The following is a 111,577-nucleotide window of genomic DNA, read 5'->3' on the forward strand; positions in this document are numbered from 1 at the left end:
ACCCCGATCCTCACCGAGCGCCCGATCAGCGACGGGCTGGGCCGGGCCCAGCGCGACGACGACGGCGCGTTGATCACCGAACCGGTGGGCTTCATCGGGATGGGAGCGGACCAGGAGATCGTCCAGCAGCCGTTCTGGGAGGCCGGACCGGTGGTGTGGGAGCAGTCCAAGGCGGTCGGCGCCGTCGTCGCGAACTTGCCGGTGCGTCTCTATGACGTGGCCGTGTCCACCTTCACCTCCGCCGAGCGGGACCCGGACGGCCCGCTCTCCGTGGTGGGGGTGGGACGGATCGCCGGCGAGCTCTCCGCGCAGGAGGAGATCCCGCTGGAATCCCGCTTCGTCTCGCTGCTCTCCCTGGTGGCAGGAGTCAACGTGGCGCTGATGGTCTTCAACCTGATCCCGCTGCTGCCGCTGGACGGCGGCCACGTGGCCGGGGCGCTCTATGAGAGCCTGCGGCGGCGCCTGGCCAAGCTGCTGGGCCGCCCGGACCCAGGGCCCTTCGACATCTCCAAGCTGCTGCCGCTGACCTACGTGGTCGCCGGAATGATGCTGCTGATGGGGGTGTTGTTGATCTACGCCGACATCGTGAACCCGATCCGGCTCTTCGATTAGCCGCCCCCGTGCCGGGCGGTACCATGGAGGAGGCGGGTGACCCTCGCCGGTGACCATGAAGAATCGGCGGCGACGTCCACTGCGGACGCCGGGCGCCGAGCCCCCAAGAACCCCGACGTCTCCGTGACGTCCACGCCCAAAATGCATCAGGAGAGTCTGTGCCCGCGATCAATCTCGGAATGCCCTCCGCGCCGCCGCCAGTGCTGGCGCCGCGCCGGAAGACGCGGAACTTCCAGGTCGGGTCGGTAGGTGTGGGCAGCGATCACCGGGTCTCGGTGCAGTCCATGACCACCACCAAGACCCACGACATCAACGGCACCTTGCAGCAGATCGCGGAGCTCACCGCCTCCGGCTGCGACATCGTCCGGGTGGCCTGCCCGACGGACAAGGACGCCGAGGCGCTGAAGATCATCGCGATGAAGTCGCAGATCCCGGTGATCGCCGATATCCACTTCCAGCCCAAATACGTCTTCGCCGCCATCGACGCCGGCTGCGGCGCGGTGCGCGTGAACCCTGGCAACATCCGGCAGTTCGATGACAAGGTCGGAGAGATCGCCAAGGCCGCCAGCGACGCCGGGGTCTCCCTGCGCATCGGGGTCAACGCCGGATCCCTGGACAAGCGGGTCATGGACAAGTACGGCAAGGCCACTCCGGAGGCGCTGGTGGAATCCGCGGTCTGGGAGGCCTCGCTGTTCGAGGAGCACGGCTTCCACGACTTCAAGATCTCGGTCAAGCACAACGACCCGGTGGTCATGGTCCAGGCCTACCAGATGCTCGCCGAGCGCGGGGACTGGCCGCTGCACCTCGGAGTCACCGAGGCAGGCCCGGCCTTCCAGGGCACCATCAAGTCCTCCGTGGCGTTCGGCGCGCTGCTCTCCCAGGGCATCGGAGACACCATCCGGGTCTCGCTCTCGGCCCCGCCGGCCGAAGAGGTCAAGGTGGGCAACCAGCTGCTGGAGTCGCTGAATCTGCGCCCGCGCAAGCTGGAGATCGTCTCCTGCCCCTCCTGTGGACGCGCGCAGGTCGACGTCTACACTCTCGCCGACGATGTCACCGCTGGGCTCGAAGGCATGACCGTGCCGCTGCGCGTGGCCGTCATGGGCTGCGTGGTCAACGGACCTGGTGAGGCCCGCGACGCGGACCTCGGCGTGGCCTCGGGCAACGGCAAGGGCCAGATCTTCGTCAAGGGCGAGGTCATCAAGACTGTTCCCGAGGACCAGATCGTAGAGACGCTGATCGCAGAAGCCAACCGGCTGGCCGAAGAGATGGAACGCGAATCCGATGGAGATGCTCAGGCAGCAAGTGCCCCTGTGGTCTCCGTCAGCTGACGCCACAGCCGCCCGGGTGCATCGCGCCACCCGCGGCGGCGTCCGCGTGCTCGGACACGGGGACACTCCGGCTCTGGAGCGGCTGCTGGCCACCGACCCGGTGGCCAACGTCTCGGTCAGCGCCACCATTCGTGCCCGACGATCGGCGGGACCCGGCAAGGGCCGCAACGGCGCCGTGGTGCTGGGCATCGACGGTGAGAACGGGCTGCTCGCCGCCTGCTGGACCGGCAGCAACATCATCCCGGTCGGGGCCACCCCGGCTCAGGGTGAGCTCTTCGGGGTGGCGGTCGGTGCGATGCGCCGCCGGGTGGCTTCGATCTACGGCGACGCCGAGGCGGTGCTGGAGATCTTCGACGCCACCGGGTGGACCGGTGCGCGCGATGTCCGGGCCGAGCAGCCGCTGATGGCGATCACCCAGGCCTCCGGCGTGCAGCCTTTGGCCGGTGCGCGGCTCTCCCGGTCCGGAGACTTCCCCCGGGTGGAGCAGGCCAGTGCCGCGATGTTCACCGAGGAGCTGGGCTTCTCGCCCTACGCCCAGGGCGCCGGCCAGTACCGGGAGCGGGTGCGCGGCCTCATCAATGCCGGACATTCGATCATCGCGGTGGACCCGGAGAGCTCGGAGATCATGTTCAAGGCCGAGTTCGGCGCGGTCAGCCCCGAAGTGGTCCAGGTCCAGGGTGTGTGGGTGCGGCCGAGCCACCGCGGACGCGGCCTGGCCGGGCCGGGGATGGCCGCCGTCGTCGAGCGCGGACTCCAGCTCGCGCCCACCGTGAGCCTCTATGTGAACAGCTATAACACCGCGGCGATTCGGACCTACGAGCGTGTTGGATTCACCCAGGTGGGGACCTTCGCGACCATACTGTTCTAGATGACTTTCTTCCCCTTCCCCCGGACGGCGCCGCGTCGCCGCGGTTACGCCAGGCCCGCAGCCACCTCAGGCGCCGCGCTCGGCCTCCTCGGGGTGCTCCTGCTCACCAGCTGTGGTGCCTCCACCGCGGAGCAGGCCGGAACCCCGGCCGCCGAGCCGGGCACCGGGGGTGCCGGCGTGCAGCAGCAGGTCCCGGAACCCGCGGGAAACCAGCTCTCCCACGATGAGATGCGCGAGCAGCTGCAGTCCCGGTACCCCGACGCTGCGCTGAGCGACACCGAGGATTATTGGGCCGGGCTGCGCGATATCGAGACCGAGCTGCAGCGCCTGGTGGTCGACCCGCCCGAGTGTAAGCAGTTCGTGATGCGCTCGGCGGTGCCGGTCCCGTCCGGCGCGCTGGTGGCCTATGCCGATGGCACCGTCGAGGCCGGTGATGCGGCTGAGGATCCTGGTGAGGGTTCTGGTGGCGGTTCTGAGGAGGGTTCTGAGGGGGATTCCAGCGGGGGTTCCGGCACGGAGACCGAGGGTGAACCGGAGGCCGGAGTGCTGGAAGCGGCGCCCGAATTCCAGCTCGCCAGCAACCAGGAGCAGCAAGCGCAGGGTGAGGACTCCGAGGGGGAGGGCTCCGAGGGTGCGGACTCTGAGGGTGCGGACTCTGAGGGTGCGGACTCTGAGGGGGAGAGCTCCGGTGATGGCGCCGAGGGTGACAGCGACTCCGGCAGCGAAGGTTCCGAAGAGAATGACTCCGGCGGGGAGAGCTCCGGCGACAGCGACTCCGGCGACAGTGACTCCGGTGACGGTGACTCCGGAGGGGATGATTCCGAGGAGGAATCAGAGCCGGTCACGGTGGATCTCCCGGCGCAGCGTCAGGCCGTGATCTATACCTTCCGCGATTGGCGTGCCGCCGACGCCCACCTCGCCGCAGAGAAGGACGGGCTTGAGTCCTGCGACTCCTACACCGCCAGCCGCGGCAGCGAGGACTCCCCAGAGGTCTCGACCTCCGTGGACACGGTGGATGTCTCATCCACCGCAGACGACGCCCTGGGCACCACGCGGCGGATCAGCTCCGAGGGGGAGCGCGAGCACGACGCCGCGGTCACCCTGCGCAGCGGCTCACACATCGTCACCGTGGCAGTGCCGCTGTCCGAGGCGCTGTCCGAGGAGGAAGCCGAAGTCGCCGCGGAAGAGCTCCAGGCGGAGGCCGCCGACCTCATCGAGAGCTTCGACTGACCCCCCCCCTCCTGCGTTTTACCGGGCTTTAAGTGGCTGACCGGGCCGTCCGTCCGCCCGGTAGTCCTCGTAAGGCCCGGTAAAACGCTGGGAGGGGGTGAGCCCTGCCAGCCCGGCGCCCAACCGCGGGACGGGCGCTCAGCCGAAGAGGTCGACGGCGACGTCGTAGCCCAGCTTGATCACCAGGGCGAAGACGACCACCAGGAACACCACCCGGATGAACTTCGATCCCTTGGCGATGGCCATCCGGGCGCCGAGGTAGCCCCCGGCCATGTTCGCCGCGCCAAGGACCAGACCGAGGCCGATGAATACGTGGCCGGCGGGGAAGAAGTAGAGCAGCGCCCCGAGGTTGGTGGCCACGTTGACCACCTTGGCCTGTGCCGAGGAGTTCAAGAAGTTGTAGCCCAGCACGGTGACCAGCGCGATCACCAGAAAGGTTCCGGTCCCGGGGCCGAGCACGCCGTCGTAGAAGCCGATGATCAGCCCAATGGTCACCGCTCGGGCCAGGTGTCCCATCCCGGCGTGGCGCAGCTTCTCCAGCTGGCCCACGTCGGGCTTGACCGCGGTGAACACGCCCACCCCGATCAGCGCGAGCAGGATCAGCGGCAGGATGATCCGCTCTGGCAGTGAGGCGGCGACCACTGCGCCGCCGTAGCTGGCCAGCAGGGCGGCGGCCGCCATGGGCAGGGCCGTGGTCATCGAGGGCTTGACTCGTCGCGCGTAGGTGATCGCCGACGTCGTCGTCCCGAAGATCGACCCGAGCTTATTGGTGGCCAGCGCCTGGACTGGGGTGATCCCCGGGACCATCAGCAGCGCCGGCAGCTGGAGCAGCCCGCCGCCGCCGACGACGGCGTCCACCCACCCGGCCGCGAAGCCCGCCGCGATCAGCAGCAGCAGGGTCACCCAGGTGATCTCGAGGCCGCCACCGATGAGAAGATCAGTGGCGGCCTCGAGGGTTTCGCTCAGCGCGCGCCCTTGGAGTCTTGCAGGTCCCTGACGTGTGCGAGCACCTCTGCCGCGGCCTCGGCCACCGGGACCTCGCGGGATTCACCGGAGCGGCGATCCTTGAGCTCGATGGTGCCGTTCTTCAGGCCACGGCCCACGGTGACCAGCATCGGCACGCCGATCAGCTCGGCGTCGCCGAACTTCACGCCGGGGGAGACCTTGGGGCGATCGTCGTAGATGGCGCTCAGACCGGCGTCCTCAAGCTCAGCGATCAGCGCCTCGGCCGCGGCGTAGACCTCTTCGCCCTTGCCGGTGGCGACCAGGTGCACGTCGGCCGGGGCGATGGCGGCGGGCCAGATCAGGCCCTTCTCATCGTGGGTGGCCTCGGCGATGGCGGCCAGGGCGCGGGTGACGCCGAAGCCGTAGGAGCCCATGGTCACGGTGGCGAGCTTGCCGTTGACGTCGAGGACCTGCAGGCCCAGCGCCTCGGCGTAGCGGGTGCCCAGGTGGAAGATGTGGCCCATCTCTATGCCGCGGCGGGTGCGCAGCGGCCCGGAGCCGTCCGGGGCCGGGTCACCGGATTCCACGACGACGGACTCGATGATCCCGTCCCAGCCGAAGTCGCGCCCGGCGACCAGGCCGAACACGTGCTGGTCGGCCTGGTTCGCGCCGGTGATCCAGCTGGTGCCCGAGACCACGCGGGGATCCACCAGGTAGCTGATCCCGGTGCTGGACTCCGTGCCGAGCACCGGAGCATCCAGGGAGAGGCCGGGGCCGATGTAGCCGCGCACCAGTCCGGGGTGCTTCTTCAGGTCCGTCTCGTTCGCGGCCTCCAGGGCGACCTCACCGCCGACGCCGAGCAGTCCGCCGATGGTGGCCTCGGCGCGCTTGAGGTCCACCTCGCGGTTGCCGGGCACGCCGAGCACCACGATCCGGCGGGTCCCGTCCGGGAGCACCGCGGCGACGACGACGTTCTTCAGGGTGTCCGCTGCGGTCCAATCCCGGTCCGCGCGGGGCTGGTGGGTGTTTGCGGCGTCGACCAGGGTGGCGATGGTGTCGGTGCCGGGGGTGTGGTGCACCTGGGCGGCGGGCAGCTCGGAGAAGTCCAGCGGTTCTGGGGCCGGCGTGGTGACGGCCTCGACGTTGGCGCGAAAGCCGCCGTCGGACTCGACGAAGGTGTCCTCGCCGATGTCACAGGGGAAGAGGAACTCCTCCGACGCCGAGCCGCCCATCGCGCCGGACTGGGCGTTGACCGGGACCACGGGCAGGCCGAGCCGATCGAAGATGCGCAGATAGGCCTCGCGGTGCGCGTCATAGGCCGCGCTCTGGTCCTCCTCGGTGAGCGCGAAGGAGTAGGAGTCCTTCATGATGAACTCGCGGCCGCGCAGCAGCCCCGCCCGGGGGCGCGCCTCATCGCGGTACTTGGTCTGGATCTGATAGATCGAGAGCGGCAGGTCCTTATACGAGCTGTAGAGGTCCTTCACCAGCAAGGTGAAGACTTCCTCATGGGTGGGCGCCAAGAGGTAGTCGGCCTCTTTGCGGTCCTTGAGCCGGAAGATCCCGTCCCCATAGTCGTCCCAGCGCCCGGTGGCCTCATAGGGCTCCTTGGGCAGCAGCGCCGGGAAGTGCACCTCCTGAGCGCCGATCCGGTTCATCTCCTCGCGGACGATCGCCTCGATCTTCCGCAGCACGGTCAGGCCCAGCGGCAGCCAGGTGTAGACGCCCGGGGCGGCGCGGCGGATATAGCCGGCGCGGACCAGCAGCTGGTGGCTGGCGACCTCGGCGTCGGCCGGGTTGTCCCGCAGCGTACGGAGGAACAGATGAGACAGGCGGAGCGGCACAGGTGAACTCGTTTCCGGTAAGGGATCTTCTACCGCCCCAAGTCTAAGGGTCGCTCCTCACCTAGGCGTTTTACCTGCCCTTGCGTAGATCACCGGGCCGACGGTTAGCCCGGTACTTCACGTCAGACCCGGTAAAACGCCGGGTGGGGCGGGTGGGGTGGGTGGGGCGCGCAGGGCGGGTGGGAGGGTTATCCACAGTCGGCCCCAGTGATCCCCGGCTCCCGACGGCGCGGGGCAGGCTTCTGCCATGACCGCACAGACCACGCCGCCGCAGACCCCGCAGACCCCGCAGACCCCGCAGCGAAACCTGCCCCGCAATCGACTCCTGCGCGCCAAGGACCTCTGGGACGCCTCCGGCTCCTCCGAGCTGACCGGAGGGTTCCTCGAGGTCGACGACATCGGGCGCAGGCTCAGTGCGATGGTCGACGCCGGGCAACTGCTGCGCGTCCAGCGGGGCGTCTACCTCGAACCCTCCATCTGGCTGCAGACGGCTCCCTGGGAGCGTCATCTGATCGTCGCCGCGGCGGTCAACCTGCAGTCACCGAGCACCCGGTTCTGCCGCGCCACCGCCCTGGTGATGCACGGCTTCGGCCTGCTGCGGCCCCCGGAGGCGGTCACCGTGCGCACGGCGCGCAACGACGCCGTCGGACTGCATCCCGGCACGGCGCTGACCGGCCGCGCCTCCGCCTCCACGATCCAGCGGCTGCTGCACGCCCACCCCGAGGCGCTCGACGGCGGCGCCCACGGTCCGGCGGCGCTGCGCACCCTGGGCACTCGGCGCCACCAGTACCCGCGCGCCTTCCGGGATAAGCTGCGCGAAGGACTGGGACAGGAATGGGATAAGCCCTACCAGTCCGCCCTGGTGCGTCAGCGTTTCCCGATTCCAGAGAGTCTTCCGGCGGCCCTCGTCGCGGGCATGTGGACCTGGCTGGAGCCGATCGGGCTTGTGCTGGCCGACACCGTGCCCCGAATGAGCTTCGCGGAGGCGGTGGCGGTGCTCGATGCGTATCGGGCCGGACGCTTCGGCGCACAGGCTGAGCCGGGTGGGGCGCTCTCCGCCGTCGAACCCTGGCTGTCTCTGGTGGCCTCCGCGCGAGGCAGGGAGCGCTGGAAGGTGGCGTGGGAGTTCTCCGAGGCCGGCGCGGAATCTGTGGGGGAGTCATGGGCTCGGGTGCGCATCGCTGAACTGGGATTCACGGCACCAGAGCTGCAGCGGCGGTTCCTGCTCCCTCACGGGGTCACCTGCCGGACCGACTTCTACTGGGAGGATCCAGGAGTCGTGGGTGAGTTCGATGGGCTGCAGAAGTATCGGGCCTCCATGACGCTCTCCGGGCTCGACCCTGCGCAGGCAGTGATCGCCGAGAAGGAGCGCGAGGACGGGCTGCGCTCGCTGGGGGTCAGAGTGGTGCGTTTCACCTGGGCTGACCTGCAGGACTCCACTCGACTCCAACGTCTGCTGAGCAATGCAGGAGTTCCCCGTTCCGCGCGTTCTACCGGGGCGGACGTGTTCTACCGAGACAACCGCAGGGCCGGTAGACCACGCAGAGCCAGGTAAAACGTCAAGGGGGGGGTGGGCACGGGCAGGTGCAACGAGCGGGGGAGGGTCAGGCACAATGGAGACGCACCGCAGACCACCACCGTTAGGACCGTCATGGCCACCGCCCACCGCCCCACCGGCGAGCAGCGCTTCAAGGATCCCCGCGCCGCGAAGATCGCCGAGCTGATCACCCCCACGATCACCGCGCACGGGCTCTACCTCGAAGACGTCGAGCTCACCGCCACCGGGCCGAGCACCACGCTGAAGGTCTCGGTGGATCTGCTCAGCGGCACCGGGCAGGTGGACCTGGACACCGTCGCCGAGATCTCCCAGGCGATCTCGGCCCGGTTCGACGAAGAAGATGTGCTGCCCGAGCTCGAGAGCTACGACCTCGAGGTCTCCACCCCCGGGGCGACCCGTCCGCTGACCGAACCGCGGCACTTCGAGCGAAATGTGGGCCGGTTGTTGGAGATCACACAGGCCGGGCACTCTCCGATCCTGGCCAGGCTGCAGGCCGTGCAGGAGGGCTCGATCACGGTGATCGAGCAGAAGCCGGCGCCGAAGAAGGGGATGCCGGTCAAGCATGGTGACCCGATGGAGATCGGCTTCGCGGCGATCACGCACGCACGAGTGCAGGTAGAGTTTTCCCACACGCAGTAGATACTGGCTTAACCGGAGGCACAAGTGGATATCGATATGAGCGCACTGCGCATGCTTGTCAAAGAGCGCGAGATCCCGCTGCAGCGGCTGATCCCCGCCATCGAACAGGCGCTGGTGCTGGCTTACCACAAATCACCCGGTGCACTGCAGCACGCCCGGGCCGAGATCGATCAGTCCACGGGCCACGTCACGGTATGGGCCAAGGAGCAGGACGAGAACGGCACCTTCATCGGCGAGTTCGATGACACCCCCCGGGACTTCGGCCGGGTCGCCGCCTCCACCGCCCGCCAGGTGATCATGCAGCGGATCCGCGACGCCGAGGACGATCAGGTCCTGGGCCAGTTCAAGGGTCGCGAGGGGGAGCTGATCTCCGGCACCATCCAGCAGGGCCGGAACCCGCACATGATCCAGGTGGACCTGGGAAGCGTCGAGGCGCTGCTGCCCCCGCAGGAGCACGTCCCCGGCGAGGAGTACGTCCACGGGCACCGGATCCGCGCCTACGTCGTCGACGTCCACCGCGGGATGCGCGGGCCCTCCATCACGCTCTCCCGCTCCCACCCGGGACTGGTGAAGAAGCTCTTCGAACATGAGGTCCCAGAGATCGCCGACGGCTCGGTGGAGATCACCGCGATCGCCCGCGAGGCCGGGCACCGCACCAAGATCGCGGTGCGCGCCCACCAGTCCGGGATCAACGCCAAGGGCGCCTGCATCGGCTCGATGGGGTCCCGGGTGCGCGCGGTGATGAACGAGCTCAACGACGAGAAGATCGACATCATCGATCACTCCGATGACCCGGCCGAGTTCATCGCCCACGCGCTCTCACCGTCGAAGGTGAAGTCGGTGACCATCCTGGATCAGGCCACCCGCAGCGCCCGCGTGGTGGTTCCGGACTACCAGCTCTCCCTGGCGATCGGAAAAGAGGGCCAGAACGCGCGGCTCGCGGCCAAGCTCACCGGCTGGCGGATCGACATCGTCTCCGACGCGACGCTCGCCGCGTCCTGAGCAGCCGACCGACTCCCACGTTTCTGCTCGATCCCGCCGGAAGGGGTAGACTGTCATGGTTCCAGTGCGTACCTGCATCGGCTGTCGCCGTGCGGTCGCTCAGGACACGGCAATAAGGCTCGCACTCACCGCAGCTCAGACCGCCGAGACCGCACCGCCTCCGGTGGTATGGGACACCGACCGGGCACTGCCCGGACGAGGCGCCTGGCTGCACCCGCAGCGCGAATGCCTCGAGACCGCGCTCAAGCGCAAGGCCTTCAACCGGGCCTTCCGCCGGAAAGTGGACCCGAGCGCACTTGATCTGCACGACATTATTGGCACCGACGGCTGACGCCGCCTTCGCCGCAGCAATGCGGCGGATCAGCGGGGGAGACCAGAAAGCGGGTTCAGAGAGATGGATCCCCGATGAAGACCGACGCATGAGTTCGCAGCGATGACCCATCACGGCAACTCCGTCAAGGTTTCAGAACAGTTCAAAAGGCCTTCGCCGATGAACCGCTGACATCAGCCCCGCTGGTGCCGGCGGGGAAGCGTGGGCCAGACAAGGAGAAATGTGGCCAAGGCCCGCGTACACGAGCTCGCCAAAGAGCTCGGCATCACCTCGAAAGAAGCCCTCGCAACTCTGCAGGGCATGGGCGAATTTGTGAAGTCGCCCTCCTCCACCGTGGAGCCCCCGGTGGCGAAGAAGCTGCGCCAGGCATTCCCTGACGCCAAGCCCGCCGCCGACGCCTCCGCGTCCAACGGCGCTGCTCGTCCGGCTCCGAAGAAGTCCGACGGCGCCTCCGCGCCTGCCGCTGAGCGCTCGACCCAGTCAGGATCCAGCTCCTCCGCGCCGCGCCCCGGCGGCTTCAAGCCCGGCCCCCGGCCCGGCCCGAAGCCTGCTGCCAAGCCCGAACCGGAAGCCCCCGCCGCCAAGGCGCCGGCCCCGAAGGCCGAAGCCCCCAAGGCTGAAGCGCCCCAGGCGGAGAAGCCGGCTGCGGCCAGCGACGCCCCCGCGGCGAAGCCCGGCTCCAAGCCGGCAGCTCCCGGCGCGAAGCCCGGTGCTCCCCGCCCAGGCAACAACCCCTACGCCCCGAGCCAGGGGATGGGCGCCGAGCGTGCGGCCCCGCGTCCCGGTGGGACCGGCGGCCCACGCCCCGGACCCAAGCCGGCCGGACCACGTCCGGGGAACAACCCGTTCGCACCCCAGCAGGGCATGCGCACCGAGCGCGGCGGCGGACCTCGTCCCCGCGGCGGTCAGGGAGCACCCGGCGGCGCACCGCGTCCGGGCGCACCCCGCCCGGCAGGCGCTGCCGGCTCACGCCCAGGCGCTCCTGCAGCAGGCGGCGCAGCGCGTCCCGCTCCCCGTCCGGGTGGTCCCAAGCCCTCGATGATGCCCAGCCAGACCCCGGCACCTGCCGGAGGTCGTCCGGGCGCACCCGCCGGCGGTCCGCCGCGCGGTGGTCGTGGCGGTGGACCCCGCCGTGGCGGCGCAGCCGGTGCCTTCGGGCGCGGCGGCTCCAAGGCCAAGGCGCGCAAGTCCAAGCGGGCGAAGCGCCAGGAGATGGAGCAGCGTCAGTCCCGTGAGATCGGCGGCGTGCGCGTTCCCAAGGGTGACGGCAGCGTCACCGTGCGGCTGCGCCGCGGCTCCTCGCTGGGCGACTTCGCCGAGAAGATCAATGCCGAGCCGGCCGCCATGGTCACCGTGCTGATGAAGCTCGGTGAGATGGCGACCGCCAACCAGTCCCTGGACGAAGAGACTTTCCACCTGCTGGGCGAGGAGCTGGGCTACCCGGTCCAGATCGTCTCCCCGGAGGATGAGGATCGCGAGCTGCTCGAGACCTTCGACATCAACATCGAAGACGAGCTGGCGGCAGAGGGCTCCGACGAGCTCTCCGCCCGCGCCGCCGTCGTGACCGTCATGGGCCATGTCGACCACGGCAAGACCCGACTCCTGGACTCCATCCGAAGCGCGAAGGTGACCGAAGGCGAAGCCGGCGGCATCACCCAGCACATCGGTGCCTACCAGGTCCACGTCGAGCACGAGGGCGTGGAACGCGGCCTGACCTTCATCGATACTCCCGGTCACGAGGCGTTCACCGCCATGCGTGCCCGTGGTGCGAAGGTCACCGACATCGCGGTGCTGGTCGTGGCCGCCGATGACGGTGTCATGCCGCAGACCATCGAGGCGCTGAACCACGCCAAGGCGGCCGACGTCCCCGTCGTCGTCGCGGTGAACAAGATGGACAAGGAAGGCGCCTCCCCGGACAAGGTCCGCGGTCAGCTGGCCGAATACGGTCTGGTGCCCGAGGAGTACGGCGGCGACACCATGTTCGTCAACGTCTCCGCGCTGAAGCACCTGAACATCGACGAGCTCCTGGAGGCTGTGCTGCTCACCGCAGACGCCGCCCTGGAGCTCACCGCGAACCCGAACAAGGCGGCACGCGGTGTGGCCATCGAAGCGAACCTGGACAAGGGTCGCGGCGCCGTGGCCACTGTGCTGGTCCAGTCGGGCACCCTGCGGGTGGGCGACAACATGGTCGCCGGCACCGCCCACGGTCGCGTCCGAGCGATGTTCGACGAGCACGGCGAGACCGTCAAGGAGGCTCTGCCCTCCCGTCCGGTGCAGGTGCTGGGCCTGTCCTCGGTGCCCCGCGCCGGTGACACGTTCCTCTCCACCTCGGATGACCGCACGGCACGTCAGATCGCGGAGAAGCGTGAGGCGGTGGAGCGCAACGCTCAGCTGGCCAAGCGTCGCAAGCGGATCAGCCTGGAAGACTTCGACCAGGCCGTGGCCGAGGGCAAGATCGACACGCTGAACCTGATCCTCAAGGGCGACGTCTCCGGTGCCGTGGAGGCCCTGGAAGATGCGCTGTTGAAGATCGATGTGGGCGACGACGTGCAGCTGCGCGTCATCCACCGCGGCGTCGGCGCGATCACCCAGAACGACGTGAACCTGGCCACCGTGGACAACGCGGTGATCCTGGGCTTCAACGTCCGTCCTGCCGAGCGCGTGAACGACCTCGCCGAGCGCGAGGGCGTGGACATGCGCTTCTACTCGGTGATCTACGCCGCGATCGACGACATCGAGGCAGCCCTGAAGGGCATGCTGAAGCCGGAGTACGAAGAGGCTTCGCTGGGCACCGCGGAGGTCCGCGAGGTCTTCCGGTCCTCGAAGTTCGGCAGCATCGCCGGTTCGATCGTCCGCTCCGGGCTCATCCGCCGCAACGCCAAGGCGCGCCTGGTGCGCGACGGCAACGTGGTCGCGGAGAACCTCACCATCGAGTCGCTCAAGCGCTTCAAGGACGACGCCACCGAGGTCCGCGACGGCTTCGAGTGTGGCATCGGTCTGGGATCGTTCAACGACATCCGCGAAGGTGACAGCATCGAGACCTGGGAGATGCGCGAGATTCCGCGCTCCTGACCAGGCCTGCCGGTTCGCCCGGCACGCGCTCCGGGGACCCTGCCAGCGGCGGGGTCCCCGGAGTCGTCACCAGAGAAGACCCACCTGACCCGCCGCCGCGCGGGACCAGGACAGGGACAAGCACTTTTTGAGAGGAGCGCATCATGGCAGATCCAGCACGCGCCGCACGACTGGCCCAGCGCATCAAGGTGATCGTGGCCGAGGCGCTGCGTCGCCGGGTCAAGGATGAGCGCGCAGAACTGATCACGGTCACCGACGCGCGGGTCACCAACGACCTCCAGCACTCCACGGTGTACTACACCGTGATGGCTCCGGACGAAGAGTCCCGCGCCGGCGCCGAGGCTGTCCTGGCCGCGAACCAGGGCACCCTGCGCTACGAGCTCGGCCGGCAGCTGAACATCCGGCTGACCCCGACCCTGGAGTTCGTGGCCGATGAGATCCCGGAGTCCGCCGCGCATATGGAGGACCTGCTGCGCAAGGCCCGGGAACAGGACGAACAGGTCGCAGCCCTGCGCAAGGACGCCCAGCCCGCCTCGGAGGAGAAGCCCTACCGCTGGCAGGTCGAGGAGGAGCCCGCCGAGGACGCGCCCGCCCAGGACGCAGCTTCTCAGGACGCGCCCGCCCAGGACGGCGACGCCGACGCCTCCAGCGCCACGGATCGCTGAGCCCGGTCAAGGCACGGCGGGACGCCCATGGGGAAGAAGCAGAAGCCTGAAGAGCTGGAGGTCGGTTCCGGACTTGTCCTGGTGGACAAGCCGGCCGGCCTGACCAGCCATGACGTGGTGGGTCGGATCCGCAGGCTTGCCGGGACCCGCAAGGTGGGTCACGCCGGGACGCTGGATCCGATGGCCACCGGGGTCCTGGTGGTCGGGATCAACCGCGCCACCCGGCTGCTCACCCACATCGTCGGGGTGGACAAGACCTACACCGCCACCGTGCGGCTGGGCCAGTCCACCTCCACCGACGACGCCGAGGGGGAGGTGCTGCAGACCCGGTTCGCCAACGCGGTGACCCCGGAAGCGATCACCGCCGAGATCGCCACGCTCACCGGGGCGATCCAGCAGGTCCCCGCCACGGTCTCCGCGATCAAGGTCGACGGTCAGCGCGCCCACGCCCGGGCCCGCGCCGGAGAAGAGGTCGCGCTGCAGGCCCGCGGCGTCACCGTGCATCACTTCGAGGTCTTTGACATCCGACGGATCGACGGCGGCAAGCTCGTCGACGTCGACATCGAGGTCCGGGTCTCCTCCGGCACCTATGTGCGGGCCCTGGCCCGCGACCTCGGCGAGGCGCTCGAGGTCGGCGGCCACCTCACCGCGCTGCGCCGCACCGCGGTGGGCTCCTACAGCATCGACCAGACCCTCACCCTGGACCAGCTCGGGGAGGACTTCGGCTACATCGGCCTCGCCGAGGCCGCGCAGCAGCTCTTCCCGGCACGCCAGCTCACCGCCGAGGAGACCATGAACCTGGGCTACGGGCGGCGGATCACCGCATCCGGCACGGGAGACTCCACGCAGCTCACCGCCGCCTTCGCCCCCGACGGGGAGCTGGTCGCGCTGCTGACCGACGTGCCCGCCAAGAAGGGCGCCTCCGCCTCTCCCGACGCGGCCCAGGCCGCAGACTCGAACGCCGTCGACTACCAGGCCAAGCCCGAGCTGGTCTTTGCGACCACGCCGGGATCCGGCGCCGCACAGGCGGGCGGGGACGCCGGATGACGGTGATGTTCCTCATAGGCGCCGTCGTCTGTGGGCTCTCCGTGCTGGTGTGCTGGACGATGACCGCGGTCCGGGACCACCCGGCTGATTCCTCGATCATCTCGCTGGCCGCGATCGAGCTCTACCTGCTGGCCTACGCCGTCTACGCCGGGATCAGGCAGCTCGGCGGCGCCTCGGTGACCGGGGAGGCCTGGGAGTTCTGGGGTTATATTCTCACTGCACTCCTGCTGCCGGTGGGGGTGTTCATCTGGGCCATGATCGACAAGACCCGCTGGTCCAACCTGGTGATGAGCTTCGTCGGGCTCGTCGTGTTCGTGATGGTCTACCGTTTGGAGGAGATCTGGTGGGGAAGCGCACTATGACCCGATCACCGCAGGACACACCACGCAACGCCTCACCGACCCCGCGCAACCGCGGGGTGGGGATGCTGATCATCACCGCCTACGGCATCTTCGCGGTCTCCTCCTTCGCCCGGGCGCTGTACCAGATCCTCACCGACTTCGACGCCTCCCCGGTGTCCTACACACTGAGCGCCTTCGCCGCCGGGGTGTACATCGTGGCCACGATCGCGCTGGCCCGCATCGGTCCGCGCGCCTGGCTGCTCGCGCTGGTCGCGGTGCTGGTTGAGCTGACCGGGGTGCTCGGCGTCGGCCTGTGGACCTACCTGGACCCAGAGCTGTTCAACGAGGCCACCGTGTGGTCCCACTTCGGCGAGGGCTACGGATTCGTGCCGCTGGTGCTGCCGTTCATCGGTCTGTTCTGGCTGCTGCGGCACCGTCCCGGCACCGAGGCCGCGCGGGAAGCCCAGGGATGAGCGATAGGCTGAGCGACGTGCAGTTCTGGAACGGTCTTGAAGAAGTCCCGCGCGGGCTCGGACCCACCGCAGTGACCATCGGCAACTTCGATGGCGTCCACCTGGGACACCAGCAGGTCCTGGCCCGCCTGGTCGCGGCCGCCCACGGGCAGGCCGCGGCTGACACTGGCGCCGAGACTGGTGCCGGCGCAGAGACAGGCGAGCAGGCCGACGACGCCGCCGCGGCCGCCCCGGGCGCAGCGCCTTCGCGCACCCAGCCGCCCACCCACGCTCAGGCGCACACCCAGCCGCGCGCACAGGCTGTGGCGATCACCTTCGATCCGCACCCGCTGCAGGTCCACCGGCCGGAGGAGTCCCCGGTGATGCTCACCGGCACCGCCGAGAAGCTCCAGCGCCTGGCCGAGACCGGCATCGACGCGCTGCTGGTGCTGCACTACAACCTCGACCTCGCCGGGCTCACCGCCGAGGAGTTCGTCAAGACCTACTTCGTGGACACCCTGCATGCCTCCGTGGTGGTCATCGGACACGATGTGCGCTTCGGCCGCGGGAACTCCGGGAACTTCGAGACCATGGTCGAGCTCGGCCGGCGCTACGGCTTCACGGTGCTCGGGGTGGATGATTTCGCCCTCTCCGGGCGCTCCGTGGCCGAGACCGAACGCCGCTGCTCCTCCACCTGGGTCCGCGAGGCCCTGGAAGCAGGGGATGTGGCCGCCGCCGCCGAGGTGCTGGGCCGGCCCCACGCGGTGCGCGGCGAGGTGGTCCACGGTGCTGCCCGCGGGCGCGGCCTGGGCTTTCCCACCGCGAACCTGGGCGGGGACTCCGAGGGCATGATCCCCGCCGACGGCGTCTACGCCGGCTGGCTGGTCGACGCCGCCGGTGCCCGCTGGCCCGCCGCGATCTCCGTGGGCTCGAATCCCACATTCCACGGCGTGGAACGGGTGGTGGAATCCCATGTGATCGACCGGCCCACCGAAGAGGTGGAGGACTTCGACCTCTACGGCCAGCATGTCCGGGTGGAGTTCGTGCAGCGGCTGCGCGGGATGGTCGCCTACGAGGGCGTGCCCAAGCTGGTGGAGCAGATGTACCAGGACGTGGAGCAGACGCGTGAGGTCCTCTCCCGGCTGCCCGCCGAGTAGATCCGGAGTCGGCGCGTGCCCTCCCGCCCCAAACCTCGGCCGGCCCAGCAGGCGCTGATCACCGACCCTGAACGACGCCGCCGTCTGGCCGCCGCCTTCGATGACGACACCACCCTGGAAGCGGCCTGGCGCTACGACGCACTCCGGCCGCGCTATCCCGAGGCCGCCGTGAAGCAGCTGCTGGCCGCCGCGGCGGGAGACCTGCCCGTGGGGCAGGACGACGTGCTGCAAGATACCTCCGGGCAGGCCACCCCCGGGCCGACCGCCGGCACGCAGGCGGCCGCGGACGCCGAGGCGCCGGTGATCGCCGATCTCGGCGCCGGGACCGGGATCCTCACCCGGGCGCTGCTGGCCCGCGGCGCATCCGTGCACGCGGTGGAACCCTCGGCGGCGATGCTGCAGGTGCTGCGCGCCCGCAGCCCGGAGGACCAGCTCGGGCCAGCCCGGCTCCAGCTCCACCAGGCCACGGCGGAGGCCACCGGCCTCGGCCAGGCGAGCTGCGACGTCGTCGTCGCCGCCCAGGCCTGGCACTGGTTCGACGATGCCCTGGTCCAGGAGGAGGTGCGCCGGATCCTGCGCCCACAGGGAGTGCTCGCCGTGGTGGCGAACTACCTGGACACCTCGGTCCCCTGGGTGCACCGGCTGACCCGGATCATGCGCGCCGGCGACGTCTACCGCCCGGGTTGGACCCCGCCGGTGGACCCGGCCCGCTTTGACGCCTGGCACACCACGCAGACCCGGTGGGAGCGGGCGATCACCCCGGAGGGCATCCGCGAGCTCTCCACCACATTGAGCTCCTGGCTCTCCGCCGATGAGCCCGCACGGGCGCGCCGCCGGGCGAACCTGGACTGGTACCTCGACGAGCACCTCGGGCTGCCCCCGGGGGAGCCGGTCGCGCTGCCCTACCTCACCGTCCTGCACACCAGCGTTTTACCTGGGCCTGCGTGAGATACCGCGCCAACGGTCGGGCCGGTAGAGCACGTAAGGCCCGGTAAAACGCTCGGGGGAGGGGCCGGTGGCCGTGGGCGAGCGGCTGCTGTATCGTAGACAGGTCGCTTCGGCGACGCCGTCATGCTGCAGTCCGCGGTGGCTGACACTGGTCCCTGGCCCTCACCGGCAAAGCCCGGTCCTGTTCGCGGTACAACAATAAAGGAGCTCTTCCATGGCTTTAGATCCCGCTGTCAAGCAGGAGATCATCAAGGAGTACGCGACCGCCGAGGGTGACACCGGTTCACCCGAGGTCCAGGTTGCGGTTCTGACGCGTCGGATCTCCGACCTCACCGAGCACCTGAAGGTGCACAAGCATGACCACCACACCCGTCGTGGTCTGATGATCCTGGTGGGTCGCCGTCGTCGTCTGCTGAAGTACCTTGCTGCTACGGACATCGAGCGCTACCGTTCGCTGATCAAGCGTCTCGGTATTCGCCGATGAGCTTCAGCGTCAAACGCTGATCACCAAGCAACGAATCAGGCGGCTCCTCACACGGTCTTCATGGCCGTAGGAGCCGCCTGCTTTGTATGCGAGACTAGTGGGTGGCGCACCCGCCAGTGAGAGGGATCGAACTCATATGTTCCGGTCCTCGGTAGTAGCCTCCGGGAGGCACAGCACGTGCCAGGCCCGTGGGCTTCGATCGATGACCGACCATATGCAAGAAGATTCCTTCCTCTCACTGGCTCGCCAGTAATGCACGCAACTGAGAGGAGACACCTGTCATGCAGGGTCCCGAGATTCACTACACCGAAGCCGTGATCGACAACGGATCATTCGGTACACGCACCATTTCCTTCGAGACCGGCCGCCTCGCCAAGCAGGCCGCCGGTTCCGTCCTGGTCACCATGGACGACGACACCAGCCTGCTCTCGGCCACCTCGGTGGGCAAGTCCCCCCGCGAAGGCTTTGACTTCTTCCCGCTGACCGTCGACGTCGAAGAGCGGATGTACGCCGCGGGACGGATCCCCGGCAGCTTCTTCCGCCGCGAGGGACGCCCCTCCACCGACGCGATCCTGGCCTGCCGCCTGATCGACCGTCCGCTGCGCCCCGCCTTCAAGAAGGGCATCCGCAACGAGGTCCAGGTCGTGGAGACCGTTCTCTCGATCAACCCGGATGACCTCTACGACGTGGTCGCCATCAACGGCGCCTCGATGTCCACCCAGCTCTCCGGCCTGCCGTTCGCCGGCCCGATCGGCGCCGTGCGCGTCGCACTGGTCGACAACGGCTCCGGCGCCCAGTGGGTCGCCTTCCCGAAGCACTCCCAGCTCAAGGACGCCGTGTTCAACATGGTCGTCGCCGGGCGGGTCGTCGAGGACGACATCGCCGTGCTGATGGTCGAGGCTGAGGCCACCGACGACTCCTGGAAGCTGATCAAGGAGCAGGGCCGCACCGCGCCCACCGAGGACATCGTCGCCGAAGGCCTGGAAGCGGCAAAGCCGTTCATCAAGGTCCTCTGCGATGCCCAGGCCGACCTGGCAGCTCGCGCCGCGAAGCCCGCCATCGACCTGCCGACCTTCGTGGACTACGAGGACGACGTCCTCGCCGCCGTGGAGTCCTCCGCCACCGAGCGCCTGAGCAGCATCTACCAGATCGCTGACAAGCAGGAGCGCGACAACGCGGACGCCGAGCTGAAGGCCGAGGTCCGTGAGGAGCTCGCCGGCGAGGGCAAGCCGTTCGAGGGTCGCGGCGGCGAAGTCGCCAAGGCCATCGGCGCAGTGACCAAGCAGGTCATCCGCCAGCGCATCCTGCGCGACCAGGTCCGCATCGACGGCCGCGGCCTGACGGACATCCGTCAGCTCACCGCCGAGGTCGAGGTGCTTCCCCGTGTGCACGGCTCGGCGATCTTCGAGCGCGGCGAGACCCAGATCATGGGTGTCACCACGCTGAACATGCTCAAGCTCGAGCAGAACATCGACAGCCTGTCGCCGGTGAAGACCAAGCGCTACATGCACAACTACAACTTCCCGCCGTACTCGGTCGGTGAGACCGGCCGCGTGGGTTCGCCCAAGCGCCGCGAGATCGGACATGGTGCCCTCGCCGAGCGCGCCATCACCCCGGTGCTGCCGACCCGCGAGGAGTTCCCCTACGCGATCCGCCAGGTCTCCGAGGCGCTGGGCTCCAACGGCTCCACCTCGATGGGCTCGGTCTGCGCCTCGACGCTGTCGATGCTCAACGCCGGTGTCCCGCTGAAGGCCGCTGTGGCCGGCATCGCCATGGGCCTGGTCTCCGACCAGGTCGACGGTGAGACCCGCTACGCCGCGCTGACCGACATCCTCGGCGCCGAAGATGCCTTCGGCGACATGGACTTCAAGGTCGCAGGCACCTCCGAGTTCGTCACCGCCATCCAGCTGGACACCAAGCTCGACGGCATCCCGGCCTCGGTGCTCTCCGCAGCACTGAAGCAGGCCCGCGAGGCTCGGCTGCACATCCTCAGCGTCATGGCCGCCGCCATCGACACCCCGGATGAGATGTCCGAGTTCGCGCCGCGCATCATCTCGGTGATGGTCCCCGTGGACAAGATCGGCGAGGTCATCGGCCCGAAGGGCAAGATGATCAACCAGATCCAGGAGGACACCGGCACCGACATCTCCATCGAGGATGACGGCACCGTGCTGATCGGCGCGACCAACGGTGAAGCTGCTGAGGCAGCCCGCGCCGCGGTCAACGCGATCGCCAACCCGCAGGTCCCTGAGATCGGCGAGCGGTACCTGGGCACCGTGGTCAAGCTGACCACCTTCGGCGCGTTCATCTCGCTGACCCCGGGCAAGGATGGCCTGCTGCACATCTCCGAGCTGCGCAAGCTCAACGATGGCAAGCGCGTGGACGACGTCGAGGACGTCGTCGGCGTGGGCCAGCGGATCCAGGTCGAGATCTCCAAGGTCGATGACCGCGGAAAGCTCAGCCTGGCGCCCGTCGTGGAGGAGGACTCCTCCGAGTCTTCCAACGACGACGCCTGATCAGCTCCTGCTGAGATAGCTTCAGCCCACGGGCTGAGCCACTAAGACGGCCGGCGAGGTTCCCTTCCCAGGGGCCTCGCCGGCCGTCTTTGTGCGTGCGGGCAGGGGCTCTGGGTCGGGTTTCTGTGCCCCTCGTCCGGTGCGCCTCATCTGGCACGCGGCGTCCTGTGCGCCCCGACGGGTGCGCCACTCGTGGAGTGCCCATCTCGCATCCATTGTGCAATTCTGGGGACGTTTCGCCCGTTTTGCGCCGTGAAACTCCCCAAAATTGCACATTCGATGGCAGGCTCGCAGTGTGCCCTCCGCGAAGCAGCTCACCGGCGCCAGCGCTTAGAGACCCACTTGGAGGCCCCAGCGCGCGTCCATTGTGCAATGTGAACGCTCCCCGGGCCGGAATCTCCGGAAAAACCTGCACAGATTGCACAATGGATGCGACGGATCAGGAGTCGGGCGGGGAGCCGGGGCGTCCCGAGGGGGTGCGGCCGGGTGCCAGGGCGTCCCGAGGGGGGTGGCCGGGTGGGGTCAGTCCTGGCGTGCGACCGGGGGTCAGTGCGGCAGGTCAGTCCTGGGAGTAGTCCCTGGCGTTGCTCACCCAGAGGGCGTTGCCGACCGCGGCGAAGAGGATCAGCAGCGCCGCCACCAGGGGGACGACGGCGGAGGCCTGGGTGCCGAGGTTCTCTGCGATGAACCCGGTGATCGCCGAGGAGGAGGACTGCCCGATCACGATCGCGGTGGTCAGCATGGACATCACGGTGGTGGAGCGCCCGCGCGGGCTGCGCTCGGCCACCAGGCTGAACTGGGTGACCAGGGTGGGGCCGATGCCCACGCCCATCACCAGCAGGACCAGGATCAGTACCGGCAGGGCCGAGGCGAACTGCAGCCCGATGGTTCCCAGCAGCAGCACGCCGCCGAAGCTGAGCCAGCGGGCCTGCAGGGTGAAGCTGGCGGGGAACAGGGCGGCGGCGAGGGCGAAGATCGCTGAGCCGATGCCCATCGCCCCGTAGACCAGCCCGGCGCGTTCGGCATAGCCCAGATCGGCCATGAACGAGGTCAGCGTGGTCAAGGTGGAGCCGAAGATCAGTCCGATGCCCAGCGCGCCGGCCAGCAGGACCAGCAGCCTCGGGGCGAACAGCGCGGCCACCGGGGCAGGTTCCCGGTGCGTGGCGGCGTTCTTGGGCACCGCCTCGGCAGTGGGGTGCAGCGCGAAGCTGATCAGGAAGCACAGCGTGAGGACCGCGGCACCGATCATCGGGGCCGCACCGCCCAGGCTGGCCGCGAGCAGGCCCACAATCACTGGGCCGAAGACGAATGTGATCTCATCGGCGGCAGACTCATACGCCATTGTCGAGTTCATCGTCATCTGCTGCCTGGCCGGGGGCAGCTGGCGGAAGATCACGCCCACCAGCCGGCTGCGGGACATCGGCGGGACCTGCGGGGCGGTGGCCCCGACCAGGAACGCCGAGGCCAGCACGGCCCAGGTGTCCAGCGGGCTGTAGACCACCCAGGCCATCCCCAGCAGCGAGAGGCTGCTGGCGGAGCCGGCGATCAGCAGCACTCGGCGCTGACCCCAGCGGTCCGCGGCGGCGCCGATGAGCGGGCCGAAGATCGCGGTGCCCAGTCCCACCATGGCCGAGGTCAGACCGCCCAGGCTGATCGAGTCCCGGGCCGCCACCACCAGGGTCAGCACCCCGACCACCATCATCGCGTAGGGGAAGCGCGCCAACAGGGCCACCGGGAAGTAGGCCGGGCCGACCGCGCCGCGCAGCGTCAGCCGCGGCTCGGCGTCGGGAAAGCGGGGGGCCGCGGAGCTGGGTTCGGCCGTCGGGTCCCGATCCGGCGCGGTCTGCGGATCCGTGGCGGGCGGCTGGGCGACGTCGTCGTTCCTCGCGGGCGTGTTCGCGGGCATGGTGGTGATCCTCCGGTGTCGGCTCTGTCGTGCTCAGTGCCGCCTTGACCCGCAGCGGCGCCTCGGGGCGCCGGTCGGGTCAGGTAGATACACAAGATTGCTGCTCGCGTCCACGCGCGGGCCGCCTGGGGCAGGACCGGGGGAGGGCAGGTCTCCAGCGTACCGGGTGATGTTTCGTCCTCGTGAACTTCGTCTCTCATCTCACACCCGATGCAGCCAGGACTCGCGTAGAGACTCTCGGATTTGTATACCCCAGGGGGTATGTGTCAGAGTAGCTGCATACCCCCTGGGGTATCCGCAGACTTTCAAGGAAGGGGAGCGATCTCATGCTTCTGGAACGGATCTATGACGAGGACCTGGCGCAGGCCAGCTACTTCATCGGCTGCCAGGCCAAGGGCGAGGCGATCGTGATCGACGCCCGCCGCGATGTCAGCGAGTACTTCGAGTTGGCCCAGCGTCACGGCATGCGGATCACCGCAGTGGCCGAGACCCACATCCACGCTGACTACCTCTCCGGCACCCGCGAGCTCGCGGCGGCCGCGAACGCGCAGGCCTGCGTTTCAGGTGAGGGTGGCGAGGACTGGCAGTACGGCTTCGACGCCACCCGGCTGAGCCACGGAGACACCATTACCCTGGGCAACATCACCATCGAGGCGCGCCACACGCCCGGCCACACCCCGGAGCACCTGGTGTTCCTGGTGACCGACGGTGCGTTCTCCGACGCGCCCGGCTACATGATCTCCGGGGACTTCGTCTTCGCAGGAGACCTCGGCCGCCCCGACCTGCTCGACGAGGCCGCCGGGGGAGTCGACACCCGCTTCGAAGGTGCCAAGCAGCTCTACCGCAGCCTCAAGGAGCAGTTCCTCACGCTGCCCGATCACGTGCTGGTCTACCCCGGACATGGCTCCGGCAGCGCCTGCGGCAAGGCACTGGGCGCGCTGCCCGCCACCACGGTGGGCTACGAGCGGGCCAACGCATGGTGGTCCAAGCACCTGGCCGCCGACGACGAGCAGGGCTTCATCGATGAGCTCCTCGACGGTCAGCCCGACGCCCACGCCTACTTCGGTCGGATGAAGCGCGAGAACAAGGAAGGCCCCGCAGTGCTGGGTCCGCTGGAGACCCTGCCGGTGTTCACCTCGGACCAGGTGCGCAGCGCCCTGGAGGAGGACCGGGCGATCTTCGTCGACACCCGGTCCCACACCGAGGTCAAGCAGGGCACCGTGGTGGGGGCGCTGAACATCCCCGCCGGTGGCAAGGCCGCCAGCTTCGGCGCCTGGGCCTATGACCCGGAGACCGAGTCCAAGCCGCTGATCCTGCTGGCGCCTGACCAGGAGACGGCCGAGACCATGCGCCGCCACCTGATGCGGGTGGGCATCGACGCGGTGAAGGGCTACACCATCAGCCTGGCTGATCTGCCGCAGACCCAGCCGGCCACCATCACCCCCGCGGAGCTTCAGGACTTCGAACCAGCGCTGCTGCTGGATGTGCGCAACAAGTCCGAGCACGCGGAAGGCCACGTCCCCGGATCCAAGCAGCTCAGCGCCGGCCGGGTGCTCTGGCACCAGGACCAGCTGCCGGCCTCGGGTCCGATCGTCACCTACTGCCAGTCCGGAGTCCGGAACTCGGTGGCCGCCAGCGCGCTGCGCCGGCAGGGTCACGACGTCCGTGAGCTCGTCGGCAGCTATGCCGGCTGGTCGGACTGGAACACATCACACTGACCCGCGTGTTCTGCTCGTAGCAGGACATCCATCTCTTGAGAGGAACCACCCGCCCTATGGCACCGAACACCACCAGCACCCCGAGCCCGACGACGACGGCGGCCGCATCCCCGATGAGCCCCACCGAGCTGGCCGAGAAGCTGCGCTCACCGAGCACCCCGCTGCTCGTCGACGTGCGCACCCCCGCGGAGCACGAATCGCTGCGGGTCCCCGGGTCCCACAACGTTCCCCTGGACCTGCTGCAGAAGAACAAGGAGACCCTGGCCGAGCAGTTCACCGGGGAGATCGTGCTGATCTGCCAGACCGGCAACCGCGCCAACCAGGCCCTGCAGCACTTGCGCGCTGCAGGAGTGGACACGGCGCGGGTGCTCGACGGCGGCGTCGTCGCGCTGGAGGCCTCGCACCGGGACCACACCGAGCGTGGCCGGCAGCGCTGGGCGATGGACCGACAGGTCCGGATGGTCGCCGGTTCGCTGGTGCTCACCGGTTTTCTCGGCGGCAAACTGATCTCTCCGAGGGTCGGCTACCTGGCCGGGGCCATCGGTGCCGGGCTGACCTTCTCCGCGCTGACCGATTCCTGCGCGATGGCGGCGGCGCTGAACAAGATGCCGTGGAACAAGGTGGAGGCTGATCCGACCGTGGAGAAGTTGCTCGCCGAGATTCCCCGCTCCACCGCGATTCAGGCCGGCCGCGCCCAGGGAGCCCAGACTCAGGCGTCGCGGGGGTGAGCGGGGGCCTGATCCTGGCGATGGTCCTGGCCGTCGGGATCGGCATCTCGCTGGGTCTGCTCGGCGGCGGCGGCACCATCCTCGCCGTCCCGCTGCTGACCTACGTGGCCGGGATGCCGCCGAAGGAGGCGATCGCCGCGTCGATGTTCATCATCGGGGTGACCTCCGCGGTGAGCGTGGTGGCTCACGCCAGGCGCGGGAACGTGCAGTGGCGGACCGGCTTCATCTTCGGAGCTGCCGCCATGGCCGGAGCCTTCGGCGGTGGCCTGTTGGGTAGCCGGCTGCCCAGCGCGGTGCTGATGGTGGCCTTCGGCGTGATGATGGTGGCCACCGCCCTGGCCATGATCCTGGACCGCCGGGCGCAGGCCGCCGCCGGACCACGGAAGAAGTTGCCGCTGACCAAGATCCTCCTCGAGGGCCTGGTGGTGGGTCTGGTGACCGGCATGGTCGGCGCCGGGGGAGGGTTCCTGGTGGTCCCGGCGCTGGTGCTGCTGGGCGGGCTGGCGATGCCCGCCGCTGTGGGCACCTCGCTGCTGATCATCTCGATGAAGTCCTTCACCGGACTCGCCGGGTACCTGACATCGGTGAGCATCGACTGGGGTCCGGTGCTGATGATCACCGGGATCACGGTGATCGGCGCGCTGATCGGCACCGCCTTCGGCAAGCACGTTCCCGAGAAGGCGCTGAAGAAGGCCTTCGGATACCTGGTGCTGGCCATGGGAATCGTGGTGTTACTCCAGGAGCTGCCGTTGATCGTGGGACTGGGAGCAGGCGCGGTGATCCTCGCGCTGCTCGGGACCCTGTTGTACCGCCAGCGCCGAGTGCAGCTGGCATCATAGAGATGGACCAGTGCGAGAAGCAGGGAGAGAGCGATGAGAGAAGCCGATCCGGAGACCCAGCGCAAGATCGTGAACCGACTCAAGCGGGCCCGCGGGCAGCTGGACTCGGTGATCAACGCCGTGGAGAACGGCGGCAGCTGCCGCGACGTGGTCACTCAGCTCGCAGCGGTGTCCACCGCCCTGGACCGTGCCGGGTTCAGCGTGGTCTCCTCCGCGATGCAGTTCTGCGTCACCGAACCTGAACGTGCGGCAGAGACCGAAGACGGACTGACGGTGGAGGAGCTCGAGAAGCTGTTCCTCTCGCTCTCCTGAGCTGAGAAGCGCGCCCGAGATGCGGGTGAGTGAGCGGTGAGAAGGGGGCCCTGGCTGATGCCAGGGCCCCCTTTGTCGTGCGTGGCCCCGGTTCGAGCCTGGTGTTGACCTGTGATGTTGGACACGTGGCACAGATCACGCTACAGTTCGGTTAACCGTTTACAGATAACCGCGTTGGAGGAGTGAGATGACCGGATACCCAGTTGAGCGAGCTGGGGCGCTGGGGGACCAGGTCTCAGATGACCTCCGCCGGCGCATCATCACCCGAGAACTGCCCAGTGACACGTTGCTTGTCGAGTCGAAGCTGGCGGAGCAGTACGACGTCAGCCGAGGGCCCGTGCGAGACGCCATCCGCACGCTGGTGCAGGAGGGTCTCGTGGAGAACCGAGGCCGGAGCGCACGAGTCATTGGCTTGCACGCCGACGACGTGGACGAGCTCTTCGCGCTGCGCTCGGCGCTGGAGCACATGGCGCTGGACTTCAGCACCCAGGGCAACCGCGACGAACTCGTCGCCGCCCTGGAAGAGGCCCTCGAAGAGATGCGGGACGCGGTCCGCCAGAACGATCCACAGGCATTCACCCGCGCAGACATGCGCTTCCACAGCAGCTTCCCCCGCTCGGCGCACATGCGCCGGATCCACGACATGTGGAGCCAGTTTCAAAGGACCATCGGGGACCTGCTCCTGGTCGCGAACCTGGAGCACAACGACTTAGAACCCTCGCTGCGCAAGCACGAGCAGCTGGCCGCCATGATCACCGCAGGCAACGACGCAGCCGCGCTGGCCGAACTCGCCGACCACCTCAATGCCTCCCGTCGAAGAATCCGTCGGGACTACGCCGGAGCCCCAGACGAGGACGACCTCCTCATCCGCTGAGCTTCTGAACGCATCACACCATCACGCACCTGCACCTCACGAAAGGCATCACCTCATGCGCATGACACTCCGCACTACAGCCGTGCCAGTTTCCGTCGCGGCAGCCTCCATTCTCGCGCTGACCAGCTGCGCGGACCGGGCCGGAGGCGACGAAGCCGCCGCTTTCCCGACCGAGGACATCACCATGATCGTTCCCTACGACGCCGGTGGGGCCTCGGACCTGTCCGCCCGCACACTCGCGGCGGAGCTGGAGACGGAACTCGACGTCTCGGTGATCGTGGAGAACCGGTCAGGAGGGGCCGGCTCCGTGGGACTGGACAACCTCGCCAGCCAGGACGCAGACGGTTATACCCTGGGCTATCTCCCGGTGGAGACGGTCATGCTCGGTCACCAGGGGTACGAGATCGACCCCGCGGATTTCGACGCGCTGGGACAGATCGTCTCCGTGCCCGCCACCATCGCGGTCGCTGCCGACAGCGAATACGACACATTGGAAGACCTCTTGGAGGCCGCCGCGTCCGAGGAGCTCTCGGTCTCCAACTCCGGAACCGGATCGATCTGGCACGCCGCCACTACGGCACTCAACGAGGAAGCCGGCACGCAGCTCTCTCCGGTGCCTTTCGACGGCGGGGCGCCCGCAGTCAATGCGGCGGTCGGGGGACAGGTCGATGCGGTGGTCGCCGGGGTTTCAGAGACTGCCGTGGCGGCAGAGGACGGACGGCTGCGCGTGCTCGCGATCCTTGACGACGAGCGGGCCGAGGCGATGCCCGACGTTCCCACCGCCGAAGAGCTGGGCTACGACGTCAACATCGGCGGGTGGGGAGCCATCGGTGCTCCTGCGGGACTGCCTGAAGAGACACATGAGATCCTTGTCGACGCGATCTCCGCGGCAGCGGAGAGCGACGCGTTCGTGGAACTCATCGAAGACTCCGGAAACATCCCGGTCAATGTGGGCCCGGAGGAGTTCCAGCCCTTCTATGAAGAGGAGAACTCGCGTTTCGAGTCACTCTTCGCAGAGCAGTGACGCGTCATGGCCTATGACGCAGTCTTGGACGGGACTCCCGCTGATCCCGCCCCGATCAGCGCCCAGCCCAGCGAACCCGCATCCGCTTCGTTGCTGTGGCGCCTCGCCGGACCGCTCTGCGGCATCGCGGTAGGCGCCGCGGTGGTCGGGTTGGCGCAGACCATAGCCCTTCCGGCGATCGAGGGTCAGTTCAGCCCGCGCTGGTGGCCTCAGGTCTCGGGAGCCGCCATCATCCTCTTCTCCCTGGCGGCTGCTGTGCGGGCTCTCCCCGCCGATGCGCCGATGGAGGAGCTCGAAGCCCGCCAGCCCGGCGGCGTGGGACGAATCCTAGCAAGCCTGGGGGCCGTGGCGGCCTACGGTGCGCTCTGGCACTGGCTCGATTTCCGTATCGTCACAGTGCTGCTGGTGGCAGGTCTGGTCGCGATCAGTGGCGGCCGAGGGTGGGCCGGTCTCGTGGTCTTTCCTGTCGTGGTCACCACAGTGTTGTGGGTCTTGTTCAGTCTCTTGCTGCGAGTGCCCGTATGAGCGCCGTGGTGGAAGGGCTGACCCAGCTCAGTGATCCGGTCGTGCTGCTGTGCATCCTCATCGGCGCCCTCGCGGGGATGCTCGTTGGAGCCTTCCCCGGCATCACCGCGACGATGGCGGTGGCCCTGGCCAGCGCCTTCACCCTCACCATGGAACCGGTGCAGGGCCTCGCGGTGCTGCTGACCATCTACGTGGCGGCGAACTTCGGTGACCGGGTGCCGGCAATCCTGGTGAACACCCCGGGAACTCCGGCCTCAATCGCGACGACCTTCGACGGCTACCCCCTGGCACGTCAGGGCAAGGCAGGATTGGCGCTGACCACCTCCGCCTTCGGCGCGGCGTTCGGCACCTTCGCAGGTCTGCTGGTGCTGATCTTCGCGGCCATCCCGCTGTCTCGGGTGGCGCTGAACTTCGGACCGGCCGAGATCTTCGCCCTGGTCGTCTTCGGGCTCACCATGATCGTCAGCGTCGCAGGCAGCAACCTGCTCAAGGGCCTGGCAGCGGCAGGATTCGGGCTTGCGCTCTCCACGGTGGGACGAGACCCCATCGTGGGCACCGAGCGGATGACCTTCGGCGTCCTGGAACTCTCCGATGGACTGCCGTTCATCGCAGTCATCATCGGTCTCTTCGGCATCGCGGATGTCCTTGACCAGATGCTCACCCACCACGCCGCGACGGCCAAGCCGATTCAGAGTTTCGGACGATGGATGCCGAACCGGACCGAGCGACGCAAGATGTGGAAGCCGATGGCGATCGGCTCCGGCGTCGGCGCCGTGGTGGGTGCGGTTCCTGCGGCTGGTGGCGACATCGCCGGGCTGACGGCATGGTCTGTCTCGCGGCGTTCATCGGAACACCCGGAGGAGTATGGCAAGGGTTCGCTCGAGGGTCTGACCGCCGGAGACACCGCGTCCAACGCGACGCTGGGTCCCTCTGTGAGCACTACGTTGGCGCTCGGAGTCCCGGGAGACTCGGTCATGGCTGTGTTGATGGGGTCCCTGGTCATCTGGGGATTCAATCCGGGTCCGGGGCTCTTCGCCGCCCAGCCGGATCTCGTCTACACGATCGCCGGCATCATGGTCATCGCCACGGTCCTCACGTTCGGGCTGAGCCTGCTCCGGATGCGTGGGGTGACCAAGCTGCTCGAACTGCCGCCACACTATCTCTGGACCGTCGTCATCGTCTTCTGCCTGGTGGGTACCTATGCGGTGAACAACTCCACAGTCGACGTGCTGGTGATGATCGTCTTCGGCGTCGTCGGACTGTTCATGCGGCGCCTTGGGTTCCCTCCGGGGCCGGTGGTCCTCGGACTCATCCTGGGCAGCATGGCTGAGGCGAATCTTCGGAGGGCGTTGGAGATCGGTGGGATCTCGAACGTGCTCACCAGTCCGATCGCCGTCGGTTTTCTGCTCGTCGCTCTCGCCTCGGTCGCGCTGCCGCCGCTGCTGCGCAGCTGGAAGACCCATCGTGCTGGCCGTCGGCACACGCACACCGTCAACCACTAATTCGTCTACGAACTACGATCCGTTGCGGATCACGTGAAAAGGAATCTCATGACTCACCCTGTTGTCATCACTGCCACCCCGACCTTGTTCCTCGACTCCGGGGACTTGAACATCGGCGGGATGCGGGAACACCTGACTTGGCTGGAGAACGCCGGAGTCGATGCGATCTTCGCGGCCGGCACGACCGGGGAGTTCCCTACGCTCACGGACGATGAAAAGCTCGCGGTGCTCGATGTCTCCCTGGAGATCTTCGGCCCGGAGCGGACCTACTTCCATGTGGGAGCTCCGTCTGCGCGGCAGGCGGGAGAGCTTGCGGCGGAATCCGTTCGCCGAGGGGCGCGGAGGCTGGCGGCTGTGACCCCCTACTACCAGTCCTCGCCCGAGGCTGAGACGCTGCGGTACTACGACGACGTCGCCCAGTCATCCACCGGAGCTGCACTCTTCGCGTACCTCTTCGAGGCACGCACCTCAACCCAATCAACTCCTTCGATCCTGGCTCCGCTGGCGGAGGCAGGTCTCGCCGGTGTCAAGATCAGCGGCGAGGCGGATGCGACGGTCGCCGATTATCTGGCGCACCGACCTGAAGGCTTCACCGTGTTCTCCGGGAACGACGTGTCCTTCGAATGGTTCAGCTCGGCGGGGGGTGACGGGATCATCTCTGGGGTGTCCTCGGTGTATCCGGAACCCTTCGTCGCGCTGCGTGACGCGTTGATCGCAGCCGACTCCGACGCGGTCCGAACCGCCCAGCAGGACGTGGAGCAGGCTGTGGCTGCCGTGAACGCCGGGAGCCTGACACATCTGAAGGCGGGTGTCAGCGCGCGCGGCTTCGCCGGGGGCCCGGTCCGTTCCGCAGTCGCGCCGGCGGCCGAGGCAGACCGGTCCTCGATCAAAGCCCTCGCCGCAGTATTCTCAGCAGCCTGAGTCCGGGAGGGCCACATGCGAAAGATCATCAACCAGCCCACGGACTTCGTCGATGAGGTGCTCGACGGCATCTACCATGCCCATGGCGAACGCCTCCGACCCGCCGATCCTGCAGGGCGCGCCATAGTGCGAGCAGACGCGCCGAAGGAAGGCCGGGTCTCGATCGTGACCGGTGGGGGATCGGGGCATCTGCCGCTCTTCCTCGGCTACGTCGGCCCGGGGTTATGCTCCGCTGCCGCCGTCGGGAATGTCTTCTCTTCGCCTTCATCGAGCCAGATCTACCAGGCAGCGCGCGAATCCGAAGGCGGCGCAGGAGTGCTCTTCCTCTATGGAAACTATGGCGGGGACATCTATAACTTTGATCTCGCCGGTGACCTCCTGGAGACCGAAGGCGTCGCCACCCGCACCGTGATCGGCACCGACGACATCCTTTCGGCCCCGCTCGATCAACAAGAGCGCCGTCGCGGGATCGCAGGGCTGGTCCTCGTGTACAAGGCCGCCGGGGCGGCTGCCGAGGACGGGCTCCCATTGGACGAGGTGGCCCGAGTGGCTCACAAGGCCGTGGCGAACTGCCGCACCATGGGTGTAGGCCTTGCCCCGACTATTCTTCCGGCTGCCGGTGAACCCACGTTCACCCTTGAGCCCGGCGAGATGGAGGTCGGCATCGGAATCCACGGGGAGCAAGGCACCCACCGTGGACCGCTGGAGTCTGCGGACCGGATCACGGAGCGGTTCCTGGACCAGCTGCGCCAGGAGCTCCCATTGGAAGAAGGCAGCCGCGTAGCACTCCTGGTCAACGGACTGGGCGCCACCCCTCTGGAGGAGCTCTACCTGATCTACCGGCGTGCGGCGCAGATCCTGGAGCAGACCGGCGTAGAGGTCGCACATCGCTTCGTCGGAAACTATGTGACCAGCCTCGAGATGGCCGGAGCCTCTGTCAGCATCCTTCTCCTTGACGAAGAGTTGGACGCCTTCATGGGCGCTCGCGCCGAGACGCCGTTCTTCAAGGCCGGGTCCAGCGGCCCCACGAACTGGCAGCTCGGCGGCGCTGAAGACGTCACACCGGTGCGGAAGGTGACTCAGACCGGGCAGCGCAGCGAACTTCGGTCGGTGCTCCTTGCTGTGATGCCGCAGATGGCCCAGTACGAGGAGCAGCTGCGCGACCTCGATGCCGTGATCGGCGACGGTGACCTGGGCATCACCGTCGCCTCCGGTGCCGCAGCCGTCTCACAGGCGTTGCAGCGGCTCCCGGAAGACGTCACCGACAGAGACGCCCTGATCGTGGCCGCGCAGGTGTTCGCCGAGACGAATCCGTCCACCTTCGCGGCGCTGACCGGGGCAGGGGCACTCGCGGCTGCCGAGAAGCTGCGTGATCGCTCGGTCACTGGTGCTGGTCCGGAGATTCTCCGGGCCTTCGTTGACCGTGTCGCGGAGCGCGGCGGAGCCACTCGTGGCGACAAGACTCTGCTGGACGTGCTGATACCGCTGCTGGATGGAGAAGCGGACCGTCCAATGTCGGCGTTGGCAGCACAGGCGCAGGAGCTCCTGGAAGAGTCCGACGGCTGGGAGAACCGCAAGGGTCGTGCATCCTGGCAGGGAGGCAGAACAGTGGGCCAACGAGATCCAGGCAGTGCGGCTGCCGTCCACTTTCTCCACGAACTCGCCAAAGCACTGGAGGGACCAGCATGACGCTGCTCATCATGGGATCGGTGAACCGGGACATCACCGTCCGGCTGCCTGAGTTCCCGGCCCCGGGTCAGACCCTTCTGGCCTCGACCTCGGAGACCGCGACCGGGGGCAAGAGCGCGAACCAGGCGGTGGCCGCCGCTCTGGTTGGGGCGCCGGCGCACCTGATCGCGCGCTGCGGTTCCGACGCCGCCGGAGCGGAGGCCGTCCGTTCGCTGCGCGAGGCGGGCGTGCATGTGGACGCCGTCACCCCAGGCCGCGGCGCGCAGGGGATGGCCTTCATCAGCGTGCGCGCCGATGGAGAGAACACCATCGTGGTGGTCCCGGGCGCGAACACGGAGCTCCAGGCCGAGGACTGCCCGGCGGAGCTGCTGGCTGACGCCGAATGGATGCTGCTGAGTCTGGAGGTCCCTCTGCAGACGGTGCATGAGGCCGCTGCCCGCGCGCATGCCTCGGGGACCAGGGTCGCGTTGAACGCCTCACCGCTGAGCGGGGAGCCGGTGGATCTGCGCCACGTGGACCTGGTGATCGTCAACGAGGGTGAAGCCGCAGAGCTGCTCGCCGGGGTCACCGGGAACACCAACGGCCCCGGGCATACCGGGCCAGCCGGGGGCACCAGGGTCACTGAGGCATTCGAGGTCACTGGGGCTGCCGACGACGCAGCGAGTACCAAGGACACCGGCGCTCCCGACGGCCCGCCACGCTCGGCCGCTGCAGATCCTGCCCAGGCGCTGGGCGTGCAGACCCTGATCGTGACCCGTGGAGCCGAGGGCGCGAGCATCCACACCGCGGGCCAGGACCCGGTCCATGTGCCCAGCGTCCCGGTGCAGGCGGTGGACACCAGCGGCGCCGGTGACGCCTTCGCGGGCGCCCTGTTGGGCCGGCTGACCTGCGGGGACAGCCTGGAGGACGCGGCGGGGATCGCCGCGCGGTTCGCCGCCTCCGCCACCACCGGAGTGGGCGCCCAGTCCTCCTACCCGCGGAACTTCAGCCTCGGCTGAGGTTCGTGACCGCGGGGCCCTCCAGGAGTTCGCCATCGGCGGCGAAGCGCGAGCCATGCAGCGGGCAGTCCCAGGACAGGGCGGCGTCGTTCCACTTCAGGATCCCGCCCAGGTGCGGACAGACGGCGGAGACCTTGCAGGTCTGGCCGTCCACGGTGGAGACCCCGACGGGCTTCCCGTGCTCACGTCCCACCGCACCCTCGCCCTCGGCGGGGGCGTCCTGGGGCACTGCCCGGACCTCGGCGCCGACCCAGCCGGCCACCATGGTCCCGCCGACTTCGATGTTGTCCTTGATCCCGGTGAACACGTCGGAAGGGGTGACCATCCGGGCGCTGAGGGTCTCGGCCCAGGCCATATGCCCACCCAGGATCTGCGCGGAGATCGCCAGGGACGCGGCCACCGCGTTGGACATGCCCCACTTGTTGTACCCGGTGGCCAGGTAGATCCGCCCGCCTCCGCGCGGCAGGGTGCCGAAGAAGGGGACGTACTGGGCGGCGCGGTAGTCCTGAGCGGACCAGACGTGGGTGCGCTCTGCGCCGGGGAAGTGCTGCTGCGCCCACGCCTCGAGGTCCTCCACGGCGGCGCGTTCCGAGGCAGACCGACCCACACCGTGATCGTTGCCGCCGATCAGCAGCAGCTCTTCGCCGTTGATCGGGACGGTGCGCAGAGTCCGGCCCGGAGTGTCGGCGCTGAGATACATCCCCTTGGGGATGCGCCCCGCGCCCCGCGGGACCCGGTAGGTCATCGCGTAGGACCGGTTGGGTTTGAGCTTGGCGAAATAACCCCCGCGGTCCAACACTGGAACCCCGGTGGCAAGCATCAGCCGGCCCGCGGTCACCTGGCCCTGGGAGGTCTCGATGCGCAGCGCCGGCTCATCGACCGCCGGGTCGTCGATCGCCGGGCTATCGACCGCCGGGCTATCGACCGCCGGGTTCAGGGGCGAGCCTTCGGTGTCGTCCTCGGTGGAGGCCCGCGGGGTGCCTTCGGAGGTGCTGGCGGCCGCACCTGTTCCGGGATGGTGGCCTGATCTGCTGGAAGCGGAGTCGCCACCGGCTCCGGCAGTATTCGAGGTTGCTCCAGTGACGCGGACCCCCTCGATGAGCTCACCTCCGCGTTCCCGCAGCTCAGCTGCGAGTGCGGCGAGGATATCCATGGGGTGGAACTGGATCTGGTCGGCCAGCGCCACGGCGCCGCTGACTGGGAAGGGAAGGTCCGTCTGGTCGGTCCAGGTGACCGGCAGCCCGGCCTGCTGGCAGGCCTCGAACTCCTGCTGCACGGCAGAGAGCCCGGACTCGGTGGTGGCGTAGGTGTAGGCGGTGCGCTGCTGAAAGGGCACCCCATGTTCCTGCATGTAGCGCACCAGCCAGGAGACGCCCTCCTGGTTGCCGTCCACATAGGCCTGGAGCACCTCGTCGGAGTGGTGCTTGCGGATGCTGGAGAGCGTGGTGCCCTGGAGCAGTGAGAGCTTTGCGGTGGTGTTCCCGGTGGCGACGGCGCCCACGCTCCTTGCCTCCAGCACGGCGACCTTATGCCCGGCCCGGGCCAGCAGCACCGCAGTGGTGAGCCCGGTCAGCCCCGCCCCGGCGACGACGGTGTCATAGTGGGCGCTCTCGGTGAAGGTGTCGGCAGGGATGGACACGGTCGCGTAGCTGTCCAGCCAGATGGATCGGTGCGTGGTCGAGGGCTCCGGGGTGGTGTGCGCGGCGTCGGAATTCATCGGGGCGGATCATCCTTCCTCAGGGTGTTGCCGGGGGTAGAAGCTGTGCTGGCGCTTCGGTCCTCATCCTGCGGGCTGGAGCTGGGAGTATCCAGCATTCACGCCCATACCCCGTCCTGACCGGCCCTGATCCGCTACGCTCGGTGCTGTTTCGCGCCTCCACGTCTTGTCCCCGGCTCAGCCGCGCATGCCCAACGCGAAGGGCAGCACCTCGGCGGCACCGGCGGCTCGCAGCTCTCGCGCCGCCACGGTCAAGGTCCAGCGGGAGATGACCTCGTCGTCGACCAACAGCACTGAGGCACCGCTGACGCGTTCGGCGAGGTCACCGGAGACCGTGAACTTCCCCAGCAGCCCCGCCAGCCGGAAGGCGCTGTTGGTGTCCGGGGTGCTGGTGGGTCCACCATCGGCCCAGTCCAGCGCGCCGGCGTAGGGGAGTCGCCCCACCTGAGCGAGGGCACCGGCCAGCGACTCCACCAGGAGCGGGTGTTGACGGGAGGGCATCGAGACGACGACGTCGGGGCGTCGCGCCCACCCCCATTCGGCGAGCACCCGGATGGTTCCGCGGACCAGCTGTTCGGAGACCTGGGCGTCCTCGCCCTGCAGCGCCTCACGGACCGGGGTGCCCCAGCCGAGGTCGCTCAGCCGGGCCAGGGCACGGCCGGGCTGGGCCTGGGCCTCGGCTGGCAGCTTGCCCTTGAGGTCGATGCCCAGGGCGCTCAGCCCGGTGGGCCACTGTTTGCGCGGAGCGATCTCCAGACCCACCCGGTCGAGGCTGTCCTTGGCCTCGGCCAGCGCTGATGAGGAGACGTCATGCGGGAACCACGGTGCCGCGCAGGTGTCGCAGCGGCCGCAGGGCTGGGCTTCGTCGTCGTCGAGCGCGTGGGCCAGGAAGACCATCCGGCAGACCCCGGCGGGGAGCTGTTCGTAGTCGAGCATCAGCTGCTGCTCCGCCCGGCGCATCGCCAGGATGGTGTCGTAGCGCTCGGCGTCGTAGGTCCACCGGCGCCCGGTGGAGAGCCAGCCTCCGGAGACCCGACGGACGCTGCCGTCGACCTCCAGGACCTTGAGCAGCAGCTCCAACGGGGAACGGCGGATCTCCACCATGGCTTCGAGCTTGGCCACCGAAAGCGTGGTCTCGGGGGAGAGCGCCTCGAGCACGGCGTCGGCGCGTTCCTGGGTGGGCATGGAGGCCTGGGCGAAGTACTCCCAGATCCGGATGTCCTCCTTGCCCGGCATCAGCAGCACGTCGGCGCTGTCCACGGCGCGTCCGGCGCGGCCGATCTGCTGGTAGTAGGAGACCGGGGAGGAGGGGGCGCCCAGGTGGACCACGAACCCGAGGTCGGGTTTGTCGAAGCCCATGCCCAGCGCGCTCGTGGCGATGAGCGCCTTGACGGTGTTGTCCTTCAGCGCCTGTTCCAGCTGCTGGCGCTCATCCGGGTCGGTCTGCCCGGTGTAGGCGGCGACCTTGTAGCCGTGGGCGTTGAGGTGCGCGGCGAGGTCGGTGGCTTGGGAGATGGTCAGCGCGTAGACGATCCCGCTGCCGGTGAGGTCGTCAAGGTGCTGGGTCAGCCAGGCGATGCGCTGCTCGGAATCCGGCAGCGTGAGCACACCGAGGCGCAGCGAGTCGCGGCTGAGCGTGCCGCGCAGCACCATGACCTCCTTGTCCGGCTGCTGGGCTCCGCCGGATTCAGGGCTGGATTCACCGGCGGGGGTCAGCTGGGCGGCGATGTCATCGACCACCCGGGAGTTCGCGGTGGCAGTGGTGGCCAGCACCGGGACCTCGGCGGGGAGGTTGCGCACGATCTCCCCGATGCGGCGGTAGTCGGGGCGGAAGTCGTGGCCCCAGTCGGAGATGCAGTGCGCCTCATCGACCACCAGCATGCCCATGCGCTTCAGCAGACCGGGCAGGACCTCGTCGCGGAAGCGCGGGTTGGCCAGGCGTTCCGGGGAGATCAGCAGCACGTCGAGGTCGTCGTTCCGCAGGGACTCCATGATGGAGTCCCATTCGTGGGCGTTCGCGGAGCTGACCGCCTGGGCGCGCACTCCGGCCCGGGTGGCGGCGGCGATCTGGTCCCGCATCAGCGCGATCAGCGGGGAGACGATCAGGCTGACGCCCCGACCGCGGCTGCGCAACAGGTGGGCGGCGAGGAAGTAGACCGCGGACTTGCCCCAGCCGGTCTTCTGCACCACCAGCACCCGCCGTCGTTCCTGGACCAGTGCAGAGATCGCCTCGAACTGGCCGTCCCGGAAGTCCACCTCGGCTCCGGCCAGCGCGGCCAGGCGCTCGCGGGCCTCGGTGTGGAAGGCCGGATCGCGTTCGGCGGCGGAGGAGTCAGGGGCGGCGGTGTTCGTGCTGGGGATGCTCACATGACCACTCTGTCACAGGGGTAGGACACCGATCCCGGGCTGCGAACCAGCGTGAGGCACAGCCTCAGGCCCGGATCAGCTCGCGGCGTCCTCCGAGCGCAGCGCCCGTGTGATCTGAACCCACTGCCGCAGGAACGCGGGCTCGTCCAGGCGGCGTCGTCGCATCCAGGAGGTGACCTCGTCGTTGGACTTGCTCGCGTTGCAGGATCCGCAGGCCGGGACGACGTTCTCCATCGTGTAGCGGCCGCCGCGGGAGATCGGGGAGACGCAGTCCTTCTGCAGCGCAGCTCCGTCGGCCCCGCAGTAGGCGCAGCGTGACCAGGCCTGCAGGATGCGGAACCACTGCTCCTGCGTCAGGTCGCTTCCGGAGGCGGCGACGCGGCGGGTGCGGCGCCGCGCGGCGCGGGCGCGACGAGTCTGGCGAACCGGCATGGGCTGAGATTAGCACCGCCGAGGCCTGCCCGACTCGGCCACGCCGACCCAAGCACCCAGCTCTGAGTCCACAGCCTGCAGTGTGAAGCAGGCCACGGAACTCAGTAGAACTACCGATGCGCCTGCAGGTGTCCTGGCGCAGGCTCGGAGAAGCCGGACACCGGCGCCCCGACATCATTCGAGAGGAACAGCCCCATGACCTCGAACACCGGCTATATCTGGAACACCCTCTATGGCTGGACCGACACCGGAAGCGGCGGACTGCTGCCTCCGAGCGTGGAGTCCCTGACCCAGCCGATCGGTCACCACGTGGCCCACCCAGACACGAAACGCCGTCTGCATGAACTGATCTCCGCGTCGGGCCTCATCGACTCTTTGGAGCAGATCGATGCCCAGCCCGCCACCGAGGCTGATGTCCTGCGGGTCCACGACAAGGCGCACTATGACCGGATCCTCGCCGAGAGCGCGCTGCCCAAAGGCGGCGACGCCGGCGACGGCGTGTCACCGTTTGGTCATGGCGGGCACCAGATCGCGCTGCTCGCCGCGGGAGGCGCCATCGAGGCGGTCCGCGCAGTGGTGGCAGGGCAGGTGAGCAACGCCTATGCGCTGATCAACCCGCCCGGGCACCATGCCGAGAGAAGCACCGGCCGGGGGTTCTGCACCTTCAACAACGGGGCCATCGCCGCCGCCTACGCCGTGGAGGTGCTGGGGCTGAAGCGAGTGGCCATCGTGGACTGGGACGTCCACCACGGCAACGGAGCCCAGGACATCTTCGGTGATTCGGCTGAGGTGCTGAACATCTCGGTGCACCAGGACCGCTGCTTCCCCTCAGATTCCGGCTTCCGGGAGGAGCGTGGCGCGGGAGAGGGCCACGGGTACACGCTCAACGTCCCGCTGCCCCCGGGTGGAGGAAGCGGCGCGTATGACTACGCGTTCGACACTGTCGTGCTGCCCGCTCTGCGCGCCTATAAGCCCGAGCTGATCATCGTGGCGAGTGGTTTCGACGCGTCCATCATGGATCCGCTGGCGCGGATGATGATGCGCAGCGAGGGCTTCCGGGGACTCGCCCGCAAGCTCATGGACTGCGCCGCGGAGGTCTCGCAGGGACGGCTCGTCTGCCTGCAGGAGGGTGGCTACAGTCCGATCTATGTTCCGTTCTGCGGACTCGCGGTGATCGAGGAGCTGGCAGGGGTGAGCACCGGAACCGCCGATGCCTACACCCCGATCCTGGGTGCCATGGGCGGGGATGCGTTGCTGGACCACGAACGTGACGCCATCGATCTGGCCGCGGCGCTGGTGGCAGATATCCGCTAGCCGACTCCGCGGAAGACCTGGACCAGGTCGGGCATCGGCGCCGTGACCGGGCCCGGGATCACGATGGAGGCCGCCGCGGCTCGCGCGGCGGCCTCCGCGCGTCTGGTGACCTGCAGCTTCCGGCGGATGCTGGTCATATGAGAATGCACGGTGCGTTCGCTCAGCGTGAGAGCTCTCGCGATCTCAGCGTCGGTCCGCCCGATCACCAGCCCGCTGAGCACCCGCAGCTCCTGCAGGCTCAGCTGCCACAGGTCCGTCCGGCTCACCTGTTCCGTGCGCACCGCGAGGTCGTTGAACTCGGAGCGCCTGGACAAGGTCACGCGCAGCCAGCCGGTCTCCTGGGGCCAGAGATGCCGCAGCGTGTCCAGCGGGGACTCCATGAAATCCGTCAAGACCCGTGCGAAGCCGGGATCCTGGAGCAGCGGCAGGTTCCCGCGTGCCGTCTCGTCCGGCGCTGCGTCCGGCCACCGCAGATGCACGGTCCCCGCGGAGGAAGACGCTGCGGAGGAAGACGCTGCGAAAGGGGAGGCTGCGGCGTTGGCACGCAGTCCCAGCGCCAGCAGGCTGGACAGGCTCTGCGCCAGCGCCCGTTGGGCGGGTCGGAACGTGTCGGGGCGTCGCGAGGAGAAGTGCACAAGTCCCAGGTACACCTGCTCATCGAAGAGTTCCAGGCTCATCCCGTCCCGGTAGCCTTCGCTGCCGAGATACCGGCGGAACAGCGGCGTTCGAATGAACTGCTCGCGCAGGTCGGCGCCCACATCACTGATCGACGGCGGCAGGTGGTGTTCCGGATCGAGCCGGTGCGTGAAGCCGATCTCGTAGCTCAATGGAAACAGGTTCTGCAGGGCCCACGCGGCGGAGCTGCTGTACCCGAGCCGGGTGACCACCTGGGAGCGTCCACGGGAGGGCTGATGGATCACCAGCGCAGAGTCGAAGTTCACGTGACGCTGCAGCTGGCCAAGCGCCACCGTCAGCCCCTGCCCCGGGGGAGGTTCACTCGGCAGGCCTCTCATAGGAAGAGGCTAGATCCGTCTGGGTGGCTTGCCAAGCAGTGCTTCCCAGACACCGGGCAGTACCGCCTGGTAGCGTTCCGGCTAAGCTGCCGCGCCAGTCCTACAGGAGGCAATATGCCGATCTTCGAGTACGAGACCCACCTGCCCTTCTCCCGTGAAGACGTCTTCGACTGGTACGCCCGCCCCGGTGCGCTGGTGCGGCTGCACCCGCCCTTCGCCGGTCGAGTGATCGAGGAGCCCAGCAACGGCCTGCAGGACGGGTCCGAGTCGGTGCTCGGGATCAACATGCCCAGCCTGTTCGGCACCACGCTGGCCGGGCTGATGGATATGGCCGGCTCCGCCAGCTCGCTGCCGATGCGCGGCTACACCAAATGGCGCTCGCGGCACACCAATTTCAAGCCCGGACACGGCTTCTCCGATGAGATGATCTCCGGTCCTGCGAAGTCCTGGCGGCATGACCGCAGCTTCGAAGACGACGGCGCCGGCATGGTCCTGCGCGAAAAGGTCACCTACGAACTGCCCCTGATGGACAAGCTCCCGGTCCCGGCGAAGAAGCTGGTGGCGCGCCAGTTCGAGGCCGAGCTGAACCGGATCTTCGCCTACCGCGCACGGCAGAGCAGCGACGACCTCGCCTTCCACCAGTCCCACGGACGCCTGGCCTCCCAGCAGGGCCAAGACTCCCACCACGTACCCGAGGCCGCCCCGATCAAGGTGGTCGCGGTCAGCGGCGCCTCGGGGCTGATCGGGCGTCAGATCTGCGCCCTGCTCGGCGGTGCCGGGATCGAGGTCCGCCGGATGGTCCGCGGCGGGTCCGGCTCCTCGGCGGCCAAGGCCGGGGAGATCACCTGGGACCCGGAGGCGGGCACCCTGGATCCGGAGTCGCTGCGCGATGTGGACGCCGTTATCCACCTGGCGGGGCACCCGCTGGCCTCCCGCTTCACCGAGGAGCACAAGCAGAAGGTGCTGGACTCCCGGGTGGAGGGCACCTCGCTGATCGCGACCACCCTGGCGCACCTGGAGGAGGCGGACCAGCGCGGACGCGTGCTGATCAGCAGCTCCGCCATCGGCTACTACGGGGCGACGCCGGCGGATCGGGCGCTGCGCAGCGCCATCCTCACCGAGGACTCACCGGCCGGCACGGACTTCCTCGCCGAAGTCTGCAAGAAGTGGGAAGAGAGCACCGCACCGGCGAAGAAGGCCGGTGTGCGGGTCGGGATCGTGCGCACCGGAATCGTGCAGACCCCCGCCGGAGGTGCGCTGTCCCAGCTGCTCCCGCTCTACACCGTGGGTGCCGGCGGGCCGCTGGGAGACAAGGAGTGGCAGAGCTGGATCAGCATCGATGACATCGCCTCGCTCTTCGTGCACCTGGCGCTGAACCCGCATGCCGAAGGCCCGGTCAACGGGGTGGGCCCGGAGCCAGTCACCGCCAAGCAGTACTCCAAGACCCTGGCCGCGGTCATGCGACGCCCCTCGGCGATCCCGGTCCCGGCCTTCGGCCCGAAGCTGGTGCTCGGGGAGCAGGGTGCCAAGGAGATCGTCGGCGCGGATCAGCAGGTCACCTCGGTGAAGGCCCAGTCGCTGGGCTACGCGTTCCGCCACCACACCCTGCAGGAAGCCCTGGAGCACGTACTCGGCAGCTGAGACCGCAGCACGGCAGGGCCGTGCCGGAACAACCGCATGGCAGGCCGTGCGTGAGAAGGAGAACTTAGATGACAGAGCAGACGAAGATCCGCATGTTCGGCGCCGACTGGTGCCGGGACTGCCGGCGCACCAAGGCCCAGCTGGACGCGCTGGAGATCGACTATGACTACATCGATCTCGCGCAGGACGCCGCCGCCGCGCAGGTGGCCGAGGACATCTCAGGGCGCAAGCAGATTCCGGTGGTTCTCTACCCGGACGGCTCCCACCAGGTGGAGCCCTCCAATGCCGACGTCGAGGCGAAGCTGCGCGAGCTGGTGCTCGCGGACTGACGCCGCACCTGGCAGCTGATGAGCCCGACTCGGCAGTTGCTGAGCCGCCGAACGGCAGCCCAGCCGCGCCGTCGGACGCGGGACTGAGACTCTGCTGCTCTAGTTCATCAGCGCGATGTAGAAGTTCAGCGTGGAGGCGTAGAGCGTCCAGGCCAGGTACGGCAGCAGCAGGTAGGCGCCCAGCCGGGAGATCGGCCAGAACCGCCAGATGGTCAGCGCGATCGCCACGATCAGCACGGCGATCAGCACCATGGCGGCCCAGAGTGCGGCGGTGCCGAAGATCGGGTAACCGCCGAAGAACAGCGGGGACCAGATGCTGTTGAGCACCAGCTGGCCCACGAACAGCGCCAGGGCCGGGGTGGCGTTGACGCTGTGCCGGCGTCGCCAGAGCAGCCAGGCGCCCACGCCCATCAGCAGGTACAGCACGGTCCAGACTGGTCCGAACACCGCGTCCGGCGGGGTCCAGGCGGCCTTGTCGGCCTCGGCGTACCAGCCGTCGGTCTGATCCGAGGTGAGCATGCTGCCGAGGAATCCGACGGCCTGCGGGATGCCCACGAAGAGGATCAGCGCGATGAGCTGCTTCAGCGTGGAATCCGGGGTCTGATCAGGGTCGTACCCGGTGGTGGCGTGCGTGCGCTGAGTCATCTCGATGGTCCTTCCCGTACCCAAAAGTGTTGCCCCCGACCCTACACTTGGGCCTATGACCTCCACAGCCTCCGAGCAGCGCCAGGCCTTGGCCGCGGCCCTGCGCAGCGTGCCCGCCGACGCCCCGACGCTCTGCGAAGGATGGGCGGCTGAAGATCTGGCGCTGCACATCGTGGTCCGGGACTCCCGCCCGGACCTGATCGTCGGCCCCATGCTGCCGGTGGTCGGGGAACGCGCCCGTGCCGCGCTGAAGACGCTGCGCAGCACCGGGTACGAGTCGCTGGTGGATCGAGCGGAGGCCGGCCCTCCGGCGTATTTCCCGCAGAACCTTCCGGTGCTCGATGACCTGATGAACAACGCCGAGTTCTACATCCACACCGAGGATGTGCTGCGCGCACAGCCCGACTTCGATCCCAAGCACCCGCGCGGCATCCCCGAGAAGCTGCGCCGCCGGCTCTGGAAGCAGGGCAGCTCCGCGATGTTCGCGCTGGGCGCGCGCAAGGCGAAGCGCCGGATCACCTTCACCAGCCCCGGTTACGGGACGACGACGTGCGGCCCATCCTCCGCGGCGCCGCTGAGCGTCCAGGGTGCCCCCGAGGAGCTGCTGCTCTGGGCTTCCGGCCGTGAGGAGAAGGCCCAGGTCAGCATCAGCGAAAGCTGAGCGCCTGCCCACGGGGCCGCCTGCTGGGCCGGACACCGACCCCGCAGGCGAGCCCTCGGGCCCCCGCAGCTGAGCCCGCAGGCGCGGCTCAGAACGGGTAGGGCGCGATCTCCGAGCGCATGGTCAGCCACTGCGTCTCGGTGAAGGACTCGATGTTCGCGCTCGCACCGCCGACCCGTGAGCCGGTCCCGGAGTCACCGACTCCGCCGAAGGGCGCATTGGCCTCATCGCCCACGGTCTGTTCGTTGATGTGCACCTTTCCGGAGTTGACCTGATCCGCGACCTGCATCGCCAGCCCGACGTCGCCGAGCACGCCCACGGAGAGCCCGTACTGGCTGCTGTTGATGATCTCCACCGCCTCTTCGATGGTGGAGAAGGAGATCACCGGGGCGACCGGTCCGAAGATCTCCTCGGTCCAGGCCGGGTTGTCCGCGGTGATCCCTGCGATCACGGTGGGGGAGTAGAAGAGATCGGTGAACTCTCCGCCGGCCTCCACGGTGCCGCCCTGAGCGGCGGAATCTTGGACGATCGAGTGGATCCGGTCGCGCTGCTTGGCGTCGATGATCGGGCCGATCGCGATGCCGTCCTCGGCCGGGTTGCCGACGGGAAGGTGCTTCGCCTTCTGGCTCAGCTTCGCGATGTATTCGTCCTTCAGGGACTCGTGCACCAGGTGGCGCCCGGTGGTCATGCAGATCTGTCCCTGGTGCAGGAAGGAGCCGAATGCTCCGGCCGAGGCGGCCTTGTCCAGATCGGCGCCGGGCAGGATGACCAGGGCGTTGTTCCCGCCGAGCTCCAGGTGGGCGCGCTTGAGCAGCCGGCCGGCGGTCTCACCGACCAGGCGTCCGGCCGCGGTGGAACCGGTGAAGGAGATGATGCGCACCTCCTCGGCCTCGGTGAGTGCCTTGCCCACGTCCCCGCCGCCGGGCAGCAGGTGCAGCACGCCGGCGGGGAGCCCGGCCTCCTCGAAGATCCGGGTGATGGCCACGCCGCCGGAGACGGTGGTGCGCGGATCCGGCTTCAGCAGCACGGCATTGCCCAGAGCGAGAGCTGGGGCCACGGACCGGATGGAGAGGATCAGCGGGAAGTTGAACGGGGATATCACCGAGACGACGCCGGCCGGGCGGCGCCGGGCGAAGGACCAGCGCGGCTGTTCAGTGGCCAGCACCTCACCGGACGGCGCCGAGGGCAGTGCGGCGGCCTCGAAGCACTCGGCCGCTGCGACGTGGGTCTCCAAGGCGGCCTTGGTCGGCACGCCGCCGGTCTCCCGCACGATCCAGGTCTCGATCTCCTTGGCGTGTTCTTCGAAGAGGATTCCGGCGCGGCGCAGCACTGCGGCACGCTCGGAGTGCTTCATCGCGGCCCACTGCTTCTGGGCGGCGGCAGCGGCGGTGGCGGAATGCTCGACGTCGGCCACGGAGGCGCCGCCGGCGGTGCCGAGGCTCTCGCCTGTGGCGGGCTCGGTGATCGGGATCAGCTCGCCGCCGCCGGTCTGCCACTGTCCGGTGAAGATGTTGCTCTCCCAGCGGGAGTCGTCGAGGAGGGTGGTGGTGTCAAGAGCGGAGATGGTGGACATGGGTGTGACCTCTCAGGATGGTGAAGGCTGCACGGCACAATTGCCTATCTACATAGTGATCTGTGACACAGATTTACTCAAGTCTCGCGGACGAATATGTCGATGCGCGCGGTCGGGGCGGGCCCGAAGGATTCGGGTGGAGATGACGCAGATCAGGGCCGCCAAAACGAGCGCCACGAGACTGATGACCTGCGCCACCGGCCCCTTGGGCCATGACCGGCCCGTAAGCAAAGTTCCGAGAGTCTGGGACAACAGGGACCATAGGAGCACGAAGCCAAGGGTGAGCCCGATCGCTCGGGCCCACCGGCGGGAACCGCGATGGGTGGCTGCGCGCGTGGTCGAGGCAGCTGGAGTGGGAATGCGTGGCAACGGCCTGCCCTCCATCTGGCACGGCAAGCACTTGACTGGCCGCACATCGTAGTTAACTTGAGGCCCACCGAGACAGGTCTCTTAGGTGGAACGATAGCTCCTGGTCCCGATCTTTGGCTCTGGAGCCGACGTCGGCCGCTGGGTGGGCCCGAGCCCTGGTGCTCGACCGGGTGGATCCGGTTGCCCGGACCCCCCGGTGTTCTCGAGACTGGGCCTACTGACGAACCCAGTCCCCGCAGCGGCTGGTCTCGAAGGCCATGTCCGTCGGGGCGATGGTGACGTACGCGGATCCGCTGACGTTGTCGTTGGCCAGGATGTCGCCCAATGTGCCCGAGAAACCGGAGAGCCGCGCCCAGTAGCATCTGTCTCCTTCTGATCTGTAGGTTCCAGGCTGGATGTCCTCACCGACCATGTACACGCCCGAGCCTGGAATGGTGTTCTCCTCGATCTCGGTCTCCGAGGTGCTGATGCTTTCCTCGCGCTGATCAAGTTCCTCCTCCCGGGTGTCGAGATCGGAGGTGCGCTGCGCGAGCTCTTCACCGAGCTCATCGTTCTCTTCCTCGGCTGCGGTGATGGCCTCGCGGCGCCCCTCGAGATCCGCCGGTTCGACTTCTACCTCCACCTCGACTTCCTCCGTGATCGTCTCGGTGACGACCTCCGGTTCTTCCTCTCCGCTGCTGCCGATCCCAACCCCAGCGAGCAGCGCTACGATGATCCCAGCGATCCAAGGCCAGCGCCGTCGCTTCTTGGCTGGTGCTTCCGCGCCAGCCGCGGCGGGCGGGTAAGGCTGATACTGATCGTGGGCATACTGCGTATTCGGATACTGGTCTGCGGGGTGCTGATCCTGGTGCGAGTGATTCATGGTGTCCCTCTATCTCGAGTGATTCCCTGGTCTATCCAGAATCTGACACGTCGAGAACGAATCTTCGGTGTCAGTGGAAATCACCCTAGATGTGACCACGGACATGAATCTCGGTCACAAGGAAACCAGCTACCCCAGCTCATCCTCCGTATACCGCCGCTGGGACTCGCGCTGGCCATGGGTGATCCGGCGGATGTCCATGCTCGAATCGAAGGTGGAGCCCACGGCTCCGGCCACGACCCCCATCGCGGCGCTGAGCCAGGCGATGTCCAGGTAGTTGAAGAAGCTGATCTCGCTGCCGATGAGATCTGCCAGGAAGTCTGGATCAATGACCACGAGCGCGCCGATGAGAATGGTCACTACCAACGCCACGTAGAGCATCGACACCGCGATCAGCAGAGTCAGCACGGTCGACCCGTTGTAGAGCCAGAAGACCCGTGCCAGATCCTTGTTCGTGGGTCTGTCCCAGAGTCGATTGGTGAAGATCAGCCAGGCCACCATGCTCAGAATCACCGCAGCCCCGATGGAGAGCAGACGCGCCGTGCTCAAGGCGTCCGCCATCTCCCAGATCGAGTAGTAGAAGATGCCGAAAGCACCTACCGCGGCTGCGCCGGCGAGAGCACCGGAGAGCTTCGGGGCGGTCCGGAAGGGGTCGTTGGCGACGGTCATGCCCAAGAGCGTGCGCACTTCGCCGGTGCCAGGATGGGCGAACAGGCGGTGCCGTTCGCTGGGCTCGACCGGCTGCCAACGGGTCCATCGCTGTCGGTACTCCTTCTGCAGCGGCCCGTGGGAATCCGGCAGCAGCCGCAGGAGGCAGTCCATGAAGATCTCACGGATCCGTCGCTTGGTCGAGAGCACTCCCAGCGTCGGGTAGGAGACGACCGCGGTCCGACTCTTGGCGAGGATCTCCGCCACCAGGGGTCGTCCTTCGACGTGTCGGGGGACCTCGGTGAGCATCAGGACGGCGTCGGCATCGAGGTGATCTGCGTCGAGCTCTCTCAGAGCCTCGATGTCCAGGCTCCCCTCCGGGGTGATCCGCAGACTTCGGATCTCGATCTCCACTGTGACCTCGTCGACGAAGATGTCGCGCGCCTCGGCCAGGAACGCCTCCTCGATCTTCTTGATACGACGCGCGGCCACGCCGGGATCCGCGGCCAGCATCACTCGGATGGGGGTGTCGGAGGATGACATGGCTGGTGCTCCTTCTCTATCCCGTGCAGACCCAGGCCCCTATCGAGCAGGGATCCATACGAGGCGTCGATCCGAGAGTAACGCTCCCGATGCCCAGCAGAACGTCGTTGTCCTCAACGCTGGTCTGTGATGGACTCGGGGAAGACAGTTCCGACCAGCAGAATGGAGGCTGACATGACCCGAATCGTCGTGCTGGCCACCGGGGGAACCATCTCTTCCCGTCCGAGCTCCGAGGGCGGCTCCCGCGCCAAGGACAGCGCCGCCGACCTGATCAGAGGTCTGGAGCTCCATGGACTCGACGATTTTGGTGTCGATGCCGACGGAGCCGGCATCGAGCTGGAGTCCGAGGACATCGCCGTGCAGAACTCCTTCAACTTCAGCTTCGCCGACCTCTCCCGGATCGCCCATGCGGTCGCTCGGATCCTGCGCCGGGAAGACGTCGACGGCGTCGTCGTCACCCATGGCACCGACACCATGGAGGAGACTCTCGCCCTGCTCGGGTTCACCCACGATGATCCTCGGCCGGTGGTGCTCACCGGAGCCCAGCGCAGCCCAGATCAATTCGACAGTGACGGTCCCCGCAATCTGCATGATGCCGTCAGCACCGCTGCCTCCCCGGCGTCAAGAGGTCAAGGCACGCTGCTGGTCTTCGGCGGCGAGATCCACAGCGCACTTGGACTGCGCAAGAACCACACAGTGGCCCCTCAGCCCTTCGGCCACCGCAGCACCGGCACACTGGGCGCCGTCCTCGAGTCTGGCCCCCGCTACTTCGCGCAGGCTCTGACCCCGGACCCGCTCCCGCTGCCCAGCGCCGAGTTCGAGGAGCAGCGCGTGGACATGGTGCTGGGCTACCCCGGGGCCGACGCCGCGTTGATGCACGCCGCACTGGAGACCGGTGCCAACGGCGTCATCCTCCTGGGGGCAGGGGCAGGAAACCCCGGTGTCCCGCTGACCGAGGCCATCGCGCAGGCCACCGCCCAGGGAGTTTTAGTGGGTCTGGGGACCCGCACCGGGGCGGGGCCGGTCGCGGTGATCTACGGCGGCGGGGGAGCGGTGGACGCGGTCGCCGCCGGAGCCGTGCCGCTGGAAGACCTGCCCGCCACCCAGGCCAGAATCTTGATGGCGCTGCTGCTGAGCACCCACTCCTACAGCCAGGCCAAACAGAAGCTGCAGGCTCGGCTGAACGCGCAGAACTAGAACGCCAGACGCACCGCACAACACGAGAGAAGAGGTACCGAGCATGGCCAAAGAGATCTACGTAGCACTGGGCATCGACGTCGACGCGGTCGGCGGCTGGCTCGGCTCCTACGGCGGCGAGGACTCCCCGGGCGACATCTCCCGCGGCATGTTCGCCGGTGAGGTCGGAGTTCCACGGCTGAACAAGCTGCTGGCCAAGTACGACCTGCCCTCGACCTGGTTCTGGCCCGGGCACTCCATCGAGACCTTCCCCGAGCAGTTCGACCAGGTCGTCTCCGCCGGACACGAGATCGGGGTCCACGGCTACAGCCACGAGAACCCGCTCGCGATGACCCGGGAGCAGGAGACCGAAATCCTGACTTACTGCATCGACCTGATCGAGAAGCGGGCCGGCCGCCGTCCCACCGGCTACGTGGCCCCCTGGTGGGAGTTCTCCACCGTCACCAACGAGCTGCTGCTGGAACAGGGCATCAAGTATGACCACTCGCTGATGCACCGGGACTTCGAGCCCTACTACGTGCGGGTCGGGGACAAATGGGAGCAGTCGAAGATCGACTATGACCAGCCCGCCAGCTCCTGGATGAAGCCGCTGATCCGCGGCGAGGAGACCGACCTGGTGGAGATCCCGGCCTCCTGGTATCTCGATGACCTGCCCCCGATGATGTTCATCAAATCCAGCCCCAACAGCCACGGGTTCGTGAACCCGCGCCAGCTCGAAGAGATCTGGCGGGACCAGTTCGACTGGGTCTACCGCGAGAACGACTACGCGGTCTTCACCATCACCATCCACCCCGACGTCTCCGGACGCCCTCAGGTGCTGTTGATGCTGGAGCGGCTGATCGAACACATCAACTCCCATGAGGGCGTGAAGTGGGCGCAGTTCAACGACATCGCCGATGACTTCCTCCGCCGCTCACCGCGCAAGGGCGCCTGACATACTGGCCCTGCCACCCCTGCCCCGCCGCCATCTGCCATAAGGAGACACCGTGTCCAAGAATGAGAAGAACCCCCACCGGCTCGATGTCCCCCTGGACGGGGTCCGCGGACCCAAGGGCGCGAAGAAGACCCCCTTCGACGGAGACCCCCGGTCGCTGTGGCGGGTGAACCAGTACCCCTCCCCGTTCACCCTCGACGACGTTCCGACTCGGAAGAAGATCGGGTTCAAGGGCAAGAAGGACGACGGCGAAGACGCGCTCGCCGAACGCGGCGAGATGCTCGCGGACCTGCAGGAGCTGATGTGGGCTCACGTGGTCTCCGCCTCCGAGACCGATCAGCGCGAGGTGGCCAAGGCCATCGCCACCCGGGTTCCGCGCCGTACCCCGCAGGAGAAGGCCCGCCGCGAGGAGCTGTTCTCTCCGGCGGTGGAAGAAGCGCTGAGCAAGCTGGCCCGCGGACCCCGGGTGCTGCTGGTGCTCCAGGGCATGGACGCCGCCGGCAAGGGCGGAGTGGTCAAGCAGGTGGTCACCTCCATGGACCCGATGGGGGTTGAGGTGGCCGGATTCGGCAAACCCACCCCGGCGGAGCAGCGCGAGCACTACCTGGAGCGGGTCATCCGGCGCCTGCCGCGGCCAGGTCACGTGGGCGTCTTCGACCGCTCCCACTACGAGGACGTCCTGGTTCCCAGCATCACCGGCACTGAAAGCCCGGAGGAGGTCGATCGTCGCATCGAGGCGCTGATCCTCTTCGAACGCGAACTGGTCCGGCTGGGCTTCGTCATCATCAAGGTCAAGCTGCTGATCTCCCAGGAGGAACAGCTGGACCGGCTGGTCTCCCGGCTGGACCGGGAAGAGAAGCACTGGAAGTACGACCCCTCCGACGCCGACGCGCGGGCCGAGTTCGACACCTACCAGGAGCTCTACTCGCGGGTCATGGAAGCCACCGACGCCGACCACGCCCCCTGGCATGCGATCGGCGCAGACCGCAAGTGGTACTCCCGGCTCGCAGTCCAGGAGCTGCTCATCGCCGCGTTCTCGGACCTGAAGCTGCGCTGGCCCGCAGCGGATTATGACGTGGAGGCCGAGCGCGAGCGGCTGCTGAAGTCCTGAGGCCCCACTGACCGGGCGGCACCTAGGGGAGGGGCCGCCCGGCGTCCGGGTTCTGGTGGTGGGCCTCGAGCGGGTACTCCCACTTGTGGCTTCGCCTGTCGAGGCGCGTGGGCAACAACATCAGGATCAGAACGGTCAGGGGGCCGAACACGGGGACCAGGACCACGAAGTACAACGGTCCGGGGAATCCGGCATCGTGCAGTCTGCGCCAGCTCAGGGCGAGCATCGGGAGAAACGTGACGAGACCCCAGACGAAGGTCGCCAGCGAGCTGGCCAGGACCAGTCCCTCGACGTTCCCGGTGCCCTGAGTCAGGTCGAAGTATCCAAGAGCAGGGTCATAGGTACGCAGGTAGGGGATCGAGATCAGCCCGCCCACGACGGTCATGAAGAGCTGAACCCACCAGTATTCGCTGCGCGAGGCGTACCCCTTGAAATGGGCGTACTTCCCGAAAAAGCGCCGCACGGCTTGGCCCAGCGTGGCGCCGTAGAGCGGCTCATTCAACGAGGGACCCGGGGCTGCGGGGGCCTTGGAGGGGTTGTTGTCGTGGATGTTCAGCTCCGGTGTCGATAGTCGGATCGTACATGTTCGACCTTAGGTCGAAGAGTGGTGATATAGGAAGAGCCCGTCGGGCGCTAGCAGGATGCGAACGCCGAGGTAGCGTATATGTATGTCGTCTCCAGAGACCAAAGCCGCAGTCAGGAATTTCGTTGCTGAGCGCGAATGGGGGCAGTTCCACAGCCCTGGAAACCTCATCAAAAGCATTGCCATAGAGTCCGGCGAACTTTTGGAGTGCATGCAGTGGAGTGAAGACATTGATCCAGCGCGCGTCCGTTCGGAGTTGGCTGACGTCCTGACCTACGCCTATCTCTTGGCCGATCGCATGGGCTGGGACCCTGACGAAGTCGTCCTAGCTAAGCTTCACGAGACCAGCGCCAAGTACCCGGTAGAGAAGGCGAGGGGGAAGAGCACCAAGTATGACCAGCTTTGAGATCCGGTCCTACCCCTTCGTCAAGAATGCGGTCTCGATTCTTTCTGACGGCGACGAGCGATACGGGAACTGGCCAGCTGTTTACACGCTACGCAACGACCGCTCGATCTATGTCGGTGAGTCACGGAACGTTGCCTCCAGGATTCACCAGCACCTCGCGTCGGGGACGAAAGACGCGATGCAACACGTTCAGATCATCCTGGATGACACTTTCAACAAGTCTGCTGCACTCGACCTCGAAGCTTTTCTCATCGAGTATCTGGGCGGTGACAACCGCTACGCGTTACTCAATCGGAACAAGGGCATAGTCGACGGGGACTACTTCGATCGGGCCAAATATCGAGAAACCTTCCGGGAGATCTTCGAGGATCTCCGAAGTAAAGGAATCTTCGAGCGATCCCTGCCAGAGATCCAGAACGACGACCTCTTCAAGCTATCCCCCTTCAAGGCGCTCACTCCGGAACAAGCTGTAGCTGTTGAGGACATTCTTCGAGATTTCTTTGGTCGGGATCCGGGCGAGGGCACGAATGTTCCCATCTTCGTGCAGGGAGATCCAGGTACTGGCAAGACCGTCGTTGCCATCTACCTGATGAAGCTGTTGGCCGATCTGGGAACTGCAGAAGACGCAGAGCTAGACACGACCATTTACGATTCGGATTCACGATTCTCGGAGTTTTTCACAGCCGAGAATCGGGAACGCTTGAGTGCACTCTCGATCGGGTTCGTCGTTCCGCAACAGTCCCTGCGGGCCTCCGTCGCAGAGGTTTTCAAGCGCACCCCATACCTCGAGCGCTCCATGGTGCTCGATCCTTTCGCGGTAGGGGAGTCTGAAGAGCACTTTGATGTTTTGGTCGTCGACGAAGCGCATCGGTTGAACCAGCGCGCCAACCAGCCTTCGGCAAACCAGAACTCGCGCTTCACCGAGATCAACCAGAGGTTATTCGGCAGCGACGAGAGCCACTACACGCAGTTGGACTGGATCAAGGAGAAGAGCGACCACCAGATCCTGTTTCTCGATCGCGCGCAAAGCGTGCGACCCGCTGATATCCCTCGCTCAACCTGGGAATCCCTGCTGAGCACTGCGAAGAAGGCGGACAGGCACCACGAGCTGCACTCACAGATGCGAGTCCAGGCTGGGCGGGGCTACATCGACTACGTCCGCGCCATACTGCGGTCTGAGGCTCCGGCTAGTCGCGCGTTCGCTGACTACGAGGTCGACATGTTCGAGGACTTCAAATCGATGCACGATCGGGTTCTTGAGCGGGAAGCCGAACACGGACTTGCTCGGCTCGTCGCGGGCTATGCCTGGGAGTGGAGAAGCAAGAAGGACCGGAGCCTTCCCGACATCGTGCTCGATGGCCACGGACTTCAGTGGAATCGGACCACCAAGGACTGGATCAATTCAAGAACGTCGCTCGATGAAGTGGGGTCGATCCACACGGTTCAGGGATACGACCTGAACTATGCGGGAGTCATCATCGGCTCCGACCTGAGGTTCGATACCGAGCAACAACGGATCGTCTTCGATCGGTCCAACTACTTCGACAAGAAGGGAAAAGAGAACAACCCCCGACTTGGCCTCGAGTTCAACGACGACGACTTGCTCGAGTACGTTATTAACATCTACGGGGTATTGCTCACCCGAGGAATCAAGGGAACGTACGTGTACGTCTGTGATCCTGACCTTCGTGAGTATCTCGCCCCCTACTTCACCCAAGTCAGGCGCAGGCACTCTAGGCCCGATCTTGGGAAAGCCCCTAGCAAGGCAATCGGTCCATCCGCGTCGGACGCCCCAGGCGTGGAGGCTCGGCAACGGCAAGAGGTTCGGGAATGAGGAGGGGCGAGGAACCGAAGTTCCCCGCCCCTCCTCGCTCCGAGAATGATTAGAGTTCCACGCGTCCCTGGTCACCCATGTTCGGGGTCTCTGAGGAGAGTGAGGCCTTCGCCATCTTCACGAGCGCGGCTGCCTTGCCCGGGCCCTCCCAGTACTGGGCGGTCTCCGGGGTCACCTCGATCAGCACGGCGTTGGGATCCTCGGGGCCGCCCTCGAAGTAAGCCTTCGGCCCCAGATCCCACAGCTCCTTCTTGCGCTTGAGATCATCAATCACCTGGGCGCTGCCGGCGATGGAGACCCAGGTGTGGGCATCTACGAAGCCGAGGTTGACCTCGCCCTCGCCGATGATGTCCTCGATCTTGTCCGAGTTCAGCGGGGTGAAGAACCAGAACTTGTGCTGGTCATCGATCTCGGTGACGCCCATCGGGCGGGAGACGATCCGGTGGTTCTGGTCCACGGTGGTGAACATGCAGGTACCGATGCTGTTCAGCTTCTTGACGAGGTCGTTTGCAGTCATGTCAGTCATATCGATCTCCTGGGTTGGGTATGTGCGACTTCATTCGCAGTCTACGGATCAGAGGTCTCGAGTACAGCGCGTCCGCGCTGAGCAAAGTTCAGGGTCCGTTGCTAGTCCGGACTCCGCGCCAGGTCGGGTGCCGCAGACGGTTGTCCCTGGTCACCCCGGAATGCCGCACTTCGGCGGTCAGCTTCGGTGTCACCCAGGTGGCATCTGAGGAGTCCTCGGCCGGTACGTCATCCACCGGGGCGGTCTTGCGCACCAGCTTCTCCAGCTGCGCGCGGAGATCAATGAGTTCCACGTCGCTGAAGCCGGTGCCGACCCGCCCGGCGTAGTGGAGGTCGCCGTCGTCGTCGGTCATGCCTAAGAGCAGGGAGCCGAAGGTCTTGGCTCGGCCACCCTTGCCCTGGCGCCAGCCGATGATCACCACCTCGGCGTGGCTCTCGTGCTTGAGCTTCACCCAATCCTCAGAGCGTCGCCCGGCGTGGTAAGGACTGTCGGCGCGCTTGGCCAAGACTCCCTCGATCTTGAGCTCCAGGCTGACCTCCATGGCCTTGTCCAAGGAATCGCCGAGGTTGCCCGGGACCTGCACATGCTTCCCGCTCTCAGCGAGCTGTTCAAGGATCTCCCGGCGGCGTACATAGGGCTCGCCCGTGAGGTCGCCGTGCTCGGCGGTGTGCAGCATGTCGAAGAGCATCAGGTGCACCGGGATCTTCTTCGCGGTCTCCTCGATCTCCTTGGCCTTGGTCAGCTTGCCGCGGCGCTGCAGGAGACCGAAGTCCGGGCGGCTGCCGGAGTTCAGGGCGACGATCTCACCGTCCACCACGGTGCCTGGCGGGACAAGGTCTGCGATCTCAGAAAGTTCGGGGAAGGTCTGGGTGAAGTCCTTGCCGTTGCGGCTGCGGATCTCCACCCGGCCATCGGGGTGCACCGCGGCGATGGTGCGGTAGCCGTCCCACTTGCCTTCCAGCACCCACCCCTTACCGCGGATATCGGTGGGCTTACCGGGGGAGGCGAGCATGGGGGAAGGCAGCGGCTCAGGGAACTCGGCGTCCTCGTCGGTCTCGCCGCGCTTGCCTGAGCGCTTCGTGGACTTCTTCGGCGTAGACGAGGTCCTCGATGTCTTCTCAGCCTTTGGCTGGTCCTTGGTCATCCGGATCAGCCAGTTCCTGCCGGCCTCATCGGTCTGCACCAGCGCGTAGCGGCGCGGCACCCCGCCCAGGCCGCCGTCGGGTGCCCCGTGCAGGACGAAGACCACCTTGCCGGAGCCCTCGGCCTGCTCCCACTTCTCGATCTCCACGGTGCCGGAGTCCCAGATGGTCACCTCGCCGCCGCCGTATTCGTTCTTGGGGATGGTGCCCTCGAACTCGGCGTACTCGATGGGGTGGTCCTCGGTCATCACCGCCAGTCGCTGCTGCCCGACCTCCAATGGAGGCCCCTTGGGCACCGCCCAGGAGACCAGCACCCCATTGCGCTCCAACCGGGTGTCATAGTGCAGCGCGGTGGCGTGGTGTTCCTGGACCACGAAGATCGGGTCTTCGCACCGGGAGGCAGGGGAGTCAGAGGGGACCGGCTCAGGGGTTTTCGCGGCGTCGCGCATCGACCGGTAGGTCGACAGCGCATCCTGCGTCTCCGGCAGGGCGTCCGCGGCGTCGTCGTCGGCGGTGAAGTCAGCCAACGGTTCCGGGCCCTCAGCGATGCGGTCCATGACCTGGTGCATGTCCAGCTGGGCGAGGTCCGGATCTTCAAGCTCCTCCCAGGTCCGCGGGGCGGCAGCATAGGGACCCTCAGCTGATCCGGGGCGGCCGCGCAGCGAGTAGGGGGCGATGGTGGTCTTGTTGCGGTTGTTCTGCGACCAGTCGATGAGCACCTTGCCCTGGCGCAGGGACTTCTTCATATCGCTGACCACCGCCTCTGGGTGATCGGCCTCCAGCGCCTTGGCCAGCTCATGGGCCACCTGGGAGACCTGCTCCGAGGTGTAGCCGCCGTTGAGCGCGGCGTAGAGGTGGATGCCCTTGGACCCGGAGGTGACCGGGACCGAGGGCAGGTTCATCTCATCGAGGATCTCGCGGCACCAGCGGGCCACCTGCGCGCAGTCGGCGAGGTCCGCGCCGGGGCCAGGGTCCAGGTCAAGGACGAGCCGGTCCGGGTTCTGCGGCTCGCCCTTGGCGTTGAAGCGCCACTGCGGGACGTGAATCTCCAGGGCGCCGACCTGTCCGAACCAGGCCAGCACGGCGGGTTCGTTGGCCAGCGGGTAGGTGTTGCTGTGATCGGAGTGCTCCAGCTCCTGGCGCGGCACCCAGGCCGGTGCGGAGTCTTCGAGGTTCTTCCGGAAGAACGGCTCGTTGGGCTTCTCGGCACTGCCGACGCCGTCGGGCCAGCGTTTTCGGGTGGCGGGCCGATTCCTGACATGCGGGATCATCGCGTCGGCGACGGTCTGGAAGTAGTGGACGACCTCACCCTTGGTGGTCCCCGAGGCGGGGAAGAGGATCTTGTCGAGGTTGGAAAGCCGAAGCTTGTGACCGCCGACGGTGACGGTCTGCTGTCGGTTGCTTGCCATGGGTCAACCCTGGTGGGGGAGGCTGGGCGTTGGCTGGGTGAGGGGTGAGGTTACAGCGGCACCACCCAGCCGACGACGCCGCCCAGGGCCACCCCCGCGGCATCTCCCGGGCGCAGCGCAGGGGTCCCGGTGACCTCGATCGCCACTGTGACCGGCGCTTCACCAGGGCCCGGCTCCAGCTCGACCCGGACCAGGCTGTGCGCCCCGGACGGCCGGACCTGGGTCACGGTGCCGCGGGCACCGGGGTGAGCGTCGGCGTCGTTGGGGTCGTTCCAGGAAGCGGTGGCGCGGGTGCCGTGGGTCTCGTGCCTGGTGGCAGCGGCCTCGGTGGTGAGCTGGAGCGACTCCTGCCGCGGCATCAGCAGCCCCCGGCCTTCCGGGGTGTCCTGCGGAACCGGGATCCGGCCCAGGGGCGAATGGTGAGCTCCGGCGCGGACCACCCCGGGGACCTCGTTGAGTCCACCGAGGATCCGGTTCACCGCCGGCGAGGCCGGCTGGTGGTGGATCTGGGCCACCGGGGCGTGCTGCAGGATCCTCCCGTGGTCCAGGACCGCGATGGTGTCCGCCAGGACGGCGGCCTCACGCCGGTCGTGGGTGACCAACACGATGGTGGGGCGCAGCTGCTCCCGGATGGAGTCGATGAGGTCGTACATGTCCTCGCGCAGCCGCAGATCCAGCGAGCTGAAGGGTTCATCCAGCAGCAGGATCCTGGGCTGCCGGGCCAGCGCACGAGCCAGGGCGACCCGCTGCTCCTGCCCGCCGGAGAGTTCCCCAGGCATCCGCCGGGCGAACTCGCCCAGCTGCACCAGCTCCAGGTACTCCCGGGCCTGACGTCGCGCCTCGGCCTTGGGGCGTCCCGCCATCCGGGCGGCGAAGGCCACGTTGTCCACCACGCTCAGATGCGGGAACAGCAGCGGGCGCTGGAACATCAGCCCGGACTCGCGGTGCTCGGCGTCGAGGGCGGTGACGTCCTCACCGTCGATCAGCACCGTGCCCGCGGTGGGGTCCAGCAGGCCGGCCGCGATGCGCAGCAGCGTGGACTTCCCGCTCCCGGAGGCGCCCAGCAGCGCCACACAGCTGCTCTCCGGGACGGTCAGCGTGATGTCATCGAGCACCTGCTCGGTGCCGAAGCGTTGGGAGATGGACTCGAAGCTCAGGCTCGAACTCATTGCGGGCTCCTTCTATGCCGGCCCGAGCGGGCCAGGAGGATCAGCAGGATCACGGGCGGGGCGATCATCGCCAGGGACAGTGCGGCGGTGAGCTGCTCGCCCCCGGTGGTGGAGGCGGCCGAGCCCAGCAGCATCGGCAGCGTGCGCAGCTGACCACCCCCGATGAGCACCGTGGTGATGTAGTCGCTCCAGCCCACCAGGAAGGCGAGGAACCCGGCGCGGGCGATCGCCGGTGCCAGCAGCGCCATCCGCACGCTGAGCAGCACCCGGGTGGGGGAGGCGCCCAGGGTGCGGGCCACCTCCTCGAAGCGCCAGTCGTAGGAGGCCAGCGCGACGTGGAACATGTAAGTGGTGTACGGCAGCGCGGTGACCGTGAGCACGATCAGCACCGCGGCGAAGGTGGGCACCCGGGCGGTGAGCAGCAGCACGTTCGCGCCCATGACCAGGGCGAAGGGCGGGATCGCCAGCGGGGTCAGCAGGATGAATCCCAGGATCCGGGCCGGGGTGCGCGGAAGCTGGCGCAGCCCGAAGGCGGCCAGGGCGCCCAGCGCGGTGCCGGTGATCGCCACGCCCAGGCCCAGGGCCGCCGAGCGCAGTCCCGCCTGCAGGACCTCCGGGGTGGCCAGGCTGGTCAGCGCCTGGACGGACCAGGACTCTGGCAGCACCGCCGGTGCCCGCCATTCTCCGGCCACGGACCACAGCGCCACCGGGACCAGCGGCAGCAGCACCCAGATCAGCAGCGCCGCGCCCAGGACCACGGGGATGACCCGCCGTGGGGATAGTGCGGCACGTGGTCGCCGGGAACCGGTGCGGGCGGGCGCACTGGCGAGCGCGTTCATGACCCGGCTCCTGACCGGCGGCTCGAGCGGAGCGGGGAGGGGTGTTGCGAGTGGCGTCCCGAGCGGCGGCGTGACCGGCGGCGCGAGCCGCGGGCAAGCAGGGCCAGACCCAGCACCGCCAGCCCGATCACGGCGACGGCGATCCCCACCGAGGTCAGGGCGGTGGCCATCGCCTCCGGGCGTGCGGCCAGGTCCACCGAGCCGAAGAGCCGCACGGCGCGCACCGAGAGCGGCTCCGGGGCCACCGGGCCCAGCAGCCAGGGCGCCTCATAGGAGCCGAAGGTGTAGACGAACACCACCAGCCCGGCCACGCTCAGCGGGAGTCGGGCCAGTGGGAGGATCACGTGGAGGATCCGCTGCCGGGCTGAGGCGCCCAGGGTCGCGGCGGTCTCGCTCAGCGCTGCCGCCGAGCGGGAGATCCCGCCGAGCACCACCAGGGCGACGAAGGCGGACTCCTTCCACGCGAACTCCAGGATCGCCGCGGTCCACCAGTCGGTGCCCACCAGCTGCGGGAACCCCTCGGGCATGCCAAACAGCCGGGCCAGGAACCCGGCATCGGTGAGGAGCAGCCCGATGGCACCCGATGCCACCAGGTGCGGGATCGGGATGGTGGCCGCGCTCAGCGCCGCGACCAGCCGACCTCCGCGGCCCGCAGTGAGCGCATAGGCGGCGATCAGAAACCCGAGGACGACGGCGAGCAGGGTGGAGGTCGCCGCGATGTAGAGGGAGACCCCTGCCGATTCGGCGAGGGCCCCGCCGTCGGTCCAGGCCGCGGTGCTGAACTCCGGGTCCCCGAAGAGCGGCAGGAGCCCCAGGCTCTGCAGCAGCGCCGTGAGCAGGGCGGCGCCGAGCACCAGGACCACCAGCAGCACCGCGGGTGCCGCGAGCAGCGCGGCCCGGCTCAACGCCGTGCCACGGATTCTCGCCAGGCCTCATCCAGGGCGGGGACCCAGTCGAAGTCCAGCTCCGGATGCGCATTGCCGGAGAGCTCCGCGTAGTCCGGCACCACCGGGGAGCTGGGCAGCTCCTCGAAACGGGTGCGGTCCTCGGGATCCAGTCGGTCGGCGTCGAGCACGGTGAACTGGCCCCAGACCTCCGGGTCCGCCTTGATCGCCTGCTGATCTGGGGACATGGCAAGGTTCGCCACCGCCATAGCCCCGGCGGCGTCCTGCGCGTTGGCCGGGATCGCCAGGAAGCTGGCGTTGCCCACTGTGCCCTCCTCCACCGGCATGATCCGGGTGGAGTCCGGCAGCGCACCGGAGTCCACGAGCTCGGTCAGCCGTGCCGGACCGTAGGTCATCCCGATGTCCACCTGGCCGTCGTTGAACAGCTGGTTCAGCGCCTGTTCATCCCGCGGGTAGGTGGCACCTTCGCGCCAGAGCGAGGGGGCAAGAGCCTCCAAGGTCTCGATTGCGGCGGGGGAGTACTCATCGAAGTTCTCCTCGCTGAACTCCAGCGGGATCTCCTCGGCGCCGCCGGCCTGGGAAATCATCACCTCGCGGAGGAAGACGCTGCCGGTAAAGTCCGGGGGAGCGGGGTAGCTGAACCGGCCGGGGTTCGCCTCGGCCCACTCGAGCAGCTCCGGCAGTGAGGACGGCGGCTCGGCCACGGTCTCCGAGTTGTAGAAATAGCTGAACTGGGCCTTGTGCCAGGGCGCCTCACAGCCCTCCACCGGGGTGCCGAAGTCGTCGGTCAGCAGCGGGTCCTCGGGGTCGGTGAACTCCATATTGGGCAGCATCTCGGTCCAGCCGCAGCGCCACGCCTCGGCCTGGCGTCCGGTGCTGAAGGTGGGCCCGTTGACCCAGACCAGATCCACCGAGCCGTCCTGACGCCCGGCCTGCTGCTCATTGAGCACTCGGTTCAGCGCGTCGGCGGTGTCGGTCACCGGGACCCGGCGCAGCGTGACGCCAAGCTCCGCCGCCGCCGGTGCCAGCTCCTCATCCACATAGGCGTTGCCCTGCTCATCTCCGCCGTACATCCACAGGTCCACGGTCTGACCCTCAGCGGCCTCCAGCGCGGCGTCGAAGTCGGCGAACTCTGCGGTCTCGATGGCGGCCCCGCTGGCGCAGGCCGAGAGCAGCATCGCACCGGCTGCCACCGAGGCGAGCGTCACCCGGCGGCTCCGCCGGCGGGTCAGTGGTCTATGACGGGTCATCGGTTCCTTCTGAGCTGGGGTCGGCGCTGGCGTAGGGTCATGGGGTGAACGAGATCGAGCCTGAGAGCCAGCGCGTGCCGGCCGCGCGCGGCCAGGCCCCTGGTGCTGATGGCGAGGCTCCAGGGCCGGGTGGCGAGGCGCCCGTTGCGGGTAGCACGCACCGCCGGGCGGTGGCCAAGGCGGTGGTGCTGGGGATCGCGCTGGTCCTCTTCACCGTGGCCGCACTGGTGCTGCCGATCCCCAGCGTGGATCAGATGCGCAGCACCGTGGCGGAGGCCGGCTGGTGGGGGCCCCTCGGGTTCGGAGCGGCCTACGCCGCGCTGACCCTGGCCCCGGTGCCCAAGAACGTGCTCTCCATCGCCGCCGGGGTGCTCTTCGGCTTCGGGCCCGGACTGCTGATCGTCTACACCGCCGCGATGGCTGGCGCCGCCGGGGCCTTCTGGCTCGGACGCGCCCTGGGCCGGGAGGCCGTGGAACGCTTCACCGGCACCCGGGTGGTCAAGGTCGAAGACGTCCTGCTGCGCCACGGCTTCCTCGCGGTGGTCGGGGTGCGGCTGGTGCCCGTGCTGCCGTTCACCGCGATCAACTACTCCGCCGGGCTGACGAATCTCGGCTGGTGGCCCTACTTCCTGGGCACGCTGATCGGCATCATCCCTGGCACCGCGAGCTACCTGGCCCTGGGCGCCTTTGGCTTCCAACCGGGTCTGCAGGCCGAGCTCGCGTTCGCGGTGCTGGTCCTGCTGACCCTGGCCGCGATCGCCTACCTGCTCCGCGCTCGCAGGCGGCGAGGCGACGCAGATGTTTGACGCCCGGCTGCGCGCCCGACTGGCCCCCGCACTGGACACGACGGCGGGATGGCTGGATGTGCCCTGGGTGACGCCGAACCGGCTCACCGGGCTGAACCTGATCGCGGGTCTGGCCAGCGCGGTGCTGGCCGCGACCCAGCTGTGGGTTCCGGCGCTGCTCATGTGGCTGCTCTGTCGCGTGGCCGACGGTCTGGACGGGCCGCTGGCGCGGCGTCGTCGTGCGCAGGGTTCTGCGCAGGGGTCAGCCCAGGATTCAGGCGCGGGCTCATCGGCGAGCTCCGGCCAGGGCGGGTTCTTCGACATCTGCGCGGACTTCATCGTCTACGGCGCCACCGTGATCGGCGTGGCGATCGGCACCACCGCGGCCTTCGACGCCCCCTGGCTGCCGTTCCTGCTGGTGCTCTTCGCCTACTACATCAACGGCGGCGCGTTCCTGGCGTTCTCCTCCATTGCGGAGAAGGAAGGCAAGACGCTCGACGACGGACGCTCGCTCTCCTTCCTCGGCGGACTCGCCGAGGGCGGGGAGACGGTCCTGGTGCACAGCCTCTGGCTGATCTTCCCGGCCGCCGCGGTGTACATCGCGAGCGTCTGGGCGGTGCTGGTGTGCCTGAGCGCGGCTCAGCGCATCGTGGCGGGCTTTCACGCGCTGCGCTGAGCCCGGTCACCCTGGGCTCGGTCTGGGGCGTCGCTCCGAGCTTGGTCCTCGGTTCGGGCCTCGGTTTGGTCCTCGCTTCCGGCGCGCTCCGGGGCTCGGGTCTGCTCTCGGGTTGCGTGGTTGTCCCGGTAGCGGGCCACGGCGGCCAGCCCCCGGGTGAGCGTCTTGACCACGGGGGAGCCCAGCGCCTGCCGGGCATGGACGATGGCCGCGTTCCACAGCGCATCGTTATAGGTCGGGTAGGCGTGGGTGACACCGGCGAGCTGCCGGGTGGTCATCTTCTGCGCGACGGCGAGCGAGAGCTCACCCAGCGATTCCCCTGCCCGCGGGCCCACGATGGTGCCGCCGAGGATGCGTCCGCGCCGATCGATCACCAGCCGGACGAAGCCCTCGCGGGATTCCTCGGTCACGGCGCGGTCGGTGTCCTCCAGGGAGACCGTGGAGGTGGTCATCCCAGGCCCGGTAGCCTCGGTGAGCCCCACGGCGGCGACCTCCGGGGAGGTGTAGGTGATCCGCGGGACGGTCTGGCTGATGCTGCGGCGCAGACCCAGCACCGCGTTGGATGCCGCGGTGCTGGCGTGCACGCCGGCGAGGTGGGTGAACTTCGGGTGCGTGGTGACGTCCCCCGCGGCCCAGACCGAGCGGTTGGAGGTGCGCATCGAGTCATCCACCAGCACCTGACCGCGCTCGTCGAGGTCCACCCCAAGGTGCTCCAGGCCCAGGGAGGCCGTGCGTGGGGTCCGGCCGGTGGCGATCAGGATGACCTCTGCCTTGAGCTCGCGTCCGGCGCTGGTGGTGATCAGGGAGACGGGTGGGTTCTGGCTGGCGTCACCCTGGCGGACCGGAGCCTGCCGGATGACGCTTGCCTCGTCCTCGTCGATGACCTGCACCCCGTCACGCTCCAGGCTGGCCTGCACCAGGGCGGCGGCGTCGCGGTCCTCCTTGGGCAGCAGCCCGGAACGCGCCAGGATCGTCACCTGAGAACCGAGCCGGGCGAAGGCCTGCCCCAGCTCACATGCGATGGGACCCCCGCCGAGCACCACCATTCGGGCAGGCAGCGAGGTCAGATCCCAGACGGTGTCCGAGGTGGCGGTCTGTGCCGCATCCAGGCCCGGGATCGAGGGCACGGCAGGCGCGCTGCCGGTGGCGATGAGCGCCCTGCGGAACCGCACCGGGCGCCCGTCGATCTCCGCCTCACCGGGACCGGTGAACCGGGCATGACCATGCAGCACGCTCACTCCGGCGCGCTCCAGCGCCTCCGGAGAGTCCTCAGGCTCGATCGTGGCGATGGTGTCGCTGACCCGCTGACGCACCTGCGCGAAGTCCGGTTCCGAACCGTCGGTCTCCCGGGCCTGGGCAGCACGCGCCGCGGCGGAGAGGATCGTCTTCGAGGGCACGCAGCCGGTCCATAGGCAGTCGCCTCCGGTGCGGTGGGCTTCGACGAGCACGGTCCGGGCGCCCAGCTGCGCGGCGGTCTTGGACCCCACGATCCCGGCAGTGCCGCCGCCGATGACCAGCAGGTCGATCGGGTGATCCATAAACGGGTCCTTTGCGCAGGTCAGGTGGGAATGAGGCAAGCTTAGGGGCGCTGATTCGAGCGGTCTGTAAACCAGGACACGTTCCTGTATGACCTGAATGAGTACAGTCAGAGGGACCGCCGAGACGCGGCTCAGATCAACAGTGGCATCTCAACAGTGCCATCGTACGGGGAAGGAGCAGGCCCATCGAGAAGTACAGCGCCTTCGCGCCACTCTATGACCTGCTCTCCGCCGAGTACCCCGTCTACGGGGCGGGCCGGGCGCTCTTGATCGAGCTGCTGGAGCTGACCGCGGGGGAGCAGGTGCTGGATCTCGGATGTGGCACCGGAATGAACTTCCCGCTGCTGCAGGACCAGGTGGGTCCGAACGGGCGGATAGTCGGGATCGACCGCAGCGCCGACATGCTCGCGCAGGCCCGGAAGAAGGCCACACGCCAGGGCTGGGACAACGTGATCCTGATCCAGGCCGACGCCACCGCCCTGGATCCCGCGGAGATCTCCGCCCAGATCACGCGCGCCGGGGGACAGGCGCTCTCGGATGCGGCGCTGACCACCTACGCGCTCTCCCTGATGCAGCCCTGGCAGGACGCCTGGACGCATATGCGCATGCTCACCGCGGAGCAGGCCCGGCTGGGCGTGCTCGACATGCAGCGGCCCACCGGAGCAAGCTCAGTGCTGACACCCCTGGCGCGGATCGCGTGCTGGATGGGCGGGGCTGACATCGACGCCCACCCGTGGACAGCCCTGGAACGCGACTGCACCGACGTCCGTACCGCCTCCGCGCGCGGCGGACACCTGCAGGTCCGGGCTGGGGTGAAGCCGTCCGACGCCGCGACCTCCCACAACTGAGGCACGTCCTACTCAGGGACATCCCACCCGAGGAACCAGGAGCCGCCACCATGACCGAGCACCGCGAGGCAGCACATGCCGATCAGGACTTCGCAGGGCTGAAGGCGGTGTTCTTCAACTGCACGCTCAAACGCAGCCCCGAGCTGAGCCACACCTCAGGGCTGGTGGAGCTCAGCGCCGGACTGATGCGCGGGCAGGGGGTGGAGGTGGAGATCATCCGGCCGATCGACCATCCGATCGCCACCGGGGTGTACCCGGACATGACCGAGCACGGATGGGAGCAGGACGCCTGGCCCGAGATCTTCGAGCGGGTGCAGGCGGCCGACATCCTCGTCATCGCCGGGCCGATCTGGCTCGGGGACAACAGCTCGGTCACCAAACAGGTGATCGAACGGCTCTACGCGATGTCCGGGATGACCAACGACGCCGGCCAGTACATCTACTACGGCAAGGTCGGCGGGGCACTGGTGACCGGCAATGAGGACGGGGTCAAGCACTGCGCCATGAACATCCTCTACAGCCTGCAGCACATCGGCGTGACCATCCCGCCGGCTGCCGATGCAGGATGGATCGGGCCGATCGGTCCGGGTCCGAGCTACTTGGACCCCGGCTCCGGGGGCCCGGAGAGCGACTTCACCAACCGCAACACCACGTTCATGGCATGGAACCTGATGCATATGGCGAAGCTGCTCCGCCAGGCGGGCGGGGTCCCGGCCTGGGGCAACGTCCCGGAGCAGTGGAACTCCGGGAAGGACCTCGGGCTGGACCCGAACCCGGAATACCGCTGAGATCCGGGCAGCGGGGGAGCCCCGGAGCTCAGGCCCCGAAGCTCAGGCCCCGAAGCTCAGGCCCGGCGGGTCAGCGCCAGCTCGATCTCATCGGCGCGGACCGTGCGGTCCACCGAGGAGTCCTGCGAAGCTTCATCGGCCCAGTCGGTGAGCAGGGCGCAGTACTGGGCGTAGAGCTCGGGGACCCAGACGTCGGTGGTGGCGTCGGGCCAGGCGTCGCGGGCGAGGTTCGCGGCGACGTCGCGGTCCAGGCTGAGCAGCTTCGGCTCGGCGGCCGCACCCTGGGCGAAGTAGAGGAACTTCGTGGAGAAGGCCGGGCCGAACCAGGGGATCCGACCGGCGCCGTCGTCGCTGGTCAGGATGCTGAAGGCGGCCTTGGCGGAATCGCCGTCACGCACCGAGTTCCACGCGGTGACGAGCAGCTCGGAGGCCTCCTCGCGGTGCGAGGCGAAGTTGTCCAGCCGGTGGTGCAGCCGGGGAGCCTTGAGTCCCAGGCCCCAGGAGAGCGAGTAGTAGAAGAGTTGGAAGGCGTTCTCCGGGGTGCGCTCGCGGTCGCCGATCTCGAAGACGTCGCGGCGTGCTAGGGAGACCCGGTCCAGGCTGCCGAGCATCCCGGTCAGGGTGGGCAGGTCGCGCTTGGCAAGCTCCGCGCGCCAGCGGGCGGCGTCGACGTCGACGCCGTGCTTCATCACCGCATTCGGGCCGGGCAGGGCGTGCAGGATGTCCTGGGGAAGTCGTGCGTCTTCAATGATCATGGACCAACCCTAATGGGCCTAGCCGGGCGCCGCGCCCACCGGATGCCTCACGCCGCCTTCACATGTGCCCGCTGGGTGCTGGCCCGGCCCTGCCGCAGCACGAGCACCAGTCCGATGATTGCGACCACGATCACCGCGTATTGGAAGAGGGCCAAGACTGCGAAGGGCGTGGCCGCGCCGGTGGATGCCCCGGCGACGAAGGTTCCGAAGTCCCAGAAGGCGTGGATCAATATGCAGATCACCAGGGTTCCGGTGACTCGGCGCACCACGTAGAGCGCGGTGCCGATGGCGAAGGCGAAGACCATCTGTTGCAGTGTGGCGGCCGCCGACTGCCCGAAGAAGAGGTTGATTGCGTGCAGCAGGGCGAAGAGCAGCGAGCTGAAGAACCATACGCCCACCTCACCGAAGGAACCTCGCAGCCCCACCACGGCGACCCCGCGCAGGGTCAGCTCCTCCCCGAAGCCCACCAATAGGGTGCCCAGTGCGAGGGTGAGCACCAGTCGGGCCTCCACACCTTCGAAGCCGTGGCTGAGCAGATTTCCCAGCGCCGTGAGCACGATCAGGACCGGCAGCACCAGCAGCCAGCGGGGCCCCGTGGGAGTATCGCGCAGCGCGGGCCCCCACCATCCCAGCCAGTAGGTGACTGCGGCGGTGAACAGTGAGGCCAGCGCGACCGGTAGGACGATGCCTTGCATCGCACTGGCCGCAGTAGACCCGACTGTCTCATAGTCGGTGCCGGTGAAGAACCAGGTGGCCCCCATGATCGCGGCGTAACCCACGACGACGGCGACCGCGATCCATGCCTGTGGTTGGACCCGCATGACTGCCTCCCCCTGAAGCTGAGCCAAGATGTACTGCGCCTGCTCAGAATGGTCCTACCGGGGACGGAGGCAGACAATCTCTGATGAGCTGTCTGTTTATTGAGGGCTGTGGCACCCAGTGTTCCCTTAGGCGGCCCGGCTTGCCACACTGAGCAGATGAAGCGATATCTCGATCCGCTGACGCCGGATCTGGCGCGGGCGGCGCGTGCCCTGACCCAGGTCTCGGTCGAGGAGATCAGCGAGGCGGCCGGTCTAGAGGTCGCGCGGGTCCGGGACTTCGAGCATCGCGGGTTCGCGCTGGATCCCGGATCCAGCCGGAGGCTGCGCGTGGCGCTGGAGGCCTTCGGCGCCGTCTTCTTCGCCGAGGATGATCAGGGTGGCTATGGGGTGCGGCGCAAGCACAACGCCGACAGGACCCGCCAACTCACCCGGTGGGAGAGCGAAGGCGGTCCCGCCTACGAGGATGACATCTGAGCGACCTTGGCTCAGCGATGTCGGGCCAGGAATACGAGGGCTGCTGGGATCGTGAGGCAGATGTAGAGGAACGCGCTCAGACCCAGTGCGGAGTCGATGCCTGACCCCGGACTAACCTCCTGGTCGGTGCTGAATTCCAGGGCAAGCACACCGAGAGTGGCGATTCCCATTCCAGCACCCAGGGCGAAGGCGCTCTCCTGGATGGCGCCTGCATCTGCGGTGCGTGTGGTGGGAGCGGAGCTCATCAGGGCGTTCGAGGCTATTGCCATCACCGCGCCGGCGCCGAGACCCAGCAACATCAAGCTCGCCGCTTGGGCGGTCTGGGGCAGCGAGATCAGCAGCAGCGGACCCAGCGTCGTACAGATGAACCCTGTGGTCAGCAGGTGCGGCTCGGAGATCCACCGCTTCAGGCATGGACTCAGCACTCCGCCGAGGACGCTGGCCGCCGCCAGGGGCAGCAACATCACGCCTGCCTCGAGGGCGGACCGCCCATCAACAAGCTGGAGCTGCTGGGTGAGCAGGTACAGGGTGCCATTGAAGAGTCCTGTGGTGGCCGCGATGCTCAGTGCTGCGACCGCGAGTACCGGGTTCTTGAACAGCGCCACGTCCAGATACGGGCGGTGCAGTCGAGCTTGACGGAGGCAGAAAGCAGCAACGGCGACGGCGCCTGCCACAAGGAGGGTCGGAGCGAACCAGGTGGAGTCGTCCCGGGGCAGTGACTTCAGTGCCAGAATCACCGCTGCTATCCCGATCGTCGAGGACCCGATGCTGAACGGATCCAGGCCTGGAGGACGAGGGTTCCTCGATTCAGGGAGCACCAAGACGGCTGCGATCAGGCACAGCCCGAGCACCGGTGCGTTGATCCAGAAGACCCAAGCCCAGGTCAGGCGGTCCACCAAAAGTCCGCCCAGCAGTGGTCCGAGACCGACTCCGGCACTGAAGCTGGAGACCCACAGGCCGTAGGCGAAGGCTCGCGACCTCACGGTGGGGAATGAGACGCGGATGATCGCCACCGTGGCCGCGATGAGCAGGGCGGATCCGACCCCTTGCCCGATGCGTCCGATGATTAGCGTCGCAGGGTCGGTGGCGATCCCCGCGACAAGGGCGCTCGCCACCGCCGCGGTGAGCCCGGCCAGGTAGATGCGCTTCCTCCCGTAACGGTCAGCCAGGACCGCACTAGGGATGACCGCGATACCTGTGGAGAGGGCGTAGGCGTCGGCAGTCCAGAGCGCTTGCACCGGATTCAGCTCCAACTGTGCGGTGAGTTCGGGCAGCGCGACGGCGACCTTCGTCAGATCGGTCCCGCCGACGAGCAGCACCACAGTGAATGTGGCCAAGATTCCAGTCAGACGTGCCAGCGAGATCGGCGGTTCGTGCTGTCGGGGGCTGGGGGAGATCACGGTATGAGGCATGGACTCAGTGCATCGGACAGGGAATCCTGCGTCCAGGTTCATATAGTGACGATGATCGTGCAGTATGAGTGCATGATCGATTCGCGTTTGCAGCTTCTGATCGCCGTGAGCGAGTACGGAACGGTGACGGCCGCGGCGGAGGTGTTGTTCCGCAGTCCCTCGGGGGTTTCGCGGCAGATCAAGCAGCTCGAGGCGGAGATCGACCTGGACCTCCTCGAGCACGAGGGGCGCCGGGTGAAGCTCACCCCGGCAGGTCAACGGTTGGTCGAGCACACCCGGGCCTTGAACGCTCAGTGGGAGTCAGCGCTCAGCGACACCGCTTCGGCTGCCACGCAACTATGCGGCCCCGTGTCCATCGGCGGTTTCGCCACCGTTCTGACCTCGATCGTGACCCCAGCCGTGGTGCGGCTGCGCAAGGATCACCAGATGCTGCGGCCCATGGCCAAGGAGATCTACTCACAGGAGATCACCCGAGCACTCGAGACCGGTGCGATCGATGTGGGCCTCTTCGTCGCGGACGAATCCATGAGTCGCCTTCCTGCCTATATTGAAGTCGCCGGGTTCATGGACGATCCGATCGACCTCCTGGTGCACCAGTCTCACCCCTTCGCGGCGCGGGATGAGGTGCGGCTGGAGGAGGCGCGCGATGAGGAATGGGTCACCGGGCTGCCGCACCAGGACTCCTATAAGGAGCTCTACGCGGCGACGCGCTCAGCCGGATACGCTCCCCGCGCAAGCCATTACGCACAGGACCTCACCGCGACGGCTGCCCTTGTGGCCGCAGGACTGGGTATTGCGGCGGTCCCCCGACTCGCGCAGGAGATCTCTCATCCCCGGGTGCGTCGCATCCCGCTGGCGGGGGAGCACCGTCCGCACCGCCGCATCATGCTCACGTTTCGGGCCGGCTCACGGGGCAATCCGCGGATCGATTCCGCGATCGCTGCCCTAGAGCACGCCCGCCCCAGTTACCTGCGCTGAGGTCGGAGCGTGCGGACGGGTAGGCGGTGGCCATTAAGCTGAATCTGTCCGGCACACCTGATGGTGAGGAGTCCTGTGGAGGCGCAGCTGCAACAGCTTGAGACGGCGGTCACCCGCCTGGCTGCTGATCAGCCGTTCGTGCTCTCCTGGGAGATCCGCCCGATCGGCACCGGTGAGGTCATCGGCGGGGGCCCCACCCGCGCCGTCGCCTCCTTCAGCACCCGCAAGGTCAGCGTGCTGCTGGCCTGCCTGGCCCTGGTGCAGACCGGAGAGCTCAGCCTCGAAGGCCGCTGGGTGATCACCGAGGAGATGAAGGACGGCGTCCAGGCTGGCATCATGCGCAACCTCTCCGTCGGAATCTCCCTGAGCCTGCGCGACTGCCTGCTGCAGATGATGAGCACCTCGGACAACATCTGCACCCAGCTGGTCTTCCACGCGATCGGCTCCGTCCGCCCCGACTCGCTGCAATGGGTCAACGACTACTGCGCCTGGACGGGCCTGCACGCCACCGTGCACCGCGAGATCTTCCCCCGCACCGGCGACCTCACCTGGGGCCACTCCCTGGACACCCTCACCACGACGACGGCGCAGGATCAGTCCCGCTTGCTGGAGAAGCTCGGCCGGGGGTGCCAGGGTGACGCCGCCGCTGCGGAGCTGCTGCTTTCCCAAGAGCTCTGTGCGTTCGCCCGCGAGGCGATGCTGGGGATCTTCACCCCGGCGCTGGGTGTGGCCTGCACCGGTGTCCGGTTCGCGGAGAAGAACGGACGCGGACTGCGCAGCCTTTCCCAGGTGGGACTGGCACTCTCCGGAGACGGTGTTCCGCTCGCGGCGGTGGCGGCCTACGCCGAGAACATCCCGACTCAGCTGCCCTCCGGGGTCCCTGGGCGGGTGGCGGTCTTCGACCTGTTTGCTGCGCTGGGACTCGCGGTGGAGGAGTGGTCGCATGGTCGCTGAGGTGGAGAGGGTGACCCTCGACGAGTGCGCGGTGGCGTATCCGCACATGCGCTTCACCGTGGCTGCCGCCGGCTCGCCCGGGGTGGTCGCTGAGTCTCGAGCGGAGGAGCCGCATGATCTTGCAGGGATCGGCAAGCTTCTGTTCGGGCTCACCTTGGCCCAGCTCGGCGAGGCGGGAGCGGGCTTCTTCGAGCGGGCCATCACGGTGACCGCAGATCACCGCGCCGCCGCACGCACCGGCACGCTGCGCCTGATGAGCGGGGATCTGGAGCTCAGCGTGGATGATGCGCTGAACCTGGTCTTCTCCACCGGCGACGGCGCCTGCGTGCTCGCGCTGCGGGACGTCGTTGATGCTGAGGGCGTGGACCTCTTCGCCCAGGCCTGTGAGGTCTCTGCGGTGCTGGGTCTCGACTCGGTGCGGCTCACCGGGATCGAAGCCGATGCCTCCTGGGGTGAGGGACTGCTGGGGCAGACCACGACGGCCGCCACGGTACAGCTGCTGCGCCTGCTCGGCACCCCTGGGGATCTCGCATCGGGTGCGGAGAGCGATTCATCACGGGCCTGGGGTGTCTCCTCCGCGATGCTGCGACGGGTCTCCGGTTGGATGGGCAAGGTCTTCGAGCCCGCCGGACTGGCCTCGGCACTGCCCGGGTATGGTCCGCGCCGAGTGCCGCACCAGACGCTGTCCGGCTGGGAGCTCACGGCTGCCGGCGCGGAGCGCGGATACAGCTCGGTCCTGTCTCTGCCCAACCAGGCTGGGGAGTGGGTGCACGTGGCGGCCCACCTGCCGCCGTCGTCGGCGGGTGTCGTCTCTCCGCGGGACGTCTCCGCCGTGCTCGGGACCCTGGGCCTCGCGGCCTACCACTCAGCAAGCCGCTGAGGGTGCGCCTCGGTAGACTCCATCCATGCGCCGAGCCCTGAACCTGTGTGTCCTTGCCGCAAGTCTGGGGCTCATCATGCTGACCGGAATTCTTCTGGTCACCGGCACGTGGGGAATCGAGTTGGGGTGGGGGCCTGCTCTGGCGTTGCTGGGTCTTGCACTGTGTGCCGTATCCGCCCTGGTGGGGCTGCGGGGATCTAGCCGGCGCCTGGGTAATGCAGAGGAAATCACCAGGTGACACCCATACGTTGGAGTCAGGTGCCAAATTCATTCGGGTACTGACAACGATTCGATGTGAGGAGTCACATGCTGACCACACTGCACAATCTCGGTTTCCGTTCGGAGCACGCCTACAACGCTGCGCTCGCCTCGGTTGCGCTGTCCTTCGGCAGCTGGACCGTCTCCCGCTTCAAGAAGGATGACTCCAAGCCGCAGGCTGATCGCTGGGGCATCTTCGTAGGCCACTGGGCCCCCACCTTCTTCGGTTTGGGTCTGGCGCTCTCGCAGTATGAGAACAAGGGCAAGAAGCGCTGATTCCAGCATTTCTCTCAAGGGGCACCGCCGATCATCGGCGGTGCCCCTTTTGCATGCCTGACGAATTCTTCTTGGTATAGATATTTCCATTCGGGGGTTTCATTGAAATTCTCAATCCGTAGACTCGAGGGATGCTGAAGAAAGCACAACGATTTCTTGCAGGCATCGCCGCCGCGCTGCTCATCGGGTGGTTCGTGCAGCTGTTCTTCGGCGGTGAATGGATCGGCCAGCAGTGGCTCTCTAGCTCGGCCACGGTGACCACGGTCCTCGCGGGGCTGCTGCACATGCTCAAGCCCTCCACGGAGGGCGAGGATTCAGACGACGAGTACCGGGACCCGGCGCGGGAGAGCGCATCCTCGGGTGCCATCGACCCCACGTCTCAGCCGGTCGGCTTTGGTGGGGATCCGCTCGGGCGCTGGTGGCGCCGGCAGACCTGAGGGCCTGAGGTGTCGTTGAGCCCGACCTGGCGCGCGAGTCCTGTTATGGAAGTGCGTACGAGTATCGTCTTTACGTAATAACGTGACTCGGCTAGCCTGAAGCCATGGCCGAACATGACAGTTTCGAGGGGCTGGCCGAGCGTCTCACGCAGGTGGAGGAGCGGCTCGCCGCACTCGAATCCTCCGAATCGGCGGGATTGACGTCCTCATCCACGGATCACCACGAGGTCTTCTGGGCACTCGAGGGGCTCAAGCAGCGCGTCCAGGATGGCTCCGGCGCGGTGCTGATGACCGGCGCGGCCACGGTGCCCAAAGGTGAGCACGTGCAGTGGCAGATGCAGAGCTCGGTGCAGGAGATGTTCGAGACCGACTTCGGCTCCCGCGCGGAATCCCTCTCGGCGCTGGCGCACCCGGTGCGACTCCAACTGCTCCAGCGGCTGCTCACCGATGCCTCCTCCGTGGAGGAGATTCGCGAGGCCGGAGATTTCGGCACCACTGGGCAGGTCTATCACCATCTGCGGCAACTGGTCGCCGCAGGCTGGGTGGCTTCGCGCGGCTCCGGCCGCTATGAGGTGCCACCGGCCCGGATCGTGCCGCTGCTGGTGATCCTGCTCGGAGTGGACCGCTGATGCGCCGTGCGATCTCCCGGTTGAAGCCGCTCTGGCTGGTTCCCATTCTGCTCGGAGCGCTGCTGGGAGTCCTCGGCGTCCTCGATGTGGTGCCAGACTTCGTCGCCGCCGTCCCGCCGCCCGTGATCGTCACCGCGATCGCCCTGGGTGTGGTGCTCTTCGCCGTCCACCCCAGAGCCGAGGCCCATCAGCCGCACCGGATGGCGGCGCCCGTCCGTGGTCGCTGGGCTGCGCTGAACACACCCGGTCAGCAGCTCCCAAGCCATGGCTCCAGGTTCCTGGGGCAGTACGCCGCCGTCGACATCTTGCGCCCGACCACCCCGGCGACCCCTGCCAAGCTTCGCAAGGCGTGGCGAAACTCCACGCCCCAGGAGTATCCGAGCTTCGGGGAGGCGGTGTATGCGATGGCGCCGGGTGTGGTCACGGCCACTTGGTCGCGGTCACGGGATCACCGGGCGCGAAACACCTGGCAGAGCCTGGTGTTCATGCTCGTCCTGGAGGGTTCACTGCGCTCGGTCGCCGGACGGGCGGCACTGCTGGGCAATCACGTGATCGTCCGACACGCCGATGGTACCGCCGCCGTCTACGCCCACCTTCGGAGGGGCGGCGTAGCGGTGCAGAAGGGGCAGCAGGTGGGAGTCGGGAATCAGCTTGGGGAGGTCGGCAACACCGGGAACTCCTCAGAGCCACACCTGCACGTGCACCTGATGGATCGTGCGAACCCCAATGCGGCCGCAGGTCTGAAGATGACCTGGACGGACATCACCCGGTCCGAAGAGATCGAGCCGTCCCTGGCAGAGATCGCGAAGCAGCCCGAACCCAACGCCGTGCTGAGCATGCCGCGCAACGGGGAGATCTTCGAGGCCTGACCCGGGGAGCGGGGTTGAAGCCGGGGCCGACGTCGGCCTTGGGCGGAGATCCTCATCGCTGGGGCGCAAACGGTTGGAATCTCCCCGGCGACAGGCGTCAAAGCACCCGTTCTCGCCCCAGGAATGCGTGCCGCGCAGTTCACGTACCGGCGTCACGTGTCCTAGCCCGGTCTGATCGGTGGCGCGGTGTCACCGCCGGGCCCACCCGCACCGTGCACCGGTCGGGCGTTCGGCGGGGGTTCACCGACCTCGTCTACGGTGTGGCCGCTGCACGCGGTCTTGGTGACACTGGCCCGCTGGATGCGCGAAATGGTGAACCATCGCATGGCATCACGCGACCGGCACCACCCCACGAGGTGCCACTGCCCGTTCGTGGAGGCGAAGAGCACCGGCTCGACGTCGCGAGTCGTCGTGGCACCCTCTCGCGAGGTGTAGCGGATTCTGACGACGCGCTGCTCGGACATCGCCTCCTCCAGGGCTGACCTGATGGCGCGTGAGCTGAAGGGAGGCGTGTTGACCCAGACGCGACCCGCCAGCTCCTCGGCGCGCACCCGGGTCCTGGGATCGAGGACGTCGAGGATCTTCTGAACCCCGGCTCCCGCCAGATCGGAGTAGGGAGCTTCGGGTGCCGCGGACACGGCCGCCAGCAGGGCGACCGCCTGCGACGCGGACAGCGTGACAGGCGGCAGGGACGCGCCCACGGCCAATCCGTAGCCACCGCCCGGACCTGGACGCGACCAGACGGGTGCTCCGCTGCTCTCGAGCGCCGCGAGGTCCCGCTTCACTGTCCGCACGGAGACCCCGAACTCTCGCGACAGCCGCTCCGCGGAACACCCGCGAGTCCCGTGACGACGCAGCATCTCGGAGAGCGCATGCAGCCGCTCGGCTCGCTTCACCGGGTCGTCCAGATCAAATTCATGACATAGATAGTGACACACCCCTGTCCATCTCGGCTATGAAACTGGTGGCATGACACCGAATACAGAGAATCCGCCCATCATCCTCATCGCCGGTCACTGGCTGGGCGCCTGGGCCTGGGACGAGGTCCTTGAACACCTCAACACCAGCCAGCTCCACGCCCTCGCGATCACATTGCCCGGTCTGGAGAGCGAGGATCCACAGCGCACCGCAGCGACCCTCGACGATCAGGCCGCCGCCATCCAGGACGTCATGACCCAGGCCGGAGCCTCCAGGGACAGGCCCGCAGTGATCGTGGCGCACAGCGGGGCCAACGCCCCCGTCAGCCTGGTCCTCGACCGTAATCCCGACCTCACCCAAAAAGTGGTGTGGGTCGACTCCGGGCCGGTGGCCCCCGGGAGCAGCTTCGCCCCAGACCTCCCCGAGTCCGTGACGGAGCTGCCGCTGCCGCCCTTCGATGCCCTCGCCGAGCAGGCCAGCCTGGAAGGCCTGAGCGCCGAGGTCCTTGAACGTTTCCGGGCCCGGGCTGTTCCTGAACCTGCTCCGGTGCTTCGGGAGTCGGTCGCGCTCAGCAACGAGGCCCGCGGAAGGATCCCCACCACGTTGGTGTGCTGCTCGCTCCCGGGGGCGCAGGTCCTGGAGCTGGCCCGCACCGGACACCCCATGTTCGCCGAGGTCACGACGCTCGAGGACCTCGACGTCGTCGATCTTCCGACGGGGCATTGGCCCATGTGGAGCCGTCCCCGAGATCTCGCCGAGGTCATCGCGAGGGCGGCTTCGCAGACCCGCGGCGCTGACCGCACGGCCTGAAACAGGTCAGCTGAGTCCGGCCGGCGAGTCCGGCCGGCGAGTCCGGCCGGCCCGGCCCACCGGAGCAGACCCGCGCCGTCGTCGTCGTTGATATCCGGCGCTCTGCCTGTGCTGACCCCGACGCGTGTGGTGTCATAGGCCCATAGGTGATGACGAACCACACGCAGCGACGAACCACAAGCAGCGACGAACAACAGGAGTGAACCATGCGGGCAATCTGGTCTGGCGACGTGTCCTTCGGCCTGGTGACGGTGCCGATCAAGCTGTATTCGGCCACCCGCAGCCATGATCTGTCCCTGCATCAGGTCCACGACGACGACGGCGGCCGGATCCGCTACGAGCGGCACTGCGAGGTCTGCGGCGAGAAGGTGGACTATAAGGACATCGACAAGGCCTATGACTCCGGGGAATCCACAGTGATCCTGACCAAGGAGGAGCTCGGGGAGCTGCCCGCGGACGACTCCAAGGAGATCGCGGTGGAGCAGTTCGTGCCCGAGGACCAGATCGACTCCATGGAGCTGGACAAGTCCTACTACCTGGAGCCCTCGGGGAAGTCCGCGAAGGCCTATGTGCTGCTGCGCCGGACCCTGGAGGAGTCCTCCAGGGTGGCCATCGTGACGTTCACGCTGCGCTCGAAGACCCGGCTCGGGGTGCTGCGCGTGCGCGGGGATGTGATCGTGCTGCAGGGGCTGCGCTGGGCCGATGAGCTGCGGGACCCGGAGTTCGACGTCCCGAAGTCCCGGCTGACCAAGAAGGAACAAGAGATGGCCAGCTCGCTGGTGGACTCCTACGCCGAGGACTTCGACCCGGAGCGGTTCAAGGACGAGTACCAGGATCAGCTGCACACCCTGGTGGAGGAGAAGCTCGCCCACGGCGAAGACATCGACACCGAGGCGACCTTCGGCGAGGTCGAGGATGACGAGGAGGGCGACGGCAACGTCATCGACCTGATGGAGGCGCTGAAGCAGTCCGTGGACTCCCGGCGGAAGAGCACGGGCAAGGGCTCCGGAGACTCCGGGCAGGAGAAGTCCGGCAGCAAGAAGACGCAAGCGGCTAAGAGCTCAGGCTCCAGCCAGAAGAAGAAGGCCAGCTGAGACGCAGGAGCCCGGTCAGCGCACCGGACGCGAGGGCGGCTGCTTCGTGGTGAAGGTGATCGTGATCCAGCTGTGCGGATCATCGCCGTCCAACTGGGTCCGGGTCTCATCGCGCACCCGGTCCCAGTCCTCCAGGGACCGAAGCCCCTGATCCTCCGGGACATAGAAGACGACGTCGACGGTGCGCGCTCGGCCCTGCTGGGAGGCATAGACCCGGTAGTCGGAGAATCCTTCAGCCTCGGCGACGTCCTGAGCGGCTGTCTCCGCGCGTGCCTTGAGCTCAGGCGGGGTGACCAGGGAGATCTCGGCCACGGCCTTGCGCAGGGTGGCGAAGGGCATCGGCAGCAGGATCAGGGCGACCACCGCCAACACCGCCGGGTCCACGTAGGGCATGGCCCACTCCGCCTCGGTCCCGTCGATGAGCATCCCGATCAGGAACGCCGCCAGCAGCGCCCCGGTGACGCCGCCGGCCATGATCCAGCCCTTGACGTCCATCGCGACCAGGGCGGAGTCGATCTTCTTATTGGCGCGGTGTTCGATGAGTGCGATGACCAGGCACAGCACTGCCACGACGGCGGCGTAGAGGACCGCCGGGCCGAATTCGACCTCGCGGCCGCCGGAGGTCAGAGCGGCGATGGCCTGGAACAACGCGTAGGTGGCCACCGACATCATCAACAGAGCATTCACCGCCAAGAGCATCGGCTCGAAATGCCAGAACCCCATGGTGAACCGGTCCTGGGTGCGCCGGGAGAGCGCGTTGGACGCCGACTTCGCGATCAGCCCGGCCAGGGTGATGGACACCACGGACATCACCGCGTCGACCAGTGAGAAGACGCCGTCAAAGAGGATCGCGAAGGATCCCGACACGAGACCGAACCCGATTCCGAGGGCTGAGACGATCAGGATTCCGATGAGGGAGACCTTCAGAGTCTGCTGTTCCGTGCGCATGAAGAGTATGGGCCTTTCGAGGGGCGGGATGGTCGCGGGGTGCACCGCTACTCTATTGCGGCAGTCGGCCGTCAGGGGCCCGTTCGCCGCGCAATCCGAGCTCGCCGCCGCCTGAGGATCGGGGTCCCAGCAGCTCCGTCGCTAGGCTGGCCGCATGTACACGTCTCAACCGCCTGATGAGACCGGCCTGCTGACCCTGAACGACGGGCAGTGCCTCTATTGGCAGGAATCGGGCTCCCGGACCGGGATCCCGCTGCTATACCTGCACGGCGGACCCGGCGCGGGCTTAGGCGGTCGTGGTTACGTGACCAAGGCGGATCCCCAGCGATTCCGGATCATCGGTCTCGATCAGCGTGGCTGCGGCAGGTCGGTGCCGCTCGCGCTCGATCCAGCGCATGACCTCGATGCCAACACCACCCCTCGGCTGATCGCGGACCTCGAGCAGCTGCGCGAGCATCTGGGCATCGAGCGGTGGGTGATCAACGGCGTCTCCTGGGGTTCCACGCTGGCGATCGCCTACGCCCAGGAGCACCCGGATCGGGTCCACGGAGTGGTCGCGATGGCGGTCACCACCACCTCGCGGTGGGAGGTCGACTGGATCACCGAGACGGTCGGCGCGCTCTACCCCGAGGAGTGGGAGCGCTTCGCCCGGCACGCTGAGCAGGCGGGGACGGGGCATCGACGCGGTGTGGCCCGTCTGGTCGAGACCTACCGGCAGCTGATGCGTGACTGCGACGAGGAGGTGCGGGACGCAGCCTCGCAGGCCTGGGCGCGCTGGGAAGACGCCCACATCGGCCCTGGCGCCGGCGGATTCCAGCGAGACCCACGCTGGGCGGACCCTGAGTTCCGCCAGACCTTCGTCACCCTGGTCACGCATTACTGGTCCAACGACGGGTTCTGTGACCCGCCGCTGCTGGACCGCATGGAACGCCTCGCCGGGATCCCGGCAGTGCTCATCCACGGACGGCGCGACGTCAGCGGACCGTTGCGCACCGCCTGGGAGCTGCACCGATCGTGGCCGGGAAGCCGCCTGGTGATCGAGGAGGATGAAGGACACGGCGGTCCTGCCATGGTCGCCGCCTGGCGTGAAGCCAATGATGAGATGGCCGCACGCATCGCCGGTGAACCGAGATGATCCAGCGGGTGACCACCGAGACTCAGCTCGGGCGCAGGTGCCCTTCGAGCACATCCAGCGCGCTGTCCCAGCCGTCGTAGATGCCGTCGTCCCCCTTCGCGCCCTGGGCTCCGCGCAGTTCCAGGGTCAGCTCTGTGCCGCCCTCGGTGGGGGTCAGAGTCACTGAGATCAGGGGAGATCCCTGGGGATCACTGCCCGGGTCGTCCCAGGTGAAGACCAGGCGCTCGAAGGGTGCGACCTCGCGATAGACGCCGCCGGTGACGTACTCGGCGCCATCCGCCTCATTGACCATCGTGTAGGTGTAGTGACCGCCCACGCGGACATCCATGGAGACCGAATCGCGCGGCGTGGAAAGTCCTTCGGGGTGGAACCACTGGGCGGCTTCATCGGGGTTCGTCCACGCGGACCAGATCTGCTCCGGGGTGGCCGGCAGCGTCCTGACCAGGGTGAATCCTGTGGTGGTGTCAGTCATGGTTCTTTGCCTTCCTGTGAGAAGTCCTCCGGGGCGGGGGACCGGGTGGGGTGTCGGATCGGGTATTTGCTGCGGCGTTGAGTGCGGTCCCCGGTGGGTGTGCCGAGCCGAGGTGGTCCTCGAGTCGATCCAGCCGGTCGTTCCACTCCGCGCGCTGCTTCTCGATCCACCGGGCCGCCTCATCCAGTGATGCTGGGGTGACCGCACAGTCGATCCACTGTCCGCGGCGATTCCGGCGCACCAGCTCGGCCCGTTCCAGCACCGAGAGGTGCTGAGAGACGGCGGCGCGGCTCATCGGGTAGTGCTTCGCGAGATCACTCACGGTGAGCGGCCGGCGTCGCAGTCTGTTCAGGATGTCCCGGCGCGTGGGGTCGGCCAGAGCGCTGAAGGTGACGCTTAGTGGATCCTTGGGTGGCAAGAGCACCTCCAATGCGTAAGTAGTTGCTTACACGTTAGGGTGCGGCATTCCTGCGGTCAATGGTTCGACGCCCGATCTCGGCGGTGACAGTGAGGCGCTCTCACCGGGTTCAGGGCCTGGATCTCACCGGGCCACCGGGCCCTGCACCCGTGGTGGTGTGACCGGGGCCGATCGGCCCGAGGTGATCGTGATGTACCTGGCCACCAGCGGGTTCGCCTGGGAGCTGGAAGAAGGCGAGGAGGTGCGGGAGGCCCTGCGCCGTCTGGCCGAGCAGTTCTCAGCGGCGGCGGAAGGGGAGACCGCGGCAGGTGGGGGAGCTGTGGCAGACGGCTGAGCTCCAGCAGATGGGTGAGCTCCGGCAGGCAGGCGAGCGGCGGCGTCGTCCTAGGGTGTGATGCCGCGCGGGTGATCCGCCCAGGGGGCCCGGGGCTCGCGGAGTTTTCCGGCGCCGGTGCGCACAGCGTGCAGGGCCAGAATCCCGGTCACCGCGCTGGGGTTGTGGATCTGCCCGGCGAGCACGGCCTGGACCGCCTCGGGGAGCGGGAGCCAGGTCTTCTCGATCTCAGCCTCCTCGCCTTCGCGTGCGTGTTGGTCGGCCTCAGGCGTCTCGGTGATCCCGGAGGCGAGGTAGATCCGGATGGCTTCATTCGAGGCGCCCGGGCTGGTGTGAAAATCCGCCAGCGTGTGCCAGGTGTCGGCGCTGATATCGGCCTCCTCGTGCAGCTCCCGCGCGGCGGCGTCGAGCATCGGCTCGCCCTCGGCGTCGAGCAGTCCGGCGGGGATCTCCCACATGTTCTGTCGCAGCGGGTGCCGGTACTGCCGGATCAGCAGGACCCGGTCCTGCTCGTCCACCGCAAGAACGGCCACGGCGCTCAGGTGTTTGAGAAACGCCCGGGTCAGGGTCTCGCCGGCCGCACCGAAACGGAAGGTCTCCTGGACCAGTTCATAGATCGGCGTGGTCTGCAGCGTCTTGGCTTCGAGGAGGGGGTGCTCGGCGGGGGAGTCATGGACGGCCATGGGTTCAGCCTACGTGGGGTGCTTCGCGGCGGGCTGGAACCGGCGTCGTCGTCGACCGCGTGACCTGTCCCATAGGCGAAGCGGGCCTGGCGTCCTAGACTGCGGAGATACGCGCCGTGGCCTGCGAGCAGGTGGCGGTGACCCCTTCGGAAGGACGCCATGCCGACAGTCGCACGGAACATCGTTGACACCTTGCACGCCAGCGGAGTCGAGCGGATCTACGGGATCTCCGGAGATTCGCTCAACGGTCTCACCGATGCGCTGCGCGCGGCGGGGACCATCGAGTGGGTGCCGACCCGGCATGAAGAGGCCGCCGCCTTCGCCGCGAGTGCGGAGTCCCAGGTCACCGGGGAGCTCGCGGTCTGCGCCGGGAGCTGCGGTCCAGGGAATCTGCACCTGATCAACGGGCTCTTCGACGCCCAGCGCTCGCGCACTCCGGTGCTGGCGATCGCCGCGCACATCCCCAGCGAGGAGATCGGGTCCACCTACTTCCAGGAGACCCATCCGCAGGAGCTGTTCCGGGAATGCAGCGTCTATGTGGAACACGTCGCCCACGCGGATCAGATGCCACGGCTGCTGCGCATCGCCATGCGCGAGGCCATCGAGAAGCGCGGCGTCGCGGTGCTGGTGGTCCCGGGGGATGTGGCGCTCGCCGACATCAGTGCCGAGGTCGAGACGATCAGCCCTATGCACTCGCGCGTGATTCCGTCCGAGTCGGACCTGGAGCGTGCCGCCGAGGCGCTGAACACCTGCGACCGGGTGACCATCCTCGCCGGTGCCGGCGTCGCCGGGGCGCACCCGGAGATGCTCGCGATCGCCGAACGGCTGCAGGCTCCGATCGTGCACGCGCTGCGCGGGAAGGAGCACGTGGAGTGGGAGAACCCCTACGACGTCGGGATGACCGGTCTGCTCGGCTTCTCCTCCGGGTACCGGGCGATGGCGACCTGCGAGACGCTGCTGGTGCTCGGCTCAGACCTGCCCTACCAGCAGTTCTATCCGGAGGACGCGAAGGTGGTGCAGGTGGACATCCGCGGCTCGCAGATCGGTCGGCGCACCCCGGTCGACGTCGGACTGGTCGGTTCGGTGAAGGACACCGTGCAGGCGCTGCTGCCGATGCTCGATGCGCACACGGACTCCAGCCACCTTGAGGGGGCGACCAAGCACTACGCCAAGACGCGCAAGGATCTCGACGCGCTGGCCACCCCGTCCAAGCGGACCATCCACCCGCAGTACCTGACCAAGCTGATCAATGACGCCGCCGACGACGACGCCATCTTCCTGCCCGACGTCGGTTCACCCGTGGTCTGGGCCTGCCGCTATCTGACGATGAACGGCCGACGCCGGCTGCTCGGCTCCTTCAGCCACGGCTCCATGGCCAACGCGATCTCGCAGGGGATCGGTGCGCAGATGGCTGAGCCGGAGAAGCAGGTCATCGCGCTCGCCGGCGATGGCGGGCTGGCGATGCTGATGGGGGAGCTGCTGACGATCACGCAGAATGAGCTGCCGGTGAAGACCGTGGTCTATAACAACTCGTCGCTGAACTTCGTGGAGGTCGAGATGAAGGCTGCCGGCATCGTCAACTACGGGACCGACCTGAAGAATCCCAACTTCGCGAAGGTGGCCGAGGCGATGGATATCAAGGGGATTCGGGTCGAAGAATCTGAAGATCTTCCTGCGGCGGTGGAAGAGTTCCTCGCGCACGATGGCCCCGCTCTTCTGGACGTGGTCACCGAGCGTCAAGAGCTCTCGATGCCGCCGAACATCACCGCTGAGCAGGCAAAAGGCTTCACCCTCTATGCGGTGCGCACTGTGCTCAGTGGGCGCGGCGACGAGCTGGTCGACCTGGCGAAGACGAATTTCCGCCAGCTCTTCTGACCTGAGCTCCTCCACAGAACTGCCCCGGCCCCTTTTGCGCCGGGGCAGTTCTGTTTAGTCTGTTGCACCAGAAGCAGTGACGGAGTGAACGGAACAGGTTCATGAACACTTCAGCGGGTCGGGTCGGTGCGGTGGGTCTTGCGGTGATTCTCAGCTTTGCTCTGAGCTCCTGCGGGGGTGAGGATGCGGGGGATGAGCCGGACGGGGCGGCTGGTGAGCCGAGTCCTGCGGAGTCTTCTGCGGCGGCTGGCGCGTCGGAACCCTCAGAGTCAAGCGGAGATGACGGTGGTGATCCGAGTGCTGAATCCTCGCCGACGCCGGTCGCTGCATCCTCGGAGGGGCCAGCGCAGAACTGGCCCGAGCCTGAGGTTCCGGATGAGATCTATGAAGAGACTCAAGAGGGCGCGCTGGCTGCGCTGGAGTATTGGTTTGAGGCGGACTTGTACATGCAACTCACGGGAGATTCTGCTGCGTTCGAGAGCTCGTCAGACTCGGACTGTGAGATATGCGCTGCACGAATTGGGCAGTTTCAGCAACTCTACGACGTCGATGAAGGGTGGCATGTCACCGAGGGAGCGTCGATTGAAGACCCGGTAGCAAGCAGTGTGTCGCAAGAAAACGAAGTATCGATCATCTTCACGATTCGTGAGGGCGAACTGCTCGAGTTCGATGCCGATGGTGAGCTCAGAGTCGAGGGCGCGGAGGAGTCTTTGGCGGGCCTCGAGGCATTGCTGCAATTCCAGGCCGATCGCTGGCAAGTCCTTGAGTTGTACTTTCCGGACGAAGTCGGAGCAGAGAGCTAATGCGAATCCTTGGCCGGGCTGCGCGGAGCCTGGGACTCATGTTCGTGCTGTGTGCATACTCCCTGATCCTCCTCACTCCTGAACCGGGTCACGGTTCACCATCGAGCGGTCAGTTGTGCAATACCTCTGCTCGTTGGACTGCTCCGGGCGAGGCACGGGCGAACATAAGCACTTGTCCTGTCCGAGGTGCACCGGAGAGAGCGCAACGAACGGATCGAAATCAAACTCCGGAGCGCCGCTCAGACGCTGGAGAGGCAACGGAGCCCCGGACTCGATCACGCCCCCCGTTGCCACCTGTGTATTGCTCCGAAGAGCGAGCCGTCGGACGGGAAGACTGCCGTGAGGTCTTGCTCGAGCAGTGTGATTCCCGGGATATGGAAGTCGTAAGTCCCGTCGATACAGGCGAATTCTCAGGGTTCATTTGTGCCCCAGCTGCTGAAGCGGTGGAAATTGAAGAAGTAGAGCAAGAAGAACAAGTGGACGTCATGGCCCTCCTTCCCGGTGCCGTGGAAGAAGCTTTCGCCACCCTCCCGATCGTCGGAGGATCCGTCGAGTTCGAACCCGACCTGCTCGGTTTCGGATATCGAGGCCGCCATACGCATATGTTTGCGGACGTCCAGACGCAGACCCTGAACGAGAACCTGCTCGGCATCCCCGTCGAGATCCGGGTCAATCCGCAGAGCTTCTTGTGGGACTACGGTGACGGCGCCAGTCGGGTGACCTACGATCCAGGCGAACCGATGCCGGACAGCTGGCAGGGCGAAACCGTCGTCAAGACCGACCAAGAGACACCCACCAGCCACGTCTACACCGAGACCGGGCGATTCCCGGTCAGTCTGGCCACCACGTTTGTGGGCGAATACCGGGTCGGCGGCGGTCCCTGGATCGTCATCCCCGGCTCCGTCGACGTTCAAGCCTCACCGGGTGAGGCGGATATCTGGCGCGTCGCCGCCCGCAACGTCTCCGGATCTTGCCGCGACACCGTCGACTGGGGCTGCAACGGACCGGTGACCCTCGAACCCGGAGATACCCCGCCCAAGATCTTCGCCGACCAGTACGACGCTGACGGCAACTGGCTGGGGAACTGAACCCACGCATCGCGCCGCACCACAGTATGAGGCGAGCGGGCGCCGTCGTCGTCCGTTCCCAGCCGCCCATCCCAGTCAGTTGAGTTCTCCGGCCCAAATGTCGGCACCGGAGAACTCAACTGCCCAGGAAGGGGTTAGCGGCGGGGGAGGTGATTCCCGGCGATCATGCAGCGCACCGAGCCGCCGGCGGCCTCCAGCGTGGAGACATCCACGGGCACCAGGGTGCAGTGCGCGGAGATGGCGTCGCGCTGGACATCGGTCAGGCTCGCTTCAGCCGTGGTGGAGAGCACCAGGCAGCGGCCTGAGCTCCCCGCCAGCTCCAGGCAGTTCCCGGCAAAGCGTCCCACCTGGGATTCGCTGAGCTCCACCACGGTTCTGCCCGATCCACGCAGCACGCCGAGCACGTGCTCGCGCTGGGAGCGGTCACGGATCATCTCGGAGCTGATCAGCGCGACGTCGGTGCCCACGGACATCATCACGTTGGTGTGATAGACCGGCACACCGTCGCCGTCGGTGGCGTCGAAGAGCACCGGGGTGTAGCCGAAGTCGGCGCAGAACTCCGTGAACAGCGCCGGAGAGAGACGACGCGAGCGGCAGGCATAGGCCAGCCGGGCGCGGTGGTCCAGGACCATCGACCCGGTCCCCTCCAGGTACTCCCCGAAACGCTCCGCGGAGGAGTAGTCCACCACGCGGCGGACCCGGCAGGTCTCCTGCAGGTGCGCCAGAATGTCCTCACGCCGCTCGGCACGGCGGTTCTTCGCATACATCGGGTACAGCGTGACCGTGCCGTCAGGGTGCGTGCTGAACCAGTTGTTCGGAAAGACGCTGTCGGGGGTCTCCGCGGAGGGATCATCGAAGATGTCGACTCCGATGCCCAGGCCCTCCAGGGTCCGTCCCAGCCTGGTGACCTCGGCGTAGGCGGCCGCGGCGATCTGGCGGGCAGACTCGCGAGCCGCCGAAGGCAGGAGCACATCAAGGATCCGCTGCTGGAAGCTGTTGTCCGCCGCGGTCTCGGGGTTCGGGGTGAACTGGTGTGGTCGCACCAGCACCACCCGGGAGGGCGACTGCTCGGTCAGCTGATCCGGGGACACAAGATCCTCCGCAGCCGCGACCCTCGCCGCGCCGTCGTTGCCCAGCGAGAACCGCCTCGCAGGTGTCGTGAGCACCTCAGTCATCGAGGATCACCCCACCGGCTTCATCGAGCTGACAAGGGAGAACAGATCCTTCGGGTCCTCGGGGTCGGCCACCAGGTCCAGCGAGGTCTGCAGGTCGGTGCCTGCAGTGGCGTCGCGGACGAAGCGCAGCGCGGAAAGATCAGCGATCGCGAAGCCCACCGAGTCGAAGATCGTGATCTCCTCGGCGGACCGCCGACCGGACTCTGCACCGGTGAGCACCTTCCAGAACTCGACCACGGGGAAGTCGGGCTCCATCTGCTGGATCTCCCCCTCGATCCGGGTCTGCTCCGGGTACTCCACGAAGACCCGGCCGCGGCGCAGGATCTCAGCGTCGAGCTCGGTCTTGCCCGGGCAGTCCCCGCCCACGGCGTTGATGTGTACCCCGGGGGTGATCTGCGCGGAGCTCAGAATGGTGTTCTGCGCCTTGTCCGCAGTGCAGGTGGTGATGATGTCCGCCCCGGCCACTGCCTCATCGGTGGAGGAGGCCAGGGTGACCCGGAAGCCCAGCGGCTCCAGGTTCCGGCGCAGCTTCTCCAGCGCCGCCGGATCCACGTCGAAGACCTGCAGGTCCTCGATGCCCAGGGCGGAGCGGATCGCCAGCGCCTGGAACTCCGCCTGGGACCCCGCGCCGATCAGCGCCATCCGCTGCGATTCCGGACGGGCGAGCGCCTTCGCGGTCATCGCCGAGGTCGCGGCGGTGCGCAGCGCGGTGAGCAGGGTCATCTCGGCCAGGAACGTCGGGTAGCCGTTGTCGACATCGGCGAGCATCCCGAAGGCGGTGACGGTCTGGAACCCCCGGGAGGGGTTCAGCGGGTGCCCGTTGACGTACTTGAACGCGTAGGTCTCCAGATCGGAGGTCGGCATCAGCTCGATCACGCCGAAGGGCGTGTGGCTGGCGATGCGCGGGATCTTGTCGAAGCTCTCCCAGCGGCGGAAGTCATCCTCCAGGTAGGCGATCATCCCGGTCATCAGGGGCTCCACGCCCTCACGCTGGATCCAGCGGGCCATGTTGCCGACGTCGACGAACTGCGTCATGAGGAACTCCTTCAAAGGTGGTGCGGGAAACGTGTCAGGTTGATGCCGCTCAGCCTAGAGATCTCGATGTGTACATGTAAGAGCCATTCTGCTGAATTTCGGGGCACTCAGGTGGCGGTCTGGCAAGGTGGAGTTAGCATGATGCACATGCCTCGACTCACCGACCTCGACCGTCGCCTGATCTCTGCGCTGCGCAAGGACGGCCGCGCCCCGGTGGCAGCGCTCGCAGAACAGCTCGGGGTCGCCCGCGCCACGGTCACCAGCCGGATCGAGAAGCTCAAGGCCCAAGGGGTCATCGTGGGGTTCAGCGTGCGGGTCCACGACCACAACGAGACCGGGGAGGTCCGTGCCATCTCCTTCATCGAGGTCGTCGGGCGCACCACCGATCACGTGATCGCCGAGCTGCGCGGCTTCCCCGAGATCATGGCGCTGCACACCACCAACGGCGGATGGGACCTGGTCGCCGAGATCTCCTGCGAGAACCTGCGCGACTTCGACGAGGTGCTGCGCCGGGTCCGGGGGATCAAAGGTGTGGTCAACAGCGAGACCAGCCTGCTGCTGAGCTCGGTGGTCCGCTGAAGCCGAGCCGCGCCGCGCCGGGCCAGGCGTAGTCGGGCCGGTCCCTGAGACCGGACGGTGGCCGCGCGCTGGGAGCCGAGCCCGCGCCGTCGTCGTTCTCCCGCCATTCCTCCTGGGCAGTTGAGTTCTCCGGCGGATACGTAAGTGCCGGATTACTCAACTGCCCAGGTAGCCTGGGGGTCTATGCGCGTCACCATTGATCCCCACACCGAAGGCGTCCTGAACAACGACGCCGGCTCCACCGTCCGCCGCTCCGTGCTGCCCGCCGGGGTGCGGGTGCTCACCGAGGAGATGCCGGGCCAGCGCTCGGTGACCCTGGGGTTCTGGATCGGGGTGGGTTCCCGCGATGAGGCGGCCCATCAGCACGGCTCCACGCACTTCCTGGAGCACCTGCTGTTCAAGGGCACCAAGACCCGGTCCGCGCTGGAGATCGCCTCCGCCTTCGACAGCGTCGGCGGTGAGTCCAACGCGCTGACCGGCAAGGAGCACACCTGCTATTACGCCCGGGTGCTCGACACCGACCTGCCCATGGCGGTGGAGGTGCTCACCGACATCGTCACCTCCGCGCTGCTGGACCCGGAAGAGATGGAGATCGAGCGCGGGGTGATCCTTGAAGAGCTCGCCATGGCCGAAGACGACCCCGAAGACGTGGTCCATGAACGCTTCGGCGCCCAGGTCCTCGACGGGCACCCGCTGGGCCGGCCCATCGGCGGCACCCCCGAGGAGATCAACGCCGCCAGTCGCGAGGACGTCTTCAACCACTACCAGCGCTGGTACCGGCCCGATGAGCTGGTCATCACCGCCGCCGGCGGCCTCGACCACGACCACGTGGTCTCCCTGATCGCCGAGGCGCTTCAGAAGTCCTCCTGGGACATGACGGTGCCCGGTTCACCTGCGGAGCGACGGGTCGGTCAGGAGACCGAGATCCCAGTCCGCGCCGGAACCGAGACCATCATCAAACCCGTGGAGCAGTCCCAGGTGATCCTGGGCGGCCGCGGCATGGCCGCCTCCGACGAGGACCGCTTCGCGCTCTCGGTGATGCACGCGGTGCTCGGCGGGGGCATGTCCTCCCGGCTCTTCCAGGAGGTCCGCGAGCGCCGCGGCCTGGCGTACTCCACCTACTCCTTCTCCTCGGCGATGACCGACGCCGGCTACTTCGGCCTCTACGCCGGGTGCCTGCCGAACAAGGTCGAGAAGGTCATCGAGGTCATGGCCGCAGAGCTCGACCGCATCGCCACCGTCCATGTCAGCGCCGAAGAACTGACCCGCGCGAAGGGCCAGCTGCGCGGAGGCACCGTGCTGGGCATGGAGGAGACCTCCTCGCGGATGTCTCGGCTGGGGCGCGCGGAGCTGGTCCGCGGGGAGTTCGTGGACATCTCCGACACGCTGGAACAGATCGAGGCCATCACCGCCGAGGATGTGCGCAAGGTCGCCGCCCGGCTGGCCAGCTCACCGCGAGCCGTCACCGTGGTCGGGCCCGCCTAGACTGGGCCGTGACATCCACGGTGTGACAGGGGAGCCTCATGAGTGGCAGCCAGGAACGCAGGCACCAGCTCAGTGGTTCGCGGCGTCGACGTAGGCTTCGCGCCGCGATGGTCCTGCTTGGTCTGGTCGTCCTGAGCTCCTGCGCTGGGGGACCCGACTCCCTCGGAGGCGGCAGCCCGGGGGATGAGCCCACCAGCGCTCCGGCGGCGACCACCCCAGGCCAGGCCGACGGTTGGGAGGATTGGTCCGACGGCGGAGGGAACGATGACCCCGACGGCGGGATGAACGCCGCTCTGGTGCAGCCCACCCGGAACCTGGTGTCCGAGCATCTCTCCAGCTGGGTGGACTACACCTCTCCCGCCCCGACCCAGCTGCAGGTGGCCTTCTACACCGGCAATCCCGCCTGCTACGGGGTGCGTGCCGTGGTGCAGGAGGATGTGATGGAGGTCCGCGTCGCCACGATCTCCGGCACGCGATCCGATGCGGTGAACTCCGCCTGCACCCAAGAGGCCCGCCTGGTGTCTCTGTTCCTGGAGTTGGAGGAGCCGCTGGGTGAACGTGAGGTCCAGCCGCTGACCGAGGTGGAGCTGCCTCCCTGACCTCCACGCGATCCGCGGCAGCCGGCCCCCTCGGTGCGCTGCTAGATCTTCTGGGCGGGACGGTAGGCAGGTTCAGCCGCCTGCACCCCGCCGAAATACACCTCAATCTCGATGATCTCTCCGTTGCGGACCTTCATGATCTCCACGTTGCTGAACGGCTTCTCGCCGCGCAGCTGTGCGGTGTAGCGCAACATGATGGTGCCGGGTTCGATCTCCACCGCGGTGGTGATCTCCTGGTTCAGGAAACGCTCAGCGGTCGGGAAACAAGTCTCCAAGAAGGTCGTCTTGTCGATGTGGTCATCCTGCGGCGAGGTGAACGTCATGTCATCGTGCAGCAGGATCCGCGCGGCTCGCCGGTCTCCGACGCGGTAGGCCGCGAACTGAGCCAGCACCGTCTCCATCGGCGTCCTGATCATGGGCTGAAATCTACAAGCCAGGCCGAGAACCTGTCAGCGCCTCGCGCCCGGGACCGGCTGCCTAGCCGCCGGCGAAGGGCGGAAGCACGTCCAGCTGATCCCCGGGATGCACCCGGGTGGTCTCGGGACGGGCGCGCACCCCGTTGACCAGGAACGAGCTGCGTGCACACACCCGCTCCAGGCTGGGCGAGGCCGCGTCGTCGTGCGCTGGGTGCTGGGGGAGCGGGCGCTGCTGCCGGACCAGCCGCGGCAGGTCAGCCAGCAGGTCGACGACGCCGACGCCTTGCGCGGGGACTTCAAGCTGGAGCTGCTCTGCCCCGGCGGCCTCGGCGGCGGCGGCGAAGAACCGCACGGAGATCGAGGTGGGGCTCGCCGCGGGACTGGTTGCCGGGCTCCCGGCGGGACTGTCTGCAGGGATCGGTGCGTGGCTCGGGGGCGGGGAGGTCTCGGTCATCTGGGTCAGCCTCCGATGGCGGACATGGAGCGGTCTGGGCGGTGGAAGCTGGCCAGGTCGAATCCGGGCCGGTCGGTGCCGTGCGCGGCGGGCTTGAGCCACATCGCCTCTGCCCAGGCCTGAGCGATCTCGTCGTCGGTGGTGCCGGGGGCGCGCAGCAGGTGCATCAGGTCGAACTCCTCGTTGGAGAACAGGCAGCTCATGACCCGGCCCTCTGCGGTGAGCCGGGTGCGTCGGCAGTCGGCGCAGAACGGCTCGGTCACCGAGGCGATCACCCCGACCCGGCCCAGCGGCGGGCCCTGCTCTCCAATCCGGATCGAGTCTGGGCTGGTGCCCAGCGGGTAGACGTCGAAGCGCTCCGCCGGGGCGCCATCGCGGTTCTCCTGGGTCGGGGAGAGCACGAAGCGTTCGGAGAGCAGCGCTCGGGTCTCGGCGGCGGAGACGGTGCCGGCGCTGTTCCACTGCTGATCCCCGTCCAGGGGCATCTGCTCGATGAAGCGCAGCTCGAAGCCGCGCTCGAGGGACCAGTCGAGAAGATCCGCGGCGTGGACGTCGTTGATCCCGCGCATCAGCACCGCGTTGATCTTCAGCGGCGTCAACCCTGCGGCGGCGGCAGCCTCCACCCCGATCAGCACCTTCTCCAGGGAGTCGCGGCGGGTCAACTGGGCGAAGGTCTCGCGGTGCACGGAGTCTAAGGAGATGTTCACCCGGGTCAGCCCGGCCTCGGCCAGGGCGGCGGCCTTGCGCTCGAGGCCGATGGCGTTGGTGGTCATCGCGATCGGCAGGTCCGGGTGGTCCGCGCGCAGGGCTGCGATGATCTCCACCAGATCTGCTCGCACCAGGGGCTCGCCGCCGGTCAGGCGCAGCTCGCGCACACCGAGGGTGTTGACTCCGATGTGCACCAGGCGGCGGATCTCCTCGGCCGAGAGCAGCTGGTCCTTGCTCAGCCAGGGCAGACCCTCGGCGGGCATGCAGTAGGTGCAGCGCAGATTGCACTTATCGATCAGGGAGATCCGCAGGTCGGTGGCTCGACGCCCGAAGGAGTCCATCAGCCCGCGGGCCGGATCTGCACCATGGGTATCAGGCCCGCCGGGCACGCTGGACCGCGCGGCCGGCTGCGCTGAGGGCAGCGAGGGCATGCCCAGCTGGACCGGACGGGACGCGGCCGCGCTCGCGGCGCCCGGAGCCGGGGCGCCCGGGGTTGGGGCGCCCGGGGTTGCGGTGCCCGGAGCCGGGGCGTGGTCAGCTGGAAGCTGCTGCATTCTGCCATCGTAGCCCCGCCTGCTGCGATCAGGAGATGTCAGTGCCTCTGCGTAGACTGGTCCCATGTCAGAAAGCACTGTGCGGGTACCCGTGGAAGAGCACATCAGCCGATTGAAAGAGGTGCTCGGAGCCGCCCTGGGGGCGCGCGCAACGGAGACCCTGGAGATCTCCTCCGGTGGGGTCGCCGGGCGGATCGTCGCGGAACGGCTGGTCTCCGAGGTCCCCCTGCCAGGGTTCGACAACTCCCAGATGGACGGCTTCGCGCTGCGCGCCGCTGACCTTGCCGTGCATGAGGGCGAGGCCACCCTGCCGGTGGCCGGGACCACCGCGGCCGGCAACGAGCCCGCGCTGCTACCCCTGGGTGCCGCGTTCGAGGTGATGACCGGAGCCCCGATCCCCGCCGGTGCTGATCTGGTCATCCCGGTGGAGTTCACCGAGGGGTTCGGCGCCAAGGAGGTCCACTTCCGCGGGCTCGCCGCGGCCGACCTCACCCGTGGCCGCTATATCCGGAAGGTCGGCTCCGACATCGACGCCGGGACGATCCTGGCCGAGCCCGGAGATGTGATCAGCCCCGCCCAGCTCGCCGTGCTGGCCGCCTGCGGCTATGCCGAGGTCAGCGTCCTGGAGCGGATCCGAGCCCTGGTGGTCTCCACCGGAGACGAGATCCGTCGACCGGGCTCCGAGCTGCGCCCGGGACAGCTCTACGACGCTGACACCCCGCTGCTCGGCGCGGTGCTGGAGACCTTCGGACACCAGGTCGAGACCTCCCGGATCGGCACCGATGATCCGGCCTGGTTCCTCGATGCACTCGACGCGCTGGTCGCCGTGCACCACCCGCACCTGATCATCACCGCTGGTGGGATCAGCAAGGGCGCCTATGAGGTGGTCCGGCAGGGACTCGGTCGGCGCGGCATCTCCTTCGGCGCCGTCGCCCAGCAGCCCGGCGGACCGCAGGGCTGGGGCCTGCTGGAAGGTGACCTGGAGGGCCGCGGACTGCTGCACTGGCGTTCCCAGCAGGAGGACCCGCGCGCGCCGATCGCCGTGATCTCGCTGCCCGGGAATCCGGTGTCCTCTGCGGTGAGCATGGAGACCCTGGTCCGGCCGGCACTGGCGGCCGTCGATCCCAACTGCGAGCCGCAGCGCCGGGTCACCGTGCGCACCGTCGAGGACATCAGCTCCCCGCAGGGCACCCGCCAGTTCCGTCGGGTGCGGATCCTCGATGACGCCACCGCAGAGGCTGGCGCGGTGCCCAGCGTGCAGCTCGAGGGCGGCCCCGGCTCCCACCTGCTGGGTCACCTGGCCCGAGCCGACGCGCTGCTGGAACTGAGCGAGGACGACGTCGAGGTGCCGGCCGGCTCCGAGCGCGAGGCCGTGCTGATCACCGGACGCGGGGTGGGCACCCGATGAGCGAACAGCGCCTGACCCATGTCCGCGGCGACGGCAGCGCACACATGGTCGACGTCTCCGGCAAGGAGGTCACCCAGCGGGTGGCCCGTGCTCAGGCGGTGGTCAAGACCACCCCCGAGGTCACCGCGCTGCTGGCCAGCGACGGACTGCCCAAGGGCGACGCCCTGGCCACGGCGCGGATCGCCGGGATCATGGCCGCCAAGAAGACCCCGGAGCTGATCCCGCTGTGCCACCCGCTGCCGGTCGCGAAGGTCACCGTGGACCTCGACGTCGACGCACCGGCCCCGGGATCGGTGCTGATCACCACCGAGGTGAAGACCACCTCGCGCACCGGCGTGGAGATCGAAGCATTGACGGCGGCCACCGTCGCGGCGTTGACTCTCTACGACATGATCAAAGCCGTGGACAAGGGCGCCGTGATCACCGACCAGATGGTCCTGTTCAAGACCGGTGGCGCCAGCGGAGAATGGGCCAGGACACAGACGGAGACTCGATGACCGACACCCAGCACGCCGCACCCGATGAGAACACCCCGCCTCCCGGCGGCGAGCCCGAACCCGGCGAGGCCGCTGGTGCCGAGGCCGAGACGCCGGTGCCCGACCTCGGTGAGACCGACTACTCCGACGCCGAGACCGCGCGGATGATCGCCCCGGTGATCGTCTCGACCCGGGCTGCCACCGGGGTCACCGAAGACCGCTCAGCCCCGGTGATCGCAGAATTCGCGAAGCAGATCGGCTTCTTCGCCCGCCCCCCGGTGCTGATCCCCGACGGCGAAGGAGTCCTCGCCGCGCTCTCAGAGCTGCTGGTCCAGATCGAACCCGCAGTGATCATCACCTCGGGCGGCACCGGGCTCACCCCGGATGACATGACACCGGAGTTCACCAAGCCGATCCTGGACAAGGAGATCCCCGGGATCATGGAGGCGGTGCGCGCCCATGGGCGGACCAAGAACCCGCTGGCCTCGCTCAGCCGGGGAGTCGCTGGGGTCACGGGAAAGACCGTCATCGTGAACCTGCCGGGATCGCCGAAGGCGGTCCGAGAAGGCATGGAGGTGCTCATCGAGCTGCTGCCGCACCTGTGCGACCAGGTCGCGGACATCCGCGACCATGAGGCCTGGGGCGGCGAGGAGTGAGCGCCGAGAACCCTCAGGAGCTCAATCAGGCAGGCTTCGCGGCCGAGGAGCCCTTCGAATTCCCTCAGGAGCGCGTGATCCTGGCTGAGCTCAGCGCGGAGCCGCTGACGCCAGCTCGTGCCGAGGCGGAGGTCTGGGCAGAACGGGCCGGCGCCGTCGTCGGCTTCTCCGGGATCGTGCGCAACCATGATCAGGGCCAATCCGTGCAGCGGCTGAGCTACACCGCACACCCCTCGGCCGCAGAGGCGATCGCGCAGGTGGCCGTCGACGTCGCCGCGCGGTTCCCCACCGTGCGGGTCTGGGTGGCGCACCGGGTCGGAGACCTGGCCATCGGGGACCACGCGCTGGTGGCCGCTGTGGCCTCGGCCCACCGCGCCGAGGCCTTCCAGGCCTGCGCCGAACTGGTGGAGCAGACCAAGGAGCAGGTGCCGATCTGGAAAGAACAGTTCTTCGCCGACGGCAGCAAGGAATGGGTCGGGCTCTAGAGCTGTGCGGAGATGGTCATCTAAACGCCTCACCGCAGCAATCACCTGGTAACGCGGGGCAACCGGAGGGAAACATCGCCCTTCTAGCGTTGTCAGCATGTATACAGATGCGTCGACAGCCCCGAATACGGAGGCCGCAGCGTTACCGGCCACCGACCGGGTCTACGCCGCGCTGCGCTCGGCGATCCGCGCAGGGCACGTCTCTCCATGGGACCGCCTGACCGAGAAGTCTGTGGCCTTGGAATTCTCCGTCTCCCGAACCCCGGTGCGTGAGAGCATCGCCCGGCTGGTCGCGGAAGGACTGCTGGAGAAGCACACCGACGGCTTCGGACTCGTTCTCCCGTCCCCGGACGTCCTCGGAGGGCTCTACGAAGCCCGACTGGCCCTGGAGCTGCAGGGGATCCGGCGGGTGGCTCACGGCCCGAGCGAGTACGACACCGCCATCCTCGACGCCCTCTGGTGGCAGTGGGAACAGCTGCGCGCCGAGCCGCCCGAGCCCGCGCCCCATATGGTCGCCCTCGACGAGGCGTTTCACTGCCGGGTGCTCGAAGCCGCCGGAGAACCCGCCCTGGTCTCGGTCCTGATCCACGTCAACGACCGCATCCGGGCTCTGCGCATGTACGGCTACATGACCTCGGACCGGCTGGCCCTCGCGGCTGACCAGCACCTCACTGTCCTGGGTCTGCTGGCCCAGCGCGACTACGCCGCCGCGGAGGCCGCCATGACCGAGCACATCACCAGTTCCCGTCACGCCGCACTGGCCCGCGCCCTGCACCGGAAGCCCGTCCATGGGTTCGCGGACACCGTCCCTGCTCCCATGTACACCCACTGACCGCTTCAGATCACACTGCCTGATCACACTGCCTGATCGCACCGCCTGCCCACCAGCCCGATTCACCGCAAGACCCGCACACCCCAGCACACTCGCACCCCGCCACCCACCCGAGGAGAACACCGTGAAGAAGAACTCGCATCTGATCATCGGAACCCTGGCCATCGGAGCCTTGGCATTGAGCTCCTGTGGAGACTCTGCGGAAGCAGGGGCCGCCGAGGAGGGATTCCCGACTGCCCCGGTGGAGATGGTGATTCCCTACCCGCCAGGTGGCGGTTCCGATGTGCTGTTCCGGCTCATGGCCGAATACGCTGAGGACCATCTCGGTCAGAACATCGTCCCGATCAACGTCGAAGGCGCATCGGCCACCGTGGGCTCACGCCAGGTCAAGGACTCCCAGGCTGATGGCTACACCATCCTGGGCACCCACCAGGTGACCGCTGCCGCGTTCCACACCAATATCGTCGACTACGGCTTCGACGCGTTCGCGCCCATCGCGCTGGGCACCGCGACCCCGCACCTGCCCTCGGTCAGCTCCGACTTCGCCGAGGAGCACGGCATCGAGGACCTCGAAGGGTTCCTTGATCATGTGGAAGCCAACCCTGGCGAAGTGACCTGGGCCTTCACCACCGGCTCGGAGGATCACTACACGATCGCCGCGATCCTCGACGCCGCAGGGATCGATCCCACCTCGCTGAACTACGTGAACTACAACGGCACCGGCCCGCAGTACGCCGCGCTCATCTCGGGGGAGGTCGACGGCATGACCGGCGACTACGCCTCGGGCGAGGGCTACATCGAAGACGGCTCGATGCTCCCGCTGGGCGTGGTCAACGACGAGCGGGACCCGCAGCTGCCGGATCTGCCCACCGTCTCGGAACAGGGCATCGACTTCACGCTCACCGTGGACCGCGGATTCCTCGCCCCCGAGGGGACCCCGGCGGAGCATATCGAGGTCCTGCAGGACGCCTTCGAAGCCGCCTTCGAGGACGAGGAGTTCCAGGATCGGGTCGAAGAGCTCGGGTCCTACCCGAACTTCATGAACTCCGAGGACTACCAGAGCCACATCGATGAGCTGGACTCCTCGATGGAGCAGCTGGCCGACCAGATGCAGGAATTCTGAGCATGAGGACACGAGCTCTGCCGAGGTGTCCCCATGGCTGACCGCCTCTTCTGCCTGGCCCTGGTGGTCCTCGCCGGTGCCTTCTGGTCACAGACAGCCGAGCTGCCCGGGCCCACCGGCGGGGCGGCGCTCGGCCCCGCCTTCTTCCCACGGGTGATCCTCAGCCTGATCTTCGGTCTCACCGCGATCCTGCTGGTGCGAAGCTTCGTCGCCGCAGAACAGGCGGTGAGCTTCCAGGGGCTGGGAACGTTCCTGAGAGTGCACTGGCGGGTTCCCGCGATGGTCGCGATGCTCTCCGCCTACGTCGCGCTCCTGGGACTGGCAGGCTTCGTGCTCAGCTCAGCGATCTTCCTGCTCGGCGGGTTCGCGCTGCTGATCAGGGAGTACTCCAAGCCGGTCCTCATCGCCAGTCTCGCGCTGGCCATGCTGCTGCCCTTCACCCTCAATCGGGTGTTCGAGAACGTCCTGCGCATAGTGCTGCCGTAGGGGAACAGGACTCACATGATGGAACTAGGTCTGGCAGCAGCCGCCGGTGAGGTCGCCGCGCCGCTGACTCTGCTGACGATTCTGGTCGGCGTCTTCGTCGGCATCATCGCCGGGGCCATCCCCGGGTTCACCTTCACGATGGCGCTGGTGCTCGCGTTCCCGTTCACCTTCGCCATGGGCCCGGTTCAGGGTCTTGCGCTGATGATCGGGATCTACATCGGAGGTCTCTCCGGGGGCCTGATCGCTGGGATCCTGCTCGGCATCCCCGGCACCCCGTCCTCGGTGGTGACCATCTATGACGGATACCCCATGGCCAAGGCCGGAGAACCGGCACGGGCGCTGGGGATCGGCATCGCCTCCTCGGTGATCGGAACCCTGATCGGGGCCGCAGTGCTCTTCCTGGTGGGGCCGATCATCGGGCGGTTCACGCTGAACTTCGGGCCCTGGGAGATCTTCTCGCTCGTGCTGTTCGCGCTCACCTTAGTGGCCGGGCTCAGCGGAAAACACCTGGTCAAGGGGCTCATCGCCGCCTGCTTGGGACTCCTGATCAGCACCATCGGTGTCGCCCCGGCGGGTCAGATGCGGTTCAACTTCGACAACCCCCAGCTCTCCGGAGGACTCAGCGCCATCCCGGTGCTGATCGGCCTCTTCGCCGTGTCCCAGCTGCTGGTCAACGTCGAAGAGTCCCGGTTGGACGCCCGTCCCAGCTCGGGAGCCAGCGCCCCGAGGATCCGCGTCCCCTACGGTCAGGTGCTGCGCGATATGTGGCGGGAGAAGCGCAACGCGGTCCGCTCCTCGATGGTGGGCACGTTCATCGGCACCCTCCCGGCAGCCGGGGCGGAGTCGGCGAACTTCATCAGCTACGACCGGGCGAAGAAGGCCGAGAAGCGCGACCCCGAGAACTACGGCAAGGGCCATCCTGGAGGGATCGTGGCCTCTGAGACCTCGAACAACGCGGTCGCCGGCGGCGCGTTCATCCCCACGATCACCCTGGGCATCCCCGGGGATGTGGCGCAGGCGGTGATGATGGGGGCGCTGATCCTGCATGGGATCGCACCGGGTCCGGGCCTCTTCGAGCGGCAGCCGGTGCTGGTGAACTCGATCTACCTCTCGATCGTGGTCGCGGCGCTGTGTGTGCTGGTCGTCCAGACCCTGCTGCTGCCGTTCCTCGCCCGGGTCACCCTGGTGCCTAAGGCGATCCTGGTGCCCTGCATCCTGTTGCTCACCGCGGTGGGATCCTTCGCGATGAACAACCGGATCTTCGACATCTGGGTCGTCGTCGTCTTCGGCATCATCGGGTACCTGCTGGTGAAGCTCAGTGTCCCGCTGGGCCCGATGATCCTGGGGCTGATCCTGGGTGCGACCCTGGAAGAGGAGCTGCTGCGCGCGCTGCAGCTCAGCGACTCGCTGAGCACCTTCGTCACGCGGCCGATCTCGCTGACCTTCCTGGTCCTCGCCGTGGGTTCGATCGGGTTCAGTCTCTACAAGGTGAACCGGGCGCGGAAGGCACCCCGGGAGGCCAAGGCGTCGGTGACGGTGTAGCTCGTCTCGGCACCAGATCGACTGAGCCGGCTCCTCGAGAGGGGCCGGCTCAGTCGATTCGTCAGGTCGGGCTCGTCCTAGCCCTTGGTGCGGGAGGTCTTCTCCATGGCGATCGCCTTGCGCATGTTCTTCCGGGCACGCGTGCGGTCCCCGGCGATGTCGTAGGCGATGGAGAGCCGGAACCAGGAGCGCCAGTCCTCGGGGGCGGCCTCTGCCTCGGCGGCGTAGAGCTTGAACTGCTCGTCGGCCTGGGCGCGATTCGCCCGGCCACCGGCAGAGCGCTCCACGGTGTCCGCGGGCAGGCCGCCCTCGGCCTCCAGAGTCCGTCCCAGCCGTTCCACCCCGATGCCGAAGAACAGCTCGCGGCCCAGCACCCAGACTCCAAGGATGACCAGGAGCATCGCGCCGCCACCGATCAGCTGCGCGTAGAGGTCATCCACGCGCAGGAAGCGCCAGGCGGAGGCCCCGGCGCCGACTAACATGATGGCGAGCAGGACGATGACCAGTCCGGTCCAGAATTTGGTCTTCACGCCGACTACAGCCCCAGATCCAGGTAGCCGTCGAGTCCGTGGGTCAGGCCGGGGCGCGAGCCCACTGTGCGCAGCCCCAGCAGCACACCGGGCATGAAGGAGACCCGGTCGAAGGAGTCGTGCCGGATGCTCAGCTGCTCACCGGTGGAGCCCAGCAGGACCTCCTGGTGCGCCACGAGCCCGCGCAGGCGCACCGAGTGCACATGGATCCCGGCGACCTCTGCGCCGCGGGCACCGTCCAGGGCCTTCTCGGTGGCATCGGGGGAGGGGCCGACGTCGGCGGCATCCCGGGCCTGTCCCATCAGCTCCGCGGTGCGCACCGCAGTGCCCGAGGGGGCGTCGACCTTCTTGGGGTGGTGCAGCTCGATGATCTCGGCAGAGTCGAAGTACTGTGCCGCCTTGGCGGCGAAGGCGGTGGCCAGCACCGAGCCCAGCGCGAAGTTCGGGGCGATCAGCACCCCTACGGAACCATGCTCGTTGAGCAGCTGCTCCAGCGCCTGCAGCCTCTCGGTGTCCCACCCCGTGGTGCCGACGACGGCGTGGAGCCCGTGCTCCACGGCGAAGCGCACATTCGCCTCGGTGGACTCCGGCACGGTCAGATCAACCACGTGGGTGGCGCCGGCGGAGAGGATCTCGCTGAGCTCGTTCCCGCGGCCCTGCGCCGCGACCAGCTCCATATCCGGGGCGTCCTGGATGGCCTTCACGGCCTCGCTGCCCATGCGGCCACTCGCACCGAGGACGGCGACTCGAATCTCTGCATTGCTCATGGACCCAGCCTATCGCCCGCCCCAGCTCCTCCGGCGTTCTACCTGCGCGTGCGAGCGCTACCGGGGCTACGGTCAGCCCAGTAGCGCTAGGAAAGCCCGGTAAAACGCAAGGGAGGGGTGTTCGAAAGTGTTGATCCATGTTTGAATGTGATGAGTCGGAGGTTTGAGCGAGGGGAGAGGTCATGTTGGCAGCGCAACGCCGCGCCGAGATCGTCACCCGGCTTGCCGCCGCCGGAGCCGTGAATGTGACCGAGTTGGCCGCACAGTTCGAGGTCTCGGACATGACCATCCGCCGGGACCTGGATCACCTCGCCGCGCAGGGGCTCATCACCAAGGTCCACGGCGGGGCCGTGACATCAGCCGCCCCTGAGGCACCTGCGCAGCGCACCGAGGAGCCCGGATTCACCGCGAAGTCCGCACGGCAGCAGGCCGAGAAGCAGGCCATCGCCGCAGAGGCCGCGATGCTGGTGCAACCGGGGATGTCCGTGGGACTCTCCGCAGGCACCACCACCTGGGCCCTGGCGCATCAGCTGGTCCACGTCGCCGGGCTCACCGTGGTCACCAACTCCCCGCGGATCGCGGAGATCTTCCACCACGGCGCCGCAGCGACCCGGGATGCCGCCCCTGGAGACACCGCCGCTGCGGGACAGACGGTGATCCTCACCGGGGGAGTGCGCACCCCATCAGACGCGCTGGTCGGCCCGATCGCGAATCAGGCACTGCGCTCGCTGCACCTGGACCTGATCTTCCTCGGAGCCCACGGGTTCGCCCCGGACGCCGGGTTCACCACCCCGAACCTGGAGGAGGCCGAGACCAACCGCACCTGGCTGGGCACCGCGCCGCGCACCGTCGTGCTGGCCGACCACAGCAAATGGGACACCACCGCCCTGGGCAGCTTCGCCACGCTCGAGCAGGTCCAGCTGCTGATCACCGACACCGGGTTACCCGACACCGCCGCAGCAGCGCTGCGCGAGCGGCTCGACGCCCTCCTCCTCGCCGATCCCACTCAGACCAGGAGCCCCCGATGACCACCGCTTCCTCCGAGCCGGAGAGCCTCGCCGCAGACCCCAGTGCCGGGACTGCGTCTGGCGCCGAGCCTGCAACCGGCGCCCGGCCCGCGTCCGGCGCCCGGCCCGTGCCCCGGTCCACCACCGTCGCGGCCGCCCGGCCGGCGGCGCAGCGCACCCGCGCGCAGCTTGCCGACGGCCGCGAGATCATCTTCTTCGACGACGAGCCGCGCCGTCGCACCGTCCAGGACCGGCGTGAGATCTCCCGACCGGTGGGCGGCAACGAGATGCGCTATGACCCGCTGCTGCGCGAGTGGGTCGCCATCGCGGCCGCCCGGCAGCACCGCACCCACCTGCCCGCCACCGATCAGTGCCCGCTCTGCCCCTCCACGCCGGAACGCGCCACCGAGGTCCCGCAAGCCCACTACGACGTGGTCGTCTTCGAGAACCGGTTCCCCTCCTTCCGCGGCGACACCCCGGTCCCGGAGGACCTGCTGAGCACGACGACGGCGGCGCAGGAGTCTGCCGGACTGCGCCAGCCCGGATCCGGGCGCTGCGAGGTGGTGTGCTTCACCGATCAGCACACCTCCCAGCTCGGAGCGGTCAGCGTCCGGCGGATGCGCACCGTGGTCGATGCCTGGGCGGACCGCACCGCGGCGATGCTCGCCGAGCCCGGCGTCGAGCAGGTCTACTGCTTCGAGAACCGGGGCGAGGAGATCGGGGTGACGCTGAACCACCCGCACGGGCAGATCTACGGCTACCCCTTCATCACCCCGCGCACCCGGACTCTGCTGGACTCCGCCGCGGACTACCACGCCCGCCGCGACGCAGACCTCTTCGCCGACATCCTGGCCAGCGAGGTCTCCGACGGGCGGCGGATCGTCGCGCGCACCGAGCACTGGACCGCATTCATCCCCGCCTGGGCGCGCTGGCCGGTAGAGCTGCACATCTACCCGCACCGGGCTGTGGAGCGGCTGCCCGAGCTCACCGACGCCGAACGCGACGACTTCGCAACGCTGTACCTGGACCTGCTGCGCCGCGGGGATAAGCTCTTCGACTCGCCGCTGCCCTATATTTCCGGCTGGCAGCAGGCTCCGGCCTCGGCGGAGCCAGGGCTGATGCGGCTGCACCTGCAGCTGTTCTCCATCCGCCGCGCGGAGAACAAGCTGAAGTACCTGGCCGGCTCGGAATCCGGCATGGGCGTCTTCATCAATGACATCGCCCCGGAGGAGACGGCACGGCGACTGGTAGCGATCGGGCCGCAGACGGCAGAATCGGAGGCGGCACAATCCGGCACGGCAGACCCAGTGCCGACAGACTCAACGCCGACAGACTCAACGCCGGCGGACTCACCCACAGAACCTACCCACTCAGAGGAGACACCATGAAGCTGCTGGTCACCGGCGGTGCCGGGTATATCGGATCGGTGGTGGTGCAGCAGCTGCTCGCCGAAGGTCACACCGTGGAGGTCCTGGACAACCTGAGCACCGGCCACGCGGACTCGGTGCTCCAGGGCGCTCTCTGGCATCAGACCGAGCTGCTGAAGGTCGGTGAGATCCTGGACTCCAGCTTCGACGCCGTGGTCCACCTCGCCGCCCGCTCACTGGTGGGGGAGTCGGTGAGCCACCCGGAGCGGTATTGGCACGGCAACATCGTCGCCACCCTCGCCCTGCTCGACGCGATGCGCGACGCCGGGGTGCGCCGGCTGGTGTTCTCCTCCACGGCCGCGGTCTACGGCGAGCCTGCCGGAGCCAGCATCGCCGAGACCGATCCGACCATGCCCACCAACCCCTATGGTGCCTCGAAGCTGGCCATCGACCATATGCTCACCGCCGAGGCCCAAGCCCACGGGCTGGCAGCGATCAGCCTGCGCTATTTCAACGTGGCCGGCGCCTCCGGGGAGCTGCGCGAACGCCACGACCCCGAGACCCACCTGATCCCGAACCTGCTCAAGGTCGCCGCGGGGGAGAAGGAGTCTGCCAGCATCTTCGGCACGGACTATCCCACCGCGGACGGCACCGCCGTGCGGGACTATATCCACGTGCTCGACCTGGCCGAGGCGCACCTGCGGGCGCTGCAGGCCGCCGAGCCTGCCAGCCACGAGATCTACAACCTCGGCACCGGCACCGGCACTTCGGTGCGACAGGTGATCGACGCGGTCCGTGAGGTCACCGGGGCGGAGGTCCCAGCCGTGGAGGAGCCGCGCCGCGCCGGGGACCCTGCGGTGCTGGTCGCCTCTGGCGCCCGCGCGCAGGAGCGACTGGGCTGGCGCCCCACCCGCGAGGTGCCCGAGATGGTCGCCGACGCCTGGGCGGCCCTGGGGCATGAGGTCAAGACCATGAGCCGTACCAGCCAGAGCCCTGCAGCCCCGTCGCCGGGGAATCGGGCCCCTGCTGCCCCGACACCAGCGGTCGAGTCACCCGCAGCCCCGACGCCGGGAGGCCGCGGGTGAGCGCCGCTCGGCCCGCGCTCGCCGAGAGCTTCCACAGCGCGTTCGGCCGTGAATGTGCCGGGATCTGGGCCGCCCCGGGCCGGGTCAACTTGATCGGCGAGCACACCGACTACAACGGCGGCTTCGTGCTGCCCTTCGCGCTGCCCCAGGTCAGCGAGGTGGCGGTCGCAGTTCGTGAGGACCGGATGGTCCAGGTGCGCTCGCTGCTCAACGGTGAGACCGCGCATTTCAGCCTGGACGGGCTGGCCCCCGGCGTCGTCGAGGGCTGGGCCGCCTACCCCGCCGGGATGCTCTGGTCGCTGGAGCAGGCCGGGCACCGACTCCCGGGCCTGGACCTGCTCATCGACTCCTCGGTGCCCATCGGGGCCGGGCTCTCATCCTCTGCCGCCCTGGAGTGCTCGGTGGCCCTCGCCGCGACCGACCTGGCCGGCGTCGAGCTGCCCGTTGCGGAGCTGGCTCGGCTCGCGCAGCACGCGGAGAACGACTTCGTGGGCATGCCCTGCGGGATCATGGACCAGATGGCCTCGGTCGCCGCGCAGGCCGAGCACGCGCTGCTCCTGGACACCCGAAGCATGGGCACCGAACAGGTCCCCTTCACCCTCGCCCAGGACGACCTCGCGCTGCTGGTCCTGGATTCTCTCGCCGAGCACCGCCTGGTGGACGGGGAGTACGCCGCCCGCCGCGCCCAGTGTGAGTCCGGCGCCCGGCTGCTCGGGGTGCAGAGCCTGCGCGAACTCAACGACGACGGCGTCGCCCCCGCGGATCTTCAAGCTCGGCTCTCCGATGAGGTGATCCTGCGGCGGGTCCGGCACGTGCTCACCGAGAACGCGCGGGTCCTCGCCGCCCGGGAGGCGCTGCGCACCGGGGCCTACGCCCAGCTCGGAGAGATCCTCACCGCCTCGCACCTCTCCCAGCGCGATGACTTCGAGATCACCGTGGCAGAGACCGACACCATGGTCGAAGCCCTGCTCGCCGCGCCGAGTTCCGAATCGGTGCAGCCGGCCCTGGGGGCCAGGCAGGTCGGCGGCGGATTCGGGGGCTGCGTGATTGCACTGATCCACGCGGACTCCTATGACGGGCTGCTCGCTGCGGTCCAGGAGAACGCCCGAGCGCGCGGCTTCACCGAGCCCACCGGCTTCCTGGCGCACCCCTCCGCGGGCGCCCGTCGCCTGGCCTGAGCCGGCCCCACCCCCGCGTTTTACCGGGCCGTCCGTGAGCTACCGGCCCGCCCGTGGCGCCGGTCAAGCACGCAAGGCCAGGTAAAACGCCCAGGGGGAGGGGGAGGGGGAGGGGGAGGCGCGAGGTGGGTCGGGGTCTAGCGGCCGGCGGCGGCGTTGACCGCGGCGTGCGTCAGCGCTTCCAGCGGGCCGCGGCGGCGCAGGATGAACCGCAGCAGCCCGGCACCGAGCGCGCCGATGATCATCAGCGTGAGCATCTGCATCGGGGAGTACTCGGTGAGGAAGGTCAGGAAGTCCGGCACCGGGGCGCCGCGCCAGAAGTGGATCACCACCAGGTGCGCCACGTAGAGGGTCAGCGGCATGGCCCCGGCCCCGATCAGCGGCGCCAGCAGCCAGCGCAGCCGCTCCGCGACCAGCAGACACAGCCCCAGCACCAGCATCGAGGTGCCGATGGTGTGAATCAGGTCCATGGTGGAGCCCTGGTGCGGGGTGGCCAGCAGGAACCACAGGTCCTCGGTGACCAGCGGGATCTGGAAGGTCCCCACCATCAGCTCGGCGCGGATCTCCGCGTTGGACCAGCCGTAGCGGGCAGCCAGCTCTGGGACCAGCGTGGACTGGAAGAGCATCCACAGGTGCACCGCATAGCTCGCCGCAGCCAGCCCAAGTCCCGTGCCGGCCAGTCGCAGCGCGGTGGAGGTGCGCTGCAGCTGCAGACGCCCGATGGCCATCCCGGTGAAGAGATAGGCCGGCCAGAGCAGCAGCGGGTAGTACCCGGTCAGCGCCAGGTCCATGCCCAGCAGGGCGGGGTTCGCAAGGTCAGCGACACCGGGGGAGTGCCACAGCCGCCACATGTCGGGGAACCCCTCCCAGGAGCTGCGCAGATCATTGTGCAGCCACCAGTACGCCACCGGCGCCGCCGCCACCCAGGCTCCGGCCAGCGTGAACAGCGGCACCGCACCCAGCCGCAGGAACGGCAGCGCCAGCAGGAAGAGCAGACCGTAGTGCACCAGGATGATGGCCACCCCGGAGTTCAGCGCCGCCACCAGCAGTCCGATCACCACCACCAGCAGGGCACGCACCGCGATGGCTTTGCGGTCACCGGCCAGCTGCGCCCCGGAGTGGCCCCGGCCGGCGCCGCCGGTGAGCAGCGCGAGGCCGACTCCGGCGAGCATCGCGAACAGCGCCGAGGGGCGCCCGGTGAACAGCAGGCCGGCCCAGCTGGCGTCCTGACCGGAGTCGGAGATGGTGGGCAGCACGTGGACGGTCATCATGCCCAGAAGAGCGAGGCCACGGGCGGCGTCGACCCCGGAGATGCGTCGGGAATGTGCGGAGGTGGTGCCAGCTTTGATCACAGCACGTACGTTACTGGCTTCCCGAGCGAGGGACTCTCAGGACTCGACGCGGCCACCGCGGAGAAATACTTCACCACCAGGTGCAACCTTTCCACCCTCGGCGCGGTAGTCCTGGTGTGAGCACAAAAAGTGATCACCATCACTGCCGCCAGGCACCCTGAAAGGACATCGCCATGCGTAAGTCTCTTCCACTCGCAACCACCGCTGTCGTAGGACTAGCCATCGCGGCCAGCGCAGCCCCTGCCTATGCCGCCGATGAGGCCGCAGGCTCCGCTCAGCTCTCCGTGCTGCATGCCGTGCCGGATCTTCCCGTGGACGTCTACGTCAACGGTGAGCTCACCCTGGATGACTTCAACCCCGGTGACCTCGCCGGCCCGCTGGAGCTGCCCGGCGGCGACTACGAGATCGCCATCACCGCAGCCGATGCCGCGGACGCCTCGGAACCGGTGCTCGGCCCGGTGGACGTGAGCCTGGAGGGTGGCGGGAACTACACTGCTGCCGCCCATCTGGATGCCGAGGGCAACCCGACGGTGACCGCCTTCGGCAATGACACCTCGGAGCTGGCAGCCGGAGAGGGCCGCCTGACGGTGCGCCACGTGGCAGCGGCTCCCGAGGTCGACATCTGGGCCAACGGCGAGGTCGCGGTCGAGGCCCTGGCCAACCCGGATGAGGCGTCGCTGGACCTGGCCGCCGGAACCCTGGAAGCCGCCGTGTCCCTGACCGGGGAGTCTGACCCGGTCATCGGTCCCGCCGACGTCGAGGTCACCGAGGGTGTCAACACGATCGTCTACGCCTGGGGCTCTGCGGAGGACGGAAACCTCGCACTGGCGACCCAGACCGTGGACGCCACACACTCGGCGCCGGACGGCGTGCCCACCGGCAACTTCGAGGTCGCTGCAGGCCAGTCCACCGCAGGCTGGGTCGCCGGCATCGGTGTACTCGCCCTGATCGGCGTCGGCGCCGTGACCATGGGTGTGCGCGCGAAGAGTCGCGTCTGAGATGAAGGACCACCGTCGCCGCGCGCCTGCGGGCCACACCGCAGGCCTGGCCCTCGTGCTCGCTGTCTCCCTCGGTGCAGCAGGGTGCGCCGTGGGAGCCACGGAGGGCACCCAGGACCAGTCGGCGACGGTCTCGGCCTCCGGAGAGCCTCAGGAGGCTCCGGCGTCTTCCCCTTCGCCGGAGGCCCCTGGATCTCCGGAGGCCGCTCCACCCTCCTTCGACCCCGGGTCCGTCCCGGTGCAGCCTGCCGATCAGGGGCAACAGGAGCCCACCCCGGAACCGGTCCAGGTGCTCTACCCGGAGATCGACGCAGATCTTCCGGTCCAGCCTCGCGGCGTCGCCAGTGATGGTCAGATGGACATCCCCGACGACGCCGCGCAGGCTGCCTGGTACCAATACGGCAACGCACCGGCTGATGACGTCGGCACCACCGTCATCTCAGCGCACGCCGGTTCGGAGGAGACCCCGGTCGGTCCGCTCTATGCCCTGCAGGACGCGCAGGAGGGAGAGGAGATCACCGTCCTTGACGAAGCTGGGACGGCGCATCACTATGAAGTCACACAGGTGGAGCAGCTCGGCAAGGACGGTCTGGACTTCGCTCCGTACTTCGAGCGGACCGGCGAGCACCGACTGGTGCTGATCACCTGTGGGGGTCAGTGGATCGACGAGCGCGGCAGCTATGCGGACAACATCATCGTGGTCGCCGAACCTCTTGACTGAGCAGGCGACGCCTCCTGCTGCGCCTGCCGTGCCCGTGCCCTGCGACCGAGGAGACGCTCTGGATCAGCAGCCTCTTGCGATGCGCTTCGCGGCCGGGGACCCTGCGGCGATGCAGGACCTCTATCACCAGCATGCGAGCTTCGTGTTCTCCCTGTGCATGGCCGCGCTGCGTCATCGGCAAGACGCTGAGGATGCCACCCAGCAGGTCTTCACCCGCGCCTGGCGCTCGCGGGACACCTATGACGTCTCCCAACCCACCGGAGCCTGGTTCACCGGGATCACCCGGCGGGTGATCGCCGACGTCTTCGCTAGTCGGGAGCGAGACCACCAGCTCGCAGAGGCCGGGGCCGAGGCACAGGCACGCAACGGATCCTCGCCGCCGGCGGACTCCGTGGTCGACCGGGTGGTGGTCCAGCAGAGCCTGGTGCAGCTGGGTCCGCCGCAGGATGAGATACTGCGCCTGGCCTATACGGAGGATCTTCCCCTGAAGACCATCGCTGAACGCCTGGAGATGCCGCTGGGCACCGTGAAATCCCATGTCCACCGGGGCTTGGCCCGAATGAGAGAAAGTCTGGAGGTGCACCATGACTGAGCCGCTCCCGCCGCGGGAGGACTCCCAGGTCAACGGGCACCTCACGGACGCAGATCTGGCGACCCTGGCAGACCCGCGGCTCGGGGACGCCTACTCAGGTGCTCCCGGCGCGCTCCCGACCCCCGACCGGAGCTCTGATCCAGGCTCCGAGACGAGGTCCGGCGCGCGCTCCGACACAGGCTTCAGCCACAGCCCGGACCCGAGCCCGGCTGCGCACGTTGACCCGAGCGCTGAAAATGAGCAGGACTCGCATCCTGAGCGCCTCACCGACTTCCAACCTCTCACCGACTTCCAACCTCTCACCGACTTCCAACCTCTCACCGACTCCCAACCTCTCACCGACTCCCAGCGCCTCACCGATCCAGAGCAACTTGCCCAGCGTCGGCATCTGCAGCTGTGCGACACCTGCCGTGCCGCCTACGACGTCACCGAGCGCGCGCTGCTGGCGCTGCGGGACCCTGCAGTGCTGCACGAGCCGCCGGCCGGGCTCTGGGACCGGATCGCCGCCGAGATCGGGCTCCCCTCCGAGGTCCCCGGGGCCTCGGAGCGCTCTGATGCCCCCGATGCCCCACAGACCTCCGAGGACCATCACCGGATCGCCTCGGTGACCCGGCTTCCTCGCCGCGAGCCGGGACCGGGGCAGACCCGCAGGAGGCTCTGGGTGCCGCTGGCGGCAGCCGCCGTCGGTGCGCTGCTCGGCGGCGCCGCCGTGGCCGCCGCGCTCTCCAGTTCGGGCGAGGGCCCGGAGTCAGAGCCCCCCGTCGCTGAATCTCCGACGAGCGAGTCCCCCTCGGCGGAGTCTCCGATCGCCGGGCCCACCGTGCTCGGTGATGCCACCCTGGAGCCGGTGGCCGCCGCGGACTTCAGCGGGCGCGCAGAGATGGTCGAGACCGGCGAGGGGGCGCTGGAACTCACCGTGGAGATCACCGCGGCCCCGGATCCGGAGGACGGCTACTTCGAGGTGTGGCTGCGCGACGAGGCCGGCACCCAGCTGATCTCGCTCGGCGCCGCCACCGGGGAGACCAGCACCTTCACCGTGCCGGCGGGCATCGACCTGAGCCAGTACCCGGTGGTCGATGTCTCCCACGAGCACTTCGACGGCGACCCGACCCACAGCGGGACCACGCTGGCTGCGGGCCCGATGCAGGACACCACCAGCTGAACCGACGCCTGGGTCTGCGGCGCCGCTCCGGCGGGGTTCCCTTGAGAGTTCCTGCCCGTCGCGGGCCCGTGGGGGCGACCCAGGCGGTAGGCTGGGCCTCATGGCAAGCGACAACGAACCCACGCACGAGTTCGATCCGCACCTGATCCAGGGGCAGGTCCAGCACCCGGACCAGACCGACCCGCATTTCGGGCATCTGATCACGGCGATGGTCACCCCGTTCACCCCGGATGACAAGATCGACTTCGACGCCTTCGAGGCGCTCGCCGTGCGGCTGGTCGATGAGGGCAACGACTCGCTGGTGGTCTCTGGCACCACCGGTGAGACCTCCACCCTGGAGGACCACGAGAAGGAGTCCCTCGTCCGGGCGGCCAAGTCCGCCGTCGGAGATCGGGCGAAGGTCATCGCGGGCACCGCGACCAACCACACCGACCATGACCTGCTCATGGCCAAGCGGGCCGAGCGCGCCGGAGCCGACGGCCAGCTGGTGGTCACTCCCTATTACAACAAGCCCAGCCAGGACGGAGTGTTCGCCCACTTCTCCGCGGTGGCCAACGCCGCGGACCTGCCGCTGATGATCTACGACATCCCCGGGCGCACCGGGATTCCGATCGCCACCGAGACGATCCTCAAGCTCGCCGAGCACCCGCACATCATGTCCCTGAAGGACGCGAAGAACGACATCACCGCCACCACCGAGGTGCTGACCAAGACCGACCTCGAGGTCTACTCCGGTGATGACCAGAATGTGCTGGCCTGGATGGCCATGGGGGCTGCCGGCGTCGTCTCGGTCACCGCCCACGTCGCGTCCCCGACCTTCCGTCGGATGATCGACGCGGTGCTGAACTACGAGCTGCGCGAGGCCCGCATCGCCCACGGCGAGCTCGGCCCGGTGATTCGGGCCATGATGACCCGGGTCCAGGGTGCGGTCTCCTGCAAGCAGGTGCTGAGCTGGCTGGGCACCGGCATGCACCCCGGGGTCCGCCTGCCCCTGGTCCAGGCCAACGAACTTGAGAAACAACTGATCATCGCCGACCTGCGCGAGGCAGGCTGGCAGCTCTGAGCAGCCCGTTCGCAGGACGAGCCGGCAGCAGAGCAACTCACCGAACCACTACATGACTGAGGTCCCCAGCAGGACCTCTCGAGGAGGAATCTCACCTTGGCAGCACAGCGCCTCAGCACTCCACCGAAACTTCGCCGCGGCACGTTGCGCACCGTCGCCCTGGGCGGCCTGGGGGAGGTCGGGCGCAACATGACGGTCTTCGAGATCGGCGGCAAGCTGCTGATCGTCGACTGCGGGGTGCTCTTCCCCGAAGAGGAGCAGCCCGGTGTGGACCTGATCCTTCCCGACTTCAGCT

Annotated in this window: 113 protein-coding genes (2 of these 113 only partly in view); 78 read left to right on the top strand and 35 right to left on the bottom strand. The window is 67.9% G+C overall.

Going from position 1 to position 111,577, the window contains the following annotated elements; all coding sequences use genetic code 11:
• From HNR11_RS08355 to HNR11_RS08370, 4 genes are all read left to right on the top strand, one after another.
• Positions 1-612, top strand: partial view of a M50 family metallopeptidase gene (locus tag HNR11_RS08355; protein WP_179441907.1) — the 3' portion only. 963 nt of this gene lie to the left of the window's left edge; only the last 612 of its 1,575 coding nucleotides appear in the window; the start codon falls outside the window, past its left edge; it ends in the stop codon at positions 610-612.
• Positions 613-791: 179 nt separating this feature from the next.
• Entirely contained in the window at positions 792-1,940 is a 1,149-nt protein-coding gene (ispG, locus tag HNR11_RS08360; RefSeq protein WP_218849931.1) for a flavodoxin-dependent (E)-4-hydroxy-3-methylbut-2-enyl-diphosphate synthase, read from the top strand.
• Between the two features lie 16 nt (positions 1,941-1,956).
• Positions 1,957-2,808 (top strand): GNAT family N-acetyltransferase, encoded by an 852-nt coding sequence (locus HNR11_RS08365; RefSeq protein WP_343050625.1) that lies wholly within the window; start codon positions 1,957-1,959, stop codon positions 2,806-2,808.
• Positions 2,809-4,038 (top strand): hypothetical protein, encoded by a 1,230-nt coding sequence (locus tag HNR11_RS08370; RefSeq protein WP_179441909.1) that lies wholly within the window; start codon positions 2,809-2,811, stop codon positions 4,036-4,038.
• Positions 4,039-4,176: 138 nt separating this feature from the next.
• Here the strand turns inward: HNR11_RS08370 and HNR11_RS08375 are convergent, their stop codons facing one another.
• Positions 4,177-4,968 (bottom strand): TSUP family transporter, encoded by a 792-nt coding sequence (locus tag HNR11_RS08375; protein WP_179442932.1) that lies wholly within the window; start codon positions 4,966-4,968, stop codon positions 4,177-4,179.
• A 32-nt stretch (positions 4,969-5,000) separates the two neighbouring features.
• Positions 5,001-6,824: a proline--tRNA ligase gene (locus HNR11_RS08380; RefSeq protein WP_179441910.1), complete on the bottom strand. Its 1,824-nt coding sequence runs from the start codon at positions 6,822-6,824 to the stop codon at positions 5,001-5,003.
• Positions 6,825-7,071: 247 nt separating this feature from the next.
• Between HNR11_RS08380 and HNR11_RS08385 the strand changes: the two genes are divergently transcribed.
• The 13 genes from HNR11_RS08385 to HNR11_RS08445 all read left to right on the top strand — a co-directional run bounded on the left by HNR11_RS08385 (position 7,072) and on the right by HNR11_RS08445 (position 21,036).
• Positions 7,072-8,379 (top strand): hypothetical protein, encoded by a 1,308-nt coding sequence (locus tag HNR11_RS08385; protein ID WP_179441911.1) that lies wholly within the window; start codon positions 7,072-7,074, stop codon positions 8,377-8,379.
• A 96-nt stretch (positions 8,380-8,475) separates the two neighbouring features.
• Positions 8,476-9,021 (top strand): ribosome maturation factor RimP, encoded by a 546-nt coding sequence (locus tag HNR11_RS08390; protein WP_179441912.1) that lies wholly within the window; start codon positions 8,476-8,478, stop codon positions 9,019-9,021.
• 24 nt (positions 9,022-9,045) lie between these two features.
• Complete coding sequence (nusA, locus tag HNR11_RS08395) at positions 9,046-10,023, top strand: transcription termination factor NusA (RefSeq protein ID WP_179441913.1); 978 nt, start codon at positions 9,046-9,048, stop codon at positions 10,021-10,023.
• 55 nt (positions 10,024-10,078) lie between these two features.
• The gene (locus HNR11_RS08400) at positions 10,079-10,354 is read left to right on the top strand and encodes a YlxR family protein (RefSeq protein ID WP_179441914.1); all 276 of its coding nucleotides are present in this window, start codon (positions 10,079-10,081) and stop codon (positions 10,352-10,354) included.
• A 222-nt stretch (positions 10,355-10,576) separates the two neighbouring features.
• Positions 10,577-13,426 (top strand): translation initiation factor IF-2, encoded by a 2,850-nt coding sequence (infB, locus tag HNR11_RS08405; protein ID WP_179441915.1) that lies wholly within the window; start codon positions 10,577-10,579, stop codon positions 13,424-13,426.
• Between the two features lie 143 nt (positions 13,427-13,569).
• Positions 13,570-14,091 carry a 30S ribosome-binding factor RbfA gene (gene rbfA, locus HNR11_RS08410; protein ID WP_179441916.1) on the top strand — a complete coding sequence of 174 codons (522 nt, stop codon included), beginning with the start codon at positions 13,570-13,572 and terminating at the stop codon, positions 14,089-14,091.
• A 27-nt stretch (positions 14,092-14,118) separates the two neighbouring features.
• Positions 14,119-15,138 (top strand): tRNA pseudouridine(55) synthase TruB, encoded by a 1,020-nt coding sequence (truB, locus tag HNR11_RS08415; protein ID WP_179441917.1) that lies wholly within the window; start codon positions 14,119-14,121, stop codon positions 15,136-15,138.
• Entirely contained in the window at positions 15,135-15,500 is a 366-nt protein-coding gene (locus tag HNR11_RS08420; RefSeq protein WP_179441918.1) for a hypothetical protein, read from the top strand. The genes truB and HNR11_RS08420 overlap by 4 nt, the downstream gene beginning before the upstream one ends.
• Positions 15,497-15,952 (top strand): hypothetical protein, encoded by a 456-nt coding sequence (locus HNR11_RS08425; RefSeq protein ID WP_179442933.1) that lies wholly within the window; start codon positions 15,497-15,499, stop codon positions 15,950-15,952. Before HNR11_RS08420 ends, HNR11_RS08425 begins: the two co-directional genes overlap by 4 nt.
• Positions 15,949-17,088, top strand: coding sequence for a bifunctional riboflavin kinase/FAD synthetase (locus HNR11_RS08430; RefSeq protein WP_179441919.1), 1,140 nt, complete (start codon positions 15,949-15,951; stop codon positions 17,086-17,088). The genes HNR11_RS08425 and HNR11_RS08430 overlap by 4 nt, the downstream gene beginning before the upstream one ends.
• A gap of 15 nt (positions 17,089-17,103) precedes the next feature.
• Positions 17,104-18,036 (top strand): methyltransferase domain-containing protein, encoded by a 933-nt coding sequence (locus HNR11_RS14050; RefSeq protein WP_179441920.1) that lies wholly within the window; start codon positions 17,104-17,106, stop codon positions 18,034-18,036.
• A gap of 214 nt (positions 18,037-18,250) precedes the next feature.
• Complete coding sequence (rpsO, locus tag HNR11_RS08440; protein ID WP_058888534.1) at positions 18,251-18,520, top strand: 30S ribosomal protein S15; 270 nt, start codon at positions 18,251-18,253, stop codon at positions 18,518-18,520.
• Between the two features lie 281 nt (positions 18,521-18,801).
• Entirely contained in the window at positions 18,802-21,036 is a 2,235-nt protein-coding gene (locus tag HNR11_RS08445) for a polyribonucleotide nucleotidyltransferase (RefSeq protein ID WP_179441921.1), read from the top strand.
• A 559-nt stretch (positions 21,037-21,595) separates the two neighbouring features.
• On the opposite strand, the gene HNR11_RS08450 is transcribed toward HNR11_RS08445, so the two are convergent.
• A complete protein-coding gene (locus HNR11_RS08450; protein WP_179441922.1) occupies positions 21,596-22,942 on the bottom strand; it encodes an MFS transporter in 1,347 nt (448 codons plus the stop codon).
• Positions 22,943-23,268: 326 nt separating this feature from the next.
• Between HNR11_RS08450 and HNR11_RS08455 the strand changes: the two genes are divergently transcribed.
• The 11 genes from HNR11_RS08455 to HNR11_RS08505 all read left to right on the top strand — a co-directional run bounded on the left by HNR11_RS08455 (position 23,269) and on the right by HNR11_RS08505 (position 34,072).
• The gene (locus tag HNR11_RS08455; protein ID WP_179441923.1) at positions 23,269-24,660 is read left to right on the top strand and encodes an MBL fold metallo-hydrolase; all 1,392 of its coding nucleotides are present in this window, start codon (positions 23,269-23,271) and stop codon (positions 24,658-24,660) included.
• A 56-nt stretch (positions 24,661-24,716) separates the two neighbouring features.
• Complete coding sequence (locus HNR11_RS08460) at positions 24,717-25,388, top strand: rhodanese-like domain-containing protein (RefSeq protein ID WP_218849674.1); 672 nt, start codon at positions 24,717-24,719, stop codon at positions 25,386-25,388.
• Entirely contained in the window at positions 25,385-26,227 is an 843-nt protein-coding gene (locus tag HNR11_RS08465) for a TSUP family transporter (RefSeq protein WP_179441924.1), read from the top strand. Before HNR11_RS08460 ends, HNR11_RS08465 begins: the two co-directional genes overlap by 4 nt.
• A 33-nt stretch (positions 26,228-26,260) precedes the next feature.
• Positions 26,261-26,539, top strand: a complete 279-nt coding sequence (locus tag HNR11_RS08470; RefSeq protein WP_058888539.1) for a metal-sensitive transcriptional regulator — start codon at positions 26,261-26,263, stop codon at positions 26,537-26,539.
• 187 nt (positions 26,540-26,726) lie between these two features.
• Entirely contained in the window at positions 26,727-27,413 is a 687-nt protein-coding gene (locus HNR11_RS08475) for a GntR family transcriptional regulator (RefSeq protein WP_179441925.1), read from the top strand.
• A gap of 82 nt (positions 27,414-27,495) precedes the next feature.
• Entirely contained in the window at positions 27,496-28,437 is a 942-nt protein-coding gene (locus HNR11_RS08480; RefSeq protein WP_343050627.1) for a tripartite tricarboxylate transporter substrate binding protein, read from the top strand.
• 6 nt (positions 28,438-28,443) lie between these two features.
• Positions 28,444-28,962, top strand: a complete 519-nt coding sequence (locus HNR11_RS08485; RefSeq protein ID WP_179441927.1) for a tripartite tricarboxylate transporter TctB family protein — start codon at positions 28,444-28,446, stop codon at positions 28,960-28,962.
• Positions 28,959-30,464, top strand: a complete 1,506-nt coding sequence (locus HNR11_RS08490; protein ID WP_179441928.1) for a tripartite tricarboxylate transporter permease — start codon at positions 28,959-28,961, stop codon at positions 30,462-30,464. The genes HNR11_RS08485 and HNR11_RS08490 overlap by 4 nt, the downstream gene beginning before the upstream one ends.
• Before the next feature lie 48 nt (positions 30,465-30,512).
• Positions 30,513-31,385: a dihydrodipicolinate synthase family protein gene (locus HNR11_RS08495; protein ID WP_179441929.1), complete on the top strand. Its 873-nt coding sequence runs from the start codon at positions 30,513-30,515 to the stop codon at positions 31,383-31,385.
• A 15-nt stretch (positions 31,386-31,400) separates the two neighbouring features.
• Positions 31,401-33,074, top strand: a complete 1,674-nt coding sequence (locus tag HNR11_RS08500) for a dihydroxyacetone kinase family protein (RefSeq protein WP_179441930.1) — start codon at positions 31,401-31,403, stop codon at positions 33,072-33,074.
• Positions 33,071-34,072 (top strand): ribokinase, encoded by a 1,002-nt coding sequence (locus tag HNR11_RS08505; RefSeq protein WP_179441931.1) that lies wholly within the window; start codon positions 33,071-33,073, stop codon positions 34,070-34,072. The genes HNR11_RS08500 and HNR11_RS08505 overlap by 4 nt, the downstream gene beginning before the upstream one ends.
• Here HNR11_RS08505 and HNR11_RS08510 read toward each other — a convergent pair.
• From HNR11_RS08510 to HNR11_RS08525, 3 genes are all read right to left on the bottom strand, one after another.
• The gene (locus HNR11_RS08510; RefSeq protein WP_246310364.1) at positions 34,059-35,789 is read right to left on the bottom strand and encodes an FAD-dependent oxidoreductase; all 1,731 of its coding nucleotides are present in this window, start codon (positions 35,787-35,789) and stop codon (positions 34,059-34,061) included. The two genes, HNR11_RS08505 and HNR11_RS08510, sit on opposite strands and share 14 nt — an antisense overlap.
• Positions 35,790-35,966: 177 nt before the next feature.
• The gene (locus HNR11_RS08520) at positions 35,967-38,156 is read right to left on the bottom strand and encodes a RecQ family ATP-dependent DNA helicase (RefSeq protein WP_179441932.1); all 2,190 of its coding nucleotides are present in this window, start codon (positions 38,154-38,156) and stop codon (positions 35,967-35,969) included.
• 75 nt (positions 38,157-38,231) lie between these two features.
• Positions 38,232-38,588, bottom strand: a complete 357-nt coding sequence (locus HNR11_RS08525) for an HNH endonuclease (protein ID WP_179441933.1) — start codon at positions 38,586-38,588, stop codon at positions 38,232-38,234.
• A 195-nt stretch (positions 38,589-38,783) separates the two neighbouring features.
• Between HNR11_RS08525 and HNR11_RS08530 the strand changes: the two genes are divergently transcribed.
• A complete protein-coding gene (locus tag HNR11_RS08530) occupies positions 38,784-39,902 on the top strand; it encodes a class II histone deacetylase (protein WP_179441934.1) in 1,119 nt (372 codons plus the stop codon).
• Here HNR11_RS08530 and HNR11_RS08535 read toward each other — a convergent pair.
• Complete coding sequence (locus HNR11_RS08535; RefSeq protein WP_179441935.1) at positions 39,899-40,915, bottom strand: helix-turn-helix transcriptional regulator; 1,017 nt, start codon at positions 40,913-40,915, stop codon at positions 39,899-39,901. The genes HNR11_RS08530 and HNR11_RS08535 overlap by 4 nt on opposite strands.
• 114 nt (positions 40,916-41,029) lie before the next feature.
• Between HNR11_RS08535 and HNR11_RS08540 the strand changes: the two genes are divergently transcribed.
• Both HNR11_RS08540 and HNR11_RS08545 read left to right on the top strand, forming a co-directional pair.
• Complete coding sequence (locus HNR11_RS08540; protein ID WP_179441936.1) at positions 41,030-42,556, top strand: TIGR01777 family oxidoreductase; 1,527 nt, start codon at positions 41,030-41,032, stop codon at positions 42,554-42,556.
• A gap of 68 nt (positions 42,557-42,624) precedes the next feature.
• Positions 42,625-42,885, top strand: a complete 261-nt coding sequence (locus HNR11_RS08545) for a glutaredoxin domain-containing protein (protein WP_179441937.1) — start codon at positions 42,625-42,627, stop codon at positions 42,883-42,885.
• A gap of 99 nt (positions 42,886-42,984) precedes the next feature.
• Here HNR11_RS08545 and HNR11_RS08550 read toward each other — a convergent pair whose 3' ends face one another.
• Entirely contained in the window at positions 42,985-43,530 is a 546-nt protein-coding gene (locus HNR11_RS08550) for a TspO/MBR family protein (RefSeq protein ID WP_179441938.1), read from the bottom strand.
• A 55-nt stretch (positions 43,531-43,585) separates the two neighbouring features.
• On the opposite strand from HNR11_RS08550, the gene HNR11_RS08555 reads away from it, so the two are divergent.
• Positions 43,586-44,191, top strand: coding sequence for a TIGR03085 family metal-binding protein (locus tag HNR11_RS08555; RefSeq protein WP_179441939.1), 606 nt, complete (start codon positions 43,586-43,588; stop codon positions 44,189-44,191).
• An 88-nt stretch (positions 44,192-44,279) separates the two neighbouring features.
• Here HNR11_RS08555 and HNR11_RS08560 read toward each other — a convergent pair whose 3' ends face one another.
• The 3 genes from HNR11_RS08560 to HNR11_RS08570 form a co-directional block, all read right to left on the bottom strand.
• Complete coding sequence (locus HNR11_RS08560; protein WP_179441940.1) at positions 44,280-45,764, bottom strand: benzaldehyde dehydrogenase; 1,485 nt, start codon at positions 45,762-45,764, stop codon at positions 44,280-44,282.
• Positions 45,765-46,347: 583 nt separating this feature from the next.
• Entirely contained in the window at positions 46,348-46,995 is a 648-nt protein-coding gene (locus HNR11_RS08565; protein ID WP_179441941.1) for an Rv1352/Rv1906c domain-containing protein, read from the bottom strand.
• A 129-nt stretch (positions 46,996-47,124) separates the two neighbouring features.
• Positions 47,125-48,186: a hypothetical protein gene (locus HNR11_RS08570; RefSeq protein WP_179441942.1), complete on the bottom strand. Its 1,062-nt coding sequence runs from the start codon at positions 48,184-48,186 to the stop codon at positions 47,125-47,127.
• Between the two features lie 174 nt (positions 48,187-48,360).
• Between HNR11_RS08570 and HNR11_RS08575 the strand changes: the two genes are divergently transcribed.
• The 3 genes from HNR11_RS08575 to HNR11_RS14055 are packed head-to-tail and all read left to right on the top strand — an operon-like array spanning position 48,361 to position 51,428.
• Positions 48,361-49,383, top strand: a complete 1,023-nt coding sequence (locus HNR11_RS08575; protein ID WP_179441943.1) for an asparaginase — start codon at positions 48,361-48,363, stop codon at positions 49,381-49,383.
• A 43-nt stretch (positions 49,384-49,426) separates the two neighbouring features.
• Complete coding sequence (locus HNR11_RS08580; protein ID WP_179441944.1) at positions 49,427-50,317, top strand: polysaccharide deacetylase family protein; 891 nt, start codon at positions 49,427-49,429, stop codon at positions 50,315-50,317.
• 52 nt (positions 50,318-50,369) lie between these two features.
• Positions 50,370-51,428: a polyphosphate kinase 2 family protein gene (locus HNR11_RS14055; RefSeq protein ID WP_179441945.1), complete on the top strand. Its 1,059-nt coding sequence runs from the start codon at positions 50,370-50,372 to the stop codon at positions 51,426-51,428.
• Positions 51,429-51,450: 22 nt separating this feature from the next.
• On the opposite strand, the gene HNR11_RS08590 is transcribed toward HNR11_RS14055, so the two are convergent.
• Positions 51,451-51,930, bottom strand: a complete 480-nt coding sequence (locus tag HNR11_RS08590) for a DUF805 domain-containing protein (protein ID WP_179441946.1) — start codon at positions 51,928-51,930, stop codon at positions 51,451-51,453.
• Between the two features lie 166 nt (positions 51,931-52,096).
• Here HNR11_RS08590 and HNR11_RS08595 point away from each other — a divergent pair, with 166 nt between their 5' ends.
• Together HNR11_RS08595 and HNR11_RS08600 are read left to right on the top strand one after the other, a co-directional pair.
• Entirely contained in the window at positions 52,097-52,417 is a 321-nt protein-coding gene (locus HNR11_RS08595) for a nucleotide pyrophosphohydrolase (protein WP_179441947.1), read from the top strand.
• A complete protein-coding gene (locus HNR11_RS08600; protein ID WP_179441948.1) occupies positions 52,404-54,251 on the top strand; it encodes a DUF2075 domain-containing protein in 1,848 nt (615 codons plus the stop codon). The genes HNR11_RS08595 and HNR11_RS08600 overlap by 14 nt, the downstream gene beginning before the upstream one ends.
• A 49-nt stretch (positions 54,252-54,300) precedes the next feature.
• Here the strand turns inward: HNR11_RS08600 and HNR11_RS08605 are convergent, their stop codons facing one another.
• From HNR11_RS08605 to HNR11_RS08630, 6 genes are all read right to left on the bottom strand, one after another.
• On the bottom strand, positions 54,301-54,777 hold the full coding sequence (locus tag HNR11_RS08605) for a pyridoxamine 5'-phosphate oxidase family protein (RefSeq protein WP_179441949.1): 477 nt from the start codon (positions 54,775-54,777) through the stop codon (positions 54,301-54,303).
• 88 nt (positions 54,778-54,865) lie between these two features.
• Complete coding sequence (locus HNR11_RS08610; protein WP_179441950.1) at positions 54,866-57,328, bottom strand: ATP-dependent DNA ligase; 2,463 nt, start codon at positions 57,326-57,328, stop codon at positions 54,866-54,868.
• Between the two features lie 50 nt (positions 57,329-57,378).
• Positions 57,379-58,497, bottom strand: coding sequence for an ABC transporter ATP-binding protein (locus HNR11_RS08615; protein ID WP_179441951.1), 1,119 nt, complete (start codon positions 58,495-58,497; stop codon positions 57,379-57,381).
• Positions 58,494-59,336: an ABC transporter permease gene (locus tag HNR11_RS08620; RefSeq protein ID WP_179441952.1), complete on the bottom strand. Its 843-nt coding sequence runs from the start codon at positions 59,334-59,336 to the stop codon at positions 58,494-58,496. Before HNR11_RS08620 ends, HNR11_RS08615 begins: the two co-directional genes overlap by 4 nt.
• A complete protein-coding gene (locus tag HNR11_RS08625; protein WP_179441953.1) occupies positions 59,333-60,241 on the bottom strand; it encodes an ABC transporter permease subunit in 909 nt (302 codons plus the stop codon). Before HNR11_RS08625 ends, HNR11_RS08620 begins: the two co-directional genes overlap by 4 nt.
• Complete coding sequence (locus tag HNR11_RS08630; protein ID WP_179441954.1) at positions 60,238-61,491, bottom strand: ABC transporter substrate-binding protein; 1,254 nt, start codon at positions 61,489-61,491, stop codon at positions 60,238-60,240. Before HNR11_RS08630 ends, HNR11_RS08625 begins: the two co-directional genes overlap by 4 nt.
• A gap of 44 nt (positions 61,492-61,535) precedes the next feature.
• Here HNR11_RS08630 and HNR11_RS08635 point away from each other — a divergent pair, with 44 nt between their 5' ends.
• Positions 61,536-62,297, top strand: coding sequence for a VTT domain-containing protein (locus HNR11_RS08635; RefSeq protein WP_179441955.1), 762 nt, complete (start codon positions 61,536-61,538; stop codon positions 62,295-62,297).
• Positions 62,290-62,952: a CDP-alcohol phosphatidyltransferase family protein gene (locus HNR11_RS08640; RefSeq protein ID WP_179441956.1), complete on the top strand. Its 663-nt coding sequence runs from the start codon at positions 62,290-62,292 to the stop codon at positions 62,950-62,952. The genes HNR11_RS08635 and HNR11_RS08640 overlap by 8 nt, the downstream gene beginning before the upstream one ends.
• On the opposite strand, the gene HNR11_RS08645 is transcribed toward HNR11_RS08640, so the two are convergent.
• Positions 62,937-64,490, bottom strand: a complete 1,554-nt coding sequence (locus HNR11_RS08645; RefSeq protein WP_179441957.1) for a dihydrolipoyl dehydrogenase family protein — start codon at positions 64,488-64,490, stop codon at positions 62,937-62,939. The genes HNR11_RS08640 and HNR11_RS08645 overlap by 16 nt on opposite strands.
• A 266-nt stretch (positions 64,491-64,756) precedes the next feature.
• Here HNR11_RS08645 and HNR11_RS08650 point away from each other — a divergent pair, with 266 nt between their 5' ends.
• Positions 64,757-65,338: a class I SAM-dependent methyltransferase gene (locus HNR11_RS08650; RefSeq protein WP_218849675.1), complete on the top strand. Its 582-nt coding sequence runs from the start codon at positions 64,757-64,759 to the stop codon at positions 65,336-65,338.
• Between the two features lie 50 nt (positions 65,339-65,388).
• Entirely contained in the window at positions 65,389-66,126 is a 738-nt protein-coding gene (locus HNR11_RS08655; protein WP_179441958.1) for a flavodoxin family protein, read from the top strand.
• Positions 66,127-66,182: 56 nt separating this feature from the next.
• Here HNR11_RS08655 and HNR11_RS08660 read toward each other — a convergent pair whose 3' ends face one another.
• Together HNR11_RS08660 and HNR11_RS08665 are read right to left on the bottom strand one after the other, a co-directional pair.
• Positions 66,183-66,881: an 8-oxoguanine DNA glycosylase OGG fold protein gene (locus tag HNR11_RS08660; protein ID WP_179441959.1), complete on the bottom strand. Its 699-nt coding sequence runs from the start codon at positions 66,879-66,881 to the stop codon at positions 66,183-66,185.
• Positions 66,882-66,928: 47 nt separating this feature from the next.
• On the bottom strand, positions 66,929-67,702 hold the full coding sequence (locus HNR11_RS08665; protein ID WP_179441960.1) for a CPBP family intramembrane glutamic endopeptidase: 774 nt from the start codon (positions 67,700-67,702) through the stop codon (positions 66,929-66,931).
• Positions 67,703-67,858: 156 nt separating this feature from the next.
• Here HNR11_RS08665 and HNR11_RS08670 point away from each other — a divergent pair, with 156 nt between their 5' ends.
• On the top strand, positions 67,859-68,176 hold the full coding sequence (locus HNR11_RS08670) for a hypothetical protein (protein WP_179441961.1): 318 nt from the start codon (positions 67,859-67,861) through the stop codon (positions 68,174-68,176).
• Between the two features lie 11 nt (positions 68,177-68,187).
• On the opposite strand, the gene HNR11_RS08675 is transcribed toward HNR11_RS08670, so the two are convergent.
• The gene (locus HNR11_RS08675; protein ID WP_179441962.1) at positions 68,188-69,513 is read right to left on the bottom strand and encodes an MFS transporter; all 1,326 of its coding nucleotides are present in this window, start codon (positions 69,511-69,513) and stop codon (positions 68,188-68,190) included.
• Positions 69,514-69,660: 147 nt separating this feature from the next.
• Between HNR11_RS08675 and HNR11_RS08680 the strand changes: the two genes are divergently transcribed.
• From HNR11_RS08680 to HNR11_RS08715, 8 genes are all read left to right on the top strand, one after another.
• The gene (locus HNR11_RS08680) at positions 69,661-70,566 is read left to right on the top strand and encodes a LysR family transcriptional regulator (RefSeq protein WP_179441963.1); all 906 of its coding nucleotides are present in this window, start codon (positions 69,661-69,663) and stop codon (positions 70,564-70,566) included.
• Positions 70,567-70,641: 75 nt separating this feature from the next.
• The gene (locus tag HNR11_RS08685) at positions 70,642-71,520 is read left to right on the top strand and encodes a serine hydrolase (RefSeq protein ID WP_179441964.1); all 879 of its coding nucleotides are present in this window, start codon (positions 70,642-70,644) and stop codon (positions 71,518-71,520) included.
• On the top strand, positions 71,510-72,400 hold the full coding sequence (locus tag HNR11_RS08690; RefSeq protein WP_179441965.1) for a serine hydrolase: 891 nt from the start codon (positions 71,510-71,512) through the stop codon (positions 72,398-72,400). The genes HNR11_RS08685 and HNR11_RS08690 overlap by 11 nt, the downstream gene beginning before the upstream one ends.
• 25 nt (positions 72,401-72,425) lie before the next feature.
• Positions 72,426-72,638, top strand: a complete 213-nt coding sequence (locus HNR11_RS08695) for a hypothetical protein (protein WP_179441966.1) — start codon at positions 72,426-72,428, stop codon at positions 72,636-72,638.
• A 68-nt stretch (positions 72,639-72,706) separates the two neighbouring features.
• A complete protein-coding gene (locus tag HNR11_RS08700; protein ID WP_179441967.1) occupies positions 72,707-72,934 on the top strand; it encodes a hypothetical protein in 228 nt (75 codons plus the stop codon).
• Between the two features lie 131 nt (positions 72,935-73,065).
• Positions 73,066-73,371: a hypothetical protein gene (locus tag HNR11_RS08705; protein ID WP_179441968.1), complete on the top strand. Its 306-nt coding sequence runs from the start codon at positions 73,066-73,068 to the stop codon at positions 73,369-73,371.
• Positions 73,372-73,475: 104 nt separating this feature from the next.
• Positions 73,476-74,000, top strand: a complete 525-nt coding sequence (locus tag HNR11_RS08710; protein ID WP_179441969.1) for a helix-turn-helix domain-containing protein — start codon at positions 73,476-73,478, stop codon at positions 73,998-74,000.
• A complete protein-coding gene (locus tag HNR11_RS08715; protein WP_179441970.1) occupies positions 74,000-74,869 on the top strand; it encodes a M23 family metallopeptidase in 870 nt (289 codons plus the stop codon). Before HNR11_RS08710 ends, HNR11_RS08715 begins: the two co-directional genes overlap by 1 nt.
• Before the next feature lie 161 nt (positions 74,870-75,030).
• On the opposite strand, the gene HNR11_RS08720 is transcribed toward HNR11_RS08715, so the two are convergent.
• The gene (locus HNR11_RS08720) at positions 75,031-75,765 is read right to left on the bottom strand and encodes a WYL domain-containing protein (RefSeq protein WP_179441971.1); all 735 of its coding nucleotides are present in this window, start codon (positions 75,763-75,765) and stop codon (positions 75,031-75,033) included.
• 73 nt (positions 75,766-75,838) lie between these two features.
• Between HNR11_RS08720 and HNR11_RS08725 the strand changes: the two genes are divergently transcribed.
• Together HNR11_RS08725 and ku are read left to right on the top strand one after the other, a co-directional pair.
• Positions 75,839-76,597: an alpha/beta fold hydrolase gene (locus tag HNR11_RS08725; protein WP_179441972.1), complete on the top strand. Its 759-nt coding sequence runs from the start codon at positions 75,839-75,841 to the stop codon at positions 76,595-76,597.
• 206 nt (positions 76,598-76,803) lie between these two features.
• Entirely contained in the window at positions 76,804-77,691 is an 888-nt protein-coding gene (gene ku / locus HNR11_RS08730; protein ID WP_179441973.1) for a non-homologous end joining protein Ku, read from the top strand.
• Positions 77,692-77,706: 15 nt separating this feature from the next.
• Here the strand turns inward: ku and HNR11_RS08735 are convergent, their stop codons facing one another.
• Positions 77,707-78,639 (bottom strand): cation diffusion facilitator family transporter, encoded by a 933-nt coding sequence (locus HNR11_RS08735; protein ID WP_179441974.1) that lies wholly within the window; start codon positions 78,637-78,639, stop codon positions 77,707-77,709.
• A 154-nt stretch (positions 78,640-78,793) separates the two neighbouring features.
• Here HNR11_RS08735 and HNR11_RS08740 point away from each other — a divergent pair, with 154 nt between their 5' ends.
• Positions 78,794-79,774 (top strand): alpha/beta fold hydrolase, encoded by a 981-nt coding sequence (locus tag HNR11_RS08740; protein WP_179441975.1) that lies wholly within the window; start codon positions 78,794-78,796, stop codon positions 79,772-79,774.
• Between the two features lie 22 nt (positions 79,775-79,796).
• On the opposite strand, the gene HNR11_RS08745 is transcribed toward HNR11_RS08740, so the two are convergent.
• Both HNR11_RS08745 and HNR11_RS08750 read right to left on the bottom strand, forming a co-directional pair.
• Entirely contained in the window at positions 79,797-80,246 is a 450-nt protein-coding gene (locus tag HNR11_RS08745; RefSeq protein ID WP_179441976.1) for an SRPBCC family protein, read from the bottom strand.
• Positions 80,239-80,670 carry an ArsR/SmtB family transcription factor gene (locus HNR11_RS08750; protein ID WP_343050628.1) on the bottom strand — a complete coding sequence of 144 codons (432 nt, stop codon included), beginning with the start codon at positions 80,668-80,670 and terminating at the stop codon, positions 80,239-80,241. The genes HNR11_RS08745 and HNR11_RS08750 overlap by 8 nt, the downstream gene beginning before the upstream one ends.
• Before the next feature lie 151 nt (positions 80,671-80,821).
• Here HNR11_RS08750 and HNR11_RS08755 point away from each other — a divergent pair, with 151 nt between their 5' ends.
• Positions 80,822-80,998 (top strand): hypothetical protein, encoded by a 177-nt coding sequence (locus HNR11_RS08755; RefSeq protein WP_179441977.1) that lies wholly within the window; start codon positions 80,822-80,824, stop codon positions 80,996-80,998.
• A 50-nt stretch (positions 80,999-81,048) separates the two neighbouring features.
• On the opposite strand, the gene HNR11_RS08760 is transcribed toward HNR11_RS08755, so the two are convergent.
• Positions 81,049-81,681 carry an NUDIX domain-containing protein gene (locus tag HNR11_RS08760; RefSeq protein WP_179441978.1) on the bottom strand — a complete coding sequence of 211 codons (633 nt, stop codon included), beginning with the start codon at positions 81,679-81,681 and terminating at the stop codon, positions 81,049-81,051.
• 159 nt (positions 81,682-81,840) lie between these two features.
• Between HNR11_RS08760 and poxB the strand changes: the two genes are divergently transcribed.
• From poxB to HNR11_RS08775, 3 genes are all read left to right on the top strand, one after another.
• Positions 81,841-83,556 carry a ubiquinone-dependent pyruvate dehydrogenase gene (gene poxB / locus HNR11_RS08765; RefSeq protein WP_179441979.1) on the top strand — a complete coding sequence of 572 codons (1,716 nt, stop codon included), beginning with the start codon at positions 81,841-81,843 and terminating at the stop codon, positions 83,554-83,556.
• Between the two features lie 101 nt (positions 83,557-83,657).
• Positions 83,658-84,359, top strand: a complete 702-nt coding sequence (locus HNR11_RS08770; protein ID WP_179441980.1) for a DUF6318 family protein — start codon at positions 83,658-83,660, stop codon at positions 84,357-84,359.
• A 443-nt stretch (positions 84,360-84,802) separates the two neighbouring features.
• Positions 84,803-85,447 carry a hypothetical protein gene (locus HNR11_RS08775; protein ID WP_343050629.1) on the top strand — a complete coding sequence of 215 codons (645 nt, stop codon included), beginning with the start codon at positions 84,803-84,805 and terminating at the stop codon, positions 85,445-85,447.
• A 134-nt stretch (positions 85,448-85,581) separates the two neighbouring features.
• Here the strand turns inward: HNR11_RS08775 and ctlX are convergent, their stop codons facing one another.
• The gene (ctlX, locus tag HNR11_RS08780) at positions 85,582-86,622 is read right to left on the bottom strand and encodes a citrulline utilization hydrolase CtlX (protein ID WP_179441981.1); all 1,041 of its coding nucleotides are present in this window, start codon (positions 86,620-86,622) and stop codon (positions 85,582-85,584) included.
• Positions 86,623-86,628: 6 nt separating this feature from the next.
• On the bottom strand, positions 86,629-87,657 hold the full coding sequence (locus HNR11_RS08785; RefSeq protein WP_179441982.1) for an ornithine cyclodeaminase: 1,029 nt from the start codon (positions 87,655-87,657) through the stop codon (positions 86,629-86,631).
• 147 nt (positions 87,658-87,804) lie between these two features.
• Here HNR11_RS08785 and HNR11_RS08790 point away from each other — a divergent pair, with 147 nt between their 5' ends.
• The 3 genes from HNR11_RS08790 to HNR11_RS08800 all read left to right on the top strand — a co-directional run bounded on the left by HNR11_RS08790 (position 87,805) and on the right by HNR11_RS08800 (position 90,320).
• Positions 87,805-88,236, top strand: a complete 432-nt coding sequence (locus HNR11_RS08790) for an Lrp/AsnC family transcriptional regulator (protein ID WP_106122999.1) — start codon at positions 87,805-87,807, stop codon at positions 88,234-88,236.
• A gap of 183 nt (positions 88,237-88,419) precedes the next feature.
• Positions 88,420-89,721, top strand: a complete 1,302-nt coding sequence (locus tag HNR11_RS08795; RefSeq protein ID WP_179441983.1) for a M16 family metallopeptidase — start codon at positions 88,420-88,422, stop codon at positions 89,719-89,721.
• Positions 89,722-89,759: 38 nt separating this feature from the next.
• Positions 89,760-90,320: a hypothetical protein gene (locus HNR11_RS08800; protein WP_179441984.1), complete on the top strand. Its 561-nt coding sequence runs from the start codon at positions 89,760-89,762 to the stop codon at positions 90,318-90,320.
• A 41-nt stretch (positions 90,321-90,361) separates the two neighbouring features.
• On the opposite strand, the gene HNR11_RS08805 is transcribed toward HNR11_RS08800, so the two are convergent.
• From HNR11_RS08805 to moaA, 3 genes are all read right to left on the bottom strand, one after another.
• Positions 90,362-90,736 (bottom strand): nuclear transport factor 2-like protein, encoded by a 375-nt coding sequence (locus HNR11_RS08805; protein WP_179441985.1) that lies wholly within the window; start codon positions 90,734-90,736, stop codon positions 90,362-90,364.
• A gap of 61 nt (positions 90,737-90,797) precedes the next feature.
• Positions 90,798-91,190, bottom strand: coding sequence for a MoaD/ThiS family protein (locus tag HNR11_RS08810; RefSeq protein ID WP_218849676.1), 393 nt, complete (start codon positions 91,188-91,190; stop codon positions 90,798-90,800).
• Between the two features lie 5 nt (positions 91,191-91,195).
• Positions 91,196-92,329: a GTP 3',8-cyclase MoaA gene (gene moaA, locus HNR11_RS08815; protein WP_179442939.1), complete on the bottom strand. Its 1,134-nt coding sequence runs from the start codon at positions 92,327-92,329 to the stop codon at positions 91,196-91,198.
• Positions 92,330-92,516: 187 nt separating this feature from the next.
• On the opposite strand from moaA, the gene HNR11_RS08820 reads away from it, so the two are divergent.
• From HNR11_RS08820 to HNR11_RS08855, 8 genes are all read left to right on the top strand, one after another.
• Positions 92,517-93,860 carry a molybdopterin molybdotransferase MoeA gene (locus HNR11_RS08820; RefSeq protein ID WP_179441986.1) on the top strand — a complete coding sequence of 448 codons (1,344 nt, stop codon included), beginning with the start codon at positions 92,517-92,519 and terminating at the stop codon, positions 93,858-93,860.
• Complete coding sequence (moaC, locus tag HNR11_RS08825; protein WP_179441987.1) at positions 93,857-94,357, top strand: cyclic pyranopterin monophosphate synthase MoaC; 501 nt, start codon at positions 93,857-93,859, stop codon at positions 94,355-94,357. Before HNR11_RS08820 ends, moaC begins: the two co-directional genes overlap by 4 nt.
• Positions 94,354-94,992: a MogA/MoaB family molybdenum cofactor biosynthesis protein gene (locus HNR11_RS08830; protein WP_179441988.1), complete on the top strand. Its 639-nt coding sequence runs from the start codon at positions 94,354-94,356 to the stop codon at positions 94,990-94,992. The genes moaC and HNR11_RS08830 overlap by 4 nt, the downstream gene beginning before the upstream one ends.
• Positions 94,989-95,477 carry a molybdenum cofactor biosynthesis protein MoaE gene (locus tag HNR11_RS08835; protein WP_425488260.1) on the top strand — a complete coding sequence of 163 codons (489 nt, stop codon included), beginning with the start codon at positions 94,989-94,991 and terminating at the stop codon, positions 95,475-95,477. The genes HNR11_RS08830 and HNR11_RS08835 overlap by 4 nt, the downstream gene beginning before the upstream one ends.
• A 97-nt stretch (positions 95,478-95,574) precedes the next feature.
• The gene (locus HNR11_RS08840; protein WP_179441989.1) at positions 95,575-96,309 is read left to right on the top strand and encodes a GntR family transcriptional regulator; all 735 of its coding nucleotides are present in this window, start codon (positions 95,575-95,577) and stop codon (positions 96,307-96,309) included.
• A 124-nt stretch (positions 96,310-96,433) separates the two neighbouring features.
• Complete coding sequence (locus HNR11_RS08845; RefSeq protein WP_179441990.1) at positions 96,434-97,432, top strand: tripartite tricarboxylate transporter substrate-binding protein; 999 nt, start codon at positions 96,434-96,436, stop codon at positions 97,430-97,432.
• Between the two features lie 33 nt (positions 97,433-97,465).
• Positions 97,466-97,918 (top strand): tripartite tricarboxylate transporter TctB family protein, encoded by a 453-nt coding sequence (locus tag HNR11_RS08850; RefSeq protein ID WP_179441991.1) that lies wholly within the window; start codon positions 97,466-97,468, stop codon positions 97,916-97,918.
• Between the two features lie 15 nt (positions 97,919-97,933).
• The gene (locus HNR11_RS08855) at positions 97,934-99,460 is read left to right on the top strand and encodes a tripartite tricarboxylate transporter permease (RefSeq protein ID WP_218849677.1); all 1,527 of its coding nucleotides are present in this window, start codon (positions 97,934-97,936) and stop codon (positions 99,458-99,460) included.
• 77 nt (positions 99,461-99,537) lie between these two features.
• Here HNR11_RS08855 and HNR11_RS08860 read toward each other — a convergent pair whose 3' ends face one another.
• Positions 99,538-99,990, bottom strand: a complete 453-nt coding sequence (locus HNR11_RS08860; RefSeq protein ID WP_179441992.1) for a hypothetical protein — start codon at positions 99,988-99,990, stop codon at positions 99,538-99,540.
• A 5-nt stretch (positions 99,991-99,995) separates the two neighbouring features.
• Positions 99,996-100,757, bottom strand: coding sequence for a 4-hydroxy-tetrahydrodipicolinate reductase (gene dapB, locus HNR11_RS08865; protein ID WP_179441993.1), 762 nt, complete (start codon positions 100,755-100,757; stop codon positions 99,996-99,998).
• A gap of 182 nt (positions 100,758-100,939) precedes the next feature.
• On the opposite strand from dapB, the gene HNR11_RS08870 reads away from it, so the two are divergent.
• Genes HNR11_RS08870 through galK form a run of 4 tightly spaced genes read left to right on the top strand, consistent with a single transcriptional unit; the run spans position 100,940 to position 105,394 of the window.
• On the top strand, positions 100,940-101,785 hold the full coding sequence (locus HNR11_RS08870; RefSeq protein ID WP_179441994.1) for a DeoR/GlpR family DNA-binding transcription regulator: 846 nt from the start codon (positions 100,940-100,942) through the stop codon (positions 101,783-101,785).
• Positions 101,782-103,152, top strand: coding sequence for a galactose-1-phosphate uridylyltransferase (gene galT, locus HNR11_RS08875; RefSeq protein ID WP_179441995.1), 1,371 nt, complete (start codon positions 101,782-101,784; stop codon positions 103,150-103,152). Before HNR11_RS08870 ends, galT begins: the two co-directional genes overlap by 4 nt.
• Positions 103,149-104,216 carry a UDP-glucose 4-epimerase GalE gene (galE, locus tag HNR11_RS08880; protein WP_179441996.1) on the top strand — a complete coding sequence of 356 codons (1,068 nt, stop codon included), beginning with the start codon at positions 103,149-103,151 and terminating at the stop codon, positions 104,214-104,216. Before galT ends, galE begins: the two co-directional genes overlap by 4 nt.
• Complete coding sequence (galK, locus tag HNR11_RS08885; protein WP_179441997.1) at positions 104,213-105,394, top strand: galactokinase; 1,182 nt, start codon at positions 104,213-104,215, stop codon at positions 105,392-105,394. Before galE ends, galK begins: the two co-directional genes overlap by 4 nt.
• 137 nt (positions 105,395-105,531) lie before the next feature.
• On the opposite strand, the gene HNR11_RS08890 is transcribed toward galK, so the two are convergent.
• Positions 105,532-106,746 (bottom strand): heparan-alpha-glucosaminide N-acetyltransferase domain-containing protein, encoded by a 1,215-nt coding sequence (locus HNR11_RS08890; RefSeq protein WP_179441998.1) that lies wholly within the window; start codon positions 106,744-106,746, stop codon positions 105,532-105,534.
• Positions 106,747-106,919: 173 nt separating this feature from the next.
• Here HNR11_RS08890 and HNR11_RS08895 point away from each other — a divergent pair, with 173 nt between their 5' ends.
• The 6 genes from HNR11_RS08895 to HNR11_RS08920 all read left to right on the top strand — a co-directional run.
• Complete coding sequence (locus HNR11_RS08895) at positions 106,920-107,744, top strand: DUF4397 domain-containing protein (protein ID WP_179441999.1); 825 nt, start codon at positions 106,920-106,922, stop codon at positions 107,742-107,744.
• 1 nt (position 107,745) lies between these two features.
• The gene (locus HNR11_RS08900) at positions 107,746-108,465 is read left to right on the top strand and encodes a sortase domain-containing protein (protein WP_179442000.1); all 720 of its coding nucleotides are present in this window, start codon (positions 107,746-107,748) and stop codon (positions 108,463-108,465) included.
• A 79-nt stretch (positions 108,466-108,544) separates the two neighbouring features.
• On the top strand, positions 108,545-109,057 hold the full coding sequence (locus tag HNR11_RS08905) for an RNA polymerase sigma factor (RefSeq protein WP_246310366.1): 513 nt from the start codon (positions 108,545-108,547) through the stop codon (positions 109,055-109,057).
• Positions 109,050-110,219: an anti-sigma factor gene (locus HNR11_RS08910; protein ID WP_179442001.1), complete on the top strand. Its 1,170-nt coding sequence runs from the start codon at positions 109,050-109,052 to the stop codon at positions 110,217-110,219. Before HNR11_RS08905 ends, HNR11_RS08910 begins: the two co-directional genes overlap by 8 nt.
• A gap of 100 nt (positions 110,220-110,319) precedes the next feature.
• On the top strand, positions 110,320-111,282 hold the full coding sequence (gene dapA, locus HNR11_RS08915; protein ID WP_179442002.1) for a 4-hydroxy-tetrahydrodipicolinate synthase: 963 nt from the start codon (positions 110,320-110,322) through the stop codon (positions 111,280-111,282).
• A 96-nt stretch (positions 111,283-111,378) separates the two neighbouring features.
• A protein-coding gene (locus HNR11_RS08920) for a ribonuclease J (RefSeq protein WP_179442003.1) crosses the window boundary here: on the top strand, positions 111,379-111,577 show its 5' end (the start). Its footprint extends 1,484 nt past the window's final position; the window shows 199 of its 1,683 coding nt (coding positions 1-199); the start codon lies at positions 111,379-111,381; its stop codon lies beyond the right edge, outside the window.

The organism is Nesterenkonia sandarakina, from assembly GCF_013410215.1.
Taxonomy (GTDB): domain Bacteria; phylum Actinomycetota; class Actinomycetes; order Actinomycetales; family Micrococcaceae; genus Nesterenkonia; species Nesterenkonia sandarakina.

Coding starts and splice junctions, on each gene's coding strand:
- HNR11_RS08575 (WP_179441943.1), top strand. CDS start 48,361: ATGACCCGAATCGTCGTGCTGGCCACCGGGGGAACCATCTCTTCCCGT.
- HNR11_RS08525 (WP_179441933.1), bottom strand. CDS start 38,588: ATGCCGGTTCGCCAGACTCGTCGCGCCCGCGCCGCGCGGCGCCGCACC.
- HNR11_RS08790 (WP_106122999.1), top strand. CDS start 87,805: ATGCCTCGACTCACCGACCTCGACCGTCGCCTGATCTCTGCGCTGCGC.
- ku (WP_179441973.1), top strand. CDS start 76,804: ATGCGGGCAATCTGGTCTGGCGACGTGTCCTTCGGCCTGGTGACGGTG.
- HNR11_RS08600 (WP_179441948.1), top strand. CDS start 52,404: ATGACCAGCTTTGAGATCCGGTCCTACCCCTTCGTCAAGAATGCGGTC.
- HNR11_RS08595 (WP_179441947.1), top strand. CDS start 52,097: ATGTCGTCTCCAGAGACCAAAGCCGCAGTCAGGAATTTCGTTGCTGAG.
- HNR11_RS08745 (WP_179441976.1), bottom strand. CDS start 80,246: ATGACTGACACCACCACAGGATTCACCCTGGTCAGGACGCTGCCGGCC.
- HNR11_RS08760 (WP_179441978.1), bottom strand. CDS start 81,681: ATGGCCGTCCATGACTCCCCCGCCGAGCACCCCCTCCTCGAAGCCAAG.
- HNR11_RS08545 (WP_179441937.1), top strand. CDS start 42,625: ATGACAGAGCAGACGAAGATCCGCATGTTCGGCGCCGACTGGTGCCGG.
- HNR11_RS08870 (WP_179441994.1), top strand. CDS start 100,940: ATGTTGGCAGCGCAACGCCGCGCCGAGATCGTCACCCGGCTTGCCGCC.
- HNR11_RS08695 (WP_179441966.1), top strand. CDS start 72,426: ATGCGCCGAGCCCTGAACCTGTGTGTCCTTGCCGCAAGTCTGGGGCTC.
- HNR11_RS08800 (WP_179441984.1), top strand. CDS start 89,760: ATGAGTGGCAGCCAGGAACGCAGGCACCAGCTCAGTGGTTCGCGGCGT.
- HNR11_RS08400 (WP_179441914.1), top strand. CDS start 10,079: ATGGTTCCAGTGCGTACCTGCATCGGCTGTCGCCGTGCGGTCGCTCAG.
- HNR11_RS08505 (WP_179441931.1), top strand. CDS start 33,071: ATGACGCTGCTCATCATGGGATCGGTGAACCGGGACATCACCGTCCGG.
- HNR11_RS08535 (WP_179441935.1), bottom strand. CDS start 40,915: ATGAGAGGCCTGCCGAGTGAACCTCCCCCGGGGCAGGGGCTGACGGTG.
- HNR11_RS08645 (WP_179441957.1), bottom strand. CDS start 64,490: ATGGATCACCCGATCGACCTGCTGGTCATCGGCGGCGGCACTGCCGGG.
- dapB (WP_179441993.1), bottom strand. CDS start 100,757: ATGAGCAATGCAGAGATTCGAGTCGCCGTCCTCGGTGCGAGTGGCCGC.
- HNR11_RS08710 (WP_179441969.1), top strand. CDS start 73,476: ATGGCCGAACATGACAGTTTCGAGGGGCTGGCCGAGCGTCTCACGCAG.
- HNR11_RS08420 (WP_179441918.1), top strand. CDS start 15,135: ATGACGGTGATGTTCCTCATAGGCGCCGTCGTCTGTGGGCTCTCCGTG.
- HNR11_RS08855 (WP_218849677.1), top strand. CDS start 97,934: ATGATGGAACTAGGTCTGGCAGCAGCCGCCGGTGAGGTCGCCGCGCCG.
- HNR11_RS08455 (WP_179441923.1), top strand. CDS start 23,269: ATGCTTCTGGAACGGATCTATGACGAGGACCTGGCGCAGGCCAGCTAC.
- HNR11_RS08810 (WP_218849676.1), bottom strand. CDS start 91,190: ATGACCGAGACCTCCCCGCCCCCGAGCCACGCACCGATCCCTGCAGAC.
- HNR11_RS08610 (WP_179441950.1), bottom strand. CDS start 57,328: ATGGCAAGCAACCGACAGCAGACCGTCACCGTCGGCGGTCACAAGCTT.
- HNR11_RS08450 (WP_179441922.1), bottom strand. CDS start 22,942: ATGCCCGCGAACACGCCCGCGAGGAACGACGACGTCGCCCAGCCGCCC.
- HNR11_RS08690 (WP_179441965.1), top strand. CDS start 71,510: ATGGTCGCTGAGGTGGAGAGGGTGACCCTCGACGAGTGCGCGGTGGCG.
- rpsO (WP_058888534.1), top strand. CDS start 18,251: ATGGCTTTAGATCCCGCTGTCAAGCAGGAGATCATCAAGGAGTACGCG.
- HNR11_RS08550 (WP_179441938.1), bottom strand. CDS start 43,530: ATGACTCAGCGCACGCACGCCACCACCGGGTACGACCCTGATCAGACC.
- HNR11_RS08665 (WP_179441960.1), bottom strand. CDS start 67,702: ATGCGGGTCCAACCACAGGCATGGATCGCGGTCGCCGTCGTCGTGGGT.
- HNR11_RS08740 (WP_179441975.1), top strand. CDS start 78,794: ATGTACACGTCTCAACCGCCTGATGAGACCGGCCTGCTGACCCTGAAC.
- HNR11_RS08670 (WP_179441961.1), top strand. CDS start 67,859: ATGAAGCGATATCTCGATCCGCTGACGCCGGATCTGGCGCGGGCGGCG.
- HNR11_RS08460 (WP_218849674.1), top strand. CDS start 24,717: ATGGCACCGAACACCACCAGCACCCCGAGCCCGACGACGACGGCGGCC.
- HNR11_RS08615 (WP_179441951.1), bottom strand. CDS start 58,497: ATGAGTTCGAGCCTGAGCTTCGAGTCCATCTCCCAACGCTTCGGCACC.
- HNR11_RS08805 (WP_179441985.1), bottom strand. CDS start 90,736: ATGATCAGGACGCCGATGGAGACGGTGCTGGCTCAGTTCGCGGCCTAC.
- HNR11_RS08830 (WP_179441988.1), top strand. CDS start 94,354: ATGACCGACACCCAGCACGCCGCACCCGATGAGAACACCCCGCCTCCC.
- HNR11_RS08705 (WP_179441968.1), top strand. CDS start 73,066: ATGCTGAAGAAAGCACAACGATTTCTTGCAGGCATCGCCGCCGCGCTG.
- HNR11_RS08605 (WP_179441949.1), bottom strand. CDS start 54,777: ATGACTGACATGACTGCAAACGACCTCGTCAAGAAGCTGAACAGCATC.
- HNR11_RS08725 (WP_179441972.1), top strand. CDS start 75,839: ATGACACCGAATACAGAGAATCCGCCCATCATCCTCATCGCCGGTCAC.
- HNR11_RS08565 (WP_179441941.1), bottom strand. CDS start 46,995: ATGAATCACTCGCACCAGGATCAGCACCCCGCAGACCAGTATCCGAAT.
- HNR11_RS08680 (WP_179441963.1), top strand. CDS start 69,661: ATGATCGATTCGCGTTTGCAGCTTCTGATCGCCGTGAGCGAGTACGGA.
- HNR11_RS08445 (WP_179441921.1), top strand. CDS start 18,802: ATGCAGGGTCCCGAGATTCACTACACCGAAGCCGTGATCGACAACGGA.
- rbfA (WP_179441916.1), top strand. CDS start 13,570: ATGGCAGATCCAGCACGCGCCGCACGACTGGCCCAGCGCATCAAGGTG.
- HNR11_RS08660 (WP_179441959.1), bottom strand. CDS start 66,881: ATGATCATTGAAGACGCACGACTTCCCCAGGACATCCTGCACGCCCTG.
- HNR11_RS08900 (WP_179442000.1), top strand. CDS start 107,746: ATGAAGGACCACCGTCGCCGCGCGCCTGCGGGCCACACCGCAGGCCTG.
- HNR11_RS08560 (WP_179441940.1), bottom strand. CDS start 45,764: ATGTCCACCATCTCCGCTCTTGACACCACCACCCTCCTCGACGACTCC.
- ctlX (WP_179441981.1), bottom strand. CDS start 86,622: ATGACTGAGGTGCTCACGACACCTGCGAGGCGGTTCTCGCTGGGCAAC.
- galT (WP_179441995.1), top strand. CDS start 101,782: ATGACCACCGCTTCCTCCGAGCCGGAGAGCCTCGCCGCAGACCCCAGT.
- truB (WP_179441917.1), top strand. CDS start 14,119: ATGGGGAAGAAGCAGAAGCCTGAAGAGCTGGAGGTCGGTTCCGGACTT.
- HNR11_RS08555 (WP_179441939.1), top strand. CDS start 43,586: ATGACCTCCACAGCCTCCGAGCAGCGCCAGGCCTTGGCCGCGGCCCTG.
- HNR11_RS08785 (WP_179441982.1), bottom strand. CDS start 87,657: ATGACGCAGTTCGTCGACGTCGGCAACATGGCCCGCTGGATCCAGCGT.
- HNR11_RS08580 (WP_179441944.1), top strand. CDS start 49,427: ATGGCCAAAGAGATCTACGTAGCACTGGGCATCGACGTCGACGCGGTC.
- poxB (WP_179441979.1), top strand. CDS start 81,841: ATGCCGACAGTCGCACGGAACATCGTTGACACCTTGCACGCCAGCGGA.
- HNR11_RS08530 (WP_179441934.1), top strand. CDS start 38,784: ATGACCTCGAACACCGGCTATATCTGGAACACCCTCTATGGCTGGACC.
- HNR11_RS08700 (WP_179441967.1), top strand. CDS start 72,707: ATGCTGACCACACTGCACAATCTCGGTTTCCGTTCGGAGCACGCCTAC.
- HNR11_RS08820 (WP_179441986.1), top strand. CDS start 92,517: ATGTCAGAAAGCACTGTGCGGGTACCCGTGGAAGAGCACATCAGCCGA.
- HNR11_RS08630 (WP_179441954.1), bottom strand. CDS start 61,491: ATGACCCGTCATAGACCACTGACCCGCCGGCGGAGCCGCCGGGTGACG.
- HNR11_RS08655 (WP_179441958.1), top strand. CDS start 65,389: ATGACCGAGCACCGCGAGGCAGCACATGCCGATCAGGACTTCGCAGGG.
- HNR11_RS08735 (WP_179441974.1), bottom strand. CDS start 78,639: ATGCGCACGGAACAGCAGACTCTGAAGGTCTCCCTCATCGGAATCCTG.
- HNR11_RS08430 (WP_179441919.1), top strand. CDS start 15,949: ATGAGCGATAGGCTGAGCGACGTGCAGTTCTGGAACGGTCTTGAAGAA.
- ispG (WP_218849931.1), top strand. CDS start 792: ATGCCCTCCGCGCCGCCGCCAGTGCTGGCGCCGCGCCGGAAGACGCGG.
- HNR11_RS08470 (WP_058888539.1), top strand. CDS start 26,261: ATGAGAGAAGCCGATCCGGAGACCCAGCGCAAGATCGTGAACCGACTC.
- HNR11_RS08895 (WP_179441999.1), top strand. CDS start 106,920: ATGCGTAAGTCTCTTCCACTCGCAACCACCGCTGTCGTAGGACTAGCC.
- HNR11_RS08850 (WP_179441991.1), top strand. CDS start 97,466: ATGGCTGACCGCCTCTTCTGCCTGGCCCTGGTGGTCCTCGCCGGTGCC.
- HNR11_RS08910 (WP_179442001.1), top strand. CDS start 109,050: ATGACTGAGCCGCTCCCGCCGCGGGAGGACTCCCAGGTCAACGGGCAC.
- HNR11_RS08370 (WP_179441909.1), top strand. CDS start 2,809: ATGACTTTCTTCCCCTTCCCCCGGACGGCGCCGCGTCGCCGCGGTTAC.
- HNR11_RS08905 (WP_246310366.1), top strand. CDS start 108,545: ATGCGCTTCGCGGCCGGGGACCCTGCGGCGATGCAGGACCTCTATCAC.
- HNR11_RS08620 (WP_179441952.1), bottom strand. CDS start 59,336: ATGAACGCGCTCGCCAGTGCGCCCGCCCGCACCGGTTCCCGGCGACCA.
- moaC (WP_179441987.1), top strand. CDS start 93,857: ATGAGCGAACAGCGCCTGACCCATGTCCGCGGCGACGGCAGCGCACAC.
- moaA (WP_179442939.1), bottom strand. CDS start 92,329: ATGCCCTCGCTGCCCTCAGCGCAGCCGGCCGCGCGGTCCAGCGTGCCC.
- HNR11_RS08540 (WP_179441936.1), top strand. CDS start 41,030: ATGCCGATCTTCGAGTACGAGACCCACCTGCCCTTCTCCCGTGAAGAC.
- HNR11_RS08770 (WP_179441980.1), top strand. CDS start 83,658: ATGAACACTTCAGCGGGTCGGGTCGGTGCGGTGGGTCTTGCGGTGATT.
- HNR11_RS08385 (WP_179441911.1), top strand. CDS start 7,072: ATGACCGCACAGACCACGCCGCCGCAGACCCCGCAGACCCCGCAGACC.
- HNR11_RS08425 (WP_179442933.1), top strand. CDS start 15,497: ATGACCCGATCACCGCAGGACACACCACGCAACGCCTCACCGACCCCG.
- HNR11_RS08640 (WP_179441956.1), top strand. CDS start 62,290: ATGTTTGACGCCCGGCTGCGCGCCCGACTGGCCCCCGCACTGGACACG.
- HNR11_RS08715 (WP_179441970.1), top strand. CDS start 74,000: ATGCGCCGTGCGATCTCCCGGTTGAAGCCGCTCTGGCTGGTTCCCATT.
- HNR11_RS08495 (WP_179441929.1), top strand. CDS start 30,513: ATGACTCACCCTGTTGTCATCACTGCCACCCCGACCTTGTTCCTCGAC.
- HNR11_RS08570 (WP_179441942.1), bottom strand. CDS start 48,186: ATGTCATCCTCCGACACCCCCATCCGAGTGATGCTGGCCGCGGATCCC.
- HNR11_RS08840 (WP_179441989.1), top strand. CDS start 95,575: ATGTATACAGATGCGTCGACAGCCCCGAATACGGAGGCCGCAGCGTTA.
- HNR11_RS08475 (WP_179441925.1), top strand. CDS start 26,727: ATGACCGGATACCCAGTTGAGCGAGCTGGGGCGCTGGGGGACCAGGTC.
- galE (WP_179441996.1), top strand. CDS start 103,149: ATGAAGCTGCTGGTCACCGGCGGTGCCGGGTATATCGGATCGGTGGTG.
- HNR11_RS08500 (WP_179441930.1), top strand. CDS start 31,401: ATGCGAAAGATCATCAACCAGCCCACGGACTTCGTCGATGAGGTGCTC.
- dapA (WP_179442002.1), top strand. CDS start 110,320: ATGGCAAGCGACAACGAACCCACGCACGAGTTCGATCCGCACCTGATC.
- HNR11_RS08485 (WP_179441927.1), top strand. CDS start 28,444: ATGGCCTATGACGCAGTCTTGGACGGGACTCCCGCTGATCCCGCCCCG.
- HNR11_RS08390 (WP_179441912.1), top strand. CDS start 8,476: ATGGCCACCGCCCACCGCCCCACCGGCGAGCAGCGCTTCAAGGATCCC.
- HNR11_RS08490 (WP_179441928.1), top strand. CDS start 28,959: ATGAGCGCCGTGGTGGAAGGGCTGACCCAGCTCAGTGATCCGGTCGTG.
- HNR11_RS08795 (WP_179441983.1), top strand. CDS start 88,420: ATGCGCGTCACCATTGATCCCCACACCGAAGGCGTCCTGAACAACGAC.
- HNR11_RS08510 (WP_246310364.1), bottom strand. CDS start 35,789: ATGAATTCCGACGCCGCGCACACCACCCCGGAGCCCTCGACCACGCAC.